At 65.0% G+C, this 115,343-nt stretch carries 95 protein-coding genes, 1 tRNA gene and 1 pseudogene (2 of these 97 cut by a window edge); 47 read left to right on the top strand and 50 right to left on the bottom strand.

Annotation, left to right across the window (positions count from 1 at the left end; translation table 11 throughout):
- Nucleotides 1-243 carry the 5' portion of an aminopeptidase N gene (gene pepN / locus LC060_RS01915; protein WP_226632221.1) on the bottom strand. The gene continues 2,412 nt to the left of window position 1, outside the view, so only the first 243 of its 2,655 coding nucleotides appear in the window; its start codon is at nt 241-243; its stop codon lies beyond the left edge, outside the window.
- Between the two features lie 108 nt (nt 244-351).
- Here pepN and LC060_RS01910 point away from each other — a divergent pair, with 108 nt between their 5' ends.
- The gene (locus LC060_RS01910; RefSeq protein WP_226632219.1) at nt 352-1,197 is read left to right on the top strand and encodes an SDR family NAD(P)-dependent oxidoreductase; all 846 of its coding nucleotides are present in this window, start codon (nt 352-354) and stop codon (nt 1,195-1,197) included.
- Here the strand turns inward: LC060_RS01910 and LC060_RS01905 are convergent.
- Together LC060_RS01905 and LC060_RS01900 are read right to left on the bottom strand one after the other, a co-directional pair.
- On the bottom strand, nt 1,107-2,012 hold the full coding sequence (locus LC060_RS01905) for a DMT family transporter (RefSeq protein WP_226632217.1): 906 nt from the start codon (nt 2,010-2,012) through the stop codon (nt 1,107-1,109). The genes LC060_RS01910 and LC060_RS01905 overlap by 91 nt on opposite strands.
- Before the next feature lie 28 nt (nt 2,013-2,040).
- Nucleotides 2,041-3,036: a threonine aldolase family protein gene (locus LC060_RS01900; RefSeq protein WP_226633578.1), complete on the bottom strand. Its 996-nt coding sequence runs from the start codon at nt 3,034-3,036 to the stop codon at nt 2,041-2,043.
- A 73-nt stretch (nt 3,037-3,109) separates the two neighbouring features.
- Between LC060_RS01900 and LC060_RS01895 the strand changes: the two genes are divergently transcribed.
- Nucleotides 3,110-3,409 carry a GNAT family N-acetyltransferase gene (locus tag LC060_RS01895; RefSeq protein ID WP_226632215.1) on the top strand — a complete coding sequence of 100 codons (300 nt, stop codon included), beginning with the start codon at nt 3,110-3,112 and terminating at the stop codon, nt 3,407-3,409.
- Between the two features lie 204 nt (nt 3,410-3,613).
- Entirely contained in the window at nt 3,614-5,065 is a 1,452-nt protein-coding gene (locus LC060_RS01890; protein ID WP_226632214.1) for an NAD-dependent succinate-semialdehyde dehydrogenase, read from the top strand.
- Between the two features lie 65 nt (nt 5,066-5,130).
- On the opposite strand, the gene LC060_RS01885 is transcribed toward LC060_RS01890, so the two are convergent.
- From LC060_RS01885 to LC060_RS01875, 3 genes are all read right to left on the bottom strand, one after another.
- A complete protein-coding gene (locus LC060_RS01885; protein ID WP_226632212.1) occupies nt 5,131-6,075 on the bottom strand; it encodes a hypothetical protein in 945 nt (314 codons plus the stop codon).
- A gap of 277 nt (nt 6,076-6,352) precedes the next feature.
- Nucleotides 6,353-6,721 carry a hypothetical protein gene (locus tag LC060_RS01880; RefSeq protein WP_039389214.1) on the bottom strand — a complete coding sequence of 123 codons (369 nt, stop codon included), beginning with the start codon at nt 6,719-6,721 and terminating at the stop codon, nt 6,353-6,355.
- A 159-nt stretch (nt 6,722-6,880) separates the two neighbouring features.
- Complete coding sequence (locus LC060_RS01875; RefSeq protein ID WP_226632210.1) at nt 6,881-7,819, bottom strand: hypothetical protein; 939 nt, start codon at nt 7,817-7,819, stop codon at nt 6,881-6,883.
- Nucleotides 7,820-8,336: 517 nt separating this feature from the next.
- Between LC060_RS01875 and LC060_RS01870 the strand changes: the two genes are divergently transcribed.
- Nucleotides 8,337-8,663, top strand: coding sequence for a WYL domain-containing protein (locus LC060_RS01870; protein WP_226632208.1), 327 nt, complete (start codon nt 8,337-8,339; stop codon nt 8,661-8,663).
- Nucleotides 8,664-8,785: 122 nt separating this feature from the next.
- Here LC060_RS01870 and ppa read toward each other — a convergent pair whose 3' ends face one another.
- Both ppa and LC060_RS01860 read right to left on the bottom strand, forming a co-directional pair.
- Complete coding sequence (gene ppa / locus LC060_RS01865; protein ID WP_226632207.1) at nt 8,786-9,328, bottom strand: inorganic diphosphatase; 543 nt, start codon at nt 9,326-9,328, stop codon at nt 8,786-8,788.
- Between the two features lie 198 nt (nt 9,329-9,526).
- Nucleotides 9,527-11,479, bottom strand: coding sequence for a M61 family metallopeptidase (locus tag LC060_RS01860; RefSeq protein ID WP_226632204.1), 1,953 nt, complete (start codon nt 11,477-11,479; stop codon nt 9,527-9,529).
- A gap of 102 nt (nt 11,480-11,581) precedes the next feature.
- On the opposite strand from LC060_RS01860, the gene hisS reads away from it, so the two are divergent.
- The 8 genes from hisS (at nt 11,582) to LC060_RS01820 (ending at nt 20,712) form a co-directional block, all read left to right on the top strand.
- Complete coding sequence (hisS, locus tag LC060_RS01855) at nt 11,582-12,826, top strand: histidine--tRNA ligase (protein ID WP_226632203.1); 1,245 nt, start codon at nt 11,582-11,584, stop codon at nt 12,824-12,826.
- A gap of 28 nt (nt 12,827-12,854) precedes the next feature.
- The gene (gene prfA / locus LC060_RS01850; protein ID WP_226632201.1) at nt 12,855-13,925 is read left to right on the top strand and encodes a peptide chain release factor 1; all 1,071 of its coding nucleotides are present in this window, start codon (nt 12,855-12,857) and stop codon (nt 13,923-13,925) included.
- Nucleotides 13,918-14,766, top strand: a complete 849-nt coding sequence (gene prmC / locus LC060_RS01845; protein ID WP_226632199.1) for a peptide chain release factor N(5)-glutamine methyltransferase — start codon at nt 13,918-13,920, stop codon at nt 14,764-14,766. Before prfA ends, prmC begins: the two co-directional genes overlap by 8 nt.
- Before the next feature lie 244 nt (nt 14,767-15,010).
- A complete protein-coding gene (locus LC060_RS01840; protein WP_226632197.1) occupies nt 15,011-15,874 on the top strand; it encodes a DUF4167 domain-containing protein in 864 nt (287 codons plus the stop codon).
- A gap of 134 nt (nt 15,875-16,008) precedes the next feature.
- Nucleotides 16,009-17,685, top strand: a complete 1,677-nt coding sequence (gene lnt / locus LC060_RS01835; protein ID WP_226632195.1) for an apolipoprotein N-acyltransferase — start codon at nt 16,009-16,011, stop codon at nt 17,683-17,685.
- 45 nt (nt 17,686-17,730) lie between these two features.
- Nucleotides 17,731-18,945, top strand: a complete 1,215-nt coding sequence (metK, locus tag LC060_RS01830; protein ID WP_226632188.1) for a methionine adenosyltransferase — start codon at nt 17,731-17,733, stop codon at nt 18,943-18,945.
- Nucleotides 18,946-19,060: 115 nt separating this feature from the next.
- Nucleotides 19,061-20,080, top strand: a complete 1,020-nt coding sequence (locus LC060_RS01825) for a rhodanese-related sulfurtransferase (RefSeq protein ID WP_226632186.1) — start codon at nt 19,061-19,063, stop codon at nt 20,078-20,080.
- Complete coding sequence (locus LC060_RS01820; protein ID WP_226632185.1) at nt 20,077-20,712, top strand: glutathione S-transferase; 636 nt, start codon at nt 20,077-20,079, stop codon at nt 20,710-20,712. Before LC060_RS01825 ends, LC060_RS01820 begins: the two co-directional genes overlap by 4 nt.
- A gap of 143 nt (nt 20,713-20,855) precedes the next feature.
- Here LC060_RS01820 and LC060_RS01815 read toward each other — a convergent pair whose 3' ends face one another.
- Together LC060_RS01815 and LC060_RS01810 are read right to left on the bottom strand one after the other, a co-directional pair.
- A complete protein-coding gene (locus LC060_RS01815) occupies nt 20,856-21,707 on the bottom strand; it encodes a sulfurtransferase (RefSeq protein ID WP_226632184.1) in 852 nt (283 codons plus the stop codon).
- 78 nt (nt 21,708-21,785) lie between these two features.
- Nucleotides 21,786-23,669 (bottom strand): M3 family oligoendopeptidase, encoded by a 1,884-nt coding sequence (locus tag LC060_RS01810; protein ID WP_226632183.1) that lies wholly within the window; start codon nt 23,667-23,669, stop codon nt 21,786-21,788.
- A gap of 238 nt (nt 23,670-23,907) precedes the next feature.
- On the opposite strand from LC060_RS01810, the gene LC060_RS01805 reads away from it, so the two are divergent.
- The 4 genes from LC060_RS01805 to LC060_RS01790 all read left to right on the top strand — a co-directional run bounded on the left by LC060_RS01805 (nt 23,908) and on the right by LC060_RS01790 (nt 29,424).
- On the top strand, nt 23,908-25,971 hold the full coding sequence (locus LC060_RS01805; protein ID WP_226632182.1) for a S46 family peptidase: 2,064 nt from the start codon (nt 23,908-23,910) through the stop codon (nt 25,969-25,971).
- Between the two features lie 87 nt (nt 25,972-26,058).
- Entirely contained in the window at nt 26,059-27,186 is a 1,128-nt protein-coding gene (locus LC060_RS01800; protein WP_226632181.1) for a mechanosensitive ion channel family protein, read from the top strand.
- Nucleotides 27,187-27,264: 78 nt separating this feature from the next.
- A complete protein-coding gene (locus LC060_RS01795; RefSeq protein WP_226632180.1) occupies nt 27,265-28,590 on the top strand; it encodes a serine hydrolase in 1,326 nt (441 codons plus the stop codon).
- A gap of 48 nt (nt 28,591-28,638) precedes the next feature.
- Complete coding sequence (locus LC060_RS01790) at nt 28,639-29,424, top strand: glutaminyl-peptide cyclotransferase (protein WP_226632178.1); 786 nt, start codon at nt 28,639-28,641, stop codon at nt 29,422-29,424.
- Between the two features lie 136 nt (nt 29,425-29,560).
- On the opposite strand, the gene LC060_RS01785 is transcribed toward LC060_RS01790, so the two are convergent.
- From LC060_RS01785 to LC060_RS01775, 3 genes are all read right to left on the bottom strand, one after another.
- Nucleotides 29,561-31,873, bottom strand: a complete 2,313-nt coding sequence (locus tag LC060_RS01785; RefSeq protein WP_226632176.1) for a CDC48 family AAA ATPase — start codon at nt 31,871-31,873, stop codon at nt 29,561-29,563.
- Nucleotides 31,874-32,508: 635 nt separating this feature from the next.
- Entirely contained in the window at nt 32,509-33,291 is a 783-nt protein-coding gene (locus LC060_RS01780) for a universal stress protein (protein WP_226632174.1), read from the bottom strand.
- A 104-nt stretch (nt 33,292-33,395) separates the two neighbouring features.
- The gene (locus tag LC060_RS01775; protein ID WP_226632172.1) at nt 33,396-34,304 is read right to left on the bottom strand and encodes a LysR family transcriptional regulator; all 909 of its coding nucleotides are present in this window, start codon (nt 34,302-34,304) and stop codon (nt 33,396-33,398) included.
- A gap of 93 nt (nt 34,305-34,397) precedes the next feature.
- On the opposite strand from LC060_RS01775, the gene LC060_RS01770 reads away from it, so the two are divergent.
- The 4 genes from LC060_RS01770 (at nt 34,398) to LC060_RS01755 (ending at nt 37,195) form a co-directional block, all read left to right on the top strand.
- On the top strand, nt 34,398-35,105 hold the full coding sequence (locus LC060_RS01770) for a CoA transferase subunit A (RefSeq protein WP_226632171.1): 708 nt from the start codon (nt 34,398-34,400) through the stop codon (nt 35,103-35,105).
- Nucleotides 35,106-35,747, top strand: coding sequence for a CoA transferase subunit B (locus LC060_RS01765; RefSeq protein ID WP_226632170.1), 642 nt, complete (start codon nt 35,106-35,108; stop codon nt 35,745-35,747).
- 55 nt (nt 35,748-35,802) lie between these two features.
- Nucleotides 35,803-36,519 (top strand): hypothetical protein, encoded by a 717-nt coding sequence (locus tag LC060_RS01760; protein ID WP_226632169.1) that lies wholly within the window; start codon nt 35,803-35,805, stop codon nt 36,517-36,519.
- A gap of 130 nt (nt 36,520-36,649) precedes the next feature.
- Nucleotides 36,650-37,195, top strand: a complete 546-nt coding sequence (locus LC060_RS01755) for a glutathione peroxidase (protein WP_226632168.1) — start codon at nt 36,650-36,652, stop codon at nt 37,193-37,195.
- A 140-nt stretch (nt 37,196-37,335) separates the two neighbouring features.
- On the opposite strand, the gene polA is transcribed toward LC060_RS01755, so the two are convergent.
- Nucleotides 37,336-40,176, bottom strand: coding sequence for a DNA polymerase I (gene polA, locus LC060_RS01750; RefSeq protein ID WP_226632167.1), 2,841 nt, complete (start codon nt 40,174-40,176; stop codon nt 37,336-37,338).
- Nucleotides 40,177-40,448: 272 nt separating this feature from the next.
- On the opposite strand from polA, the gene LC060_RS01745 reads away from it, so the two are divergent.
- Nucleotides 40,449-40,775 carry a hypothetical protein gene (locus LC060_RS01745; RefSeq protein WP_226632166.1) on the top strand — a complete coding sequence of 109 codons (327 nt, stop codon included), beginning with the start codon at nt 40,449-40,451 and terminating at the stop codon, nt 40,773-40,775.
- Nucleotides 40,776-41,073: 298 nt separating this feature from the next.
- Here LC060_RS01745 and LC060_RS01740 read toward each other — a convergent pair whose 3' ends face one another.
- From LC060_RS01740 to LC060_RS01725, 4 genes are all read right to left on the bottom strand, one after another.
- Nucleotides 41,074-42,105 (bottom strand): serine hydrolase, encoded by a 1,032-nt coding sequence (locus LC060_RS01740; protein ID WP_226632165.1) that lies wholly within the window; start codon nt 42,103-42,105, stop codon nt 41,074-41,076.
- 475 nt (nt 42,106-42,580) lie between these two features.
- The gene (gene groL, locus LC060_RS01735; protein WP_226632163.1) at nt 42,581-44,242 is read right to left on the bottom strand and encodes a chaperonin GroEL; all 1,662 of its coding nucleotides are present in this window, start codon (nt 44,240-44,242) and stop codon (nt 42,581-42,583) included.
- Between the two features lie 45 nt (nt 44,243-44,287).
- A complete protein-coding gene (locus tag LC060_RS01730) occupies nt 44,288-44,572 on the bottom strand; it encodes a co-chaperone GroES (RefSeq protein ID WP_039389248.1) in 285 nt (94 codons plus the stop codon).
- Between the two features lie 198 nt (nt 44,573-44,770).
- Nucleotides 44,771-46,159: an MATE family efflux transporter gene (locus LC060_RS01725; RefSeq protein WP_226632161.1), complete on the bottom strand. Its 1,389-nt coding sequence runs from the start codon at nt 46,157-46,159 to the stop codon at nt 44,771-44,773.
- A 323-nt stretch (nt 46,160-46,482) separates the two neighbouring features.
- Here LC060_RS01725 and LC060_RS01720 point away from each other — a divergent pair, with 323 nt between their 5' ends.
- Nucleotides 46,483-46,929: a c-type cytochrome gene (locus LC060_RS01720; protein ID WP_226632160.1), complete on the top strand. Its 447-nt coding sequence runs from the start codon at nt 46,483-46,485 to the stop codon at nt 46,927-46,929.
- Nucleotides 46,930-47,100: 171 nt separating this feature from the next.
- Here the strand turns inward: LC060_RS01720 and rplL are convergent, their stop codons facing one another.
- Both rplL and rplJ read right to left on the bottom strand, forming a co-directional pair.
- Nucleotides 47,101-47,478, bottom strand: a complete 378-nt coding sequence (gene rplL, locus LC060_RS01715; protein WP_148627451.1) for a 50S ribosomal protein L7/L12 — start codon at nt 47,476-47,478, stop codon at nt 47,101-47,103.
- A 90-nt stretch (nt 47,479-47,568) separates the two neighbouring features.
- Entirely contained in the window at nt 47,569-48,084 is a 516-nt protein-coding gene (gene rplJ / locus LC060_RS01710) for a 50S ribosomal protein L10 (RefSeq protein WP_226632158.1), read from the bottom strand.
- Between the two features lie 453 nt (nt 48,085-48,537).
- Here rplJ and LC060_RS01705 point away from each other — a divergent pair, with 453 nt between their 5' ends.
- On the top strand, nt 48,538-48,852 hold the full coding sequence (locus tag LC060_RS01705) for a hypothetical protein (RefSeq protein ID WP_226632156.1): 315 nt from the start codon (nt 48,538-48,540) through the stop codon (nt 48,850-48,852).
- 82 nt (nt 48,853-48,934) lie between these two features.
- On the opposite strand, the gene LC060_RS01700 is transcribed toward LC060_RS01705, so the two are convergent.
- From LC060_RS01700 to LC060_RS01685, 4 genes are all read right to left on the bottom strand, one after another.
- The gene (locus LC060_RS01700) at nt 48,935-49,180 is read right to left on the bottom strand and encodes a helix-turn-helix domain-containing protein (RefSeq protein ID WP_039389259.1); all 246 of its coding nucleotides are present in this window, start codon (nt 49,178-49,180) and stop codon (nt 48,935-48,937) included.
- The gene (locus LC060_RS01695; protein ID WP_226632154.1) at nt 49,180-49,737 is read right to left on the bottom strand and encodes a DUF2975 domain-containing protein; all 558 of its coding nucleotides are present in this window, start codon (nt 49,735-49,737) and stop codon (nt 49,180-49,182) included. The genes LC060_RS01700 and LC060_RS01695 overlap by 1 nt, the downstream gene beginning before the upstream one ends.
- A 28-nt stretch (nt 49,738-49,765) precedes the next feature.
- Complete coding sequence (locus LC060_RS01690; RefSeq protein ID WP_226632152.1) at nt 49,766-50,005, bottom strand: hypothetical protein; 240 nt, start codon at nt 50,003-50,005, stop codon at nt 49,766-49,768.
- A 261-nt stretch (nt 50,006-50,266) separates the two neighbouring features.
- Entirely contained in the window at nt 50,267-50,674 is a 408-nt protein-coding gene (locus tag LC060_RS01685; RefSeq protein ID WP_226632151.1) for a hypothetical protein, read from the bottom strand.
- Nucleotides 50,675-51,119: 445 nt separating this feature from the next.
- Here LC060_RS01685 and rpoB point away from each other — a divergent pair, with 445 nt between their 5' ends.
- Nucleotides 51,120-55,280 (top strand): DNA-directed RNA polymerase subunit beta, encoded by a 4,161-nt coding sequence (rpoB, locus tag LC060_RS01680; RefSeq protein ID WP_226632149.1) that lies wholly within the window; start codon nt 51,120-51,122, stop codon nt 55,278-55,280.
- An 82-nt stretch (nt 55,281-55,362) separates the two neighbouring features.
- On the top strand, nt 55,363-59,658 hold the full coding sequence (gene rpoC, locus LC060_RS01675; protein ID WP_226632147.1) for a DNA-directed RNA polymerase subunit beta': 4,296 nt from the start codon (nt 55,363-55,365) through the stop codon (nt 59,656-59,658).
- Between the two features lie 435 nt (nt 59,659-60,093).
- Here the strand turns inward: rpoC and LC060_RS01670 are convergent, their stop codons facing one another.
- Genes LC060_RS01670 through ispG form a run of 3 tightly spaced genes read right to left on the bottom strand, consistent with a single transcriptional unit; the run spans nt 60,094 to nt 62,516 of the window.
- Nucleotides 60,094-60,624, bottom strand: a complete 531-nt coding sequence (locus LC060_RS01670; RefSeq protein WP_226632145.1) for a TIGR02281 family clan AA aspartic protease — start codon at nt 60,622-60,624, stop codon at nt 60,094-60,096.
- A gap of 9 nt (nt 60,625-60,633) precedes the next feature.
- Nucleotides 60,634-61,371, bottom strand: coding sequence for a hypothetical protein (locus LC060_RS01665; RefSeq protein ID WP_226632143.1), 738 nt, complete (start codon nt 61,369-61,371; stop codon nt 60,634-60,636).
- Nucleotides 61,368-62,516: a flavodoxin-dependent (E)-4-hydroxy-3-methylbut-2-enyl-diphosphate synthase gene (ispG, locus tag LC060_RS01660; RefSeq protein ID WP_226632142.1), complete on the bottom strand. Its 1,149-nt coding sequence runs from the start codon at nt 62,514-62,516 to the stop codon at nt 61,368-61,370. Before ispG ends, LC060_RS01665 begins: the two co-directional genes overlap by 4 nt.
- A 92-nt stretch (nt 62,517-62,608) precedes the next feature.
- Here ispG and LC060_RS01655 point away from each other — a divergent pair, with 92 nt between their 5' ends.
- Nucleotides 62,609-63,625 carry a zinc transporter ZntB gene (locus LC060_RS01655; protein WP_226632140.1) on the top strand — a complete coding sequence of 339 codons (1,017 nt, stop codon included), beginning with the start codon at nt 62,609-62,611 and terminating at the stop codon, nt 63,623-63,625.
- Nucleotides 63,626-63,649: 24 nt separating this feature from the next.
- On the opposite strand, the gene LC060_RS01650 is transcribed toward LC060_RS01655, so the two are convergent.
- The 9 genes from LC060_RS01650 to LC060_RS01610 all read right to left on the bottom strand — a co-directional run bounded on the left by LC060_RS01650 (nt 63,650) and on the right by LC060_RS01610 (nt 72,104).
- Entirely contained in the window at nt 63,650-64,162 is a 513-nt protein-coding gene (locus tag LC060_RS01650) for a GNAT family N-acetyltransferase (RefSeq protein WP_226632139.1), read from the bottom strand.
- Nucleotides 64,162-64,632 (bottom strand): GNAT family N-acetyltransferase, encoded by a 471-nt coding sequence (locus tag LC060_RS01645; RefSeq protein WP_226632137.1) that lies wholly within the window; start codon nt 64,630-64,632, stop codon nt 64,162-64,164. The genes LC060_RS01650 and LC060_RS01645 overlap by 1 nt, the downstream gene beginning before the upstream one ends.
- Nucleotides 64,629-65,579, bottom strand: a complete 951-nt coding sequence (locus tag LC060_RS01640; protein ID WP_226632135.1) for an RDD family protein — start codon at nt 65,577-65,579, stop codon at nt 64,629-64,631. The genes LC060_RS01645 and LC060_RS01640 overlap by 4 nt, the downstream gene beginning before the upstream one ends.
- Nucleotides 65,579-66,658: a stage II sporulation protein M gene (locus LC060_RS01635; protein WP_226632134.1), complete on the bottom strand. Its 1,080-nt coding sequence runs from the start codon at nt 66,656-66,658 to the stop codon at nt 65,579-65,581. Before LC060_RS01635 ends, LC060_RS01640 begins: the two co-directional genes overlap by 1 nt.
- Entirely contained in the window at nt 66,655-68,049 is a 1,395-nt protein-coding gene (locus tag LC060_RS01630) for a DUF58 domain-containing protein (protein ID WP_226632132.1), read from the bottom strand. The genes LC060_RS01635 and LC060_RS01630 overlap by 4 nt, the downstream gene beginning before the upstream one ends.
- A 4-nt stretch (nt 68,050-68,053) precedes the next feature.
- Nucleotides 68,054-69,070: an AAA family ATPase gene (locus tag LC060_RS01625; protein ID WP_226632130.1), complete on the bottom strand. Its 1,017-nt coding sequence runs from the start codon at nt 69,068-69,070 to the stop codon at nt 68,054-68,056.
- Complete coding sequence (locus LC060_RS01620) at nt 69,067-70,419, bottom strand: DUF4350 domain-containing protein (RefSeq protein ID WP_226632129.1); 1,353 nt, start codon at nt 70,417-70,419, stop codon at nt 69,067-69,069. The genes LC060_RS01625 and LC060_RS01620 overlap by 4 nt, the downstream gene beginning before the upstream one ends.
- A complete protein-coding gene (locus tag LC060_RS01615) occupies nt 70,416-71,096 on the bottom strand; it encodes a hypothetical protein (protein WP_226632127.1) in 681 nt (226 codons plus the stop codon). The genes LC060_RS01620 and LC060_RS01615 overlap by 4 nt, the downstream gene beginning before the upstream one ends.
- A 114-nt stretch (nt 71,097-71,210) precedes the next feature.
- On the bottom strand, nt 71,211-72,104 hold the full coding sequence (locus LC060_RS01610) for a prephenate dehydratase (protein ID WP_039391795.1): 894 nt from the start codon (nt 72,102-72,104) through the stop codon (nt 71,211-71,213).
- 206 nt (nt 72,105-72,310) lie between these two features.
- On the opposite strand from LC060_RS01610, the gene LC060_RS01605 reads away from it, so the two are divergent.
- Nucleotides 72,311-72,958, top strand: a complete 648-nt coding sequence (locus tag LC060_RS01605; protein ID WP_226632125.1) for a c-type cytochrome — start codon at nt 72,311-72,313, stop codon at nt 72,956-72,958.
- A gap of 295 nt (nt 72,959-73,253) precedes the next feature.
- On the opposite strand, the gene LC060_RS01600 is transcribed toward LC060_RS01605, so the two are convergent.
- Both LC060_RS01600 and LC060_RS01595 read right to left on the bottom strand, forming a co-directional pair.
- The gene (locus LC060_RS01600; RefSeq protein ID WP_039389288.1) at nt 73,254-73,913 is read right to left on the bottom strand and encodes an RlmE family RNA methyltransferase; all 660 of its coding nucleotides are present in this window, start codon (nt 73,911-73,913) and stop codon (nt 73,254-73,256) included.
- Nucleotides 73,910-75,361 (bottom strand): Ppx/GppA phosphatase family protein, encoded by a 1,452-nt coding sequence (locus LC060_RS01595; protein ID WP_226632123.1) that lies wholly within the window; start codon nt 75,359-75,361, stop codon nt 73,910-73,912. Before LC060_RS01595 ends, LC060_RS01600 begins: the two co-directional genes overlap by 4 nt.
- Nucleotides 75,362-75,508: 147 nt before the next feature.
- On the opposite strand from LC060_RS01595, the gene LC060_RS01590 reads away from it, so the two are divergent.
- The 5 genes and pseudogenes from LC060_RS01590 (at nt 75,509) to LC060_RS01565 (ending at nt 82,031) form a co-directional block, all read left to right on the top strand.
- Nucleotides 75,509-75,582: transfer RNA gene (locus LC060_RS01590), tRNA-Gln, on the top strand.
- A 282-nt stretch (nt 75,583-75,864) separates the two neighbouring features.
- Nucleotides 75,865-77,384 (top strand): annotated as a pseudogene (istA, locus tag LC060_RS01585) (IS21 family transposase).
- A complete protein-coding gene (gene istB / locus LC060_RS01580) occupies nt 77,374-78,153 on the top strand; it encodes an IS21-like element helper ATPase IstB (protein ID WP_226632121.1) in 780 nt (259 codons plus the stop codon). The pseudogene istA and the gene istB overlap by 11 nt, the downstream one beginning before the upstream one ends.
- Nucleotides 78,154-78,757: 604 nt before the next feature.
- Nucleotides 78,758-80,110 (top strand): hypothetical protein, encoded by a 1,353-nt coding sequence (locus tag LC060_RS01575; RefSeq protein WP_226632120.1) that lies wholly within the window; start codon nt 78,758-78,760, stop codon nt 80,108-80,110.
- A 577-nt stretch (nt 80,111-80,687) separates the two neighbouring features.
- The gene (locus tag LC060_RS01565; protein WP_413465082.1) at nt 80,688-82,031 is read left to right on the top strand and encodes a GcrA family cell cycle regulator; all 1,344 of its coding nucleotides are present in this window, start codon (nt 80,688-80,690) and stop codon (nt 82,029-82,031) included.
- A gap of 33 nt (nt 82,032-82,064) precedes the next feature.
- Here the strand turns inward: LC060_RS01565 and LC060_RS01560 are convergent, their stop codons facing one another.
- The gene (locus LC060_RS01560) at nt 82,065-83,651 is read right to left on the bottom strand and encodes an AbrB/MazE/SpoVT family DNA-binding domain-containing protein (RefSeq protein WP_226632118.1); all 1,587 of its coding nucleotides are present in this window, start codon (nt 83,649-83,651) and stop codon (nt 82,065-82,067) included.
- Nucleotides 83,652-83,883: 232 nt separating this feature from the next.
- Nucleotides 83,884-84,372 carry a MarR family winged helix-turn-helix transcriptional regulator gene (locus LC060_RS01555; RefSeq protein WP_226632116.1) on the bottom strand — a complete coding sequence of 163 codons (489 nt, stop codon included), beginning with the start codon at nt 84,370-84,372 and terminating at the stop codon, nt 83,884-83,886.
- Between the two features lie 71 nt (nt 84,373-84,443).
- On the opposite strand from LC060_RS01555, the gene LC060_RS01550 reads away from it, so the two are divergent.
- From LC060_RS01550 to LC060_RS01520, 7 genes are all read left to right on the top strand, one after another.
- Nucleotides 84,444-85,496 carry an aromatic ring-hydroxylating dioxygenase subunit alpha gene (locus tag LC060_RS01550; RefSeq protein ID WP_226632114.1) on the top strand — a complete coding sequence of 351 codons (1,053 nt, stop codon included), beginning with the start codon at nt 84,444-84,446 and terminating at the stop codon, nt 85,494-85,496.
- Between the two features lie 53 nt (nt 85,497-85,549).
- On the top strand, nt 85,550-85,939 hold the full coding sequence (locus LC060_RS01545) for a GFA family protein (protein ID WP_226632112.1): 390 nt from the start codon (nt 85,550-85,552) through the stop codon (nt 85,937-85,939).
- Nucleotides 85,940-86,334: 395 nt separating this feature from the next.
- Entirely contained in the window at nt 86,335-86,898 is a 564-nt protein-coding gene (locus tag LC060_RS01540) for a TetR/AcrR family transcriptional regulator (RefSeq protein WP_226632111.1), read from the top strand.
- A gap of 197 nt (nt 86,899-87,095) precedes the next feature.
- Nucleotides 87,096-88,424 carry a cytochrome P450 gene (locus LC060_RS01535; protein ID WP_226632109.1) on the top strand — a complete coding sequence of 443 codons (1,329 nt, stop codon included), beginning with the start codon at nt 87,096-87,098 and terminating at the stop codon, nt 88,422-88,424.
- A gap of 428 nt (nt 88,425-88,852) precedes the next feature.
- The gene (locus LC060_RS01530) at nt 88,853-91,657 is read left to right on the top strand and encodes a TonB-dependent receptor domain-containing protein (protein WP_226632107.1); all 2,805 of its coding nucleotides are present in this window, start codon (nt 88,853-88,855) and stop codon (nt 91,655-91,657) included.
- 142 nt (nt 91,658-91,799) lie between these two features.
- Nucleotides 91,800-92,798: an amidohydrolase family protein gene (locus LC060_RS01525; RefSeq protein WP_226632105.1), complete on the top strand. Its 999-nt coding sequence runs from the start codon at nt 91,800-91,802 to the stop codon at nt 92,796-92,798.
- A 69-nt stretch (nt 92,799-92,867) separates the two neighbouring features.
- Nucleotides 92,868-93,902 carry an MBL fold metallo-hydrolase gene (locus tag LC060_RS01520; protein ID WP_226632103.1) on the top strand — a complete coding sequence of 345 codons (1,035 nt, stop codon included), beginning with the start codon at nt 92,868-92,870 and terminating at the stop codon, nt 93,900-93,902.
- A 159-nt stretch (nt 93,903-94,061) separates the two neighbouring features.
- Here LC060_RS01520 and LC060_RS01515 read toward each other — a convergent pair whose 3' ends face one another.
- From LC060_RS01515 to LC060_RS01500, 4 genes are all read right to left on the bottom strand, one after another.
- The gene (locus tag LC060_RS01515) at nt 94,062-95,096 is read right to left on the bottom strand and encodes a cyclase family protein (protein WP_226632094.1); all 1,035 of its coding nucleotides are present in this window, start codon (nt 95,094-95,096) and stop codon (nt 94,062-94,064) included.
- 87 nt (nt 95,097-95,183) lie between these two features.
- Nucleotides 95,184-96,182, bottom strand: coding sequence for an MBL fold metallo-hydrolase (locus LC060_RS01510; RefSeq protein WP_226632091.1), 999 nt, complete (start codon nt 96,180-96,182; stop codon nt 95,184-95,186).
- Nucleotides 96,183-96,582: 400 nt separating this feature from the next.
- Entirely contained in the window at nt 96,583-97,314 is a 732-nt protein-coding gene (locus LC060_RS01505) for an IclR family transcriptional regulator (RefSeq protein ID WP_226632089.1), read from the bottom strand.
- Nucleotides 97,315-97,577: 263 nt separating this feature from the next.
- Nucleotides 97,578-98,252: an RraA family protein gene (locus tag LC060_RS01500; RefSeq protein WP_226632087.1), complete on the bottom strand. Its 675-nt coding sequence runs from the start codon at nt 98,250-98,252 to the stop codon at nt 97,578-97,580.
- A gap of 660 nt (nt 98,253-98,912) precedes the next feature.
- On the opposite strand from LC060_RS01500, the gene LC060_RS01495 reads away from it, so the two are divergent.
- Both LC060_RS01495 and LC060_RS01490 read left to right on the top strand, forming a co-directional pair.
- Entirely contained in the window at nt 98,913-99,896 is a 984-nt protein-coding gene (locus tag LC060_RS01495) for a hydroxyacid dehydrogenase (protein WP_226632086.1), read from the top strand.
- Between the two features lie 96 nt (nt 99,897-99,992).
- Entirely contained in the window at nt 99,993-101,291 is a 1,299-nt protein-coding gene (locus LC060_RS01490; RefSeq protein ID WP_226632085.1) for an MFS transporter, read from the top strand.
- A gap of 421 nt (nt 101,292-101,712) precedes the next feature.
- Here LC060_RS01490 and LC060_RS01485 read toward each other — a convergent pair whose 3' ends face one another.
- Nucleotides 101,713-103,824 carry a TonB-dependent receptor gene (locus LC060_RS01485; protein WP_226632084.1) on the bottom strand — a complete coding sequence of 704 codons (2,112 nt, stop codon included), beginning with the start codon at nt 103,822-103,824 and terminating at the stop codon, nt 101,713-101,715.
- Between the two features lie 243 nt (nt 103,825-104,067).
- On the opposite strand from LC060_RS01485, the gene LC060_RS01480 reads away from it, so the two are divergent.
- Nucleotides 104,068-104,847 carry an SDR family NAD(P)-dependent oxidoreductase gene (locus LC060_RS01480; RefSeq protein ID WP_226632083.1) on the top strand — a complete coding sequence of 260 codons (780 nt, stop codon included), beginning with the start codon at nt 104,068-104,070 and terminating at the stop codon, nt 104,845-104,847.
- A gap of 220 nt (nt 104,848-105,067) precedes the next feature.
- The gene (locus LC060_RS01475) at nt 105,068-107,317 is read left to right on the top strand and encodes an ABC transporter substrate-binding protein (RefSeq protein WP_226632081.1); all 2,250 of its coding nucleotides are present in this window, start codon (nt 105,068-105,070) and stop codon (nt 107,315-107,317) included.
- Between the two features lie 9 nt (nt 107,318-107,326).
- Here the strand turns inward: LC060_RS01475 and LC060_RS01470 are convergent, their stop codons facing one another.
- The 4 genes from LC060_RS01470 to folE are packed head-to-tail and all read right to left on the bottom strand — an operon-like array spanning nt 107,327 to nt 110,651.
- A complete protein-coding gene (locus tag LC060_RS01470) occupies nt 107,327-108,850 on the bottom strand; it encodes a cryptochrome/photolyase family protein (RefSeq protein ID WP_226632079.1) in 1,524 nt (507 codons plus the stop codon).
- Nucleotides 108,851-108,892: 42 nt separating this feature from the next.
- Nucleotides 108,893-109,042: a DUF2256 domain-containing protein gene (locus LC060_RS01465; RefSeq protein WP_226632077.1), complete on the bottom strand. Its 150-nt coding sequence runs from the start codon at nt 109,040-109,042 to the stop codon at nt 108,893-108,895.
- A 2-nt stretch (nt 109,043-109,044) separates the two neighbouring features.
- On the bottom strand, nt 109,045-110,010 hold the full coding sequence (locus LC060_RS01460; protein ID WP_226632075.1) for an NAD(P)/FAD-dependent oxidoreductase: 966 nt from the start codon (nt 110,008-110,010) through the stop codon (nt 109,045-109,047).
- Nucleotides 110,011-110,012: 2 nt separating this feature from the next.
- Entirely contained in the window at nt 110,013-110,651 is a 639-nt protein-coding gene (folE, locus tag LC060_RS01455) for a GTP cyclohydrolase I FolE (protein WP_413465081.1), read from the bottom strand.
- Nucleotides 110,652-110,774: 123 nt separating this feature from the next.
- Between folE and LC060_RS01450 the strand changes: the two genes are divergently transcribed.
- Nucleotides 110,775-111,353 carry a PAS domain-containing protein gene (locus LC060_RS01450; protein WP_226632074.1) on the top strand — a complete coding sequence of 193 codons (579 nt, stop codon included), beginning with the start codon at nt 110,775-110,777 and terminating at the stop codon, nt 111,351-111,353.
- Nucleotides 111,354-111,383: 30 nt separating this feature from the next.
- On the opposite strand, the gene LC060_RS01445 is transcribed toward LC060_RS01450, so the two are convergent.
- The gene (locus tag LC060_RS01445; protein WP_226632072.1) at nt 111,384-111,851 is read right to left on the bottom strand and encodes a transcriptional regulator, SarA/Rot family; all 468 of its coding nucleotides are present in this window, start codon (nt 111,849-111,851) and stop codon (nt 111,384-111,386) included.
- A 162-nt stretch (nt 111,852-112,013) separates the two neighbouring features.
- Here LC060_RS01445 and LC060_RS01440 point away from each other — a divergent pair, with 162 nt between their 5' ends.
- The 3 genes in view from LC060_RS01440 to LC060_RS01430 are tightly spaced (at most 41 nt apart) and all read left to right on the top strand, a layout consistent with a single transcriptional unit that may run on beyond the window.
- The gene (locus tag LC060_RS01440) at nt 112,014-112,775 is read left to right on the top strand and encodes a hypothetical protein (RefSeq protein ID WP_226632070.1); all 762 of its coding nucleotides are present in this window, start codon (nt 112,014-112,016) and stop codon (nt 112,773-112,775) included.
- Nucleotides 112,776-112,816: 41 nt separating this feature from the next.
- Nucleotides 112,817-114,196, top strand: a complete 1,380-nt coding sequence (locus LC060_RS01435; protein ID WP_226632068.1) for an NAD-dependent succinate-semialdehyde dehydrogenase — start codon at nt 112,817-112,819, stop codon at nt 114,194-114,196.
- Nucleotide 114,197: 1 nt separating this feature from the next.
- Nucleotides 114,198-115,343: the 5' portion of a dihydrolipoyl dehydrogenase gene (locus LC060_RS01430; RefSeq protein WP_226632067.1), read on the top strand. The gene runs 273 nt beyond the window's last position; 1,146 of the gene's 1,419 nt are visible here — the first part of the coding sequence; it begins with the start codon at nt 114,198-114,200; its stop codon lies beyond the right edge, outside the window.

The raw sequence follows: 115,343 nt of genomic DNA, 5'->3' as shown, positions 1-115,343 counted from the left end.
CTGGTCGCCGTTGAGGCGCAGGGTCGCAGCACCGTTGCCTTCGGGGTTGCGCTTTACAGAGAGCGTGGAGGTGACCTTCGTCGCATCGAGACCCAGGTCGAAATCGAGCGCGATCTCGGGCACCAGCCAGGCCGGGGGCAGGTAGTCCTCGCGCCGGATCACCGGCGGAGCCTGCGGCGCGGGTGCGGCGTCCGCAGTCTGAGGGTTCTGTTCGGGCTCGGCGGGTCTGCTGGCGATGTCCATGCGCCTTATCTAGCCCTTCCCGGCGCGATTGCCAGACAGGGGAGATACGTTTTGCGCGCAAGGCGCACACTTTGTCGAATGGGCACAAGGCTGCTAGGTCCTTCCCCCATGCCTCGCTTCTTCATCTTCGGCCTCGGCTATACTGCCTCTGTCATCGCCCGCGTTCTGGAAACCAGGGGCTGGGAAGTCATCTCCACCGGCCGTTCGGGCACGCTCTCCTTCGACGATGAAGGCTCGGTGCGCACCGCGCTGGCCGATGCCGACCACGTGCTGTCCTCGGTCCCACCGGGCAAGGAAGCGCGCGGGGAGCCGCTCGATCCGGTGCTGGAAACCTATGGCGATGCGCTGAAGGGCAAGGCGCTGTCCTACCTGTCCTCGACCGGGGTCTACGGCGATGCGGGCGGGGCCTGGGTGGACGAGGCCAGCCCCATCGGCACCGGACGGCGCACCGCGCGCGCCGAAGCGGACCGGGAGTGGCAGAAACGGGGCGCGCGGGTCTATCGCCTCCCCGGCATCTATGGCCCGGGCCGCTCGATCCTCGAACGCGTGCAAGAGGGCCGCGCGCACCGCATCGACCTGCCCGGCCAGGTATTCAGCCGGGTCCACGTGGAGGATATCGCGGCGGGCGTGATCGCGGGGATCGAAAAGCCTGCGGGCGCCTATAACCTTGCCGATGACCTGCCCTGCCCACAGAACTGGCTGGTCGCGCACGCCTGCGCGCTGCTGGGCCTCCCGTTGCCCCCACTCCAGACCCTTGACGAGGCCGGGCTCTCGCCCATGGCGCGCGGCTTCTATGCCGAAAACCGGCGCGTGGCGAACGGGAAGGCCAAGCGCGTCCTGGGTTGGCGCCCGCGCTACCCGACTTACGTGGCGGGTTTGCGCGCGCTCAGCGCGACGATGAGCCCCAGCGTTGCGAGCCCCGCGCCCGTCCCGGCCAGCAGCGACCAGCGGTAACCCTCGAACACGGTCGAGAGCAGCATCGCGATGACGACGACCGCGACCCCGTTGTAGGCTGCTCGTCCCGCGCCAAGCTTGCGGATCAGTGTGTAATAGAGCGGGAAGGTCACGACCGAGCCGAAGACGGCAAGGTAGGCCGTCCCCAGCCAGTAGCGCGGCGCGGTGGGGATCACAGGCGGCCCGTCGCGCAGCCAGGCGACTGCAATATCGGCCAGCGTGCCATAGAGCATGGCCCAGGCGAGCAGGCTCACCATCGCGAGCTTGCGGCCCGTCTCATTGGCCTGGATCACATTGGAAACCGAAGCGCAGAGCATGGCCGCGAGCGCGAGCACCACGCCCAGCCAGACCGAGCCCGCCAGCGGCGCCTCGCGCGCCTCATGGAGAAGCAGGAGACCGATCCCGGCAATCGCGATCCCGCTGCCGATCAGGAACCGCTGCGTGATCGGCTGCCCCAGCAGGACCCGCGCCAGCAGTGCATTGGGCACCAGCATCAGCGCGATCATAACCGCGACGATCCCTGAGGTGAGATACATCTCGGCGCTGTAGACGAAGTTGTAGTTCCCGCAGAACTGCGTGATGCCGACCAGCATCGCCAGGACATGGCCTGCACGCCCGATCCGCAAGGGCCGCTTCATCGCGGCCGCCACCACGAACATCGCCGGCGTCGCCAGCAGGAAGCGCCAGGCGACCGACCAGCCCGCCGGGGCCGCGTCGATCTGCCCGGTGATGACCCACCAGGTCGATCCCCAGATCAGGCTGACCAGCAGGAAAGGCAGCACCACGGTCGGGCGCAGCAGCGAATCCTCGTTCATGAAAGGTGCGTGTCCATCGCCGTCGCGCCTAAAGCGCAGCGATGGCCCGCGCAAGCGCGGCGACGTCTTCGGCCTTCGCGTCCCAGGCGGTGACAAGACGCGCGGCCTCACTGCCCCAATCGTAGAAGCCGAAGCCCTGCCCGCGAAGCGCGGCGCGCTCGGCCGCAGTACAGGTCAGGAACACCTCGTTTGCCTCGACCGGGTGGAGCAGGCGCGAGCCCGCGCCCGATGCCAGCTCGGCGGCCGCCGCATTGGCGCTGCGCGCGTTCGCAAGCCACAGGTCATCCTCCAGCATGGCGAGGATCTGCGCGGCCAGGAACCGCCCCTTGGACTGCAGCTGCCCGGCGCGCTTGCGGCGAAAGCGCAAGACCTCGGCCTCCTCGGGATCGAACAGGACCACGGCTTCGGCGCCCATTGCCCCGTTCTTGATGAACCCGAAGCTCAAGGCATCGACGCCCGCGACGATATCTCCGGGTGCGACATCGAGGAACGCCGCCGCGTTGGCAAAGCGCGCGCCGTCCATGTGGAGGCCAAGTCCCTGACCACGGGCAAAGGAGGCCAATGCGGCGACCTCGTCCGGGCGGTAGACGCAGCCGTATTCACTGGCCTGCGTGATCGAGACCGCGTGGGGGTGGACCTGGTGGACGCCGTCGCGGATGCCCGAGACGGCGGCCTCCAGTACCTCGGGCGTGATCTTGGCGTGGTCCCCCTCCACCGTCATCAGCTTGGCGCCGTGAAGGAAGAAGCCGGGCGCGCCGCCCTCGTCCATCTCAATGTGCGCCTCGCGGTGGCACAGCACCGCGCCGTGGGGCTGGACCATGCTGGACAGCGCCAGGCAGTTGGCCGCCGTGCCCGTCGCCACCCAGAGCGCGGCGCATTCGCGCCCGAAAAGCTGAGAAAACGCCGCGTCGAGCGCGCGGCTGAGGCCATCGTTGTCGTAGGGCGCATCGGCGGCGTCGGCGGCCTGCATTGCCTTCCAGACGGCGGGATGGACGGCGGCGGCATTGTCGGAGAGGAACTGCATGACCATATGCCTCACCAGCGCGCCTCGACCGCGTCAAGTCCATCCGCACGCCACCTTGCCAGAAGGAGAGCCCATGGTCGGCCTCACCATCACCCGCCACGAAACCGCGACCGGGGGCGAATACCGCGCCCACCCCGCCGACAGCGAGGCACTGGGCCAGCTGACCTGGACCACGCAGCCGGGCAACCCTACGGTGCACCGCGCGGATCTCGTCCTGGTCCCCTCCGAAATCGGCGGGCGCGGGATTGCAGGACGGCTCGTCGAGGCGATGGTTGCCGACGCGCGCGAAAACCATTTCCGCATCCAGCCTTTGTGCAGCTACGTGGTGGCGGCCTTCGCGCGCCATCCCGAGTGGGCCGACGTGAAGGCCTGACACACGCCGCCAACGCACGCTTTTCATTACCGCGCAGCGAATATCTGCAAGGTTGCGCAAGGCAGGGACCGCCCACCCCCGCATGGCGTCATCCTGTGAAACAAACACCCGGCATACGCGCTTGTCCCTGGTGACACCCGCGCAAGGCCGGGACCGGCCGCAAGGCCCCGACACGACGAATACGATCAAGAGGACCCGCACGACATGGCTTATTCCGATTTCCTGAAACAGCAGTGCTATATCGATGGAAAGTGGTGCGATGCGGATTCGGGCGCGACGCTCGAGGTGACCAACCCGGGCACCGGCGAGGTCATGGGCACGGTCCCCAAAATGGGTTCGGACGAGACCAGCCGCGCCATCGACGCCGCCGAAGCCGCGCTTCCGGCCTGGCGCGCCAAGACCGCGGGCGAGCGCTCGAAGATCCTGCGCAAGCTCTACGAACTGATGATGGACGCGCAGGATGACCTGGGCGAACTGCTCAGCCGTGAACAGGGCAAGCCGCTCGCCGAAGGCAAGGGCGAGATCGCCTATGGCGCCAGCTTCATCGAATGGTTCGGCGAAGAGGCCAAGCGCGCCTATGGCGACACTATCCCCGGCCACGCGACTGATCGCCGCATCGTCGTCATCAAGCAGCCGGTCGGCGTTGTCGGCGCGATCACGCCCTGGAACTTCCCCAACGCGATGATCACCCGCAAGCTGGGCCCCGCGCTCGCGGCGGGCTGCACCATGGTCATCAAGCCGGCCTCGGCGACCCCCTACTCCGCGCTCGCCATCGCCGCGCTGTGCGAGAAAGCCGGCATTCCTGCAGGCGTCGTCAACGTGGTGACGGGCAGCGCCGGGCAGATCGGCTCGACCCTGACAGGCAGCCCCAAGGTCGCCAAGATCACCTTCACCGGATCGACCGAGATCGGCCGCCAGCTCCTCAAGGAATCGGCCGAGACCGTCAAGAAGTGCTCGATGGAGCTGGGCGGCAACGCACCTTTCCTCGTCTTCGACGACGCCGACGTGGACGCGGCCATCGAAGGCGCGATGATCTCCAAGTTCCGCAACGGCGGCCAGACCTGCGTGTGCACCAACCGCTTCTACGTGCAGGACGGCGTCTACGACGAATTCGTCGAGAAGCTGGCCGCGCGCGTGAAGGCGATGAAGGTGGGCTACGGTCTCGACGAAGGCACCGAAGTCGGCCCGCTGGTCGATGAAAAGGCCGTCGCCAAGGTCGAGGAACACCTCAAGGACGCCGTCGATGGCGGCGCGACCGTGCTGGCAGGCGGCTCGCGCAACGAGCGTGGCGGCAGCTACTTCAACCCCACCGTGGTTGCCAACGTGAAGCCCGACATGCTGCTCGCGCGCGAGGAAACCTTCGGGCCGCTCGCCGGTGTCATCCGCTTCACCGAGGAAGCCGAGGCCATCGCCATGGCCAACGACACCGAGTTCGGTCTGGCCAGCTACTTCTATGCCTCGGACATGAGCCGCGTGTGGCGCGTCGCCGAGGCGCTCGAAGCGGGCATGGTGGGTATCAACACCGGCCTCATCTCCACCGAAGTCGCCCCCTTCGGCGGCGTCAAGCAGTCGGGCCTGGGCCGCGAAGGCTCGCACTACGGGCTCGATGACTACATGGAGCTGAAGTACCTGTGCATGGGCGTGAAGCCCGCCTGACGCTTTCGCCCCGGCGAAGGAAGAACGGCCCCGGCGGAACCTTCGCGGTTCTTCCGGGGCTTTTTCTATCGAACGCCCGCACTATCGAGGTCACGAGCAAGCCGGGCCATGGCGATGCGCGCATTCGCCAGGTTCACCATCCCCCGATCGAGCGCGACAAGCACCAGGAGGCCGGGCACCTCGCCCAGAGGACGGGCGAACGCGACATGGCGGGCCGTGGTCACCGCGACCTGCTCGACACACTCCGCATCTGGCCCTGAGTCCAGCGCCTGCGTTTCGGCCCGCGCCAGTCCGGCCATGAACTGCGCGGTGCGCGGCAAGTCGAAGCCGGGCCCGCGGCGCAGCTGCGAGACCACCTCGCCCCCGGCCGTTGCAACCAGCGCCAGGCCGACCAGGCCCTCCAGCCCCGCCGCCGCGACCAGCCGCTTGCCCAGTTCGACGACCAAAGCGCGGAAGGCCGGATCATCCTGCATTGCGGCGAGTGCCTCACCCTCGAGGACGACCTGCCCTTGTGCGAGCGCCGGTGGGATCGGCAAGGGCGCGACAGGCTCCACCCGCGCCTCGATGCTGCAGCTTGCCGCGCACCAGACCATGTCCACAGTCCCCCCGTCGCTCGACACCGGCAGCAGGATGCCGCGCGCCTTTACCGCTTCGCCAAGGCGGTTGTCGAACTCGGCCTCGAACCAGATCGGCGAGCGATTGGACACGCATTGCCCGCAGTTTTCGGTGAGATGCGCCAGCAGGGTTCCAGCCGGGACATCATCGCGGCGCTCCAGCCGGGCCCCTTCCCCGCAATCCCGGCGCAGGTTCGCCCCCACGAAGGTCAGATGCGGCACCTCGCCGTCCTCGTGAACCTGCACGATCGCACTATCCGCGCGGAACGGCTCGAGAGCGCCATCCTCCATGTCCTGAAAATCGGGATAGGGACGTGACCGGGCCAGCCGAGCCCATTCATGGTAGACCTGCATCTGGAGCCGGCGCTCCACAAGGTCCTGGTCTTCACTCGTCATTCGGACTTGCGCCCCATACCACCGCACAGCCCCGAAGGACCGCCACGTTCCCCACGATCATGACGCTGCGTGCCCACGCACGCCGATCAATTCTTGGGACGCTATCTCAGGAATGTCTAAATACAACTTAAAGCGCTGTAAAATTGAACACTTTCTCACCATCCGGCGATCAGAAGGCGGTTTTCAAGGGCCCCAGACATGCAAAACCCCGGCCCAACTTGCCGTGGACCGGGGTTTGCAGAGCGGGACCATGGGCCCCGCAGCCGTGCGCGAAGGCTCAGACCTTGAGGTCGGCCTCGATGCGCGAAACCTTGAAGCGGGCCATGCCCAGGTTCGCCTTGGCCTTGTCGAGCACGAGGTAAAGGAACAGACCCTTGCCCGAATCGTCGGTGAGCGGGCGGATCATGTGGTACTGGCTCGAGAGCGAGATGAGGACGTCCTCGACTTCGTCATCCAGACCCAGTTCCTTCATGGTGGCCAGCTTGGCCTTCATCACGTTGGTGTTGCCTGCCGCCGCGACGTTGAGGTCGAGACCATTCGAATCGCCCGCGGTCGCGACCGCCATGCCGGTGGCGAGATCGACCAGCGCAACGGCCTTTGCGCCATCGATTTCAAGGCATTCGTTGAGCTTGGCTTCAAGTGACATAGGATATCCCTTTCTGGATTGAGATGTGGGCTGGGAAAGACGTGTGCAGGATGGCGGGACGCAGAGCCCCTGCTGGAGCCCGGCACCGCCAGGTACCCTTCGGAAAAATCAAAAAATGATGGACGTGCGCGCGAGCAGCAGGTCGGGCGGGGCCCGGGATCAGCCTGTCATGAGCGCCTGGCCCAGTTGCCGCCGCGCGTTGGCAAGGTTGCCGCGGTCCCTGTCGAGCGCGGCGAGCACCAGCAGGTCCTCCACCCCTTCCAGGGGTTGCAGCAGCCAGAACTGGCGCCGGGTCGTGACGATCGCTTCCTCGAAGCGCTCGGCCAGGCCGCACTGGGCGATGACTTCGCGCTTGAGGCGGATGAGTTCGGCACCGCTGGCGGCGACGCCAGCCAAGTCGAAATCACCCGCGCAGGCCAACTCCGCGCCAACAGCGCCATCGGCGATATCGACAAGTGCAAGGCCGACCAGGCCGTCGATGTCGCGGCACGCGGTCAGCCCTTGCGCCAGACGCTGCGCCTCCGCACTCGGCACGTCAGTTAGCCTGGCCTCCGCCGCCTGGGCGGCGGCGTTGTCGTTCGAAGGCGCCGCAGTCGGCACTTCGTCAACGAGTTCGAGCTCCTCGGCCACGGTGGCGAAATCGGCCAATGGTTCGCTCTTGCTGCTGGTTACACCCCAGACGGTATCGACGTTCTGCCCATCGCTCGAGATCGGCAGCAGGATTCCGCGGTAGTGCACGTTCTCCTCCAGGCAATTGATGAAGGAGGCCTCGAAACCGACCGGCGCCCGGTTCGCGACGCACTGCAGGTAGGTGTCGGTAAAGCGCGAGAGCAGCGTCAGTCCCGGCACGTCAGGCAAGCGCTCGATACGCGTGCCCTGCCCGCAGTCCCGGCGCAGGTTGCTCCCGACGAAGGCGATGATGGGGTCCATCGCGTCCTCGGTCATCTGCAGGACCACGCTGTCCTCGTGGAACCCCTCGAGCGCGACCTCCTCCATGTCCTCCATGGTGGGAAACGGCTTGGCGTTGGCCACGCGCGCCCACTCCTGGTAGACCTGAATCTGCAAGCGACGCTCGGTATGGTCTTGGATCTCGGTCATGACTGGCCGGCACTTCATCTCCCGCTTCCGGCACCGTCCAGCACGGGCAGGCGAGAGCCGGGGACGGCTCGCGATTTCCTGCCATGTGGTGTCCCGTCCAAAAGCGATATCGGGTTCAAACATGACGCGAAGAAGATCCGCGAGATCACCAGGCAGCTCACCGCAACGCGGCCCCGCCTGCCGGACCAGATCCGGCCACGCTCGGGGTGAAACACCCCCCCGGGCATGTGCATCCCGCACCGATTCCTCGCTGCGTTGCCGCAGGGTATCGGGAATAATCTCTAAGGAGTCGTTAAGCAGATGCTTTAGAAGGCATTTACTTCCGTAATCGGAGTTATTTTTGCGGTAAATAAGTCACACAGACTGTATTCGTATACATTTACTGCGCACCTGCACAAATCCCGGCGACCACGTGCATACCGCGCACGCCGGGTATCGCAAACGGCATCACGCTTGCAGCCTTCGCAGCACCTTTCCCGCTTGTATCACAGGCCATACCTGCCCATTATGGCGCCCCATGCCGACCGCACCCCAGACCGACGCCACGAACGAGCGCAAGCTGATCGAGGCCATTGCCCTCAAGCGCCACATCCGCGCCGAGTACAACGGCACCGAAATGCTGCTTGCCCCGCACCGCCTGTTCAGCCGCCACGACGAGCTGTTCCTCAGCGCGTTCAACCCGAACAAGAACTGGCGCAGCGAGGAAGAACGGCGCCTCGGGCACTTCAAACTTGACGGACTTTCCAACCTCCAGGTGACCGAAGAGGTGTTTGAGCCCCTGCCCGACTTCGACCCGGCCCCGCCGCGCGAAAGCGACGAGGAAGTGTTCACCGTCACCGCCTGAGCGGCAACGGTCGCCGCCCGCCCCCTCTCCGCGCCTCACCTCTCCCCCAAATGCAAAGGGTCGACGACTTGCGCCGCCGACCCTCGTTCCACATGGGGGAGTGGACCTCGTAAAAGAGCGAATCAGGCCGTGGCCTTCGACTCTTCATAGCGTTCGATCGCTTCGAGCACGATCTGGCGCGCATCGGCTGCGCCGCCCCAGGTGCCCACGCGCACCCACTTTTCCTTTTCGAGGTCCTTGTAGTGCGTAAAGAAGTGCTCGATCTGGGCCAGCAGGATCTCGGGAAGATCTGCCTTTTCCTTTACGTCGATATAGTAAGGGAAAGTTGAATCGACCGGTACGCACAGCAGCTTTTCGTCGCCGCCATGCTCGTCCTCGAGGTTGAGCACCGCGATCGGACGCGCGCGCACGACGCAGCCCGGAATGAAGGGCGAGCGCGCGATGACCAGCGCGTCGAGCGGATCGCCGTCGGGCGAAAGCGTGTGCGGCACAAAACCGTAGTTCGCCGGGTAGCGCATCGGCGTGTGCAGGATGCGGTCGACGTAAAGAGCACCCGACTCCTTGTCGAACTCGTACTTCACGGGTTCACCGCCGACGGGAACCTCAATGACGACGTTGAGACTTTCCGGCGGATTGTCCCCAACGGGAATCATGTCGATGCGCATGGTCGTCCTTCTTCTTAGACACTTAACAAAGTATCGATAGTAATCTCAGTGGAACGCGGCTTAGCGGGGCACCGAGTGCGCCGCAACAACCTTGTATCCACACGAATGGATAGAGCGGGAGCCTAGAAGGCCCCCGCTCTTAACAATTGGCTTATATCTCTTGGAACCCGACCTTGGTCTAGGCCCCGACCTCACGCTTCAACGCGTGCGGGCGTCAAGCAGACGGTCAAAGCCGTTTTCCTTGCCCGGCGTGGTGCTTTCCAGCCACGGGAAGCGCAGACCTTCGTGGTAGTCGATCGCCACCGTCTCATAGTGATCGCCGCGCTTGACCAGAAGTTCGATCGGCTTGTCGGCCGCTGCGTTCCCGGTCTTGGCCGCAGTGATGGCCTTCTTGATCGTGTCGGCGCTGTAGCTCTCGCCGTTGACCGCCACGATCTGGCTGCCGTTGACAAGCCCGGCATCGAAGGCGGGCGAATCCCACAAGGTGGCCCCGACCGTGCCATCGGCGCTCAGCCCCACGCCCAGCGAATAGGTGAGGTTGAGCGAGTTGGAGTAGCCAGCGCGCCCCTTCTCGTAGGAGTTGGGCTCTTCCTTCCAGACCAGCTTGTACCCGGCCATCTCGATGCCGCGCATCGGTGCAGGCTGGTTGGTCTTGTAGAGACGGGTCTTGAGGAAGTCGGCCCAGTCGTAGGCGTAGACCCCGTTCAGCGTCTCGACCACTTCGTCAAAATCGTAAGTCAGTTCGCCCCAGTCGCCATCGCGCATGCCGAAGAAGGCCTTGGCGAAGTCATCGAGGCCCTTCTTGCCCTTGGTACCGCTGCGGATGATCTGGTCAGCTTCCAGCCAGGTGAGCGCGCCCTCGACATAATAGTCCTCGCTACGGGTGAGCGAGACGAACGGCAGCGGACGGCGACGCGCCAGCTGCGGCGCATGAGTGGTGTCCTCGACCGAGCGCCAGCTGCGCCCGGGCGTGCCCTCAAGGTACTTGGCCGCAGCCACCGCGAACTGGTCGATCACGGTCTGCTTAGACTGCACGCCCGACCGGGCGGCGAGGATATAGCCCCAGAACTGGGTCTGGCCTTCGTAGACCCACATCAGCGTATTCTGCATGGGCTGCTGGTAGTCGGGCGTCCACAGGTCGGCGGGACGACGGTACTTGCCGTTCCAGCTATGTACGAATTCGTGCGCGATCACGTTGTGATCCCAGTCCATCGCATCCCAGTCGATGAAGGCCTTGGGCTCGTACTGGTTCTCGCTCGAGCGGTGGTGCTCAAGCCCGATGCCGCCCATGCGGTCGGTCAGCGCGAGGAGGAAATCGTAGGTATCGAAGTGGCGGGCCCCGAAGGTCACCAGCGCCTCGTCGACGAGGTGGCGGTAGTATTCCATGTGCTCGGGCGCGATGCCCAGCAGCTCGGGCTTGTCGGCCACCGCGTTCATGGTGACCTCGTGACCCAGGTCCCAGCTCTGCGCGTACTTGCCCGCAAAGATCGGCGAATCGACGAGGCGCTGGTAGTCGGTCACGTCCCAGGTCAGCGTGTCGCCGCTGCGCACCTTGCCGTCGAGCGCGGTGAAGACATCCCAGCCCGCGGGCACCTTGACGGTTGCCTTGTAGGGAATGCGACGGGTGTAATAGCCTGCCGGGTAGAGGCTCATCTTCTCCCACTGCAGGTTCAGCATCTCGCGCGTCATGGTGATGCGCCCCTCGTTCCCACGCACGGGCGAGGTGTGAACGAAGCTGGCGGTCACCGCCTTGGTGCCTTCAGGCAGCGCGAGGTGGAAGGCGTTCACCGCCACCGTGTCGCGCACCCAGGGGATTTCCTTGCCATCGGCGTAGAAGTGGAAGTTCGCCAGCAGCGAGTAGGGACCGGTCTCGGAGTGGTTGCCCGGCAGCCAGCCCGGCTGCATCAGGATCAGGTCCTTCGTTCCGGCGGCAACCGGGAAGACCTGCGTGACCGAATAGACGCCGCGCGTTACATCGGTCGCGTCGATGTCGAGCGAGACGGTGCCGGCATAGTCGACATCCTGAGCCGCAGGCATCGCGGGCGGAAGATCCGGTGCCATCGGCGTGGAGCGGGCCGCGTCCTGGGCGTTGAGGGCCGAGGAGGCGAAAAGGAGAGCGGAGAGCGAGACGAGCGCGGTATGATACTTCATTACGCACACACCTACCCGCGCCGCGCGCCGATTGGCAACCTTGGATTGGCGCATTTCAATCGCGCACTTTATCCTTTTTCGCATTCGGGCTAAGCGCGCGCGATGAGCAAGACACCACAGGCCATTCGCGGAACCCAGGACATCTTCGGCGCCGACGCCGAAGCGTTCGCCCACGTCGTCGCAACCTTCGAGCGCATGCGCCGCCTGTACCGCTTCCACCGCGTGGAAATGCCGGTCTTCGAGAAGACCCCGGTGTTCGCCCGCTCGCTGGGCGAGACGACCGACGTCGTCTCCAAGGAAATGTACTCGTTCGACGACCGTGGCGGCGAATCGCTGACCCTGCGCCCCGAGTTCACCGCAGGCCTTGCCCGCGCCTACCTCACCAACGGGTGGAAGCAGTTCGCCCCGCTCAAGATCGCAACGCACGGCCCCCTCTTCCGCTACGAGCGCCCGCAGAAGGGCCGCTACCGCCAGTTCCACCAGATCGACGCCGAAGTGATCGGCGCGGCCGAACCCACGGTCGATGTCGAACTGCTCGTCATGGCGGACCAGCTCCTCAAGGAACTGGGCATCGCCGAGGGCGTCACGCTCCAGCTCAACACGCTGGGCGATGGCGAAAGCCGCGAGGCCTGGCGCACGGCTCTCATCGAATACTTCCGCGACCACCGCGCCGAACTGTCCGAGGATTCGCAGGAGCGTCTGGAGCGTAACCCCCTGCGCATCCTTGATTCCAAGGACCCGCGCGACAAGCCCTTCACCGCCGACGCGCCCCGGATCGACGAGTTCCTCTCCAGCTCGGCCCAGGATTTCTTCGGCGCGGTCACGCAAGGGCTTGAGGCCGCCTCGGTTCGCTTCGTGCGCACGCCCTCGCTCGTGCGCGGGCTCGACTACTACCGCCACACCGCCTTTGAATTCGTCACCGACCGCCTCGGCGCGCAGGGGACGGTGCTGGGCGGTGGACGCTACGACGGCCTGCTCGAAGCGCTGGGCGGCCCCGCCACCCCTGCGGTGGGCTGGGCTGCAGGCATCGAGCGCCTCGCCATGCTGGTCGCGGATGCAGGCCTCGTCCCCCAGAGCCAGCTCACCTGCGTGCTCGCGGTTGAGGATGACGCCGCCCTGCCCTTCGCGCAGAAGGCTATCACCGCGCTGCGCTTCCAGGGCATCGACTGCGAAATGATCGCCAGCGGCTCGCCCCGCAAGCGCTACGACAAGGCCGTGAAGGCCGGCGCCCGCGTGATCGTCTCCTTCACCGACCGGGACGGCGTGCCCACGGCGAACGTGAAAACCTCCGAGCCGAGCGCGGAATCGCTCGCGGTCGAGCAGGTTCTCCAGCAGATCCACCCGTGAGCCCCCGGCCACTCTTGAGCGAACGCGCATGAGCCTGTCCGACGATCGCCTGCGCCAGATCGCGCACCGCTTCGGCGAGCTTGAGGCGCGCCTGGCCTCGGGCACGCTGGAAGGGGACGCCTTTGTCGCCGCCAGCCGCGACTATGCCGAACTTGAACCCGTCGCGCGCGCCGCGGCCGAAGTCGCGGCCATGCGCGGCGAACTTTCCGATCTGCAGTCCATGGAGGACAGCGACCCCGAGATGCGCGCCCTTGCCGCCGAGGAAGTGGCGCGCCTCAAGGCGGAACTGCCCGAACGCGAGCGCCAGCTCGCCATTGCCATGCTGCCGCGCGATTCGGCCGACCAACGCCCCGCCATGCTGGAAATCCGCGCGGGCACGGGCGGCGACGAGGCCGCGCTCTTCGCCGCCGACCTCTACCGCATGTACGAGAAGTACGCCGCCGAGCAGGGCTGGCGGGTCGAGATGGTGAGCGCGAACGCCAGCGATGTCGGCGGCTTCAAGGAAGTCGTTGCCAACGTCACGGGCACGGGCGTCTTTGCCAAGCTCAAGTTCGAGAGCGGTGTGCACCGCGTGCAGCGCGTACCCGTCACCGAATCGGGCGGGCGCATCCACACTTCAGCGGCCACCGTCGCGGTCCTGCCCGAACCCACCGAGGTCGATGTCCAGATCGAGGACAAGGACCTCAAGATCGACATCTACCGCGCCAGCGGAGCGGGCGGCCAGCACGTCAACACGACCGATTCGGCCGTGCGCATCACCCACCTTCCGACCGATATCGTCGTCACCTGCCAGGACGAGCGCTCGCAGCACAAGAACAAGGCCAAGGCCATGCAGGTCCTGCGCGCGCGTCTCTACGAAAAGATGCGCGACGAGGCGCAAGGAGCCGAGGCCGAGGCGCGCAAGGCCATGGTGGGCTCGGGCGACCGTTCGGAGCGCATCCGCACCTACAACTTCCCACAGGGGCGCGTGACCGATCACCGCATCAACCTGACGCTCCACCGCCTGCCCGAAGTGCTGGAAGGCACAGGGCTTGGCGAGCTGATCGACGCACTCATCGCCGAGGACGAAGCCAAGCGCCTCGCCGCGATGGATGGCTGATGTCGCGGCCGCGCTGCGCGCGGCAACCGAGCGCCTGTCCGCCACCAGCGACACCGCCCGGCTCGACGCCGAAGTGCTCATGGCGCATGCCCTGAACGCCACGCGTTCGCAGCTGCTCCTGCACCACATGCGCGATCCCGAGCCTGAGAACTTTGCCCAGCTCATCGCGCGCCGGGAGGCCCATGAGCCGGTCGCCTATATCGTGGGCTCCACCGACTTCTACGGGCTCGAACTGGCTGTCTCGCCCGCTGTCCTGATCCCGCGCGGCGACAGCGAGACGGTGATCGAGGCCGCGCGCACCGCGCTCGAGGGTCGTCCCCCGCAGCGCATTCTCGACCTTGGCACCGGATCGGGCGCGCTGCTCATCGCCACGCTTTCCCTGTTTCCCGAGGCCGAAGGGCTCGGCATCGATCGCTCCGGCGATGCGCTTGCCGTCGCGGCGGCCAACGCCGCGCGCCACCCGCAAGCGGCCGGGGAGCGCGCGGCATTCCGCCCGGTCGACTGGACGCACGACGGCTGGCGCGCGGACCTGGGCCGCTTCGACCTCGTCCTTGCCAACCCGCCCTATGTCGAGGACGACGCCGAGCTCGACACCTCGGTCCATGCGTTCGAACCTGCAGGCGCGCTTTTCTCGGGTCCTGACGGACTCGATGATTACCGCATACTCGTGCCCCAGTTGCCCGAGCTGCTCACCCCGGGCGGCCTTGCGCTCGTCGAGATCGGCTACACCCAAGCCGAGGCCGTAATGGCCCTGGGGGAGGCGGTAAATCTTTCGACACGACTCTATCGAGATCTGGCAAATCGGCCGCGCGTCGTCGCATTTTCGCACGTTGTCCACTGATACGGGCAAGATTTAACTTGGAATCGCTCTTCGGAGTGCCTATGGATTGCTGCGAACCGGTTGATGGATGATTTTTCCCCATAACCCGGTTCACTCCCAGCATTTGCGGGTAGTGTCCCTCTCATCGGACAGCATTGAAGCAAATGTATAAGTCTCGGCAGCCGGGGGGCCCGCCGTGTCATGCGACATTCGGCAATCCAGCTCGTGATTGAGTGGATGCCAGGGGTTTTGAGGAAAGTTATCCTTGAATAACAATCGTGGTAACAACCGCAGGCGTGGCCGCGGTAACAATCGCCAACAGAACGGCCAGCAGATGAACCGCATCGACAGCCGGGCGCGCGGCAACGCGCCCCAGCTGCTCGAGAAGTACAAGAAGCTGGCCCACGACGCGATGCTCAACGGCGATCGCGTCCAGGAAGAGTACTACCATCAGTTCGCGGACCACTACTTCCGGGTGATCGCGGACCAGAAGCAGCGCCAGGAAGAGGCCCGCCAGCCGCGTCGCGACGATCGCGGCCAGGACGACGGCGATTCCTCGGACAGCTACGGCGACAACAGCCGCGACAGTGGCCGCGAGCGCTCGCGCGACAACCCGCGCCGCAGCGACACCTCCTCGAACGAGCCCCGCCCCAACACGGACGGATCGGACGCGTCGGACGACGGCGAAGAGCGAGGCCGCTCGGTCTACGAACCGGCCGACAACCCCTTCGTGCGCGACAACCGCTCGGGCACCAAGACCCGCAAGCCGCGCCGCGGCAAGGACGATGCCCGCGAGGACAGCGACGAGGCGGACACCGGCTTCGATTCGAGCGTGCTTCCGCCCGCGATCGCCGCGAGCAGTGACGAGAGCGATACGGCATCCGAGGCCCCTGCCGAGGACAAGCCTGCCAAGCGCACCCGCGCCAAGAAGGCCGCTCCGGCAGGCGACAAGCCCAAGACCACCCGCACCCGCAAGACGGCCGCCAAGAGCGCGCCCGACGCGGAAGGCGCTGGCGAAGCCGCCGGTGACGAGACCGGCGAGGCCAAGCCCCGTCCCCGCCGCCGCACCACCCGCAAGACCGCCTCGAACGACGATACGGCCTCCAGCGCCGCCGAAGCCGAGGCCTGATCCTTTCCCGGCCGGGCCCCGTGCCCGGCCGAACCCCTTTTTCCGCACAGGCTCTGCCTGCACGAACGCCTTGCGGCCTCATCCCGCGCGAGTTTGCTTGCGTCCCGGGCGTGCCCCACTAAAACCCCTCGCCGATGGCTTCCCCTCGGCACGACGCGTCCTCTCCACGACGCCTTCATGCGCTCTGGCGCTCCCCCCGCATTCCGGCCCTTGCCGCTGGCGCCGCAGCCGCCTGCGGCTTCCAGCCGCTCGCGCTCTGGCCCCTGACGCTCTTGGGCATCGCAGTTCTGCTGGAACTGGTGGTCCGCAGCCCCAGGCCCCGCGAAGCCTTTGCGCTGGGCTGGTTCTTCGGCCTCGGGCACTTCGCGCTCGGCAACAACTGGATCGCCACGGCCTTCACCTATCAGGCCAATATGCCCGCCTGGCTCGGCGGCATCGCGGTGGTCCTGCTCGCGACCTACCTCGCCCTGTTCCCGGCTCTTGCCTGCCTGACCGCACGCCTGCTCGTCCAGCGTCGCATCCCCGCGCCGCCACCCGAAACGGACACGCGCCCCTCGCTGCCCTTCCTCCCGCTGGCGCTCGCCTTCGCGGCGACCTGGATCGTGAGCGAATGGCTGCGCGGCTGGCTCTTCACCGGCTTTGCCTGGAACCCGCTTGGCATTGCCCTCCTGGGCTCGTTCAAGAGCCGCGGACTGGCGCTGCTCTCGCCGTGGATCGGCAGCTACGGCCTCTCCGGCCTGCTGTGCCTCCTGGCCGCCCTACCCGGCATCTTCATGCGGCTCGCCGCGCCGCGCGAAACAGTGGGACGCCTTGCCTGCGCCCTTCTTCCCCTCGCGATCCTGGGCGCGCTTGCCACCTTGCTCAGCCTCCCCGATCCCTGGGCGCACCGGGCGGAGGGCACGGTGCGCTACACCCTCGTCCAGCCCGATATCCGGCAGGAGTTCATCGACGATCCGCGCCAGTTCGAGGCCAGTTTCATCAAGCTTGCCCGGCTCTCGCTGCCGCAGGTTCCGGGCCGCCGCCGCATGGTCTTCTGGCCCGAGTCGGGCCTGGGGGACTACATCCGCGACGGTTATCCCCCCTACGTCTACCGCATGTTCACCTATGCCGGAGACCCGAAGCTCTCGCGCGAGCGTATCGGGCGCGTCATCGGCCCCTACAGCCGCCTGATGACCGGCGCGGTCGACCTGGTGATGAAGGGCGAGGACAACCTTGCCGCGCGAAATTCGGTCACCGTGCTCGACGGGGGCGGCGATATCCTCGCCAGCTATTCCAAGGCGCACCTGGTGCCCTTTGGCGAATACCTCCCCTTGCGCGGCCTGCTCGAGCCGATCGGTCTCTCCCGCCTCGTCCCCGGCACGCTCGATTTCTGGCCCGGTCCCGGCGCCCGCACACTGGACCTTGGCCGTTACGGCCGGGCGGGCGTGCAGATCTGCTACGAGATCGTCTTCTCAGGCGCCGTGGTCGACCCTGCGCACCGGCCCGACTACATCTTCAACCCGTCCAACGATGGCTGGTTCGGCGCCTGGGGGCCCCCGCAGCATCTGGCGCAGGCACGCCTGCGCGCGCTTGAGGAAGGCCTCCCGGTCCTGCGCGCAACTACCACCGGCATCAGCGCGGTGATCGACGCGGACGGGATCGTGCGCAAATTCGTGCCGCGCCACACTGCCGGACGGCTCGACGGTTTCATCCCGCCCGCCCACGAACCCACTCTTTTTGCGCGCCTGGGCAACGCCATCCCGCTTGCGCTGGCAGGCATTCTTTCGCTTCTTTCCCTTTCCATGGTTGCACTTCGCAGCCGTCGCAGGTAGAGCAGGAACCGCACTTAAAGATTTCTTTATATCCCAGGTGACTCTATGCGTAGCGACTATGTCTTCACATCCGAGAGCGTCTCGGAAGGCCATCCCGACAAGGTTTCGGACCAGATTTCGGACGCAATCGTCGACCTTTTCCTCTCGAAGGATCCCGAGGCGCGCGTCGCCTGCGAGACCATGACCACGACCCAGAAGGTCGTCCTCGCCGGCGAGATTCGCTGCAAGGGCGTCTATGAGAACGGCGCCTGGGCCGATGGCGCTCTCGAGGAAATCGAGAAGGTCGTGCGCGAGACCGTCAAGAAGATCGGGTACGAGCAGGACGGTTTCCACTGGGAGACCTTCGACTTCGAGAACTACCTCCACGCCCAGTCCGCGCACATCGCGCAGGGTGTCGATTCGAGCGGCAACAAGGACGAAGGCGCCGGCGACCAGGGCATCATGTTCGGCTTCGCCTGCGACGAGACCGACGACCTCATGCCCGCCACGCTCGACTACAGCCACAAGATCCTGCAGCAGCTCTCGGCCGACCGCCACTCGGGCGCCGCGCCCTTCCTGGAACCGGACGCCAAGAGCCAGGTCACGCTGCGCTACAAGGACGGCAAGCCCGTCGCCGCGACCGCAGTTGTCCTCTCGACCCAGCACAAGCCGGGTTATGACCAGGGCGAGAAGGAAGCCGAGCTCAAGGCCTACGTGAAGAAGGTCATCTCCGACATCCTGCCCGACGGCCTGATCTCGGACGAAACCGTCTACCACATCAACCCGACCGGCACCTTCGAGATCGGCGGCCCGGACGGCGATGCTGGCCTCACCGGCCGCAAGATCATCGTCGACACGTACGGCGGTGCGGCTCCGCACGGCGGCGGCGCCTTCTCGGGCAAGGACCCGACCAAGGTCGACCGTTCGGCCGCCTACGTGACGCGCTATCTTGCCAAGAACGTCGTGGCCGCGGGCCTTGCCAAGCGCTGCACGATCCAGGTTTCCTACGCGATCGGCGTCTCGAAGCCGCTCTCGCTCTATGTTGATCTGCACGGCACCGGCACCGTCTCCGAAGAGGCGCTGGAAGCGGCTCTCACCAAGGTTTCGGCCGACAAGCTCGGCGGTCTTACCCCGCGCGGCATCCGCGTGGGCCTAGGCCTCAACAAGCCGATCTACGCGACCTCGGCGGCCTATGGCCACTTCGGCCGCAAGCCCGAGGGCGAGCTGTTCCCCTGGGAGCGCACCGACCTCGTCGACGACCTGAAGGCCGCGCTCGCATAACGCCAGCCGCCTTCACGCGACACAATACTCGGCCCGGCGACCGCGTGCGGTTTGCCGGGCCTCGTGCATCTGGCCCCTCTTCGCGCGAGCCCCGCTTTGCGCTATGGGGCCGCGCATGACGAGCACTTCCGATCTTTCCCAGCGCGAGCATCCCACCGCCGCGCACAACGCGCCGGTCTGCGTCGCCGCGCTCTACCAGTTCGCGCCCTTTGCCGATCATGCCGCCCTGCGCGCACCGCTTGCCGCGCTGTGTGAGGAGGAGGGCATTCGCGGCACGTTGCTGCTCGCGCACGAAGGCATCAACGGCACCATCGCGGGCACGCGCTCGGGGATTGAGCGGGTCATCGCGCATGTCCGCGCGCTGCCGGGCTGCGCGGATCTCGACGTCAAGTTCTCGGGCGCACGCGAAATGCCGTTCCTGCGCATGAAGGTGCGCCTCAAGAACGAGATCGTGACCATGGGCGAGCCGGGCACCGATCCCCTCGCCACTGTCGGCACCTACGTGGCGCCCGAGGACTGGAACGATCTCATTTCCGATCCGGACACGATCCTGATCGACACGCGCAACGATTACGAAGTGGCGATCGGCACCTTCAAGGGCGCGATCGATCCCGAGACCGCTTCCTTCCGCGAATTTCCGGGCTGGTTTCGCGAACAGCGCGCCAAGCTCCTGGGCGAAGGCAAGGACGCACCGAAGGTCGCCATGTTCTGCACAGGCGGCATCCGCTGCGAAAAGTCCACCGCGTTCCTCAAGCAGGAGGGCGTGGACGAGGTCTACCACCTCAAGGGCGGCATCCTGAAATACCTGGAGACCGTCGCGCCCGAGAACAGCCTGTGGGAAGGCGAATGCTTCGTCTTCGACAACCGCGTCTCGGTCGGCCACGGGCTGCTGCAAGGCGACTACACGCTGTGCCACGCCTGCCGCCTTCCACTGAACGCTGAAGACCGCGCCTCCCCGCTGTTCGAGGAAGGCGTCGCCTGCCCGCACTGCCACGACGAGCGCACCGACGAGCAGCGCGAACGCTACCGCGAACGCCAGCGCCAGCAGCTTCTCGCCCGTGCGCGCGGGGAGGAACATGTCGGCGCCCCGCCGCCGGTCCGGAGCGAGGACACCGATACACCGGACGCGGCGTGACAAGCCCCGTCCCGCCCGTCCTCTACAGCTTCCGCCGCTGCCCCTATGCCATGCGCGCAAGGCTTGCGCTGCGCGTGGCGGGCATCGCCTGCGAACTGCGCGAGGTAAAACTGGCAAACAAGCCGGACGCGATGCTGGAGGCCTCGCCCAAGGGCACCGTGCCCGTGCTGGTTCTGCCCGATGGCAAAGTCATCGAAGAAAGCCTTGAGGTGATGCACTGGGCGCTCGAACGCAGCGATCCCGAAGGCTGGCTGGAACGCGGCGATGCCCAGCTCATCGCGCGCAACGACGGCCCCTTCAAGCACGACCTCGACCGCTACAAGTACCCCGAACGCCACGGCAGCGATGCGCTGGCCCACCGGCAGAGCGCGCTGGAAACCCTGCGCGATCTGGACGCGCGCATAGCGCCAGGCGGCCAACTGTGCGGGAAGACACGCGGCCTGGCCGACATGGCGATCATGCCCTTCATCCGCCAGTTCGCCGCGACTGACCGCGCCTGGTTCGACGCCCAGGACTTTCCCGCCCTTCGCGCCTGGCTCGACGGGCATCTGGCGTCCGAGCTCTTCACCTCGGTAATGACCAAGTACACGCCCTGGCAGCCGGGTGATGCGCCGGTGTGGTTCGGGGAATAGGTAAGAGGGATTAATCCGAGGGCCATCGCCCTCGGGCTCCCAAAAATGTCGACCTCACCTTGCGAGCGCTGCGTGGGCCGGGTGAGGTGAGGTCGCCCGTTTTGGGGTCAAGGGGCGATGGCCCCTTGAAAAGTCTTCCTCTCTTACGCGCCCGTCGCGATGGGACGCGCCGGATCGCTGGTCCACTCGCTCCACGATCCGATGTAGACGAAGGCGCCTGGAATTCCCGCGATCTCCATGGCGAGCGCATTCTGGCAGGCGGTCACGCCCGAACCGCACTGGAGGATCGCCGGGGCATCGCCCAGAAGCGCCTCGAAATCGGCCTTGAGTTCGGACGCCGGGCGGAAGGTGCCGTCGTCGTTGAGGTTGTTCTGGAAGAAGCGATTCTTCGCGCCCGGGATATGGCCCGAGACAACGTCGTTGGGGCTGGGCTCGCCGCGAAAGCGCGCCGGGTCGCGCGCGTCGAGGATCTGGGCGTCGTGCGCGTCGATGTTGGCCAGGACATCGTCCGCATCGACGGTCCCTGCCACCAGCGGCACGCCCACCGTAAAATCGCCCTCGGCCTGCACTTCGCCGGCCTTGCCGGTTTCCAGTTCGTGGCCCGCCGCGATCCAGGCGTCGCGCCCGCCGTCGAGGACCGCGACTTCGGCGTGGCCCATCCAGCGCAGCATCCACCAGGCCCGCGCCGCACCGGCATTGCCCATGCCGCCATAGGTCACGACCTGCTGGCCGTTGGAGAGCCCCTGCCCGCGCAGCCACGCGGCGAAGGCCTCGCGCGTGGGCAAGGGATGGCGCCCGTTGCTCCCGGACGGCGTTCCCGAGAGGTCATGCTCCAGATGCGCGTGGCGTGCGCCGGGCACATGGCCGGTCTCGAACACCGCCGGACCGTTCTGTGGATGGGCGAGATCGAACGCGCAATCGAGGATCAGGACATCGGCCTCGGCATCGAGCAAGGCCTTGAGTTCATCGGCGGAAATAAGTGTGCGGTGGGTCATTCCCGCAGGCTACCCGAGCCGGGAGCCTGCGGCCAGCGCGATTGCACGCACCGGCCACCAGCCGCCCGGCCCGTGCGCTCAGGCGTCCAGAAGCGCCTCGATTTCATCAAGAGTGCGCCCGAACCCGGCCACGAGATCGCGGTAGGGCTGGGGCGAGGCCATATCGAGCCCCGCACGTGTCAGGATATCGGTCGGATAGTCCGAGCCCCCGGCGCGCAGGACGCCGAGGAAATTCTCCCGCTCGGCCGTGCCGCCATCGAGCACCGAGCGCGCGAACCACGTCCCCGCCGTGATCGAGGTCGCGTACTGGTAGACATAGAAGAAGCGGTAGAAGTGGCCGATCATCGCCCATTCCATCTCGTAGGGCGCATCGATGGTGAAATCGGGGCCGTGGTAGCGCCTCAGGATCTCGCCATAGACGCGGCTGATGCTCGCGCCCGAAAGCCCCTCGCCCGCCTCGGCCATCTCGTGGATCTTCAGTTCGAACTCGGCAAACATCGTCTGGCGGTAGAAGGTACCGCGCAGACCTTCCAGACGCATGCCAAGGTAATAGAGCTTCTCCTCCTTCGTCTTGGCCCGTTCGAGCATGTACTCGGTCAGGAACACCTCGTTCGCGGTCGAGGCGATCTCGGCGAGGAAGGTGGGGTAGCGGGCGGTCTCATAAGGCTGCGCCTTGGCCGCAATCAGCGTGTGCATCGCGTGGCCCCACTCGTGAACGAACGTCGAGACCCCGTCGAAGTTCTCCGAGAGGTTGAGCAGGAGATAGGGGTGCACGTCGTAGACCGCCCCATTCATGTAGGCCCCCGCCCGCTTGCCCGGCCGGGGGAAGGGATCCATCCACTTCTTCGCCGTCGCCTCACCCATCAGCCGCACGTAGTCGCCGCCCAGCGGCTTGAGCGCGTCCAAGGCAACATTGCGCATGTCGCCCAGCGTGAAGGTCCGGTCCATCTGCACCAGCGGGGGGTAGATGTCGTAGTAGTGGATGTCGGGCAGCTTGAGCATCCGGCGGCGCAGCTGGAAGTAGCGGTGAAGCTGCGGCAGCCCTGCGTTCACCTCCGATACAAGGCTGCGGTAGACCCCTTCGGGGATGCGGTTGGCGGCAAGCGCCATGGCAAGGCAGCTTTCGTAGCCCCGGTTCTCGGCCTCGAAGACATCGCCCTTGAGCTTGGCCGCAAGCGCCGCGCCGAGCGAGCCTTCATAGCCCTTGAACGCGCTCCAGTAGCTGTCGAAGACGCGCTTGCGGTCGGCCCGGTTCTTCGCGTCGCGGCTATGCGAATAGCCTTGGGCATCAAGGCGCACCTCGCGCCCGTCCGAAAGCGTGATCGTGGGCCAGGGAATGTCCGAGGCGACAAGCTGGTCACGCACGCTGCCCGGCCCGGCAAGCGCTGCAGAGGCCGAAGCCAGGATCGCCTCGCCCTGATCGTCGAGAATATGCTCCGCGCGGCGCAGCGTGTCGCGCAAGGGGAAGGCAAAGCGGCGCGTGAGCGTTTCGTTTTCGGCAATGAAGCGCTCGATGGTCTCTTCGCCCAGATCCAGAACCTCCGGGTCCACCCAGGCCGTCGCCTGCCCCATCTGGCTGAACATGTCGCGCGCCTGCGCCTCGCGCTCCTGCGGGGCGGGCGCGCGCACGTCCTCGTCGGCCTGAAGCGAGGAATAGACGTAGACGCGCATCGCCTTGAGCTTGGTCACCGAGATATCGTCCAGCGCGCGCGCCAGCGCCTGCGCGCTCGTCCCCAGCGTGCCCTTGTAGGCAGCAAGGCGCGGCAGGGCGGCCAGCACCGCCTTGCGCGCCGCATCCCAGGCCTCGGCATCCGGGAACAGGTCGGTCAGGTCCCAGGTCGCGCCCGATCCTGTGGGCACTTCGGCCCCTTGCGCACCGGACGCGCCAAGGCCGGTCAGCGAGGCGGCAACGGGAAGGCTGGCGGCAAGCCCCAGGGCCTTGCGGCGGTCGAGTGCGAACATCGCGGAGAATCCTTTTGCTGCCGTGGGTTGGAATTGGGGGGACCACGGCCTGGCGCGGGAGGCTACCGCCTCACAGCGCGGATACAAGCCATGGTGTGTCGTTGGTCGATCCAAGTAGGCCTTTCGTCGAAGGGCAGGTGATACTGTATCCTTATCCCCGCCCCTCATGCGCTTTGCGCTGGACTTGGCCCCGTTCCTTGGGGAAATCCGGGACATTCCCAGGAGGAGGACCCCTGACATGATCGCTCGCATCCCATCGCTTCACGCCGCCGGCGCCGCCACACTTGCGCTGCTTCTCGCCACCACCTCGACCATCGCCCACGCCGACGAGGGCATGTGGACTTTCGATGGATTCCCCGCCGCGAAGATGCAGGCCGACTATGGCTGGGCCCCCGATCAGGCCTGGCTCGACACCGTGCGCGCCTCGGCCGTGCGCCTCACCGGCGGCTGCTCGGCAAGCTTTGTCTCGGATGCCGCGCTTATCCTCACCAACCACCACTGCGTCGCCTCGTGCCTCTACGACAACTCGACGGGCGACAATGACCTGCTTGAACACGGCTTCATCGCCGCGTCGCTGCGCGATGAAAAGAAGTGCCCGGGCCAGCAGGCCGAAGTCGTGACCAAGATCGAGGATGTGACGGGCGAGGTGAAGGCGGCCATCGGCGCCCTTACCGGCGAGGCGCTGACCAAGGCGCGCGATGCCAGGATCGCCGAGATCGAGGCGGCCAACTGCACCGACACCGCGAAGTTCCGCTGCCAGGTCGTCACCCTGTTCGGCGGCGGGCAGTACAAGCTCTATACCTACCGCAAGTATTCCGACGTCCGCCTCGTCTGGTCGCCGGAGGACCGCGCGGCCACCTTCGGCGGCGATCCCGACAACTTCAACTTCCCGCGCTACTCGCTCGACGGCTCGTTCCTGCGCGCTTACGAGGACGGCAAGCCGGTAAAGACACCGGTCCACCTCACCTGGAACCCGCGCACGCCCCAGGCCGACGAAGCCACCTTCGTGGTCGGCAACCCGGGTTCGACCTCGCGCCTCTATACGCTGAGCCAGCTCGCCTTCGAGCGCGAGGTGCGCCTGCCGATCACCGTCGCCACGCTTTCGGAACTGCGCGGGCGACTGATCCGCGCGATGGAGGAAAGCCCCGAACACGCGCGCGAGGGCCTCGACCTCCTGAGCGGCGTCGAAAACAGCCTCAAGGTCTACATCGGCCGCACCAAGGCCCTGAACGACCCCGCCTTCACCGCCAAGCTGGCCGCGGCCGAAGCGGACCTGAAGGCCAAGAGCGCTGGCAACGCCGAGATCGGCGATCCCTGGGCCCAGGTGGACGCGGCGGTCGATGCCTACCGCACGCTCTACATCCCCTACCGCTACGATGCGCCCTCGGGCACGCTCTACAGCTACGCGCAGGCCCTCGTCATGGGTGCGACCGAACGCGCCAAGCCCAACGCCGAGCGCCTCCCCGGCTACACCGACAGCGCCCTGCCGCTGACCGAGAAGCGCCTGCTCGACGAGGCGCCGGTCTACCCCTGGCTCGACGAGTTGCAGATGGCCTGGAGCCTCTCCAAGGCGCGCGAATACCTGGGGGTCGATGATCCGCAGACCCGCCTGCTCCTTGGCAAGGAAAGCCCCGAGGGCCTGTCCGAGCGCCTTGTCGCGGGCACGAAGCTCGCCGATCCGGCGTACCGCAAGCAGCTGTGGGACGGGGGCCTCGCCGCGATCGAGGCCTCGGACGATCCGATGATCCAGTACGCCCTGAAACTGGACGCCAACCAGCGCGCGCTCAAGCAGAAGGTCGACGAGGCCTATGCCGGGCCGGTCACGCAGGCCGGGGCCAAGCTCGCCGACGCGCGCTTTGCCGCCTATGGCGACAGCCTCTACCCCGACGCCACCTTTACCCTGCGCATCAGCTATGGCCGCGTGAAGGGCTGGACCGAGCGTGGCAACGAGGTGCCCTTCCAGACCACCATGGGCGGCACCTTCGAGCGTGCGACGGGCGCCGAACCTTTCGACCTGCCCAGCCAGTTCGCGGCGAAGGAACGCGCCATCGACAAGGCTGTGACCTATGATTTCGTGACCACCAACGACATCATCGGCGGCAATTCGGGTTCCCCGGTGATCGACAAGGCGGGCACCGTGATCGGTGCGGCCTTTGACGGCAACATCCATTCGCTGGGCGGCAACTACGGCTATGATCCAGTGCTCAACCGCACCGTCGTCGTCTCCACCGCCGCGCTCCAGGAGGCGCTGGAGACCATCTACCCGGCCCCGCGCATCGTGAAGGAACTGGCCGCAAAGTAAGACGATAATGCAAGCGCGCAGGGGCGGATTTCATCCAGGAGCCCCTTCGCGCTTGCAACCGCTGCGCTGCAGCATAGTTTCTTCTCCATGACCGACTTGCTCCAGGACCTGATCGGTGAGCTGCCGAATTGGCTGCAACAAACGATCGTCGCTGTCATCGTGGCCGTTTTCGCGGTTGCGGTTGCGCTCTTCGTCCATGCCCTTCTGTTCCGGCTGCTCCGGCGCTTCGCCAAGGCGAGTGAGAGCGATTCGGACAACCTGGTGGTCAAACGCCTCGCCCGGCCCAGCCGATGGGCGCTGGTCTCCCTCGCGCTTGTCCTCGCCGCCCGTGAGACGCCCGCGCTCGAAGCCATGTGGGAGCGGATCGGCGGGCTGGTCATGCCACTCATGGTGGGCTGGATGGCGCTGGCGATCCTCAACGCCTTCGTCGAGGCGATGGTGCTGCGCGCGGACATCTCGATGGCGGACAACCGCCGCAACCGCCGCCGCCGCACGCGCCTCACCATCTTCGGACGCATCGCGACGTTCGTGATCGTGTTCCTGACCATCGGACTGATGCTCCTCTCCATTCCCGGCGTGCGCGATATCGGCGTAACCCTGATGGCCTCGGCCGGTCTTGCCGCCCTTGCCGTTGGCGCCGCCGCGCAGCCAGCCCTGAAAGCGCTGATTTCCGGCTTCCAGATGGCGCTGACCGAGCCCGTCGTGATTGGCGACGCCGTGATCGTGGGCGGCGAATGGGGCTGGATCGAGGAAATCAAGACCACCTACGTCGTCGTCAAGGTCTGGGACGAGCGGCGTCTGGTGGTCCCGACCAACAAGTTCCTGGAGGAGATCTTCCAGAACTGGACCAAGACCACCTCGCAGCTGATGGGTACGATCCTGCTTTACGTCGACCCTGCGACCCGGCTCGATCCGATCCGGGAGAAATTCATGGAGATCGTCGCGGCGAACGAGCGCTGGGACGGCCGGGTGCGCCATATGCAGATCACCGAGCTGACCCGCGATGCCATCGAGGTGCGCTTCCTGGTCACAGCCAAGGACAGCCCCACCCTGTTCGACTTGCGCTGCGATGTGCGCGAGGCCCTGATCCAGTGGCTCGCCGCCGAGATGCCCGAAGCCATCGTGCGGGGCCGCCTGCTGCCCGTCGGGCCGGTCGAGACGACCCCGCTCGGCGCGCCCTCGGGCGAGGCCATGGCGCAGATGGCCGCACAATAGGGTCTTCCCCCTATTTGCCAGATAGCCACGTTCCCGGCATGCTGTCCCGTGCGCGAAAGGGGAGCGGCAATGTGGCAAATGGCACGAAAGGCCTTGCGGGCCGCAGCGGGTCTCGCCCTTATGGTGAGCGCCCCGCTCAATGTGACCAGCGCCGCGGACGATGTTCCGGTCTCGCAGGAACTGCGCGAGCGCAGCGCGGAAATCCTCATCATTCTGAACGGCGGGGGTGATCCCGCCGCGACCTTCGCCGCCTCCTTTCGCAAGGCCGTGCCCGACGCGCAGATGCAGGCCCTCATCGCCTCGCTCCAACGCCAGCTTGGCACGGCGACAGGTGTCGAAAGCCTGACACCGCTCGGCGAGCACGAGGCCACCTTGCGCCTCACCTTTGAAAAGGGGACGGCGCGGGCCTGGATCGCGCTTTCCCCCCAGGCCCCGGGGCAGGTCACGGGCTTGCGGGTGACCGGCATCATGCCCACCAACATTGCCGAGCTTGCCAGCCTTGACGATGTGGCCGCGGCCTTTGCCGCCGCACCCGGCAAGGCAGGCTTCCTCGTCCAGGATCTGGACGAGGACAGCCCCGCCGTCGCGCTGCGCGGCGAGCGCCCGCTCGCCATTGGCTCGGCCTTCAAGCTGGTGATCCTCGCCGAACTGGTGCGCGAGATCGACGATGGCCTGCGCGAGTGGACCGACACGGTCACCCTCGACGGCACCGAACTTCCCGCAGGAGCCTTTCGCGCCTTGCCGCCGGGCACTCAGGTCCCGCTGCGCCGGCTCGCCGAGGAGATGATCCGGGTGAGCGACAATTCCGCAACCGACGTGCTCCTTAACGAACTTGGCCGCACCCGCATCGAGGCCATGCAGGCCCGCATCGGGTTCACCCATGGCGCGCGCAACATGCCCTTCCTCTCGACGATGGAGGCCTTCAAGCTGAAAGGCGTAGATGGAGGTGCCCTGGGCCACCGCTACCTGGCGCAGGACACGGACGGACGGCGCGCCATGCTGGCGGGCGAGATGGCCGATGTGCCGGGCCGCGCGGTGGGCAATCTCTTTGCCGACGGAACCCCCGTGATGATCGAGCGCCTGGAATGGTTCGCCTCGCCCGCGGACCTCGCGCGCGCGATGCGCTGGTTTCAGGGCCGCAAGGACACCGTGAACGGCCAGGAGGCGCTGCGCATCCTCGCGCTCAATCCAGGCCCTGCAGCAGGCCTGACAGGAGAGGTGTCCTACGCGGGCTTCAAGGGCGGATCGGAACCTGGCGTCCTCAACATGACCGTCCTTCTTAAAGATCGGAGCGGGCGCTGGGTGGTGGTGACCGCCAGCCTCAACGATCCGCGCGCGGGCGTGGACGAAGCGCGCTTCCAGGCCTTGTTCACACGCGCGCTCGAACTGGCGATCAAAGGCTGATCGCAATTCAGCCTTGCGCAAGGTCAAGGGGTTAGGCAGCACAGCATCATGTCCCGTTCCCCGCGTGCCCCCAGGGCCATCCTTCTCGCCCTTGCCCTCCTTCCGCTCGCAAGCGGCTGCGGCGCCGAGGCGGCTCCCGCCCCTGTCTGCGGCTTCACGATCGAGGAGAGCTTCCCCCACGATCCCGAAGCCTTCACGCAAGGGCTCTTCTTCGCCGACGGCGTCCTCTACGAAAGCACTGGGCGCAAAGGTCAGTCGCGCGTTTTCAAGCGCACCTTGCAAAGCACGACGCCGCTCGTCGAAGGCGCGCTCGACCCGACCTTCTTTGGCGAAGGAAGCGTGGCCTGGGGCGACCAGGTCATCAGCCTGACCTGGCGTGACGGGATGGCCTACCGCTGGGATCGCACGACGCTCAAGCCCATCAAGCTCTTCCCCGTCACGGGCGAAGGCTGGGGCCTGACCATCCACGAAGACACGATCTACCAAAGCGACGGATCAAGCCGCCTCACCTTGCGCGATCCGGAAACCTTCGCGTCGACCGGCACGCTCGAGGTGACCGACGAAGGACGCCCGGTCGCGCGGCTCAACGAGCTGGAATGGATCGACGGAGAGATCTGGGCAAACGTCTGGATGTCCGAGCGGATCGCCCGCATCGATCCTGAATCAGGCGTCGTGAAAAGTTGGGTGGACCTCTCCGGCCTTACCGCGAAGAGCGGCGCACGCACCGCCGACGATGTCCTCAACGGTATCGCCTGGGACGCGAAGAAGGACCGCATCTTCGTGACGGGCAAGAACTGGGATACGCTCTACCAGATCACGCCGGACTGTCCGTAACTCCATACGATTCAAGGGGCCATGCCCCTTGACCCCAGAATGGGCGACCTCACCTTTCCCAGCCAAGGTGGCGCGCGAAAGATGAGGTCGACAGTTCGGGGAGCCCGAGGGCGATGGCCCTCGGCAAAGCCCTTTTCTACCCGTGCTTCAATTCCCGCGTAGACTCGACCATGCCCGGCGCAATGAAGCCGAGCGGCGCCACCTCCATCGCGCGCTTCTTCAGCTCGCTCTGCATCTTGGCATACTCCTCCTCCATCTCGGCCGAGACCGAGGCGCGGCTGTCTTCAAGGGCGTTCTCGAAATCGGCCATGGTGACCTTGTCGACCTGGGCGCCTTCGCGCCGAATGGCGAGGAGGCCTGCGCGGCGCACCACATCCTCCAGGTCCGCGCCAGTGTAGCGCTCGGTCCGCTCGGCAATGGCGTCGAGCGACACGTCCTCGGCCAATGGCATGGCCTCGGTGTGGATGCCCAGGATATGCGCGCGGCCTGCTGTATCGGGCGTGCCGACGTAGACCAGCTCGTCGAAGCGGCCGGGGCGCAGCAGCGCCGGGTCGACAAGGCCAGGGCGGTTGGTAGCCCCCACCAGGACCACCGACTGCAGTTCCTCCATGCCGTCCATTTCGGCAAGGATCGTATTGACCACACGCGCGGTTACCTGCGGCTCGCCAAGCCCGCCGCCCATGCCGCGCGCCGGCACGAGGCTGTCGATCTCGTCGATGAAGATGACGCACGGGGCCACCTGACGCGCGCGGGCAAAGAGGCGGGCGATCTGTTGCTCGCTCTCACCGTACCACTTGGAGAGCAGGTCGGAGGACTTGATCGAGATGAAGTTGGCCTCGGCCTCCTTGGCCACCGCCTTGGCCAGCAGCGTCTTGCCCGTGCCCGGAGGGCCATAGAGCAGGAACCCCTTGGCCGAGCGGATACCCAGCTTGTGGAAGGCGGCCGGGTTCTTGAGCGGCAGCTCGATCCCTTCCTTGAGGCGCGTCTGCGCAGCGTCGAGCCCACCGATGTCGTCCCAGCCGATGTTGGGGACCTGCACCATGACCTCGCGCATGGCCGAAGGCTGCACGCGTTTGAGCGCCGCAATGAAGTCGTCACGCTCGACCGACAGGTTTTCGAGCACTTCAGGCGGAATGGCGCGGGCTTCCAGGTCCAGCTTCGGCATGATCCGGCGCACCGCCTCGATCGCGGCTTCGCGGGTGAGCGCGGCGAGATCGGCGCCGACAAAGCCGTGCGTGGTGCGCGCCAGTTCCTTGAGGCTCACTTCCTTGCCCAGCGGCATACCGCGGGTGTGGATGGTGAGGATTTCGCGGCGCCCCCGTTCATCGGGCACGCCGATCACGATCTCACGGTCGAAGCGGCCGGGACGGCGCAGCGCCTCATCGATGGCATCGGGGCGGTTGGTCGCCGCGATCACGACCACATGGGCGCGGCTGTTGAGGCCATCCATGAGCGTAAGCAGCTGCGCGACAAGGCGCTTCTCCGCCTCGCCGTGGACCTGGTCGCGCTTGGGGGCGATCGAGTCGATCTCGTCGATGAAGACGATCGCGGGCGCGGCCTTGGTGGCCTCCTCGAAGACCTCGCGCAGCGCCTTTTCGCTGTCGCCATAACCCGATCCCATGATCTCTGGGCCATTGATCGAGAAGAAGTTGGCCTCGCTTTCGTTGGCGACCGCCTGGGCAAGACGGGTCTTGCCGGTCCCTGGAGGTCCGTGCAGCAGCACGCCCTTGGGCGGGGCGACACCGAGACGGGTGAAGAGCTCGGGGTAACGCAACGGCAGTTCGACCATCTCGCGCAGCTGGCGGATGGTGTCCTCCATCCCGCCGACATCGTCGTAATTGACATCGCCGCGCGGCTCGTGCGCTTCCTCGAAGGTTTCGCGCAGCTCGACCTCGGTGTTCTCGTCGATGTGGACGATCCCGCGCGGGGTGGTCGAGACGACGTTGAGACGGATCTGGGTCAGCGAATAGGCGGGCGCGTTGAACATACGCCGCAGCTGCGGGGGAATGTCCGCCACCTGCTGCTGCCCCGCAGTGGCGACAAGATCGCCCTGCACCATCGGGCGTTGGAAGAAGTTGCGCTTGAGCGCGATGGAGGGGCCCTGCAGGCGCATGTCCTTCTGCGCGGGCGCGAAGACGACACGCTGGGCGGGGCGCGATTCGGCCTTGCGCACCGTGACATGATCGCCCGAGCCAACTTCGGCGTTGCCGCGCTGGAGGCCATCAAGACGTATGACGGAGAGCCCTTCGTCCTCCGGGAAGGCCAGCACGGCGCGCGCGACGGTGACCGACTTTCCGGTCACTTCGAGAACGTCGCCCTCCATGGCTCCGATGGCGGACAGCGCTTCGCGGCTGAGCCGGGCAATCCCCTGGCCGCTTTCTTCCTGACGTCCGGCCGCAACCTGCAGCCGCACCGTGCGATCCTCGACCCTTGATTCGGCGTCGACCATGTCTGTCCTTTCCAAGAACGGTCCGCGCGCCTCGCCTGTACTTCGGCCAAGGCACGCGACCTCACGTGTTTCACGGATAGGAATTAGGAACGGGCCCACGCGATTTCAAACCGTTGGCCAGCAACAGCTCCGGTTGATCGCCCCGAAAGCACGCGTGTTAAGCAGACAAAAAAAGACCCGGACGTTGCCGACCGGGTCGTGGAAGTTTTGGGAGAGGATGCCTGAAAGGCACGTTCCTTATGACCCGAATCGGGGTGTTGTGCAAGTGCGAAATAGCGCGCTCACGATGCATAGGGAGCAAGGTTAATTGCGATACGCGCAATGAACAGATGCAATTAGCGGTATGTCCGGACGCAAATCCGCCATTCCAATTCCTGAATCAACCTTCATGATATTGCTTCACTCACAACTCGCCGAATGTCTCAAAATGCTCACACCGGACGAGCTATGCTGCACTGCGGAAATTATTGAGCTTCCATGACAAATGACCAATCCAGTCGTGCTAACGCTACCATTTGTGGGAGCGAGAATCGCGCAGATGCCATAGGTAGGTCAGCACCAAAAACGGCGCCGATCCCCCACGGGATGGCGCCGCTTGGTCCGAGTTTCAGGTCCGCGTTGAAACGGACGTAAGCTCAGTGGGCCAGGAGCAGAGCCGGCGCGGTTTCCTCGTCGAGGAAGTAGGCAGTCACCCCGCCGAAGAGGAACTCACGGAAGCGGCTCTTGCCGTAGGCGCCCATGACAAGCAGCTCGGCGTGGGCCTGGTTGACCGCGACGGCCAGCGTTTCCTCGGTCGACCCGCGACGCTCGTGCTCTTCGAGCTCGGCGTGGATGCCGTGGCGCGAGAGGTAGCGCAGCGCGTCGGTAGCGGGAAAACCTCCCGACTTCTCGGCCACCGTCACGACCTTCACCATCTGGCAGTCCCCCAGAAGCGGTACCGAGGCCCGCAGCGCAGCGGCCGCCTGTTCACCACCGTCCCAGGCGATGCAGGCCCGACGGATCGGGAATTCGAGCGGCTTGTCGTCGGCAAGGACAAGGACCGGGGTCCCCGACACCAGCGCCAGTTCACCCGCCAGGCCGCCCGAACGCGAAAGGATCGTCACGTCCGACAGGCGCGCAATGCTGCCCAGCGCGCTGACCGGATCGTCCTCGCTGCGCAGGACATCGAAGGAGACATCGTTGCGCGAAAGCTTGGTCTCGATCTCGCTCGCCGAAGCATCGTCCTCGGCCCGCGCCTTGTCGAGCGCCTCGGAGATCACGTAGCTGCCCCCCATCGGGTCCATCGCGATATAGCGCGCGACCGGGGTGTCGACGAGCGCAGTGACATGGCCGCCCGTCTTGCGGGCGAGGTTAAGGGCGGTTTCGATGCGGGCATCATTGCCCGGCTTGCGATCCGCATTGACGAGTATCGAGCGCATAGTCTGGTCTCCCGTTGGCCCGCCCAGTCTAGGGCAAGGTTTCCTCTTCACCATGACGAAGATCAAACATCGTCTTGATAATCAAGGTTCGATTGCGAAACTGTTCAAGTCCGCGCGCTTTCCGGACGCCGTCCTTCTGCGCCCGGCTCGATCCGCAGCGAGGCCGCACGCGCAAACAGGTCGAGGATGACGGGATCGCGCTCCTGCGCGCGCACGGCCGCCTCGAAGTGGACGACATGTTCCGGGCGCGGCAGGAACTCGGCCAGTTCTCCGCGGGCTAGCTGGCTGCGGATCATCGTCTCGGGCAGAACCGCCGCCCCCCTCCCCTGCGCGACGATCTCGATCAGCATGCGCACATTGTTGCAGGTGTGGAGCGTGGGACGGGTGCGCCCGGCCGCCTCGAGCGTGGCCAGGGTCACGCGGTGCAGGGGCGAGTGGTCAGGCAGCGACCAGATCGGCAGGTCCGGCGTCTGCGCCCCGGCGCGCGCCACGTCCGGGCTCGCGGCCCAGACCAGCGCCACCGAGCCGATCGGAGCGGTGCGGATAGCAGGGCTGGCAACGGGCCCGGCCAGGAACACGATGTCGCGCGTGCCGCCCAGGAGCTGCTGCATGAGCCGGGCGGTCAGGTCGAGCTCGATCTCCATGGTGACGCCCGGGCGTTCGCGCTCGATCGCCTGGACCCAGGCGGGCAGGCAGCTCGCCGCCGCGATCTCGCCCGATCCGATCCGGACCGCCCCGGCCGCCCCTGCAAAATCGCTGGCTTCGAGGAGAGCCTTTTCCAGATCGTGGCACAAGGGCTCGCACTGCTGAATCAGGCGCCGGCCACGCGTGGTGAGAACCATCCGGCGTCCCTCGCGTTGGAACAGCGAGAGGCCCAGTTGCTCCTCGATCTCGCGCACACGCGCCGAGATCGCGGGCTGAGTGGTGTTGAGACGCTGGGCGGCCGCGGCGAACGTGCCCAGCCGATCGATCCACATCAGCGTTTCGAGGTGAAAGAGCGCGATCCGTTTCATAACCAATGCATATCATAATCCATAAAAATTAATCGCTATTTGTGATGCGAAGGGCGCGGTAGGCTCCCGCGCGGAAGTTGGAGAAGGAAATCCATGAAAAAGCTCTACCCCAGCGCGGAGGCCGCGCTTGATGGCCTGCTGTCGGACGGCATGCTGATCGCCAGTGGCGGCTTCGGCCTTTGCGGCATCCCCGAGCGCCTGCTCGACGCCATTCGCGATGCGGGCGTGAAGGACCTCACCTTCGCGTCAAACAACGCGGGCATCGACAACGAAGGCATCGGCAAGCTGCTGCGCACCAAGCAGGTCAAGAAGATGATCTCGTCCTACGTGGGCGAGAACAAGGAGTTCGAACGCCAGTTCCTCTCGGGCGAACTGGAAGTCGAGTTCTGCCCCCAGGGTACCTTGGCCGAGCGCATGCGCGCCGGCGGCGCAGGGATCCCCGGCTTCTACACCAAGACCGGCGTCGGCACGCAGGTCGCCGAGGGCAAGGAAGTCAAGGAATTCGGCGGGCAGGAATACATCCTGGAGGAAGGCATCTTTGCCGATCTCGCCGTGGTCAAGGCCTGGAAGGCGGACGAAAGCGGCAACGTGATCTTCCGCAAGACCGCGCGCAACTTCAACGTGCCCGCGGCTACTTGCGGCAAGGTCTGCGTTGTCGAAGTGGAAGAGATCGTCCCGACCGGCTCGCTCGATCCCGACCACATCCACCTGCCCGGCGTCTACGTGCAGCGCCTCGTGCTCGGCGCGCCCTACGACAAGAAGATCGAATTTGTGACGACCCGCGAAAGGGAGGCCGCGTAAATGCCCTGGAACCGTAACGAGATGGCCGCGCGCGCGGCCAAGGAACTGGAAGACGGCTTCTACGTGAACCTCGGGATCGGCATTCCCACGCTCGTCGCCAACTACGTGCCCGAGGGCATGACGGTGACGCTGCAGTCGGAAAACGGAATGCTGGGCATCGGCCCCTTCCCCTATGCCGGTGAGGAAGATCCCGACCTCATCAACGCGGGCAAGCAGACCGTCAGCGAATTGCCGCAGACGGCCTATTTCGACAGCTCGACGAGCTTTGGCATGATCCGCGGCGGGCACATCAACCTTGCCGTTCTGGGCGCGATGGAAGTGGCCGAGAACGGCGACATCGCCAACTGGATGATCCCGGGCAAGATGATCAAGGGCATGGGCGGCGCGATGGATCTCGTCGCAGGCGTGCAGAAGATCATCGTCGTCATGGAGCACTGCGCGAAATCGGGCGATTCCAAGTTCATCCCCGAATGCACCCTGCCGCTGACCGGCAAGAACGTGGTCGACATGATCGTCACCGACCTTGCCGTGTTCCAGCGCCCGGACCACGACAGCCCGTTCCAGCTGGTGGAACTCGCGCCAGGCGTCACGGCACAAGAAGTTGCCGAGAAGACAACGGCCAATTACGAAGTGCGCCTATGAGCTGACACGTCTTCAGGCGTTTCAGGAGGGGATCATCTCCCTTATTTCTCAAGTGTTGCGGGCGACGGCAATTCCGGTTTCGGTTCTTGCCCTGTCGCCCGCACATGCGTCGGCTCAGGAAGATCGCCACTATCCCGACGTTCCCGAGCCCATGGTCTTCGACCTCGTGCGCGGGCTGGGCGCGCGGGCGGGTGAGCTGGAGGTCAACACGCTCGCGACCTCGCCGCTTTCGGGTCAGGACAAAGTCGTCGAATGGGCACCCGAGATCGAATACGCGATCATCGACAATCTCGCGATCGAGTTCGAGTTGCCCTTCGAGAACATGACCCTGACCGAACTCAAGGTGGGCATTCAGGGCACCTTCGGCACTTTCGACGGGGGCCGGATCGTCCACGGGGTCCAGTACCTTGGCATCTACCACCGCGAGGACAAGGCCGCCTCGCATGCGCTTCTCTACCTGCTTGGACGCCAGCACGACGCGCGCTGGAGCACGATGACCATGGTTGGCGTGGGGGATGTACGCGTGGGCCAGTCCGAGAGCGAAGCGGGCCTCCTGGTCAACCACACCACCTTCTACAAGGTCAACGACGCGCAGACCGCGGGGCTGGAGATCAACTACAAGTCGGGCGGAGACGGCGGCTTCCTGATCATGCCGCAGTACCACATGGACGTGGTCGGCAATTTCGGCGTGCAGGTGGGCCTGGGCGTCGACAAGCAGCGCGGCGAGGTCGCCCGGCCTGTTGGCGGCCTGCGCGCCATCGTGGAATTCTAGAGCACGGCAGGGGCAGGACCAATGCCGCGTGGCGAACGTGACAGTGCCTGTGCCTTGCGGCCCCGGAGTGCGTCGCTACATCGGGACAGAGCTTTAACAAGCGTGACGCACAAACCGGAGTTGCCCGAACATGACCGATATCGCCACTATTCCCCTGACCCGGATCGACGGCACGCCGGACACCCTGGGCGCCCATGACGGCAAGGTGCTGCTCGTCGTGAACGTCGCCTCCAAGTGCGGCCTCACTCCGCAGTACGAGGGCCTGGAAGAGCTGTTCCAGCAGTACAAGGACAAGGGCCTGGAGATCCTGGGCTTCCCCGCCAACGACTTCGGCGCGCAGGAACCGGGCAGCCACGAGGAAATCGCCGAGTTCTGCAAGCTGAACTACGGCGTCTCCTTCCCGCTCTTCGCCAAGGCCGACGTCACCGGCCCTGACATGCAGCCGCTCTACAAGGAGCTGACGCAGGCGCATCCGACCAAGCAGGGCCCGGCCGAGGAATTCCGCGACCGCCTGCGCGGCTTTGGCCGTACACCCACCGAGGACCCGGACGTGCTGTGGAACTTCGAGAAGTTCCTCGTCTCCAAGGACGGCAAGGTCGTGGACCGCTTCGCGCCGGGCGTCGAGCCCAAGGATCCCACGCTGGTTGCCGCGATCGAAGCGGAACTGGCGAAGTAAGACGATTCAAGGGGCCATTGCCCCTTGACCCCAAACCGGGCGACCTCACCATTCTTCGCCACCACGGCGCGAGAAAGGTGAGGTCGCCTGGTTCGGGGAGCCCGAGGGCGATGGCCCTCGGATTCTCTCTTTTTTCCGGCTTAGTGTGCCGCGCCCCAGCTTGGGCCCGAGCCGATCTCCACGCCCAGCGGCACAGTCAGTACCACGGCCGGGCCAGCGGCTTCGGCCATGACCTTCTCGATGACCTTGGACGCCGCCTCTACGTCGCCTTCGGGCAGTTCGAAGACGAGTTCGTCGTGCACCTGCAGCAGCATGCGCACATGGCCAAGGCCCGCGTCTTCCAATGCCGGGGTCATACGCGCCATGGCGCGCTTGATGATGTCGGCACAGGTGCCCTGGATCGGCGCGTTAATCGCAGCGCGCTCGGAGCCCTGACGCTCGTTCCCGTTCTTGGAATTGATGCGCGGGAACCAGGTCTTGCGGGCGAAGAGCGTTTCCGAATATCCGCGCTCCCGCACGCCCTCCAGCGTCGAGACGATGTACTTCTGGATGCCCGGGAAGCGCTCGAAGTAGCGGTCGATCATGGCCTGCGCCTCATCCGCATCGGTGCCCAGACGCCCGGCAAGACCCCAGCGCGAGATGCCGTAGAGGATCGCGAAGTTGATCGTCTTGGCCCGCCCGCGCGTCTCGCGGGTCACTTCGCCGAACAGCTCGGTCGCGGTGCGCGCGTGGATGTCCTCGCCCTTCTCGAAGGCTTCCTTCAGGCTGGGGACGTCGGCCATGTGCGCGGCAAGGCGCAGTTCGATCTGCGAGTAGTCGGCCGCGAGCAGGACATTGCCCTCCTCCGCCACGAAGCAATCGCGGATCTGGCGGCCGATCTCGGTGCGGATCGGAATGTTCTGCAGGTTGGGATCGGTCGAGGACAGACGGCCCGTCTGTGCCCCGACGAGGCTGTAGCTGGTGTGGACACGGCCCGTCTTGGGGTTGATCGCGGCTTGCAGCGCCTCGGTATAGGTTGAGCGCAGCTTGGAAAGCTGGCGCCATTCCAGCACCTTGGTCGCAACTTCGGCGCCCTCTTCGGCGAGACGTTCGAGCACCGACTGGTCGGTCGAATACTGGCCCGACTTGCCCTTCTTGCCGCCCTTGTAGCCCAGCTTGTCGAACAGGATGTCGCCCAGCTGCTTGGGGCTGCCGATGGTGAATTCCTGTCCCGCGGCCTCGTGGATATCCTTTTCCAGCGCGCCGATGGTCTCGGCGAACTGGGCCGAGAGCCCGGCCAGCTTCTCGCGGTCGACCTTGATGCCGTGGCGCTCCATCTGCGCCACTACCGGAATCAGCGGACGATCCACCTTCTCGTAGATGCGCGTGCCGCCTTCCTCGGAAAGGCGCGGCTTCAGGAGGCTGTGAAGACGCCAGGTGACGTCCGCGTCCTCGGCGGCGTAGTGGGTCGCCTTGTCGAGCGGAACCTCGCCGAAGGGGATCGCCTTCTTGCCCGTGCCGCACACGTCCTTGAAGGCCATCGGCTTGTGGCCAAGGTGGCGCTGCGAAAGCTCGTCCATGCCATGGCCGCCGCCCACACCATCGGTGCCGCGCCCGGCATCAAGGCAGAAGCTCTCGATCATGGTGTCATCGATGGGCGCGACCATGATCCCATAGCGGGCGAGCACGTTAATGTCGTACTTGATGTTCTGGCCGATCTTGAGGACCGCATCGTCCTCCAGCAGGGGCTTCAGGAGCGCGATGGCCGTGTCCATGTCCACCTGCGGCGGCTTCTCGGCGAACATGTCGCTGCCACCGTGGCCGAGCGGGATGTAGCAGGCTTCGTTGGGACCGATGGCCAGGCTCACGCCGACAAGGTCAGCCTGCATCGCCTCCAGCGCCGAGGTCTCGGTATCGACGGCCAGGATATGCGCGGCCTGCGCCTTCTTCACCCAGGCTTCGAGCGCCTCTTGCGTCTGCACGCATTCGTAGGCCGCGTAGTCCACCGCAGGCATCTCGGGCAGAGACTGGCGCGCCGCGCCCTCGGCCGGACCTGCGCCCGCATTCTGCGCCTTGGCCGGGTTGAGATCGGTCGCCTTGGAGGGGCTGCCGTTCCCGGTCTCGAGACGCTTGAGGAGGCTGGTGAAGCCGTGCTTACCTAGGAACTCGGCCAGCGGCTCAGGCGGGATGGTATTGAGCTTCACCTCGTCTAGCGCCATCGGCAGCGCGCAGTCTTCCTTGAGCGCGACAAGAACACGGCTGAGGCGGGCCTGCTCGGCCTGCTCGATCAACCGCTCCTTGAGCTTGGACTTCTTCATGTCGGGCGCGGCGGCCAGCACGCTTTCCAGATCGCCATGCTCCTGAATGAGCTTGGTCGCGGTCTTGGGGCCGACGCCGAAGACCCCCGGCACGTTGTCGACCGCATCGCCCATGAGCGCGAGCACGTCGCCCACCTTGTCAGGGGTGACGCCGAACTTCTCCTCCACCTCGGGAATGTCGATGCGCAGGTTCTTCATCGTGTCGAGCATGTCGACCTTGCCGCCACCTTCGGCGCAGGTGCCGACCAGCTGCATGAGGTCCTTGTCCGAGGAAACGATGGTGACGTCCCAGCCCTCACGCGCGGCAGCGCGCGCGTAGGAGGCGATGAGGTCGTCCGCCTCATAGCCCTGCTCCTCGATGCACGGCAGCGAGAAGGCGCGCGTGGCATCGCGGATCAGCGGGAACTGGGGCACCAGATCCTCGGGCGGCGGCGGACGGTTGGCCTTGTAGTCCTCGTAGATGTCGTTGCGGAAAGACTTGCTGCCCGCATCGAGGATCACCGCCATGTGCGTGGGCCCTTCGGCCTTGTCGAGATCCTCGGCCAGCTTCCACAGCATCGTGGTATAGCCGTAGACCGCGCCCACGGGCGTGCCTTCCGGGTTCGTGAGCGGAGGAAGACGGTGGTAGGCGCGGAAGATGTAGGCCGAACCGTCGACGAGGTAGAGATGCTGCTTTGGCTCCATGAACAGGGCTCTAGCAGCGCTTTGCCCGAAGGTCAGCAGGCAGGCGCGCTGGGCCGTGCAAAAGCCTCCGATCAACGCCCCTCACGCGGCTCCCCGACAAAAACCTTCGCCTTGTCGCGGGAACCTTTGCTCTATGCACATGTTGGTTGTCGAGTGCTTGAACGGGGCGCCCGTGACTTCTAGCGAACGGACGAAGTCGTCTCATGAAGGCTTAGGAACACGCTGCAACGGCGTGCCGGATACCGGAAGTAACAAAGAGGGAATACTGAGAGATGCGCAAGATTCTTATTGCCACCACCACTGCCGTCGCCGCGCTTTCGCTGGCCGCCTGCTCGGAACAGACCGAAGACGCCACCGAAGCTGCGGCCTCGTCGGCTGCCGACGACATGGGCTCCTACGCCGACCAGGCCGGTGAAGAGATGGACGCGATGGGCGATTCGATGGAAGACGCTGCCAACGACGCGGGCGCAGCCATGGACGAGGCCGGTGACGATGTCGAAGACGCAGCCGCCAATGCCGCTTCGGACGCCGAAGCCGCGGCCAATGACGCCGCCAACGAGATGGCCGACCACACCGACGGCGATCCCAGCACCAACTGATCGGGACAGGGGCCTCACCGCCCCTGCTGCCACTCGGCAAGTTACGAAACGGGCGTTCGGAGAGATCCGGGCGCCCGATTTCGTTTAACGGCAAAGGTCAGAGCGGAAGGTGCTGGAAGGAAATGGATTTCCAAGGGATCATCACCCCTTGACCCCAAAATCGGCGCCCGCACGGCTCTCAGCCCCGGCAGCGCTTGAAAGGTGAGCTAGACATTGTGGGGAGCCCGAGGGCGATGGCCTTCGGAGCTGCTTTTCTTTTGACTATCTGATTCTGGGCAGGAGGCCAGAAGCCTGCAAATCAGCGCGAGGCGACGGCGCGCGCGCCGCGAGCCTCGGTCAGGTAGCCATTGTAGACGGTGCGCGCGATGCTCGCGATGCGGGCCTCGCGATTGGGGCGGCTGCCCTGCCCGGTCACGTAGATGGCAACGGCGAAAACATCGCCATTGGGCGTCTCGACGATGCCCACGTCGCTCGACGTGTTGTGGAGCGAGCCGGTCTTGTGGTGGATCATCGCACCATCGGGAATGCCAGCGGGAATACGGCGGCGGCCCGTCACGCAGCGGCCCATGATCGCGATCAGGGTGTCGCGGCTGCGCTTGCTCAACCACTGGCCTTCGTAAAGCCCGCGCAGCAGCGTCACCATCGCCATGGGCGTGGCGCTGTCGCGCTTGTCGATCACGTTGGCCGGGTCCAGCGCACCATCGTCACGCACGAGCGTCGCGATATCGCGATCGAGGTGCCAATCCTCGATGCCCGCCCGGCGCACCCAGGCATTGACGGCATCGGGTCCGCCCACGACGCGCAGCAAACCGTCGGTCGCGTAGTTGTTCGAGCGCGTCAGCATGAGTTCGAGCAGCTTGGCGGCAGTCAGGTACTGGCCTTCGCGAACCGGCGCGACAGCCGAGGAGAAGGGCTTGGACGAGACCGGGATCAGCATCGGAAATTCGCTGGTCAGCGTCCACTTGCCCTTGTCCACGCCTTCCAGGAACGTCGCGGCAATGGCGATCTTGCTGGTGCTGGCCATCGGGAAGCGCTGGTCGCCCAGCACATCGAGCGTGCGACCCGTGCGCAGATCCACAGCGGCCACCCCAATGCGCCCGTTCGAGGCTTCAGCAGCGGCGGCCAGCTGGCGCTCGAACATCGTCGAGTAGACCGGCGGCCCGCGCATCTCGGTGCCGAAGAGCGAATCAAATGAGGTCTGGACGGTCCCGACGTTGTCGGCGTGCGCGGGCGCCACAGGCACCACGCTGGCCACGGCCAACGCCGCGAACGATAGAAGTCGCCCCGTGCCCAAGCGGCACTGCGAAAGGAGTTTGCCTGCCCTGATCATGCGAAACCCATCCTAGTCGTAACCACCTGATGACAGGTTAACACAGGTTCGACCAAACGCCACGAGCGCTCGACGAAGCGCATGGGGCGTGCGAGCAATTGCGCGCTTGTGAAGTTTCGTGTCGCCTTGTGGTCGTAAACGACCCCTTTCACGCCTCAATCGCACAGGCTCACGATTCGCATGGAGCCGCTGGGCGCCGCAGGACCGTTAAGAGAAGTAGGAAGAAGATATCCGAGGGCCATCGCCCTCGGGCTCCCCACAATGTCTGCCTCACCATGCGCGCGCTGCGGTGGCCGAGAGAGGCTAGGTTGCCGATTCCGGGGTCAAGGGGCGATGGCCCCTTGAAAAGGTCGTGCTTCCCGAAGGCCTGCTCGAACTCTCTAACCTGACGCGAGCCGGAGCACAACGAAAAGGGCCGGGAGGATCGCTCCTCCCGGCCCATTCAATGTTCAGCGCGTGGCTGGGACAGGTCGGCTTAGAAGCCGCCCATGCCGCCCATGCCACCCATGCCGCCCATGCCGCCCATGTCGGGCATGCCGCCGCCAGCAGCCTTGTCCTCCGGAGCGTCGCAGATCGCGGCCTCGGTGGTGATCAGCAGGCCAGCAACCGAAGCGGCGTCCTGCAGCGCGGTGCGAACGACCTTGGTCGGGTCGATGACGCCAGCGGCCACGAGGTTCTCGTAGACGTCGGTGGCGGCGTTGAAGCCCTGGGTCTCGTCGTCTTCACGCAGCAGGTTGCCGGTGACAACCGCGCCGTCGAAACCGGCGTTGGTCGCGATCTGACGGGCCGGAGCCATGATCGACTGACGCACGATGTCGACACCGCGGGTCTGGTCGTCGTTCTCGCCCTTGAGGCCTTCGAGAGCCTTGGTGGCGTAGAGAAGCGCGGTACCGCCGCCGGGGACGATGCCTTCTTCAACGGCGGCGCGGGTCGCGTGCAGCGCGTCGTCGACGCGGTCCTTGCGCTCCTTCACTTCGACTTCCGAAGCACCGCCGACCTTGATGACAGCAACGCCGCCAGCCAGCTTTGCAAGGCGCTCCTGGAGCTTCTCACGGTCGTAGTCCGAGGTGGTGATCTCGATCTGCGAGCGGATCTGCTCGACGCGTGCCTTGATCTCTTCGGCCGAACCCGCACCATCGACGATGGTGGTGTTGTCCTTGTCGATCGTGACGGTCTTGGCTTCGCCCAGCATCGGCAGCGTGACGTTCTCGAGCTTGATGCCGAGGTCTTCCGAGACCATTTCGCCAGCGGTCAGCGTCGCGATGTCGCCGAGCATGGCCTTGCGGCGATCGCCGAAGCCCGGAGCCTTGACGGCTGCGACCTTGAGGCCGCCGCGCAGCTTGTTGACGACGAGCGTGGCCAGCGCCTCACCCTCGATGTCCTCGGCGATGATCAGGAGCGGACGGCCCGACTGAACAACGGCTTCGAGGATCGGGAGGATCGACTGCAGGTTCGAGAGCTTCTTCTCGTGGATGAGAATGTAGGGGTTCTCGAGCTCGACCGTCATCTTCTCGGGGTTGGTGACGAAGTACGGCGAGAGGTAGCCGCGGTCGAACTGCATGCCTTCAACGACATCGAGTTCGAAGTCGAGACCCTTGGCCTCTTCCACGGTGATCACGCCTTCCTTGCCGACCTTTTCCATGGCTTCGGCGATCTTCTCGCCGACTTCCTTGTCGCCATTGGCCGAGATCACGCCGACCTGCGCGACTTCCGCGTGGCCGGTGACGTCGCGCGAGCGACCCTTGAGGTTCTCGACGACCTTGCCGACCGCGAGGTCGATGCCGCGCTTGAGGTCCATCGGGTTCATGCCCGCTGCAACCGACTTCATGCCTTCGCGCACGATGGCCTGGGCCAGAACGGTGGCGGTGGTGGTGCCGTCACCGGCCGCGTCGTTGGCCTTCGAGGCCACTTCGCGGATCATCTGGGCGCCCATGTTCTCGAACTTGTCCTTGAGTTCGATTTCCTTGGCGACCGAAACACCGTCCTTGGTGATGCGGGGCGCGCCGAAGCTCTTCTCGATGACGACGTTGCGGCCCTTGGGGCCCAGCGTCACCTTGACGGCGTTGGCGAGGGTGTCGACACCGGCGAGGATGCGCTCACGGGCGTCGCGCGAGAACTTTACGTCCTTGGCTGCCATTTTGGTATTCCTTTCAGGATATCAGGTAGAAGAAGAAAGCGATGCTCAGCCGATGACGCCGAGGATGTCGCTTTCCTTCATGATGAGCAGGTCTTCACCGTCGACCTTGACCTCGGTGCCCGACCACTTGCCGAAGAGCACGCGGTCACCGACGGCGACGTCGGGGGCGACGAGCTTGCCGTCAACGACGGCGCCCTTGCCGACCGAGACGATTTCGCCTTCAGCGGGCTTTTCCTTGGCACTGTCGGGGATGATGATGCCACCGGCCGTCTTTTCTTCGGCCTCGACGCGGCGCACGAGAACACGGTCGTGCAGCGGACGGAAAGTCATGGGAGTCTCCCTTAAGTCCTATGAACAGGCAAAAACTGGTTTTGGCACTCTCAGGCAGAGAGTGCCAACGCGGCCGGATATGGTCACAGGCCCAGTTGGCGTCAAGCAGGTGGGAGGCAATTTTTTTCAGGGGGCGGAAACGTCGCCCGGGCGGTAACGAGGCGCGGCTCGCTACAGCATCATGGAAACACGCCTGTGTTACCGTGCGATGGCACCTAGCAGTCCGAAGCGCCCGCGCCAATGCCAGCGCGCCATGAGCAGAGCCGCCGCCACGCTCAATCCCACAGCAAGACCGATCCAGATGCCCACGCCCTCGAACGGGGTGAACAGGCCGAGCGCTGCCGAGACGGCGAAACCGGCCGCCCAGTAGCTCACCACCGCAATCCCCATGGGCACGCGCGTGTCCTGGATGCCGCGCAAGGCCCCGGCAGCCACCGCCTGAAGCGCGTCGGTGAACTGGAAGGCGGCGGCCACGACCAGATAGCGCAGCGCAAAGCCGACCATGATCGCGTTGGCCGGATCCTTCACATCGACATAGGCGCTTAGGACAAGGCGCGGGAAGACAAGGATGATGCCCGAGGTAACCGCCGCGAAGACCAGGCAGACGAGCAGCGCCGCGCGGCCTGCCGCCGCGACGCCGGCCACGTTGGCCGCGCCATAATGATAGCCCACCCGGATGGTTGCGGCCTGCCCGATGCCGAAGGGGACCTGGAAGGCGATCGCGGCGATCTGCAAGGCAACCGTGTGCCCGGCCAGTTGCGCTTCACCCACAAGCCCCATGAGGAAGGCCGCTCCGCTGAACAGGCCGCCCTCGGCAATGAGCGTGCCCGAGATCGGCAGCCCCAGCGTCAGCATCTGGCCCAGACGCGGCCATTCCGAACGCCACCAGCGCCCGAAGATGTGGAAGCGCCGCAAGCGGCGGTTGCGCCGGATCGCGACAGCGTAGGCGAGGACCGTGAAGCTTGCGGTGATGATGCTCGCAAGCGCGGCGCCGGTCAGCCCCAGCGCCGGCATGCCGAAATGGCCGAATACCAGCGCGTAGTCGCCCACGATGTTGACGAGGATCGAGGCTGCGGTGATCGCGGTCGCAAAGTACGGCCGCCCGAGCGCGGAGACGAAAGTGCGCAGGACATTGGCCACGCCCATCGGCAGAATGCCCACCGAGAGTAGCGCCAGGAAATCGCCGCCAAGCCGGGCCAGCGCCGGGTCCTGCCCCGTCGCGAGCATAAATTCCTCGGCGAACTGGCAGATCGCGATGCACACCAGCCCCAGGATCACCGCCAGCCACAGCGCCATGCGGGTAGTGCGGCGCACCTCGCGCACCGCGTTCTCCCGACGCCCGAGCTCCGCCGCGATAAGCGGGGCGCAGGCCGAGGTGAGCCCGTTCACGCCCATCATCAGGACCGCGATCATGGCGACGGCAAGGCTGGAAGCGGCGAGCGCCTGCTGCCCCAGACGCGCCACGAACATGACGTCGGTGGCAAAGATCGCCATCTGCAACAGATTGGCGAGCGCCAAAGGCCCGGCCAGAGCCAGGGTCCTGCCGAGTTCGGCGCGAAAATCGGGGGAGCCAATGCTGCGAGCCATGATGGATCGGGGCCCTACGCGGGCCGCGCGGCAAGCGAAAGCAAAAACGCATCCGTGTGCGGTTGTGCGACAGGTCTGGGAGCAGGACGGTCACACGAAAAAGGAAGAAGAGTTATACAAGGGGCCATCGCCCCTTGACCCCAGACTTGGCCACCTCGGCATTCTAAGCCAGGGATGCGCGCGAAAGGTGAGGTGGACAGTTTGGGGAGCCCGAGGGCGATGGCCCTCGGAATTTTCTTCTGTTGCCAAGGCATACAATATCCTTGCCCCACAGTGCCTCCCCGTCCTAGGTCGGCCCCGGTTTGAGGAGAAAAGGACCCCCGATGAAGCTCACGTCCCTGATTTGCGCCAGCCCGCTCGTCCTGCTTGCCGCCTGCGGTGGCTCGGGCTCGCAGGAGGACAGCACGGCACCCGCTGCCGACACAGCCGCTGAGAGTGCGCCTGCGGCCGAAGCGGCACCAGCTGCGCCTGCCGCGGCCTCCGCAGCCCCTGCCGCCTTCCAGATCTGCAAGACCTGTCATGCCGTCGAGCCCGGCCAGAACCGGGTGGGCCCCACCCTGCATGGCATCGTCGGCAGCACCGCGGGCGAGGTCGAGGGCTACAACTTCAGCCCCGCACTCAAGGATTCGGGGATCGTGTGGACACCCGAGGCGCTCGACGAATGGCTCCAGGGCCCGATGAAGATGGTCCCGGGCACCAAGATGGTGCAGATGGTTCCCGATGCAGGCAAGCGCCAGGAAATCATCGAATACCTCGAAACGCTGAAGTAAGCCACGCGGCGCAGCGCTGCACAAAAAACAAAAAAGGGCCGCCTCCGAGGGGAGCGCGGCCCTTTTTTTGTGGCCACCTGTGAGGTGCCACGCACACGAAAAAGGGCGCCCCCGCGCGGGAGCGCCCTTTCGAATTTTCGCCTCCGGTCCGAAGACCTGGAGAAACGAAGATTACTTGAGCTCGACGGTGCCGCCGGCTGCTTCGATCTTCGCCTTGAGCTCTTCGGCTTCAGCCTTCGAAGCGCCTTCCTTGACGGGCTTCGGAGCGCCTTCGACGAGAGCCTTGGCTTCAGCAAGGCCGAGACCGGTGATGGCGCGGACTTCCTTGATGACCTGGATCTTCTTGCCACCGTCGCCGGTGAGGATCACGTCGAATTCGGTCTGCTCTTCAGCAGCAGCGGCTTCGCCACCACCAGCAGCCGGGCCAGCAACGGCAACGGCAGCAGCGGCGGAAACGCCCCATGCTTCTTCGAGAGCCTTGGCGAGGTCAGCGGCCTCGAGGACGGTCAGCTGCGACAGTTCTTCAACAAGCTTGGCGATATCGGCCATAGTATTCACTCCTGATCTGTGGTCCCGCCGGGGACTTAGGCCGCCGGACGGGATAAATCGTTATTTCGAAACGTGTTACCGAGACTAAGCTCAGGCAGCGTCCTTCTCGGCGTAGGCGTTGAAGACGCGGGCCAGCTTGGCCGCCGGAGCGGTCGAGAGCTGGGCGATCTTCGTGGCCGGAGCCTGGACGAGACCAATGAGCTTGGCGCGCAGTTCGTCGAGCGAGGGCATCGAGGCGAGCGCCTTGACACCATCAGCATCCAGAACCTGCGAGCCCATCGCGCCGCCAACGATCTCGATCTTGTCGGTCGTCTTGGCGAAGTCGACGACAGCCTTGGCAGCTGCGACGGGGTCCACCGAGGTGGCGATGGCCGTCGGGCCGACAAGGAAGTCACCGATACCGACGTAGTCGGTGTCCGCGATGGCGATCTTGGCAAGACGGTTCTTCGCAACCTTGTAGGTCGCACCCGCTTCGCGGATCTTCGAACGCAGTTCGGAGGACTGCGCCACCGAAAGGCCGAGGTTACGGGTGACAACCACCACGCCGACCTCGTTGAAGACCGCATTGAGCTGGGCGACCGAATCGGCTTTCTGCGAACGATCCATGCCTTACTCCTTCACATATGACCGCTTGGCATTCCCGAAGGAGCGCCGCACGGCCGGCTACATTTGCTTGCCCGTGCACGACGCACGAGCCCATGACACTGACGCGCCATGGCAAAGACCGTACGATGGGGAAGGAGTTTTTCACGCCGGAGCGCGAGATGGACACCATGCTCGAAAGAGCGAAGGGCCGTGGAAATTTCCTGTTCCCCGCCTAGGCTGCAGATTAAGGGGGAAGCCCCCGGCAGCTGTCTCGGACGGTGAGCAACGCAGAATCATCTGCGCTGTTCGAGGGCGCCTTTGCCCCGCGCGACGGAAAAAGTCAACATCTAAGCCGCCCGGTCCGCCTAATGAGTATCTACGTAGGAGAGCGGTAAGAAAGCGCTAGATTCGGCTATGGCAGTACGGGCCGGATACCATTCCCGCCCTTCTTCTCTCTGCGAGCCGGCCCCAACGATGGAAATACTGCCGATCTCCACTGCGCTGATTCCCGCTCTCGTGCGGGCCCGTGCCCGCGCCGGGTTTGCCGATGCGACGCCGCGCCTCGAGAGGATCGACCAGGCGGGAGCGCCATCGTCTGCCCCCCGCATCGGCTCGGCCAAGGCCGCCGAGCGCGCGCCGCGCTTCCAGTTTTCCGAAAGCGCCCGCGATGTCCTGCAGATGGAGCGCTGGCACCGTGAATGGGCCGAGGCCCGCCATTCGCTGGTGAGCGAGGCCTATACCGCGCTGCACCGAAAAAGAGCCGGGGCCCTCTTCGATATGGCCGCCTGAACAGGCACGCCGGACCGAAGGGGCCCCGTAAAGTCGCACGCCCCAAGGGCCGTGCCTATCAGGCAAGCGGAGAACCGCCCGCCTAGTCGTCCGCTTCCTCACCGGCATAGGCGAGGAGGTCGCCGGGCTGGCATTCGAGCACCCGGCAGATCGCCTCCAGAGTCGAGAAGCGGATCGCCTTGGCCTTGCCGGTCTTGAGGATCGAGAGGTTGGCAAGGGTAATGCCGATCGCCTCGGCAAGCTGAGTCAGCGTCATGCGACGGGCATGCAGGATATCGTCAAGCTTCACCACGATGCGGCCTCCTTCCGTTTGCGCGTCCTCGCCCATCACACGGTCCCTTCGAGTTCTTCGCGCATCTCGGCGCCCTTGCGGAACACGCGGGCCAGGATGAACAGCACCAGCATCAGCAAAATGCCGTTGCCATCAAAGCCGCTGTCGAAATTGAGGCCGGTCTCCGCCTCGTTCACTTCGGTGACGTTGTGAATCCAGGTTGCAAGGCCTGCGAGCGGCAGGGCAACCACCTGGATCGCCAGCGAAAGCCAGGCCATGATCGTCATGCGCGTCGCGTTCACCGGCACGAAGGGATCGCCTTCGCCTACCGTGTCGATGATCCGCTTGAGCAACCAGAGCATCGCCGCGATCATCGCCAGAAGGACCACGACCAGGACCAGCACCCCGATCAGCGCGAGGCGCACCTCGGTAAAGTCGAACGTCGCCTGCGAGGATGCGAACTCCGCCGCGATCTCCTGCGTGAAGAAGACCAGGCCAACGCTGCCTGCCGAGGCGGCCAGCACGCCGAGTGCAAGGCCAGCGAGCAGGACATAGAGAATGATCTTCGCGGCCAGCAACAGCGGGTCGCGAACGGCACGGGTGGCAAGGTTCATTGTCATTCCTCCTCGTTCGCGCCGGCGCTTACATCAGCACCGGAGTGGGCGCGTAGGCGACGAGGACTTGCGTGGACGCGGGCTGGGTCACGGCGCTGACTTCGGCGGCGTGGGCCACCTGGGGCGCGGCCAGCGTCGGCAGCCAGATCAGGGCCGTGAGCACGGCAGCCAGGGCCGCAGCGACAGGCCGGGCTACTACTTGGGGGGCGGGTTCGTCGGCGTGGAAGGTCATTGTCCGTTCTCCGATATGCTTGATATCGATATTCAATAATCCCAATTCGCCATATCGTCAAACAATAATATCGAAAAACGATACACGCCTGATTGAATTGCGGAAAATCGAGCCCGCCCTGGACCTCCAAATTCCGCACGCATGCGCCGCGCACACGAAAATGGGGGCGACTCAGCGTGTGAGTCGCCCCCAAGGCTCGGTCCGGCGATGAGGGATGCCGGGGGACTGCCGGGCTCTGATCGGCTCAGGGAGGGTATACGGGGTGGACGACCCGATCACCGGTCCGGCTATATCTGTTCAGGCTCCAGGACGGGCACGCTCCTTTGGCAACCGGGGCTTTGGCTCCCGGGAGGCGCCGTCGCGGCGCCGGGCCCGGAAAATGGCCGCACCCGAGACGGCAAAAGCGGCGAGCAAGCCCACAAGGCCTGCAAGGGACAACGTGCCAAGTCGCGCGTCCTGCGCGCGCTCGCCATGTTGCGGGTCGGCCACGGAGAGCGCACGGCCACGAGCGGAGGGGAGATCGCCTGCGGCCAGAGCACCGTCCACCGCCGTTCCCGGAGATGTCGTGCTGGGCACATGCACCGGCTCGCCGCGGGTAGGGGCCGCGGCGAGCGGCACTGCAAGACCGGCCACACCCAGCGCCATAAGCGCGAGGAGCGGCCCGGCCTTGCGGCTGCGATGGGTCGCGTATGAGGGGCTCGTCATCTGCATGCCTCCTCAACTCCCCGCCCCCTTCCCGGTTTTCCGAACGAGCCGCTTTTCCGCCCAAACGTGAGCGGGAACGGGACGAATGGAGCCACCGCCCCGCCTGCAAACGAATGCCACCCTCCCCTCCGCCCGCCCGCCCCCCCCCGTTTGACACCGATGGGGCCGGGTTCTATAGGAACGCCAACGCCCCATCGCTTCGAGCAAGGCGTGCCCATGCGCGGGGGCACACCAAGGAAGGAAGCGGTAGAGGGTTCATCCGACGTATCAGGCTGCTGGCCGCAACGGGCTCCCGCAAGGGTTTCCGCGCGTGCAAGGCGGCCTTTTGGCGTTTGATGGCCTGTCCGCAAGACAGGTATTTCGTCCACGCGTGACGATGTTTTCCCGGGCCCTTCGCCTTGTTGCGAATCGGCCCTGACCAGAAGCGAAGAGGCAAGACCAGCTCATGGCCACCCAGCCCATCGATACGGCGAAGCGCTCCGTCAAGAAGCGCATCCGCAAGATCTTCGGCGACGCCCACGAAGTCATCCAGATGCCGAACCTCATCGAGGTCCAGCGCGAGAGCTACGAACAGTTCCTGCGCTCGAACCCGGAGACCGGCTATGTCTCGGGCCTGGAAAAGACGCTGCGCTCGGTCTTCCCGATCCGCGACTTCGCCGGTACCAGCGAGCTCGACTTCGTCCACTACGAGCTGGAAGAGCCCAAGTACGACGTGACCGAGTGCCGCCAGCGCGGCATCACGTATGCAGCCCCGATGAAGGTCACGCTGCGCCTGATCGTCTTTGAAGTCGACGCCGAGACGGAAACCCGCTCGGTTCTCGATATCAAGGAGCAGGACGTCTACATGGGCGACATGCCGCTCATGACCGAGAACGGCACCTTCTTCATCAACGGCACCGAGCGCGTAATCGTGTCGCAGATGCACCGTTCGCCGGGCGTCCTGTTCGACCACGACCGCGGCAAGACGCACTCCTCGGGCAAGTACCTCTTCGCCGCCCGCGTGATCCCGTACCGCGGTTCCTGGCTCGACTTCGAGTTCGACGCCAAGGACATCGTCAACGTGCGTATCGACCGCAAGCGCAAGCTGCCGGTCACTGCGCTGCTCTACGCGCTGGGCCTCGATTCCGAAGCGATCCTCGATCACTTCTACGAAACCGTCACCTGGAAGCGCGGTGATGGTGGCTGGCGCCTGCCCTACAACGCCGAGACCTGGCGCGGCGTGAAGCCCGCCTTCGACATCGTCGATGCGAACTCAGGCGAAGTCGTCTTCCCGGCCGGCACCAAGATCAGCCCGCGCGCCGCCAACAAGGCGGGCAAGGATGGCCTTGAAGCCCTCCTTATCCCGACCGAGGAAATCTTCGGCCGCTACATCGCCGAGGACATGATCGACGAGTCCACCGGCCGCATCTACATCGAGGCCGGTGACGAAGTCAGCCCTGAGAACCTCGAAGTTCTCGACGCGGCAGGCATCGACCAGCTCAACCTGCTCGACATCGACGATTCGAACGCCGGTCCCTGGATGCGCAACACGCTCAAGGCCGACAAGGCCGAGAACCGCGACATGGGTCTGGAAGCGATCTACAAGGTCATGCGTCCGGGCGAACCGCCGACGAAGGAAACCGCCGAAGCGCTGTTCGAAGGCCTGTTCTTCGATGCGGACCGCTACGACCTCTCGGCCGTGGGCCGCGTCAAGCTCAACATGCGCCTGGGCCTCGATGCCGAGGACACCGTCACCACGCTGCGCACCGAGGACATCCTCGCCGTGGTCAAGGAGCTGGTGAACCTCAAGGACGGCAAGGGCGACATCGACGACATCGACAACCTCGGCAACCGCCGTGTGCGTTCGGTCGGCGAGCTGCTCGAGAACCAGTACCGCGTCGGCCTGCTGCGCATGGAGCGTGCGGTCAAGGAACGCATGAGCTCGGTCGACGTCTCGACCGTGATGCCCAACGACCTCATCAACGCCAAGCCCGCCGTGGCCGCGGTGCGTGAGTTCTTCGGCTCCTCGCAGCTCTCGCAGTTCATGGACCAGACCAACCCGCTTTCGGAAGTCACCCACAAGCGCCGCGTGTCGGCGCTCGGGCCGGGTGGTCTTACCCGTGAGCGTGCGGGCTTCGAAGTGCGCGACGTTCACCCGACCCACTACGGTCGTATCTGCCCGATTGAGACGCCCGAAGGCCCGAACATCGGTCTGATCAACTCGCTCTCGACCTTCGCGCGCGTCAACAAGTACGGCTTCATCGAAACCCCGTACCGCCGCGTCATCGACGGCAAGGTCACCGGCGACGTGATCTACCTCTCCGCAATGGAAGAGCAGAAGCACACCGTCGCGCAGGCCTCGGCTGCCCTCAACGAGGACGGCTCCTTCGTCGAGGACCTCATCTCGGCCCGCCAGGAAGGCGAGTTCGTGATGAGCCCGTCGGACCAGGTCACGCTGATGGACGTCAGCCCCAAGCAGCTCGTCTCGGTGGCCGCCTCGCTCATTCCGTTCCTGGAAAAGGACGACGCCAACCGTGCGCTCATGGGCTCGAACATGCAGCGTCAGGCCGTGCCGCTCGTCAAGGCCGATGCGCCTTACGTGGGCACCGGCATGGAAGCGACCGTCGCGCGCGACTCCGGTGCGGCCATCTCGGCGCTGCGTCCCGGCGTGGTCGACCAGGTCGACGCCACCCGTATCGTCATCCGCGCCGTGGGTGAGGTCGAGGCCGGCAAGTCGGGTGTCGACATCTACCGCCTCCAGAAGTTCGAGCGCTCGAACCAGTCGACCTGCATCAACCAGCGTCCGCTGGTGAAGGTCGGCGAATACGTGCAGGCTGGCGACATCATCGCCGACGGCCCGTCGACCGAGCTGGGCGAACTGGCTCTGGGCCGCAACGTGCTCGTCGCGTTCATGCCCTGGAACGGCTACAACTACGAGGACTCCATCCTCATCTCCGAGCGGATCGTGAAGGACGACGTCTTCACCTCGATCCACATCGACGAGTTCGAGGTCATGGCCCGCGACACCAAGCTGGGTCCGGAAGACATCACCCGCGACATCCCCAACGTCGGCGAGGAAGCCCTGCGCAACCTCGACGAGGCGGGCATCGTCTACATCGGCGCCGAAGTGCACCCGGGTGACATCCTTGTCGGCAAGATCACGCCGAAGGGCGAAAGCCCGATGACGCCGGAAGAAAAGCTCCTGCGCGCCATCTTCGGTGAAAAGGCCTCGGACGTTCGCGACACCTCGCTGCGCCTGCCCCCGGGCGTGTCGGGCACGATTGTCGACGTGCGCGTCTTCAACCGTCACGGCATCGAGATCGACGACCGTACCCGCGCCATCCAGAACGAGGAAATCGAACGCCTCGCCAAGGACCGCGAGGACGAACGCGCCATCCTCAACCGCGCCACCTACAACCGCCTGCAGGACATGCTGCTCGGCCAGGTCGCCGCGTCGGCACCCAAGGGTGTCAAGAAGGGCGTGGAGATCACCGAGGAGGTCCTCGCCGAGGCCGAGAAGCACGAGTGGTGGAAGTTCGCCGTCGCGGACGACCACATGCAGACGCAGCTCGAAGCGGTGAAGGCCCAGTACGACGAGACCGTCAAGGCAATCCAGGAGAAGTTCGAGGACCGCAAGGAGAAGCTCGAGCGCGGTGACGAACTCGCTCCGGGCGTGCTCAAGATGGTCAAGGTCTTCGTGGCCGTGAAGCGCAAGCTTCAGCCGGGCGACAAGATGGCCGGCCGTCACGGTAACAAGGGTATCATCAGCCGCATTCTTCCCCAGGAAGACATGCCCTTCCTCGAAGACGGCACCCCTGTCGACTTCGTGATGAACCCCCTGGGTGTGCCTTCGCGCATGAACGTCGGCCAGATCTTCGAGACCCACCTTGGCTGGGCGGCCCGTAACCTGGGCCGTCAGATCGGCGAGGCGCTCGACAGCTGGAAGGCGGCCAATCCGAACCCCGAAGCGGGCGAACCGCCCGAAGCGGTCAAGGAGAAGCTGCGCTCGATCTACGGCGACAGCTACTCCGAGGATCTCGACGCCCGCACCCCCGAACAGCTCGTCGAGCTGGCCGAGAACGTGCGCGGCGGCGTGCCGATGGGCACCCCGGTGTTCGACGGCGCGGTCCAGCAGGACGTTGTCGACATGCTCACGCTGGCCGGTGTCGACACCTCGGGCCAGAGCGTGCTGATGGACGGCCGCACCGGCGAGGCCTTCAGCCGCAAGGTCACGGTGGGCATGAAGTACATCCTCAAGCTTCACCACCTTGTCGACGACAAGATCCACGCCCGTTCGATCGGCCCCTACAGCCTCGTCACCCAGCAGCCGCTGGGCGGTAAGGCCCAGTTCGGTGGCCAGCGTTTCGGTGAGATGGAGGTCTGGGCTCTCCAGGCCTACGGTGCAGCCTACACGCTGCAGGAAATGCTCACCGTCAAGTCGGACGACGTGGTTGGCCGTACCAAGGTCTACGAAGCGATCGTCAAGGGCGACGACACCTTCGAGGCGGGCATCCCCGAGAGCTTCAACGTTCTCGTCAAGGAAATGCGCAGCCTCGGCCTCAACGTCGAACTCTCCTCGCTCGACGACGAGGACGACACCGACGCGCTGCCCGAGGCGGCGGAATAACGGGATCCAGGGGGCGGGCCTTCGCGGGCCTGCCCCTCCTCCCCCGCCCGCCTTACGAATTTACCCCCAGAGGGACTGAACTATGAACGACCTGACCAAGTTCACGAACCAGATGGCGAAGCCCGAGACCTTCGATCAGATCCAGATCGGCCTGGCTTCCCCCGAGCGCATCCGCTCCTGGTCCTTCGGCGAGATCAAGAAGCCGGAAACCATCAACTACCGCACGTTCAAGCCCGAGCGTGACGGCCTGTTCTGCGCGCGCATCTTCGGCCCCGTGAAGGACTACGAGTGCCTGTGCGGCAAGTACAAGCGCATGAAGTACAAGGGCGTCGTCTGCGAAAAGTGCGGCGTCGAGGTTACCGTCACCAAGGTGCGCCGCGAGCGCATGGGCCACATCGAGCTCGCCGCTCCTGTCGCCCACATCTGGTTCCTCAAGTCGCTGCCCTCGCGCATCGGCCTGCTTCTCGACATGCAGCTCAAGCAGCTTGAGCGCGTCCTCTACTTCGAGAGCTACATCGTCATCGAGCCGGGCCTGACCCCGCTCGAGAAGTTCCAGCTTCTCACCGAAGACGAGATGCTCGATGCGCAGGACGAGTATGGCGAAGACGCCTTCTCAGCCGGTATCGGCGCCGAAGCGGTCAAGATCATGCTCATGGAGCTCGATCTCGAACAGGAGCGCGCCGACCTTCTCCAGGAGCTCGAGACGACCAAGTCGGAACTCAAGCCCAAGAAGATCATCAAGCGCCTCAAGGTCGTCGAATCGTTCATCGATTCGGGCAATCGTCCCGAGTGGATGATCCTCGAAGTCGTCCCGGTCATTCCGCCCGAACTGCGCCCGCTGGTGCCGCTCGACGGTGGCCGCTTCGCGACCTCGGACCTCAACGACCTGTATCGCCGCGTCATCAACCGCAACAACCGCCTCAAGCGCCTGATCGAGCTGCGCGCGCCCGACATCATCGTGCGCAACGAAAAGCGCATGCTGCAGGAATCGGTCGACGCCCTGTTCGACAACGGCCGCCGTGGCCGCGTCATCACGGGCGCCAACAAGCGTCCGCTGAAGTCGCTGTCCGACATGCTCAAGGGCAAGCAGGGCCGCTTCCGTCAGAACCTTCTGGGTAAGCGCGTCGACTACTCGGGCCGTTCGGTCATCGTGACCGGCCCCGAGCTCAAGCTGCACCAGTGCGGCCTGCCCAAGAAGATGGCGCTCGAGCTGTTCAAGCCGTTCATCTACGCCCGCCTCGATGCCAAGGGTCTCTCGATGACCCTCAAGCAGGCCAAGAAGTGGGTCGAGAAGGAGCGCAAGGAAGTCTGGGACATCCTCGACGAGGTGATCCGCGAGCATCCCGTGATGCTCAACCGCGCGCCCACGCTCCACCGTCTGGGCATCCAGGCCTTCGAGCCCGTCCTCATCGAGGGCAAGGCGATCCAGCTGCACCCGCTCGTCTGCTCGGCCTTCAACGCCGACTTCGACGGTGACCAGATGGCCGTCCACGTGCCGCTTTCGCTGGAAGCCCAGCTCGAAGCGCGCGTGCTGATGATGTCGACGAACAACATCCTCTCGCCCGCGAACGGCAAGCCGATCATCGTGCCTTCGCAGGACATGGTGCTGGGCCTGTACTACCTCTCGATGGACCGTGAGGGTGAACCCGGCGAAGGCATGAAGTTTGCCGACATGGCCGAAGTCCACCAGGCACTTCAGATCGGTGCGGTGACGCTCCACTCGAAGATCGAGGCCCGCGTGCCGCAGACCGACGAGAACGGCGCGCAGTACATGAAGCGCTTCGAGACCACGCCGGGCCGCATGCTCATCGGCGAGTGCCTCCCCAAGAGCCACACCGTGCCCTTCGACGTGGTCAACAAGCTCTTGACCAAGAAGGACATTGGCGAGGTCATCGACCAGGTCTACCGTCACACCGGGCAGAAGGACACGGTCCTCTTCGCCGATGCGATCATGTCGCTGGGCTTCAAGAACGCCTGCCAGGCCGGCATCTCCTTCGGCATGGATGACATGATCATCCCGGCCCAGAAGGATCCGCTGGTCGCCGAGACCAAGGAACTGGTTGCCGACTACGAGCAGCAGTACCAGGACGGCCTCATCACCCAGCAGGAAAAGTACAACAAGGTGATCGACGCCTGGAGCCGTTGCGGCGACCAGGTCGCGAACGCCATGATGGACGAGCTCAAGGCCATGCCGATCGACCCGGAAACGGGTCGCCAGGCGCAGATCAACTCGATCTACATGATGAGCCACTCCGGTGCGCGTGGTAGCCCGGCCCAGATGAAGCAGCTGGGCGGTATGCGCGGCCTCATGGCCAAGCCGTCGGGCGAGATCATCGAAACGCCGATCATCTCGAACTTCAAGGAAGGTCTGACCGTTCTTGAATACTTCAACTCGACCCACGGCGCCCGTAAGGGCCTGGCCGACACGGCTCTGAAGACCGCGAACTCGGGTTATCTGACCCGTCGTCTCGTGGACGTCTCGCAGGACTGCGTCGTCATCGTCGACGATTGCGGCACCGAGCGTGCGCTCGAAATGCGCGCGATCGTCCAGGGCGGTTCGGTCATCGCCTCGCTGGCCGAGCGTATCCTCGGCCGTACCCTTGCCGAGGACATCCACGACAAGGAAGGCAACCTCGTGGCGGCCAATGGCCAGCTGCTGGACGAGCCGGCCGTGGCCGCGATCGAGACCAGCGGCACCCAGTCGGCGCGCATCCGCTCGCCGCTGGTCTGCGAAGCCGAACAGGGCGTGTGCGCCAAGTGCTACGGGCGTGACCTTGCCCGCGGTACGCCGGTCAACATCGGTGAGGCCGTCGGCGTCATCGCCGCACAGTCGATCGGTGAACCGGGCACGCAGCTCACCATGCGTACCTTCCACATTGGTGGTGCGGCCCAGCTGAACGAAACCAGCCACCTGGAAGCGATCTGCGAGGGTAGCGTCGTCTATCGCGACATCCCGACCATCACCGACAAGCGCGGCCGCAAGCTCTCGCTTGCCCGTAACGGTGAAGTCGTGGTGCTCGACACCGAAGGCCGCGAGCGCGCCATGCACCGCGTGCCCTACGGTACCGTCCTTCTCCATGAAGACGGCGCCAAGGTGGCCGAGGGCGAACGTCTGGCCGAGTGGGACCCGTTCACGCTTCCGATCATCACGGAAACCGGCGGTATCATCAAGTACCAGGACCTGATCGACAGCCGCACGCTGACCGAGCAGGTCGACGATGCCACCGGCATGACCAGCCGCGTCGTCACCGAGGACCGTTCGACGAGCCGTTCGAAGAAGAAGGAAGACCTGCGTCCGCGCATCACCCTTCTCGACGACAACTCGGGCGAATCCGCGCGCTACATGCTGGCGCCGGGTGCCACCCTCTCGGTCGAGGACGGCCAGATGGTCGAAGCGGGCGACATCATCGCCCGTGCCAGCCGCGAAGCCGCCAAGACCCGCGACATCACCGGTGGTCTGCCGCGCGTTGCCGAGCTGTTCGAGGCCCGCAAGCCCAAGGACAACTCGATCATCGCCAAGGTCTCGGGCCGCATCGAGTTCGTGCGTGACTACAAGGCCAAGCGCAAGATCGCGATCATCCCCGAGGAGGGTGAACCGGTCGAGTACCTGATCCCGAAGAGCCGCGTGATCGACGTGCAGGAAGGCGACTTCGTCAAGAAGGGCGACAACCTGATCTCCGGTTCGCCCGACCCGCACGACATCCTGGAAGTTCTGGGCGTGGAAGCTCTGGCCGAGTACCTCGTCGCGGAAATCCAGGAAGTCTATCGCTTGCAGGGCGTGAAGATCAACGACAAGCACATCGAGGTGATCGTTCGCCAGATGCTGCAGAAGGTCGAGATCACCGCAAGCGGCGACACCACGCTGCTTCCGGGCGAGCAGGTCGACTACGAGGAAATGAACGAGATCAACGGCAAGCTGAAGGCCGGGCAGCAGCCCGCCGAAGGCAAGCCGGTGCTGCTGGGCATCACCAAGGCCTCGCTGCAGACCCGCTCGTTCATCTCGGCCGCTTCCTTCCAGGAAACCACCCGCGTGCTCACGCAGGCGGCCGTGGAAGGCAAGAAGGACTCGCTGATCGGCCTCAAGGAAAACGTCATCGTCGGCCGTCTCATCCCCGCCGGTACCGGCGCGGGCATGAACCGCGTCCGCGTGGCCGCTTCCAGCCGCGATGCGGCCCTGCGCGCCTCCTACCGTCGCATGCAGGAAGCGCTTGTCGCCGCCGACAGCGCGGCGCAGGAGCATGCAGCCGAACTGCAGCGCGATCCCGCCGATGACCTCGGCAACGATCCGCTGGCCGCCGTCGAAGGCGAAACCCACGGCACCGATGCCGATGCGGGCGAATACCTGATCAAGGGCGACGAGGGCGACACCGAGGCCTGAGCCTCCCCCTCCCCCGCCTGACAGGCACGAAAAAGGCCCCGCCGGAGCGATCCGGCGGGGCCTTTTGCTTGGGAGTCATCCATTCGACCAAGTGCCGACTCTTCAGGTCCGGCGTCATGGCCTGCACGTCCCCTGCACGGTAGAACAGATTCCAGTCACGCAACCATGGACCGCCGCATGCCGCTTTCCGATTCCAAGGTCTTCGCCGCCGCCACCGCCTCGGTCCTGGCCATGGCGATCCTGACTCTCTTCGCGGGGCTGGCCGACTTCGTCGAGCTCTTCGCGCGCTGAAAGAGAATAAGGGAATTTCCGAGGGCCATCGCCCTCGGGCTCCCCAAACTTTCCAGCTCACCTTGCACGCGCTACCTGCGCTAAGATACGTGAGGGTGCCGATTTTGGGGTCAAGGGGCGATGGCCCCTTGGAAATCTCTCTTCCTAATCCGCAACGCCCAGCAGCATCCGGTCCCCCTCGATGGCGACACCGGGCAACTTGGCGAGGAACGACTGGCCAAGCAGCGACACGTCGAGCCCTTCGGGCAGGATCGCCGCCTCCACACCTTCCGCGCTCAGGCCATCAACCTCGATACGCGCGAGCTTCACAGGCACGCCGTAGACCGTGCCGCTAGCGCCCCGCCCGATCGGACGCACGTCATCCTCGTTCCAGTCGAGCCCGGCCGCGCGCGCGTCCTCGGCCGTCAGCGCCACGATGCTCGCGCCCGTATCGACGAGGAAGTGAACGCTCTGCCCGTCCACCCGTGCATCGAGATAGAAATGCCCGTCGCCCGCGCGTTCCAGCACACTGCCACCTGCAAGCCAAGCCTGGCGCCGGGCCTCGCCAGCCGCCTCCTCTTTGGCGGTTTCGGATGCTGTAACGTCGCTCGTGGATGTCGACGTGGAAAGGCCAGGGGCCATCCAGCCGACAACGGCAGCGGTCAGGAGGAGAAGAATGATCGGTGCAGCACGCATGTCCGCAATCTAGCTGGCGGACACTTCGTCCGGGTTAATGGCACGCGGGCCAATGAAGCCGTGATGCGCCCCCGTTCCGGCAACCGCGGCCATGAGCCCGACGACGAGCGTGTCGAAGGCCATGAGACCCCAGACAAGGGCGTCAGGCTGACCGAGTGCGGCGGTGTGGTTGGCCTCATGCAGAAGTTGCAGGAAGAGCCAGGGCGGCGCGATGTAGAGCGCAATGCGCAGCGCCTTGCTCCAGCCCCGGACATAGGCGTCGCGCAGTCCGAAAGTGCGATGTCCCAGAATACCCGCGATCATCAGCACCACGCCCGGAAGGCTGAGCAGGGTCAGGCCCAGACCGATCGCCAGGCTGGCTGAGGGTGCCAGGCCGAGCGGGAGGCTTCCCGGGAGCGAGCACAGCACGAGTACAAGGAAGCCAAGGGCCAGCGGGCGCCAGGCGATATCGGAAAGGCTCCAGCCCGCCCGTCCCGCAGCCCGGTTCGCCCAGAACCGGGCGGTAAAGAGCACGGCCAGCGGCAGGCCGACCAGCTTGGCCGTCCCATAGGCCCAGCGGGTGGGGTCCTGCGCCAGCGTACGGAAGGCCTCGTCGCTGGCGAACATGCCCAGCCGGATCTCGGCCGCGTGCTGGACGAACTCGGGAACCATCACCAGAAGGAGGGCGAGCGGTACGAGCCGGAAGACCCGCAGCGCGTCGCGAAGGCTCAGGCCGAAACCGCGCAGTTCCGACCCGAGGCCGCTCACTCGGCGGGTTCCGCCGGAACCTTCGCCGCGTCCGTGGCAGCCTCGTCCGCCGCCTCGATCTCGGCCGCCTTGGCCTCGACCAGCTTGACGATGTGGTCGAGCATGTCGGCGTCCTCGACCGTGTGGTCGGTGAGGCCGGACAGATAGACCATGTGCTTGCCATTGCCGCCGCCGGTAAGGCCGATGTCGGTTTCACGCGCTTCGCCGGGGCCATTGACCACGCAGCCCAGCACGGACAGCGAAAGCGGCGTCTTGATGTGCTGCAGGCGGTCTTCGAGCGCCTCGACCGTGCGGATGACGTCGAAGCCCTGGCGTGCGCACGAGGGGCACGAGACAACGCGCACGCCGCGCGTACGAAGGCCCAGGGCCTTGAGCATCTCGAAGCCGACGCGCACTTCCTCTTCGGGCTCTGCCGATAGCGAGACGCGCAAGGTATCACCGATCCCGGCCCAGAGCAGGTTGCCCATGCCGATCGAGGACTTGACCGTCCCGCCGATGAGACCGCCCGCCTCGGTGATGCCCAGATGCAGCGGGCAGTCGGTGGCGTCCGCCAGCCCCTGGTAGGCCGCGACCGCGAGGAACACGTCGGAGGCCTTTACCGCCACCTTGTAGTCGTGAAAGTCGTGGTCCTGCAGAAGCTTGATGTGATCGAGCGCGCTTTCCACCAACGCCTCGGGGCACGGCTCGCCGTACTTTTCGAGGAGATCCTTTTCCAGGCTGCCGGCGTTGACGCCAATGCGGATCGCACAGCCATTGGCCTTGGCCGCACGCACGACTTCGGCAACACGCTCGTCCGAGCCGATGTTGCCCGGGTTGATGCGCAGGCACGCCGCGCCCGCATCGGCCGCTTCGAGCGCGCGTTTGTAGTGGAAGTGGATGTCCGCAATCAGCGGCACCGTCGCCGCGCGGGCAATCTCCTTGAAGGCCGCGGTGCTCTCCACGTCGGGGCAGGACACGCGGATGAGGTCCGCACCCGCCTCCTCGCAGCGGCGGATCTGGTCGATCGTCGCCTTGGCATCGGACGTGAGGGTGTTGGTCATGGTCTGCACCGTGATCGGGGCATCACCACCAACAGGAACACTGCCAACCATGATCTGGCGGCTCTGGCGGCGCTCGATAGTGCGCCATGGACGGATCGAAGACATGGCGCCCTTATAGGGACATGGCGCCCTGGTTTGAAGCCCGTTTGCCAGAAACCTCGCTTGAACCTTCGCCCGTTTCGGGCATTCAGTCTTCCATGATCGAAACCAGCCCCTACGACCCGACCGACGACACCGAAACCGGCACGCCCCTCCTGTTCGGACGCGTGCTCGACGGACATGGCGGGGCGCGGGCGGTTTCGTGGGAGGAAGCGCAGGAGTGGCGCCCCGGCAAGCCCGGGGAAATGCTCTGGGTGCACTTGTGCCGCAATGCCGATGGCGTGGCCGAGTGGCTGGACGAAGGGCTCGGCCTGCCCGAACCCACGGTCGAACTTCTCACCAGCGAGGACACCCGCCCACGCGCCTTTCGCGAGGGCAACGCGCTGGTTGCAACGCTGCGCGGCATCAACTTCAATCCCGGCGCCGAGCCCGAGGACATGGTCTCATTGCAGGTGTGGTGCGACGGCCGCCGTCTCGTCACCTTGCGCCGCCGCCCCCTGCAAACCCCACGCGCGGTGATGGCCGAGCTCGACAAGGGCACCGGCGCGCTCGATGCGGGCGCGGTCATCACGCTCATGGTCGAGCACATGATCGCGCGCATGAACCGCTCGATCATCGACATGAACGAGGTGATCGACCAGCTCGAAGACACCGATCCCGACGAGGATCCCGAAGCCATGCTCGACAAGATCGCGACGATCCGGCGCAATTGCCTCGGCCTCAAGCGCCACATGGCCCCGCAGCACGAGGCGCTCGAGCGGATCAGCCGGGAGGCGCCCGAATGGTTCGAGAAGCACGACCGGCGCGAGATCGCCGAGACCATCGACCGCCTGCGCCGCTATCTCGACGATCTCGACATCAGCAAGGAAAGCGCCGTGGTCCTGCAGGACGACTTGCGCGCCCGCGCCGCGGCGAGCGCGGACCGCACCAGCTACCTCCTCACCATTGTCGCGGCCATTTTCCTGCCGCTCAGCTTCGTCACCGGGCTGCTCGGCATCAACGTGGGCGGGATGCCCGGCATGCAGGACCCCGACGCGTTCTGGGTGGTCGTGGTGCTGTGCGCGGCGATCCTGCTCGTCCAGCTGGTGATGTTCTGGAAGTGGAAGTGGTTCTGAGAGCCTTACGCGATTGCGCAGCGTTCAGAGGGAGAGCGCGAAGAGGAACTCGTCGTCGCGCTTTTCGCCGACCATGAAGAAGATGTCGCCCACCTTCTCGAAGCCGTAGCGCTGGTAGAACTTCTGCGCGCCCGGGTTCTCCGAATAGACCGAGAGCTGGATCTCGTCCGCGCCCTCGACCCGCGCCTTGGCCAGCGCCCAGTTCATCAGCTTGGCGCCGATGCCGCGCCCGGTCGCTTCGGGATCGGTGTAGAGCTGCTTCAGCTCGATCGCCTTCTCCCCACGCGCATGGTCGGGCCAGCCGCAGGCAAGCTTGAGCTTGCAATAGCCCAGCAGGCGCCCGTCCTCGAGCGCGAGCATGATCGGCATGGCCGGGTTGGCAATTTCGGCCGCGACGTTCTCTTCCGAGTGCGATTCGGCGAGGAAGTTCGCCAGGTCCTCGGGGCGGTAGAGCTCGCCGAACTTGGCCGTGAAGGAGCGCGCGCCCAGCTCGGCAAGAGCGGCCGCATCGGTGGGTCCGGCTTCTCGAAGGTCCATTACAATTCCCGCGTCATGCACATCGAAAAATCGTCCGCCACATAGTCGGCAAAGGGCGGGCATTCAACGAAGCCGTGCGAGAGGTAGAGGTTGTGCGCGGGCACGAAGGCTTCCGGGCGCCCGGTTTCCAGGCTCACGCGGGTATAGCCGCACGCCTTGGCCTCTTCCAGGAGGTGGAGGAGCAGCGCGCGGCCTGCCCCCTTGCGGCGATAGGCGGGGGCAACGCGCATCGACTTCAATTCGCCATGGCCCGCGTCCAAGTGCTTGATCGCGCCGCAGCCTGCAAGACTCTCCCCGTCCCAGGCCGAAAAGAACGTGACGTCGGGCTGGCGCAGCCGCTCGGCAGGCATGGCGTGAACGCTTTCGGGCGGTGACCACTGGTGCATTTCATCCAGATGGAACTGGAGCAGCGCCAGGATGGCCTCACCCGACAGGTCGTCGCGACGGATCGTGTAACGGGCGGGGGTCACCGGGTTTCCTCTGTGTTCTTGTCGGCCTTACGCACACCCATGCGCAGGCCCGCTTCCAGCCGCGCGCGCAACTGGGTGTAGTAGGCCTCCAGGAAGGCGCGTTCATCGCCCCAGCCATCGTTGCGGCCGATCTTTTCGGAAATCGTATGGTAGACAGGCTCAATCGCCTTGGCGCGTGTGTCGCGCAGGACCCGTTCGAGGGCCTGGAGCTCGTATTCGCCGTAGACCGCCAGTTCCTCCTCGCCGAAGCGGTACTTCGGCCCCTCGGATACGGTCGTGGTACTGTCCGTCGTGGCCGGGGCCTCGACCGACAGCGCCTTGGCCAGCTTGGGCCGGGGCGCCTGGACGACCCAGCTTCCCGCAATGACATCGCCTGCGCGCAGGCCATCGCGGTTGAACAGCGGGAAGAGCATGAAGATGAGGAACCAGGCCGTCGCCGCAAGCCAGGCAAGGCCGCTCTCAGTTCCCGCCGAAGCGACGAAGACGATGGGCAGGAACAGCTCGATATCGCGCAGGAGATTGCGCGCGATCACCATCTCGGGCGTCAACCGGCCGCCATCGCGCGCGGCGATGCGAAGGCCATTGATGCGCTTTCCCGGCGTTGCTCCACGCGGTCCCAGTTCGAAGAACAGGAAGTAGGCGTTGCGGAACAGGAACAGGACAATGAGCCACACGACCATCAGGAATTGCAGCGCATAGCCACTCGTTGTCCCGCTCGAGAGCGTGCGCTCGATCGACGCTGCACCGCCCGCCATGAACAGGAGGCCGACCGAGAGCACCGTGATCAGAAGGCCAATGAACAGCAGGTCGAGCAGCAGCGCACCGAACCGCGCACCGCGACTGGCAATGGCGATGGAAAGCGAAATGCCCTCGGGCGTCAGCAGCGTACGGCCAAGCCCGGGGGCTTGCTTGCGCGGCTTGCGCGCCTTTCGTTCCTTGCGGGCCATCAGCGCGTGCCCCCTTCCCCAGCGCGTTCCTCACGCCAGCGGCGCGTGCCCGGAAACGCGAAGAAGTAGGCGCACCACATGACCAGCATGAAACCACCGATGGAAAAACGCCCCAGGGTCGTGTCGACGAGCTGGCGCGCGAAGCCTTCCAGAAGCGCGGCGATCACAAGCATGAGGACCACGCCCACCATGACCACGGCCGCACGCTGCCCGGCCGCCGCCGCCGCACTCAGCAGCGGTCTCGCCCCCGGAAAGGCGAGCGTGCGCCCGATATGCAGGCCAGCGGCGGCCGAGAGCAGGATCGCGAAGATCTCGGTCGTCCCATGCACCGCGATCCAGCCTGCAAAGTCGAGGGTCAGCCCCGCCCCGCTGTAGAGCCAGAGCATCGCCCCCAGAAGCGCCAGGTTCTGCACCAGCAGGAGGACAGACGGGATGCCGAAGGCGAAGCCCAGCGCGAAGGCGAGGATCGAGACCTGCGCGTTGTTGCTGAAAAGCTGGGCCGCAAAGACACTGAGCCCGTTCTGATCGGCGTTGTCGAAAAGCGTCGTGCGCAGCATCTCGGGCGTGGCGCCCGGAACGCGCGGCCCCGCCATCTCGCGCGAGACGAGCGCGAAGTACCATTCGGGATCGTTGGCGACGAGGAGCCAGCCCGCCGCGACCGCCGCGACCAGAATCGCGAAACAGGCCGCAACATCGGCGCCAATCGCGCGCACCGCCGCGCTCCAGCCCCCGGCAAAGAAGCTGCGCAGCCAGCCCGCCAGCGAAGTCCGCGGCCCGTAGACCACGAACCAGGCGCGCTGGACGAGGGTTTCCAAGTAGGCCACCGTCGCGGCATCGAGCGAGGTCTCGCGCGCAACCGAAAGCCCCGAGGCCGCCGTACGATAGAGTCCGGGCAAGGCCAGCAGGTCCTCGTCAGAGACCTTGCGCAGGCGTCCCTTCTCCATCTTGCGCACGATGGCCTCTAGGCGCTGCCAGTCGGCCTCGCGCTCCAGCCGGAAGCGGTCCGAACGCAGCGCCGCGCTCTCGATGGCGCCAAGGGCCGAAGCCGCCTGTGCGTTGTCCTGAACGCTGCCGCTCATCCGATGGCTCCTGCGCGCTTGATTTCAAGATAGGCATCGATGAGGCGCGGCCCGATGGCATCGTACGGCGCTTCGATGACGTCGACGCCCATCTGCTGAAGGCGTTTCAGGACCAGTGCGCGCTCGCGCAGCAGAAGGTCGGCGGCGACCGCCTCGGACAGGTCCTGAAGCGAATCGGGCTCCTTCGCCGAGAGCGTCTCCAGCTCATCGTCGACCAGCGTCACGAACAGCACGACATGGCGCGAAAGCAGGCGCCCCACGCTTTCGATCATCAGCTGCGCGCTGGTGAGATCGGTGAAGTCGGAAAAGACGACGATCAGCGATCGGCGCTGGAGCTGTCCCGACAAGGTGGCGAGCGCAAGCGTGAAGTTGGGCTCCTGCGCACGGTATTCCAGCTGCGCCGCGGCGCGCTGCAGGCGCAGGAACGCGCCCTGTCCGGTCACGAACGGCGTGCGCACCTCGGGCCTTGCGGCAAAGCCGAAGAGCGCGATCTTGTCCCCGCCCTTGAGCGCGACATAGGAGGTCGCAAGTGCGGCGGACACCGCGCGGTCGAGGCGGGGCATGCCGCGCACCGGCCCGCTCATCGCCTGCCCGCAATCGAAGGCGAAGACGATCTGGTTGTTGCGCTCGGTCTCGAACTCCTTGGCGTAGAGATGCGAATGGCGGGCCGAGGCCTTCCAGTCGATCCGGCGCCGGTCCATGCCGGGCTGGTATTCGGCCAGCGCCTCGAACTGGGTGCCCTCACCCCGCATGCGCCGCGCGATCAGGCCGAACTGCGCATCCTTGAGAAAGGTCTGCAAGGCGGGCGAGCGCACCGCCGCGACATTGGGCCAGATGCGCACCTCGCGCTCCAGCGTTCCGGTGAACTGCCGGGCGCCCAGCCCAAGCGGCCCCGTCCAGCGCAGCCAGACCCCGCCCAGACGTGCGGTACCCCGGCGCGTGGGCGCAAGCACACGCCCTCCCCGCCAGTCTGCCCCGTCCGGCGTCAGCGCGATCTCGCAGCGACCTTCGGGCACGAGGCGCGGATCGCCCTCCATGACCAGGTGCATCGCGCGCGGACGGCCGCCCATCGTCGCGGCATCGGCGTGCAGGACGAACTCCCCGCCCACTTCGCAGTCCTCGGCAAAGCGCAGCGCGAGCGGCCCCAGCCGCCCGGCAAGCTGCGCATCGATCAGGACCAGCGCGAGCACGACCAGCGCCGCCACAGGCGCGATCAGCCAGGCCTGCGGAGCCGCCGCGCCGATCACCAGGGCAATCGGCGCGGCCAGCGCCAGGGCCAGGACCGCACGGCTGGTCGGCAGCACCGGCAGGGTGCGCCCCTCGGGGCGATGCACCTGCCCGGCCGCGGCCACGGAGCCCTGCTTGGTGGGAAGGTCGGCCGGAGCGCTCATGGCCTCAGCGCGGCGCCTCGGTCTGCGCGACGAGGTCTTCGACGAGCGCCTCGACCTGCTTGCCCTCGATCTCGGCGGCAGGGCTGAGCAGCAGGCGGTGGCGCAGGACGGACGCAGCCAGTGCCTTCACGTCATCGGGCAGGACATAGGAGCGCCCGTCAAGCGCGGCGCGCGCCCGTGCGGCACCTGCCAGCAGAACCGCGGCACGCGGGCTGGCCCCACTGGCCAGATCTGCACTTTCGCGTGTCGCGCGCACCAGGCGCACGATGTAGTCGGCCACCTCGTCGGCCAGCGTCACGCCGCGTACGGCCTCGGCCGCCGCGTCGAGCTGGGCCGCAGTAGTGACCGCCGCGATGCCGAGGTCCGCCGGGGAGGCCGCGCCCTTGTTCGCACCGAAGCGCGCCACGATCCCGCGTTCCTCCTCCAGCGAAGGGTAGTCGACCAGCTGCTTGAACAGGAAACGATCCAGCTGGGCTTCAGGCAGCGGGTAGACGCCCTGGCTCTCGATCGGGTTCTGCGTCGCCACCACCATGAAGTGCGCGGGCAGGGCATGGCGCTCACCATCCAGGGTCACGCGCCGCTCCTGCATGGCTTCGAGAAGCGCGGCCTGCGTCTTGGGCGGCGTGCGGTTGATCTCGTCGGCAAGCAACAGGTCGCAGAAGATCGGTCCGCGCGTCAGCGTGAACTGGCTGGTCTGGAAGTTGAAGAGATTGGAGCCCAGGATATCGCCCGGCATGAGGTCGGGGGTGAACTGGATGCGCCCGAAATCAAGACCAAGCGTCGCGGCAAAGCACTGCGCAAGGAAGGTCTTGGCTGTGCCCGGAGGGCCTTCGAGAAGGACGTGCCCCCGGGCCATGAGCGCGATCAGCAGGTGGTCGATGGTCTCGGCCTGGCCGACCACGGCCTTGCCGATCTCATGACGGATCGCATCGGCCAGCCGGGCCACCTCGGCCAGCGGCAGGCCGTCTGTGGCCGGCGCCGCAGCGGGCGGGGTCTCGGAAAGCGGGGCCTGGTCGTTCATTGCGTCAGTGTCCTTTCGAGCGCGTGGAGATCACGCGCGGCCTTGAGGATATCGTGGGGACGGTGCGCGGCGCGCAGACGCGCGGCGACCGCCGAAAAGGGTTCACGCTCCGGAGCCCGGGTGGCCAGAGCACGGTCAATGGCGGCCTCTGCCGCCTCGGCATCGAGGGCGCGCGGCAGCGCCAGTGCCGCCATCAGGCGCGCACGGGCGCGCGCCGCGTACGGTTCGCGCAGCAGGTGGTAGCGGCGCGAGCGGCGCACCAGCCCGGCCGCGTTGGCAACGAGCGCCTGCTTTCCGAACGCGAGGGCCCTCTCGGGCGTGGCGGGCGGACCGAAGCGCACGAAACCGCGCCAGCCGACCAGCAGCGCGGCCAGCAGCAGGCACAGGCTCACGCCGGCAAAGGGCGGCGTCACCGCCAGCGTCAGCAGGTTCTTTCTCTGCCCGAAGCCATTGAGCGTGAGGTCGAAGACGATGGGCCCGTCCTCGTAGATCTCAAGCCTCTCGAACAGGTCCTCGATCAGCGCGGCACTTTGCGGGCGGGCCATGCCGAAATTGTCGAGAAGATCGGGCTCGAAGACGAGCACGAGCGGGTAGCGGTCCTCATCGTCGACCTCGCTGCGGCGCGGGCGTTGCGCGACCTCTTCCAGGTCGGGATAGCTGCCGCCATCGTCGAGGAGCGCAGCAAGGATCTGCCCCTTGCCATTGGTGACGAGGGGAATGAGCCGCTCGCCCTCCCCCCAGGCCAGGACATGGTCCTGCGGCAAGCGCCCGGCCACGCCCAGCCCCTTCCAGCGTGCGGGATCGGACTTGTCTGCAGCAGCCTCCTCCTCGGCGCCGCGGCCCAAACCGACTGCGACATCATCAAGGAAGCCCCGCCATTCGGGCGGGCGGGCCGAAACCAGGTTCACCCAGCCCCGCTCGGCCTTTTCCTCGCTGCGCTGTTTGTCCGTCACCGGCATCGCCACCCACTTGGGCGCGACCACCAGCGTTGCCCCCTTGTAGCGGTGCGCCGAGACGATGCGGTCGATCTCGCGTCCGTCGGCGTCGGCAGGCGGGGTCAGGATGAGCAATCCATCGGGATTGAGATCGTCCGGGCCATGGCCCATGTCGACATCGTAGCCGCGCGCCTCCAGATACCGCGCCATGGCGGCATAGCCGTTCAGTCCGCGTCCCTGGGCATGGCCGCCCCCGTCATTGCCCGAGCCGAAGCCCGTCCCCGTGCCGATCATCCACAAGAGGAGAACGAACAGAGCGCCGCCCGCCAGCACGATGCCCAGCACCGCACGGCGCGAGAAGGGGTTGGGCTGCGCGTTCGCAGGCCCCGCGACAGGGATCGCATGGGAACTCATGCCGCTGGCGTCCCTTCGCGGAAGTGCAGCCGGGCAAAATCAGCATAGGCCTCGCGCGCGGCCTGCCAATCGCCTGCGTCCAGATCCCGCAGCGCGAACAGGCTGCGCTCGACCCGCTCGGCGATGACCGTGAAGGCGCGACGCCCGGCCTCGGGCAGGACCTTTAGCCCTGCAATCTCGCGCGCGGTGGAAGCGGGCCCCAGCCAGTCAGGCCGTTGGTCGGAAATCTGACGTACACTGCGGCGCAGGAGCAGGTGCGTGGCCTCACCGTAGCGTCCTTCTGCCGCCAGCCGGTCCGCATCGGACAGGAGCGCCTCAACCTCGGCCCGCACGGGAACCCAGGCTTCCGGCTCGTGCCCGGCACCGCGCACACGGCGGTTCTCCCACCAGACCGAGCCGATCCGCCACAGCACGTAGAGGAGAAGAAGCGTCGCAAGCGCCAGCAGGACCCACTGGAAGATCCCCCAGGACATGCCCAGCAGCCGTCCGATAGGCGCAAAGATCGCCTCGAGGATGCGCCCCAGGACCTGCAGCCAGGCGGGCGTTTCGGGAATGGGCACTTCGGGATGGGGCACGGGCGCGAACTGGATCTCGCCCGAGGCGCGCACGGCCTCCCAGTCAGCGCGGGCCTGTGCCGCTGCGGACCCTGCCGCGATATGATCCGCTCCGACGCTCACCCGTGTCTAGTTGGCATGGGGGTCCCGGCGGCGCAAGAAGCCCTCGCGCCATTCCCGGCAAAAGCACTTCAAAAGCCGACGAAAATCACCGCCCAGCTAGGCCAAGCGGAGGCCTTACCCGCGCGGACGTGCGAGCCGGTAGGTGCCGAGCGGGCGCACGTACTTGCAGTGGAACGCCAGTTCCTGCATCGCCCGGTCCACCCGCTCCTCGCCCGGTGCGCCTTCGATATCGACGTAGAACTTCGAGGCCGCGAAGCTCGCGCCAGTCTGGTAGCTTTCCAGCTTGGTCATGTTGACCCCGTTGGTCGCAAAGCCCCCGAGCGCCTTGTAGAGCGCGGCCGGCACGTTGTTCACCTCGAAGATGAAGGTCGTCATCGTCTTCTGGCCCTGCAACGTGAAGGGGTCGAGCGGCTCGCGCGCCAGCACCACGAAACGCGTCGTGTTGTCGTCCGCATCCTCGACATTGTCCTCCACGATCTGCAAGTCATAGAGCTCGGCCGCCAGCTTGGGCGCGATCGCGGCCAGCGTGGGATCGCCCATCTCGCGCACATAGGCCGCCGCGCCCGCAGTATCGGCATAGGCCATCGGCACGATGCCCTTCTCGCGCAGGTAACGGCGCGACTGGCCGAGCGCCTGCGGGTGGCTGTAGGCTGCCGTGAACGGCCCCTGCCCCAGCGCCATCAGCGCGTGGTTGATCGGGGTGAAGTGCTCGCCCACGATCGAAAGTCCGCTTTCGGGCAGCAGGAAGTGGATGTCGGCCACGCGCCCGTGCTGCGAGTTCTCGATAGGGATGATCGCCCGTTCGGCCCGCCCATCGCGCACCGCATCGAGCGCGTCCTCGAAGGAGAAGCAGGGCAGCGGCAGGCACTGCGCGTCGTACTCGAGCGCGGCGCGGTGCGAATTGCACCCCGGCGCGCCCTGAAACGCGACAGCGCGGTCCGGCGCGGCAACAGCCGCATCCGACATGGAGGAAACCTGTGCGAGGGCGGGTTTGGGATAGGAGCTCATGGTGCGCGCGCGTTTACGGCGCTTTCCCGCCGTGCGCAACGCAAACCGGCATGCCCGCAAGGCCTGTCATGCAACCGGACCGAACAATCTGTAACTTCGTGAAATGCGCAATCGGTCTTGCGCTCAAAGCCCCGGAACACTAGAGCCCAATGCCATAAAGAGCGAAAATACGTTTAAAGGTGGGGGCATTGCGAGGGGCTTTGTGAATGGATAATCGTTTCAATACCATCACGGGCTGGGTGCTTGGGGCAGGCGCACTTGGCCTGTGCCTGACTATCGTCAGTTCGATGTATTTCGGTGCCGACAAGCACCACCGTCCGGAAACCATGGGCTACGCCATCGAAGGCGTCGAGATCGAATCGGAAGATTCGGGCGAAGTGCCGTTCGCCACGCTGCTGGCCAGCGCCGATCTTGCCAAGGGCGAGGCTTCCTTCGCCAAGTGCAAGTCCTGCCACACCATCGAATCGGGCGGCGCCAACGGCATCGGCCCCAACCTGCACGGCGTTGTCGGTGAAGGCGTGGGCACGGGCGCAGGCGGATTTGCCTTCTCCGACGCGCTCAAGAGCGTGGGCGGCGAATGGACGTTCGACAAGCTGAACGAGTGGCTGACCAGCCCCAAGGCCTTCGCGCCGGGCACCAAGATGACCTTCGCCGGTCTCTCCAAGCCCGAGGAACGCGCCAACCTCATCGCCTGGCTCAACACCCAGGGCTCGAACCTGCCGCTTCCCGAAGCGCCCGCGGCCGAAGAACCGGCCGAGGATGAAGCTGCGGACGCAGAAGCCGCCGAAGGCGAAGCTGCCGCCGAAGAGGTTGCCGAGGAACCCGCCGCTGCCGAAGACGCCGTCGTCGAGTAAGCACAGGGCAGGATGATATCCGGTACGCTTCGGCGCGTCGGTGGAAAACGGTCCGCGAACGTCACCGAGTCGTTCGCGGACCGTTTTCGTCTGCATGGCAGCAGAACAGGCAGAAGAACAGCAGAAGCAAGGATCAAGACAAGGGCTCATCACCCCTTGACCCCATGACCGTCCACCTCACCTCTCACCGCCACCGTAGCTGGCAAAGGTGAGGTCGACAGTCATGGGAGCCCGAGGGCGATGGCCCTCGGAATCACCTTTTCGCGAACTTTCAGATCTCTCCAGCGAGGGGCTCTTACCCCTTGAACCCCTTGGCAATCACGTACCACTCCGAGGAGTCCTTACGGCTCGCGGGCGGCTTGGCGTGCTTGACGCTGGTGAAATGCTTCTTGAGCAGCCCGAGGAGCTGCGCATCGGTGCCACCCGCCAGGACCTTGGCGACGAAGGCGCCGCCGGGCGCCAGCGTCTGGATTGCAAAGTCCGCAGCCGTTTCCACCAGGCCCATCGTGCGCAGGTGATCGGTCTGCTTGTGCCCCACGGTGTTCGCCGCCATGTCCGAGAGGACCAGATCGGGCGCGCCATCAAGCGCTTCCTCCAGCGCAGCGGGCGCTTCGTCGGCCATGAAGTCCATCTGGAAGATGGTCACGCCCTCGATCGGATCGGTCGGCAGAAGATCAATGCCCACCACCGCCGCCTTCGGGCACTTGAGACGCAGCACCTGGCTCCAGCCGCCCGGCGCGATGCCCAGGTCAACCGCGCGCGTCGTGCCCTTGAGCAGATCAAACTTCTCGTCGAGTTCGATCAGCTTGTAGGCCGCGCGGCTGCGATAGCCATCCGCCTTGGCCTTCTTGACATAGGGATCGTTGAGCTGGCGGGTCAGCCAGCGCGCGGACGAAGTGGTCCGCTTCTTGGCGGTCTTGAGGCGTTCGCCCGGATCGCGTCCCGAACGGCTCATCGCCCTGCCCCTGCACGCGTCATCGCGTCCCTTTCCGTATGTGTGGGCGCCCCTGCGGACGGCCGTGTTGTCTGCGACGAGATTAGGCTGCGCAGGATTCCCTCACGGATACCACGGTCCGCAACGCCCAGACGCTCGGCGGGCCATAGGTCGAGAATCGATTCGAGGATAGCACATCCCGCCACGACCAGGTCCGCGCGCTCCTTGCCGATACAGTTGAGCTCGCGCCGATCCTCGATCGCCATGGTCGACAGGCGCGTACTGATATCGCGCATCGACCGCGCCGGCACGATCAGCCCGTCGACCATGCGCCTGTCGTATTGCGGCAGTTCCAGATGCAGGCTGGCCAGTGTCGTGACCGTACCGCTCGTGCCCAGAAGCCGCAGCGGACCGTTGCGCCCGGCACTGCCCCGCGCGCCCGAGATACGCTGCGCAAAATCGGCAAAACTCTCGCTGACGAGGCTGTGCATGTGGCGGTAGCGGGCCAGACGCTCAGCCTCGCAGGTCCCTTCCGGCCCCACGCTTTCGGTCAGCGAAACCACCCCCCAGGGCACGCTCTGCCAATCGAGGATGCGCGGCACCGTACCGGTGCTCTCGATCAGCACCAGTTCGGTCGATCCGCCACCGATGTCGAAGATCATCGCCGGCCCCATGCCTTCCTCAAGCAGCACGTGGCAGCCCAGCACGGCGAGACGCGCTTCCTCGCGCGCGCTGATGATGTCGAGCGCGATCCCGGTCTCCTGGCGCACGCGCTCGATGAACTCCGGCCCGTTCTCGGCTCGGCGGCAGGCCTCGGTCGCGACCGAGCGCGCCAGATGGACATTGCGCCGCATGAGCTTCTCGGCACAGATCTTGAGCGCGGCGAGGGTGCGGTCCATGGCCGCGTCCGAAAGCCGTCCCGACTGGGCGAGCCCCTCGCCCAGTCGGACAACGCGGCTGAACGCGTCGATTACCGTGAAGTGCTGTCCGGACGGCCGCGCGATCAACAGACGGCAGTTGTTCGTACCCAGATCGATCGCGGCAAAGGACTGCCGTGATGCGCCCTCGCGTCCGTTGCCATTCGCCAAGGCCTTGGGGCCCGGAACCTTGCGATCGGACACCCCGCCGCCAGCTGGCCCTTCGGAAGATGCCTTGCGCACGGTTGCCCGCCCACGGCCCAACTCGCGCGGGGACGCATCGCCAGATCCATCGCGTGCCTGGGACGCTCGCCCCTCGCCAAAGCGCCGGCGGGACGCACCGCGCCCGCCACTGTCGGGACCGGAGCCCCTCTTCTCGTTTCGTTCGCGCGGCACTGCGCCTGCCGCGGGCCCGGACGTCGCCTGCGACGCCCCCTTGCCCACAGCTGCCCCGTTCGCGGACCTGGAAGACTTCCCCTTCCGGCCCTTGCGCCGCTTGGAAGCGCGGCGCGGGACATCGACTTTCGCGGCCGGCGGATCATGCTCCGCCATTTTCACCAAATCTCGTTCAAATCTTCCCACCCTGGCGGTGGGCACCTGACGCGATGCTAACCGCCCGCGGACAAAGGGGCAAGCCCGATGCAAATTTCCCCTTGACCCGAATCACACCACCCCCTAGAGGCGCCTCTCCAACGATGATGCCCCGTCGTCTAATGGTAAGACTACGGATTCTGATTCCGTCTATCGAGGTTCGAATCCTCGCGGGGCATCCAACACTTTATCCCTTGACACCAAACCTTGCCCGGAGTGACACAAAGTCTGCCCGCAAGTGGTCTTGGGTTAAATCTTCGCCAGCCATCAGCTAGACGCGAAGCACCCCTCAGCAACAATCAAGCGACCGCGACCGCAGCCAGGCGAAGCCTGGCCGCGCAGTTTTGTGCAACCTGTTGATTGCCACTGAGAAGTGACCCGGGGCGCGTATAAATTACCACTGAGAATTGACCCATGTTTTCCTCCCTTCCGGCTGCCAGTCGGAGGGTCTTAGAGTGATCGACATGGACTTACTCAGTGTGATCCGCCGGTGGCATTTCCGGCAAGGGATCTCCATTCGGGAGATCAGGCGCCGGACCGGCCTGTCCCGCAACACCATTCGCAAGTATCTGCGCTCCGATACGGTTGAGCCCAGCTTCAAGGTTCCATTGCGGCCCAGCAAACTCGATCCCTTCGCGGACAAGCTGACGGGTTGGCTACGAGTGGAATCGAAGAAATCCCGCAAGCAGAAGCGGACTGCCAAGCAGCTGTACGGTGATCTGGTGAAGCTGGGTTACGATGGCTCTTATAACCGGGTGGCCGCCTTTGCGCGGCGATGGCGGTCCGAGCTTCAATATGAACAGCAGACCAGCGGGCGGGGACGTTCGTGCCTTTGGTTTTCCAGCCTGGCGAGGCCTTCCAGTTCGACTGGAGCGAGGATTATGCCGTGTTGGACGGCAAGGTGACCAAGTTGCAGGTTGCCCATACCAAGCTGGCACATAGCCGCGCCTTCATCGTGCGGGCCTATCTGCTCCAGACCCATGAGATGCTGTTCGACGCGCTGGCGCAGGCATTCCGGGTGCTGGGCGGCGTGCCGCAGCGGGGCATCTTCGACAATATGCGCACCGCTGTCGACAAGATCGGGACGGGGAAGGCGCGGCAGGTCAACGCCAGGTTCGCCGCCATGGCCAGCCACTATCTGTTCGAGACGGATTTCTGCAATCCGGCTTCTGGTTGGGAGAAGGGACAGGTCGAGAAGAACGTCCAGGACGCTCGGCGCCGGTTGTGGCAACCAATGCCCAGCTTCCGCGATCTGGCTGAGTTGAACGCCTGGCTGGAAGAACAATGCATCGCCCAATGGGGCGAGATCCAGCACGGTGTGCTGCCCGGCACCGTGGCCGATGCGCACGCCGAGGAAGTTTCCTGCCTGATGCCGCTGGGCCGGCCCTTCGATGGCTTTGTCGAGCAGATCAAACGCGTGTCGCCGACTTGCCTAATCGCCTTCGACCGCAACCGCTATTCGGTGCCTGCATCCTTCGCGAACCGGCCGGTCAGCCTGAGGGTCTACCCGGATCGTCTGCTCATAGCGGCCGAAGGCCAGATCGTGTGCGAACATGCCCGGCTCATCGACCGTTCCCATCACAAGCCGGGGCGCACGATCTATGACTGGCGGCATTATCTGGCCGTGATCCAGCGCAAGCCCGGCGCCTTGCGCAATGGCGCCCCCCTCCTCGAGATGCCCGAAGCCTTCCGGCAGTTACAGGGTCATCTGCTCAAGCGCCCGGGCGGCGACAGGGAGATGGTCGAGATCCTGTCTCTCGTTCTGCATCACGACGAGCAGGCTGTGTTGAGTGCGGTCGAGTTGGCTCTGGAAGCCGGTGTTGCCACCAAGACCCACGTTCTCAACGTGTTGCATCGCCTTATCGATGGCAAGGCGCCTCCAGCAGCGCCGATCGATGCGCCTCAGGCCCTGCGTCTGACGCAGGAGCCCGAGGCCAATGTCGTACGCTATGACAGGCTGAGGGAGATCCGTCATGCGTCATGATCCCGCCAGCGCGGCCATCGTCGTCATGCTACGCAGCCTCAAGATGTTCGGCATGGCTCAGGCCGCCGGCGATCTGATCGAGCAGGGTGCGCCTGCCTTCGACGCTGCCGTGCCTATGCTGTCTGGGCTCCTGAAGGCAGAAATGGCCGAGCGGGAGGTCAGGTCCATCGCCTATCAGATCAAGGCGGCTCGCTTCCCGGCCTACAAGGATCTGGCGGGCTTCGATTTTGCCGCCAGCGAGATCAACGAAGCCCTCGTACGCCAGCTTCACCAGGGCGACTTCATGGAAAACGCCGACAACGTCGTGCTGATCGGTGGGCCCGGCACCGGCAAGAGCCATATCGCCACAGCTCTGGGCGTCCAGGCTGTCGAGCATCACCGCAAGAAGGTCCGCTTCTTCTCCACGGTCGATCTGGTCAACACGCTTGAGCAGGAAAAGACCATGAACCGATCCGGCCAGCTGACAGAACGCCTGCTACGCCTCGACCTGCTCATCCTCGATGAACTGGGCTACCTGCCCTTCAGTCCATCGGGCGGTGCCATGCTCTTCCATCTGCTCAGCAAGCTATACGAGCGCACCAGCGTCGTCATCACCACCAACCTGAGCTTCAGCGAATGGGCTGGCGTGTTCGGCGATGCCAAGATGACCACCGCGCTGCTCGATCGGCTAACCCATCACTGCCACATCCTGGAGACCGGAAACGACAGCTTCCGCTTCCGCGCCAGCACCGCTGCGCCCAAAGCCAGAAAGGAGAAACCCGCATCTTGAACCTGCCCGGAAACGGCAGCACATAAACCATACCCACCCGGGTCAATTCTCAATGGAAATCCCGGGTCACTTCTCAGTGGCAATCAACAAGCACACCAAAGATCGACGGCGGCAGCACCATCGGCTCGCACCCGGGGACCAATTGCGTGATCAACGGCGTACTCGAACGCTTTGCGATGTTGAAACGCTCGTGAACTGGCCACGCCTTGCAGCAGATTTTTGGAGTTGTGAGCGAGGATCGTTTTACGCAACTGCCAATCCTTTTACGCTGGCGCCAGCCTTCAGTGTAGGGACATTCTCATGCTTCGAAAAGCTCGAGCGAATAGGGTGAGCGAATGTAGCGCACGACCTTGCCCCAAGGGAAGTAATCCCGATGAGGGCCCTCCACGATAACCTCATGAAAATCGAGGCGAAGCAGGATGTCACGGGTTATCGTCCGGTAGATCGGTGTGAGCGTGCTCGATGGCTGGCCAATATAGGCATCGCCCTACCCGCATTCCGCTCGCCAAGCATGACGTGACCTGTCGCTGCGAATTCGCTTGCCGTATAGGAACAAATGGCTCGGCATTATCGTGCCATTGAACCATCTCCAGGAGCTTTCCCCTTGCGCGCCATCCACGACCTGTCCGGCCTGATCAAATATGCTGGGCGCGAACCCTGGAAGACACGCCTTGAGGGGTGTCTGGAAGAACATTTCGGACCGGCGGCCGACGAGCTCGACGTCGATTTCGACGAACTTCTCGACATCGTTGGCCCGCACTGGGAAGGTCCCTTGTGGGGCTGCGCGTTCGAAGACCTGATCGGGCGTGAGTTCGATGGCGAAAATCTCGCCGACGATTACCTGAAGCGGCGTGGCTGGAACGAAAAGGCTTCCGTCAAAGCCTATATCAAGGCCCTGCGTCAGACACCGATGTCACTCTACGAAGTAAGCGACATCGTGCCAGGCAAGTCGATGCGTCTGCGCGACCTGCTTCAGGGCGGCGAGCCTGTCACCGTTGAGGAGCGCAGCGCGAGCAGCAGCTTGCACAACTGGGACCGGATTGCCACGCGCCTGATCGTCGGCCGAAGCGGCGCCGTCATTTCTGGAGCCTTGCTGGCATTTAGTCCGGATGGCAGCGAGCAGTTGATCGATGGCTTTGCGAAGATCGGCGCCCAGCCCGACCCGGACTTTGATTTCGACGTAACCGACCGCGCGGTACTGCTGCGCCACAGCGCGCCCGTGATCACCTCGACCTGGCTGCTGGACGCTGCCGGTGTCATGGGCCCGCCGATGCCCGATCTGGTCAACAGTGACGGCGATGATATCCTCTTCCATCGCCTGGTTTTCCCGCTGCCCAAAGGCGTGACACAAAAGCAGATCGCAGCCCGTTTCCAGACCCTGCCCACCTTGTCGCCCGCTTCCGCCAAATTCTGGAATTGGCTGGAAGACAAGCGCATCAAATCCAGGCGGCCCGCGCAGCCCGGCGCGCAAATGCTGGCATCTACCATGGACGATGGCTCGACGATCCTTGGAAACGCCGAGCTGGCGGGACGATTCCTGACGATCGAGGTCAACAGCGCCGAACGCGCGAAGCGTGCCCGAGACCTCTTCATCCCCTTGCTGGGCGATCTGGTGCAGGCACCGTTGACCGAGATCCGCACCGTTGCCCAGATGATGGCTGAACAACGGCAGGAGCGCGACGAAACCGCCGAGCCGGAGATCCCTGCCGCGGAGATGCAGCGCATCGTTCGCGACATGATGGACCGACAATACCGACAGGTCCTCGACGAGCCGGTCCCCGCTCTGGGGGACAAGACGCCGCGGCAGGCCGTCAGGACCAAGGCCGGGCGCGCACAGGTGGTGGAATGGCTGAAGTACCTGGAGAACGGAACCGCCAAATCCGGCAACGAGCAGATGGCCGGTTACAGCCTTACCTGGATGTGGGAAGAATTGGGCGTAGCCGATCTTCGGCAATGACCGGCATAGCCATGTCGCACGAGCGGAATCTCGCAGCGCGAAGCATCGAAGGCAAAGCCCTTTTTGGAACAGCGGAGCGAGGAAGGATTGCGCGCCCCCTGCTAAGTCATTGGTTTCGCAGGATCGGGCAGACGGGTTGTCCGAAAGGGGGTACATCGGGCAAGAACCCTGTCAAAGCCTTGTGACAAAACCCCCGATGTTCCCGATTTGTCAGGCCAACTTGGCTGTCAACGGACACACTTTATCCCTTGACACTAAACCTTGCCCGGAGTGACACGAAGTCTGCCCGCAAGTGGTCTTGGGTTAAATCTTCGCCAGCCATCAGCTAGACGCGAAGCACCCCTCAGCAACAATCAAGCGAACGCGACCGCTGCCAGGCGAAGCTTTGCCGCGCAGTTTTGTGCAGCCTACTCTTGCGCCTCCGTCGCCTGGCAAACTGGACGGCCTGATCGGGCCGGAAGCGGACATCCAGTCAAGCAAGAGAATGGAACCATCAGCCATTGTTCTTCGGAATCTGACCGAATATGCATCTGAGTGGCAGTCGTGATAAGTCCGACCGCTAGCTTGGGGATGCCATGTGAGTTGGACGGAAGACAGGATTGAGCGCCTTAAAGGAATGTGGAGCGATGGCTTTACAGCCTCCCAAATCTCGGAGGCGCTCGGAGGAGTTTCGCGTAACGCGGTAATCGGCAAAGCTTATAGGCTCGGGCTTCGACCACATCGATCAATTACATCGGAAATGTTATCCCAGGTTGCAACTCTTCCATTAGGAAACAGGACCAAAAGCGCGCTCTACAATGACGGCGTGTTTTTCGTCGGCGATTTGGTTCAAAAAACCGAGTCGGAACTATTACGAACCCCGAACTTCGGACGAAAATCGCTAAATGACGTGAAATCGGCGCTTGCCGCTCTGAACCTCGACCTTGGCCTATTTTTGCCCCAGTGGCCGCCTCCAGAAATTGAAAAATTACTGTTGCAATGGGAGGCCGCACGTCGAGTTTCAGAGTTACATCAGGCGCGTGGAGGGGCAACTTTTCAGGCCGTCGATGACCATTTTGTCATGACAGCCGGGGGAGACCAAGACGATCTAGCTGCGGCCCAACGGCCAATGACGCAGCAAATGCACGCTGCCATTCTTCAGCGAGCCCGGAATTTCGTCGATGTTGCTTCGCGTTTAGATAATCAACCGGGTTGGGGGGGCATCAGTCGTACAACAATGAATTTGGTCGATTTGCTTGACCGACCATCTATCTCCATTCCTGACGTCCTCGGCTTCCTTTATCCGGTCGCAATTGAACTCGGATCTTTCATTGAGTTTGACCAGCAGTTAACTGCGGGAGCGGCATCCTACACCGAGCCGCTCGATCCCGAAGTGCGCCGGCCTTTGTCGGACTTAGTTCGGAATCTCGCGCCTTGGCTCCGTGCATTTCCGAGCATACGCGACGCAGATGACGAAGCCAGTCGCTTCCTTGTCAAAGCGGGCGAACTTCAACCCACTTTTGACGTAATCGCCGCAGCGAGCGAACACGATTTGCTCACGGATAGAGATGTTGAAGTTTTCAGACAGTTGCGTGACGCAGCTGATCGCGGCGTGTTCCAAGGAGAAAAAGCTGGTGGAAGGGCGAAGCGCTCTGCGTCAAATTTCGTTATTGGAGTCGCCGCTTTTGCTGGAACCTTTTTCAGTGGAGCAGCGTCTTCTGATTATGCAACTACTTCACCACTGGTGCACAAGGTGGGACAGTTCTTGGTTCGTGCGGAAAAATCGATCGAGGCTTTAGTAGCTGATCTTCCACAAGATCTGAGCCACTCGATCATCGACTTCATTGGTAATTTTCCTTCTCAGATTCCGATTCTGCCCCCGTCCGCTCCCGAAGTAACAATAGTACAGCGCGGCGCATTTCGCAGCCGCGATGACCTATGAAATCAACTCATGCGGCCACACAGTGCTTCGCGTTTACGCTCTAAGTCTGTCCGCTTTCGGGCGACCTTGATACGCACAGAAATTACCGCAATGGGCGCACGCGAGCCGACCGCACGCGCCCCTCATTTTTTGACCAGTCGCGCGCCGGCTATTCGCCGCTGCCTTCTCGCCGCATCTCGAGAAAGCCATCGACGCCAGAGCCTGGGCCTGGGCGACAGTTTGCGCCGCGGTGCGCAGCACTGCTCCATGCTTGGTAAGCTCGAAATAGACCGTGTCACCGGCCTTCAGCCCCAGTTGCTGATACACAAGGGCAGGAATCCTTATCCGGCCATCCGCTGCAACCTTTGCTCGCATGTCCATCTCCCTGCCTCGATTCCTCTTCGGTGACGAAGCCTGCTTCATACCACGGATCAGGCTTTCCTCGGTTCGGCCCATTTCTGGAATTCGGGTTTGCGCAGATTCTCGATCGAACAGCCCCTTGTCGGCGAACTTCACGCCCCGTTGCATGGCCAAATTCAGGGCGGCGACATGATGCAGCTTGAGCCTCTTCGCGATCTCGGTCGTGCCAATGTACCGCTTTGCAAGTATGACGGCATCCACCATTCGAATGTCGCGAAAGGGCTTCCCCGGGCCCAACAGGAAGTCGCTGTAGCGTGAGAAATTGGTGGGAGAGAGGCCGAGGATATCGGCGCACTCCCGCTTGCTCACTGCTACGTCAGCCCAATCCATTTCGCTGTTAAGCGCGAACGCCGGCGCCTTCAAATCGACGTCATCGGACAAACGAATTCGCTCCGCGATCGGGCCTTGGCCTGACGCAAGCGCCGCAGCCAGTCCGCCGTTGGCGATGGCGGCGAGAACAGCCGCCCAGGGCTTGGGACGGCCGCCCAACTGCAACATGAGATCCCAGAGCCGGACGGGGAACCGTCGGTCAGCCACCTCGAGATTGCCGCAAAGGCGCCGCGTGAACTGCGCAAGCGAGGCCTCGTCCACGGTGTGTTTGCCTTTCCGGCCTGGCGGCAAGGGCGCCTCGTTGATCAAGCCCAACCACATCAGTTCGCGCAGGGCATAGCCGGGAATGCCCAGGTTGGCGGACGCGCGGACCAGACGCTTGCTAGCCGTATGCTGACCGGCCAGTCGCTCGATGGCTTCCCTCTCGAACAGGACATGCAATCTTTGCCCATCGAGCGCCAGAACCGAAGGCAGCTCACCGGCGCGCCGCATTTTGACGAGTGTACGCAAATGCGCGCCCGATACCTGCGAGGCCTGATGGGCGGTCAGACCCCTGTCCCTCGCCGCACGGCACTCTTCGATGAAGTCGCAAAGCAAAGCTTGCGGCGCTGGTGCCAGGCTGGACACCCGAGCCCGCGAAAGGAGCCGGTGGCTCGCCCCGCCATTCCCATCGCCTCGTTGCTTCGCATGGGCGTTGATCCGGCCGGCCAGAAGTGCCTCAAACGCATTCGGCCATCCGCAAAGCAAAGGCCAGGTCTGCGCCAAAGCCGCGACGATGAGCTTTGCCAGCTCCCCCTGCGTGGCGGTCTGGCGCCCCAGCGGTCTCGCCGTGCGATGATCGAGCACCGTGGCAAGCGCGCAAGCAAGCTCAAGCAAATCGGCGCTTTCCATCCCGGCGAGCCGAGGAGGCAGCTGCGCGCGGGAAGCCTCCCGTCGGGCCGGGTTGGGATGGATGAGCCCGACCAGACCTCTGAGCTGCGCCCGATACTCTTCGGGTACGCGGGTCGTCTGCCCCCTCACCAGGGGCTCGCCACACAGGTCGCACAAGTCGACGCCCAGTACTCTGCGCCCCAGCCTTGCGCCGCTCGGGTCTGGAGTTTTTGAGCTGACTGTAAGCAGGATCTCAGTCGCGGGGCTGTGAACAGGCGGCCCGCGCAACCATCGTCTTGAGAACGCGCAGGAAAGCCTCGAAGTCCTCCTCGCCGATGTCGCCCATCCATTCCTCGACCATGCACCGCTCGATGGCACATGCCTGCGCGAGGCGCTCCTCGCCTTTTGCGGTCAGGGTCAATCCGGTGCGGTTGCGGCCGGGCAGGGCCTCGCGCAGCACCAGCCCTTCCTCGTCCATGCGCTGGCTGATCGCCATTGCCGAGGCGCGGTTGATCCGCAGTTCGCGCGCCAGACCGCTTTGCGTGATGCCCTCCTTTTCCTCGACGATGGCAAGTGCAGTCACCCAGCTTGGGCGCAGGCCCAGTGGTTCCAGGCGTTCGCGATAGGCGCCAAGGACCGCCGCGCCGCCATAGCTCAGCCAGACGGCCGGGCGATCGCGGAAACGGGCAATCCGCTCCACGTCGGGAATGGAGCTTACTGTCGAGGGTGCAGAAACGGTCACGCAAAAGGGACTAGCAAAATCTCGTGTGTATGTCATACATACGCTCAAACAAGACAACATTGGAGAGGCTCATGTTCCTACGCAATTCCTGGTACGTGCTTGGCTGGACGCGCGACCTTGCTCCCGGAAAGCCGCTTGGCCGTGTCATCATCGGGGCCCCCGTCGTGGTCTGGCGCGACGAAACGACAGGCCGGCTGCACGCGGCCGAAGACCGCTGCCCGCATCGCCATGCGCCCCTCTCGATGGGCCGGGTGGAGGGCGATGCGATCCGCTGCATGTACCATGGCATGAAGTTCGGACCCGACGGGCGCTGCGCCCATGTTCCGCTGCTGGAGACACCTACCAAGGTCGCGATCCGCACCTATCCCGTCGTCGAGAAGGACAGCTGGATCTGGGTCTGGATGGGCGATGCCGACAGGGCCGACGAGGCGCTGATTCCCGATGCCCATGGGATCGACAATCCCGAACAGCCGATGCGGGCCAACAGCATCGAATACGATGCCCACTACCAGCTTGTGCACGACAACCTGTGCGACCTTTCGCATGTCGACTTCGTGCACGAGACGACGCTGCGCATCGCGACGGGGGCCTGGTGGGCGCAGAGTGCACCGCGCATCACCACGCAGGACCGCTCGGTCCGCTTCGAGCGCTGGTTTGTCGACGCCGACCTTCCCGGCGCTCAGAACGGGGAGACGGTCGACACCTGGATCAGCTACGATTTCCATGTCCCGGGCATCTTCGTCCTGCGCGGCGCCCGCTACCCGGCGGGAACCGCGATGGAGTGCGGGATGAAGGAGCCGATCGGCATAGAACCCTATAGCCGCAACATCGAACAGCAGGCCGTGACCCCGATCGACGCCACGCACACCGCCTACCATTACGCCACAGGCCTCATTGGCAGCACGCCGGAGATGACGCGCAAGCTGGCCGAGCGGATGGATGTCGTGATGGCGACCTTCGAGGAAGATCGCGAGATGATCGAGGAGCAGCAGAAGATCTGGGACCGAACCGATCCGGAAATCGAGAAGCTCTTCCTGCCGCAGGACAAGGGCCCGTTCCTGATGCGCAAGATGATGGAGCGGCTGATCCGCGAGGAAGCCACGACGGTGGAAGAGGACGCATGAGCGCGCCGCTTGATCGCGCAGGACCGTCCCCTTCGCCCCGAACCGGGGGCTGCATGTGCCAGGCTGTCCGCTATGAACTGGAAGGAGAGCCGGAATGGGTCTGGCAATGCTATTGCCGCGATTGCCAGTTGGCCACAGGTACCGGGCACACCACGATTGCCGGGTTCCACAAGGACCGTGTGAAGGTTTCTGGGCCAATCGCAAACTACACGACGACAGGTGACACCGGCGGGCGGGTTTCGCGGCATTTCTGCCCGACCTGCGCGAGCCGCCTGTTCACGACGGGCGATCTTCCCGGCCCCTTGATGATCTTCCAGTCCGGCACGCTTGATGATCCCAACTCGGTTTCTCCAACGGCGGCCATCTACGTCAAGGACAAGCTCGACTGGGACCACGTCGATCCGGCACTGCCTCAGTTCCCCGGCATGGAAGACCGCTACTGAATCACCGATGTCTCAACGAACGGATACGAAGGAGCTTGGAACGCATCGTCTTTCTGCCAGGGAGCGTACAGTTCCTCAGGAAACACGGCGCACCGGTCGCCGCCTTCAAAATCTGGAGAGAAGACGTCAAGAAACCCAAGAGGGGCGGATCTGACCGTGCTTTCGATCTTCGCACGTCCGATCCCGAATGCCCCTCTCATGGTCGACGGCAGACTATCAAGCGATGTGCGCGAAAAGGCTCGGAAATGCTCCAAAATTCAAAGGCGGTTCACTATGTTTTGCCAAATGCCATGAAATCGGCAGATATTCGGCATTAGGCTTTACCCAAGGGCACAGCCTGCGTTCGTAGAAGGGAGAAGGCAAAGGATTTGGCCGAGGAACAACCCAGAGGCAGATTGTCGGCGCGCAGCAAGGTGGAGGATCACGACTGGGTTCGCGTTGCGGGTGATGCGCTTGCACGTCAGGGCATCGAGGCGGTTCGCATCGAACGCCTCGCCAAGCAACTGGGCATCAGCCGAGGCAGCTTCTACTGGCATTTCCCCAGTCGCGATGCCCTGCTGGCGCGTCTGCTCGACGATTGGCGATCGTCCTCGACACTGGCGATCATCGCGCGCCTCGAAACGACCGGTTCGTCACCGCATGTCCGTCTGCGCGCTCTTCTGAGGATTGCGTTCGAGCGAACGGAGGAGGATCGCATCCTGACCACCGAACTCGCAATCCGGCAATGGGGGCGCACCGATCCTCGGGCGCGCAAGGCGCTGGAAGAGGTCGACAGGCTGCGCCTGGGGTACTTTGCGAAGTTGTTCGAGGAAATGGATTTCCCCCCCGAAGAAGCACGTATCCGTTCCGCTCTTGCCAACAGCTTCATGCGGGTGGCCCCGTCCTTCCCGGACAGTCGCGGGCTGGAGGACCTGGATGCCGCCCTGGCCTGCCTGACGCGTCCGCTTACGACGCCCTAGAGATCTGCACGCCACTTTTCACCGCACATCAGAGCTCGCACAGCGCTCCTTGCGCGTGTGCCTTCTAGCTCGATTCGGGCTCGCCCCGCTTCGTAATTTATCCATTTACATGGCCCGGATTCGAACACATACAGGTCTGTATGTAACGCCGACAAGGGAACGTCGATTCCCACGCGGCAACATGGGAGAGTGCAGACATGGCTGAATCATCAGCTCTGGAGGATGGCGCCGCCGCGCAGTTCGACATCAAGCGCAGCGCAGCTGCCATGACGGGGTGTCCGGTTTCAGGAGCGGCCGCCGAATATACCCCGTTCGACCACCCCTTCATCGATGACCCCTATCCCTTCTTTGCGCGTGTGCAGAAGGAAGAGCCGGTCTTCTACAGCCCCGAAATCGACTACTGGGTGGTGACGCGTTACGAGGATGTGCGCGACATATTCCGCGATCCGGCAACATGGAGCGCCGCGATTACGCTCAGCGCGGTAACCCCGATGTCCCCGCAGGTCCTGCAACGACTCCGCGAAAGCGGGTTTCGCATGAATCCCGTTCTCACCAATCTCGATCCGCCGCAGCACGCCCGTATCCGCAAGCATGCGACCAATGCCTTCAGCACGAAACGTGTCGCTGCCGCAGAGCCCTGGATACGCCGCCTTGCGGACGACTTCATCGACAGGCTGCTGGCCAAGCCAGCCGATCCGGACGGGCATCGTCACGCCGACATGGTCAGCGAGTTCGCCTACGATCTGCCCGCGCACGTCGGCATGCGTTTTGTCGGCATCCCGGATGATCGCGTGCCCGACGTCAAGGCCTGGACCGCGAACCGCGTGAGCCTGACCTGGGGGCGCTGCACCGAAGAGGAGCAACTGGACGAAGTCGAAGGCCTCATCGCGATGTGGAAGTTCTGCGAGGACCACGTTGCGGCGATGATGGAGAAAGACGAGGACAGTTTTCTAGGCCATCTCGTTAGCTGTCACCGCGCCAACCCGCAGGACCTGACGATCAACGAGATCGAGAGCATGCTGTTCACGATGATCGTGGCCGGGCACGAAACGACCTCGAACGTGATGGCCAGCGCCTTGCTCACCCTGCTGCAGGACAGGCACCTGTGGGAGCGCCTCGTCGCCGATCCGTCGATCATTCCGCAGGCAGTCGAGGAAATGCTGCGCTACAGGCCCTCGGTGATCAGCTGGCGACGGGTGGCAACGCGCGAGACGCAACTGGACGGACACACGATCCCGGAAGGCGCCCGCATCCTTTTGATGATCGCCGCTGCCAACCACGACCCCACCCATTTTCCGGAGCCCGAGAAAGTCGATCTGTGCCGCGCCAACGCATCGCGTCACTTCGCCTTCGGCCACGGTGTCCATCTGTGCGTGGGCGCAGGGCTGGCGCGGCTCGAACTGAAGGTGTTCCTCGAACAACTGGTCGCGCGCATGCCGGGCATGAAACTCGATTCCGGGCAGACATTCGCGTACCCCTCGAGTCTCTCGTTCCGGGGGCCAATCCGGCTCGGCGTGCATTGGTGAGGATCGCCTTCGGGCTCGGATCGTGAGGGCATTGCGCCGGGAATACCTGCTCTTCGCGGGGACTCCCGGCGTGCATGCATGCTTCATTTGAAACGGGTGTTTGCACGCTGAAATCGGCTGGCACAGCGGATTGCTCGGTTGAGGTCGCGACACTCTGCGCGCCGCACATCTGCCCTGCCGACGCAACGTTCTACTCCCGTTTTTCGGTCACATGGCCATGGGAATGCGTGGGAGTTTCGCGCCTTAGGGCCGGGGCTGGTCCGCTCGGGTGCTTTTCCGAATTTCGGGTCTGCATCAGGCAAGTCATCAAAATATGCAACGACGTTGCATTTTGTCTTGATGAACGCGCATCCTTGTCCTAATCAGCCCCCACAAAACAGCAAAAGCGTTCCACTTAATGTGGACGATACCAATTGAGGAGGATGTCTATGGATACCCGCAAATTCCCGCGTCTGGGGATTACGCTCCGGCGCGCCATGCTGGGCGCGGCCGCGCTTTCATTCAGTTCCACCGCGTTTGCACAGAGCGGCACCCCGGATGAATCCCTGCCCGAGTCCGTGAGCAACGAACCGGCTGGCGAGGCCATCATCGTGACCGGCTCGCGCATCGCGGCGAGCGGCTTCAGCGCCCCGACCCCGATCACCGCGCTCGATCAGGAGCAGCTCATCGAGGCGGCCCCCTCGACGATGGCGGACGCGCTGCGCACATTGCCGGCCCTCACCAACACCTCGGGCCCGCAGAGCAATTCGGGCACGACCAACGGGGGCCAGAGCTTCCTCAACCTGCGTTCGCTCGGCCGTGAGCGCACGCTGACGCTGCTCGACGGTCGCCGCATGGTGCCCAGCGCCCTGACCGGCAGTGTCGATGCCAACCTGATCCCCTCGGCCCTGATCCAGCGGGTCGACATCGTGACCGGCGGCGCCTCGGCCGCCTATGGTTCGGACGCCGTCGCAGGCGTGGTGAACTTCGTGGTCGACAAGCGCTTCGAAGGGGTCAAGCTCGACGCGCACTACGGCCTCACCGAACATGGCGACAACAAGGAATTCAAGGCCACGGGCGCCTACGGCACCTCCTTCGCCGACGGGCGCGGGCACTTCGAGGTGGCGGGTGAATACTACGACACCAAGGGCGTGGAGCCGATCGACCGCAAGTGGTCGCGCCAGGGCAACACCTTCATCAACGGCCCGGCAGGCGGACCGACCCGCATAATTTCTTCGGACGTTCTCTCGGTGGGCACCGTGGGCGGCATGATCCTCAACGGCAACGGCGGAACGGCAGACGCCAACGCGGCGCTGGGCGGCATCCAGTTCCTGCCCGATGGTTCGATGGCCCCCTACGATTTCGGCAGCTACCGCGCGGGTAGCCAGCAGATCGGCGGCGACGGTGTGAACACCGAGCTTTACCAGGCGCTGGCGCGCCCGATGTCGCGCCTGAACTTCTACGGCCGTACGCAGTACGAACTGGCGCCGGAGGTGACGCTCTTTGCCGAAGGTCTCTTCGGGCGCAGCCGCACGACCTATGCCAACGGCGCCAACCGCCACCAGATCGGCAACCCCCTGACGATCCAGGCCGACAACGCCTTCCTCCCGGACGAGATCCGCGACCAGATGCTGGATACCGGCGTTACCTCGCTGACGTTCCTGCGCCATTCGCGCGACCGCGGGCTGGTGACGACGCGCAACAACGCGACGACTTATCGTATCGTGGCGGGCGCCGAAGGCGACGTGTCGGGCTGGCACTGGGAAGCCTACTACCAGCGCGGGCAGAGCAAGCAGGACAACGACATCTTCAACATGGAGAATGTCCCCCGCTTCCTGCAGGCCGTGGACGCGGTGGAGAACAACGGACAGATCGTGTGCCGCTCTTCTCTCGCCAATCCCGCGAATGGCTGCGTCCCGTTCAATCCGTTCGGCGCAAACGCCCCTTCCGAAGCCGCGCTCGATTATGTTCTGGGCACGAGCCACTCGGTCTCCAAGCTGACGATGGACAACTTCGCCCTGAACGCTTCGGGCACGCTGTTTGAAGGCTGGGCAGGCCCGATTTCGGCCGCCGTCGGCGCGGAGTACCGCAAGGAACGCGCCAACGTCACGTCGGACATCGATTCGCAGAACTTCGCCTGGATCTTCGGCAACCCGCAGCCCTGGAGCGGCGGCTATTCGGTCAAGGAAGCCTTCCTCGAACTGCAGGCTCCGCTGCTGCGCGACGTGGCGATCGCCCAGGAACTCGACATCAACGGCGCGGTGCGCGTCACCGACTATTCGACCAGTGGCTCGATCGCTTCGTGGAAGGCCGGTTTCAGCTGGGTTCCCTTCGAGGGCCTGCGCATTCGCGGCACCCGCTCGCGCGACATCCGCGCCGCGAACGTGAATGAACTGTTCAGCGCGGGCCGTCAGTTCACGGCCTCGGTGACCGATCCGTTCAACAACAACGTGCTGGTGCGCGGCATTCCCAACATCGCGGGCGGCAACCCCGACCTGCGGCCCGAGATCGCCAACACGCTGACGCTGGGCGCCGTGATCCAGCCGATCCAGGTGCCCGGACTCTCGATGTCGGTGGACTTCTACAACATCAAGATCCGCAACGCGATTGTGACGATCACGCCGCAGCAGGTGGTCGACCAGTGCTTTGGAGGCAATGACTTTGCCTGCAACCTGACCGAGCGCGACGCTGGCGGCAATCTCACCACGATCTTCGGCACCCCGATCAACCTCTCCTCGCAGCAGGCCCGGGGCCTCGACTTCGAGGTCTCCTACCGCACCTCCGTCGGCGATCTCATTGGTCCCGACACGCAGCTTTCGGTGCGCACGCTGGCGAGCTATCTCGACAAGCTGGAGAACGTCGTTCCCGGGTCGCCGCCGATTGATCGCGCGGGCGAAGTGGGTCTGAACGGCACCCCGCACTGGGGGGGCAACATGCAGATGCGCCTGAGCAGCGAAACGCTGGGGTTCTTCATGCAGGGCCGCCTGATCGGTGGTGGATCCTACGACAACACCCGTACTTCGGCGGATCTCAGCCTGACGAAGATCGACCCGATCTTCTATCTGGACACCCAGATCTCCTACAAGCTGCCGGTCCTCGACCGCGGGGTGGAGCTCTTCCTCGACGTGCGCAACCTGCTCGACAAGGATCCGCCGATCGCTCCGGCCGCCGCCAATATCGCGATGGCCACCAATTCGTCGGTCTATGATCTTGTCGGCCGCAACTTCCGCTTCGGCGTGCGGGTCCGTTACTGATCCGCAAAGCTGGCGGCGGTCCGCCGCGCGAGGCCTTCCGAGGCCACGCGTGGCGGACCGCTCCGGCACACCTGCGGCCTCTGATGTCCACTCGGACACGGTCTGCCCTTCTTCCTTCAAACAGCGCGCGGGAGATGCCCTCTTGTCTGATCGGTTCGCCCTGCCCGATCTCTCGTGCGAACGGCGCGGCTTTCTTCGCAGCCTGTGCATGGGCGCGTCTCTTGCGGCCCTGGGATCTGGCCCCCTCCTCGCAGGCTGCGCCACAGATGCCGGGCCCATTCCCTATTCATCGGCCCGGCGGGGGCCGCGCTTTGCCGTCCCCGCCGATGCCTGCGACAGCCATATTCACATTCTCGACCCGCGTTTTCCCGCCCGGCCGGGCTGGCCGGGCTCCCCGGTCGGTGAGGCGACGGTGGCCGCCTACCGACGCTTCCAGGACCGGATCGGCACGCGTCGGACTGTTATCGTCACGCCATCCACCTACGGGACCGACAATCGCGCCACGCTCGATGCCCTGCGCCAGATGGGCGCGCAGGCGCGCGGGGTGGCCGTGATCGACTGCAACGCCCCGCCCCCGCGCGCCGAGCTTGCGGCCATGGCACAGGCCGGCATCTGCGGGCTGCGCGTCAACTTCGTATCGCCCCAGATCTGGGGCCGCACGGACACGGCCCGTCTGCACGCCACCGCGCGCCTTGCGCAGGAGATGGGCTGGCATATCCAGATTTTCGCCCGGGCCAGTCAGATCGCCGCGATGGAAGCGGACCTTGCCGCGCTCCCCGTGCCCCTGGTGATCGACCATCTGGGCTTTGTCACTCCGCAGGAACCTGGGACGCCCGAAGGCCATGGTGCCGTCCTGCGTTTGCTGGGTACCAGGCGGACCTGGGTGAAGCTCTCCGGGGCCTATATCGCCAGCGGCGAAGGTGCACCCGACTATGCGGATCTCGCCCCGATAGCCCAGGCCTATGTCGCCCAGGCACCCGACCGGCTCGTGTGGGGTTCGGACTGGCCCCATCGCGGCCACGAAAACGACCTGCCCGACGATGCCCGCCTGCTCGACCTGCTGGATCGCTGGGCTGGCGATGCGCGCACGCGCGATGCCATTCTCGTCCGCAATCCAGCGCAGCTCTACGGTTTCAGCTGACCGTCTCCAGCCATTTTCCGACAGAGGCAAGAGGCGCGAGGCCACGGCAACAGGAGGAAGGCTCTAGACATGAAGTTGGAGAACAGGACTACGCCCCGCGCAGCGAGGCGGCGCGCGGGCTCGCTCCTTGCGCTCGCACTCATACTTGCAGGATCGAGCGAAGGGAGCGCTGAGACGGTTCAGGAGCCGCCTCGCATCCTGCCCGAGACCGTACGTGCGCGGCTTGCCGAGGTTGACGCGATCGCAGGCACCGATCCCCTCCTCAGGGCCTTGCGCAACTACCACTGCTACTATGTCGACCCCGTCGCGGCGCCGTTTCGCCCCTCGGTGATGGACGAGACCGATTTTCTGTACGGGACGCCGGTTCTCGATGACGTCTATTACCTGGGCTATCTCAACCTCGCGGTCTATGCGATCCGGACATCCGAAGGGCTGGTGCTGGTCGATGGTGGAGGCACGGCCGCGCAGGGGCAGAAGATCCTCGATTGGATGGCCTCGGCGGGCTTTGCGCCCTCGGACCTGCGCTGGATCATTCTGACCCACGAACACGCCGACCACATTGCCGGAGCCCAGGTCCTGCGCGCCGCAACCGGCGCACGCATCGCGGTGAGTGCGGCGATGCTGAGGGATGGGCAAATGCCCGATGGCCTCGGCACGCCCGATCTCGTGGTGAAAGAGCGCCAAGAGCTCCAGGCCGGGACGAGCCAACTGGTCCTTCTCCCGACGCCAGGCCACACACCGGGCACCTTGTCGCTCTTTGCCCCGGTCCATGCCGAGGGTCAGGCGCACATGGCCGCGTTCTGGGGCGGCAAGGGGATGCGGCCCTCGCCCGAGAATCTGCGCACGATGCTGGCATCGCTCGACGCCTTCCGGGCTGAAGCCGAGCGCCTGGGCGCGGACGTTCCCCTCAACACCCATGGCTGGGGCGACGCGACGATCTCGCGGCTTGTCGATTCCATCCTCGCGCCCGGCCTGCCCAACCGCTTCGTGCTTTCGCCCGCCCGCAACGCGGCAAACCTCGAAATGCTGCGATTGTGCACCGAGGCCTATCTCGACAAGGTCGTCGCGGAACAGGACGCAGGGGCCCCGCCCCGCGAATCCTGAACTCAGGTCCGCCCTAAAAGGGATGGCGGAACCCGAAGCGCCGCCTGCCAGGCGGCAGGGGAAACTTCGGGTCCCGCCATCAGGGTGGGTTCAGGGGAAAAACCTTGCCTCAGACTATCCGGGTCAGGCCATCAGGGGATGGCTGCCTGATCGGGGCATTCAGAACGTGGCGATGGGATTGACGGTCGCGCCGGTTCCCGCCTTCACGCGGATCGGAGCCACCGTAAACAGGAACGTGCTGCGCTTCAGGCGCTCGGCGGTCTGCGCCAGCGCGTCGAGATCGGCGTTGTCGAGCAGCGGCATGCCGAGCGTGACCAACGCGAAATTGTGCGCGGGCAAGTAGTCGTCGGGGTTCGTAATCTGCGAACTTGCGGGGATCGGAACAACGCTCAAGGCGGATTCACTGCCGAGCATGGCAATGTTGCGATCATGCATCCAGGGAATGACCGAGGCGTCGAGCCCGGCCGCCGACTTTGCAATGTCCCACTTCCCCTTGGCGCGCTCGCGCGCCCAGCGTCCGGTCCGCACGAACACTGCATCTCCGGAGCGGATGGTGACCCCGCTGCGCTTTTCCCAGGCCTCGAGATCGGCGACCGTCACGGGCGTGCCCGGTTCCAGCCATTCCACGCCCTTGAGCGCAGGGATGTCGATCAGAACCCCGCGGGTAAAGACACCGTCCGCAAACGCCGCGATGTCTCCCCGCGCAAGGCCGCTGTCCATCTTCACGTTCTCAAGCGCGGAGAAGCCGTTGTACATCTTCCCGTCGTGGAAGTGGTGGCCGAAGGCATCGAAATGCGTCTCGGTGTAGCCATGCGCAACGATGGAAAGCCTGTCGGTCGCGCCGGTCATGCGCGCGGGCGGGCCGGACAGCATGCGCTGGACGACCGCCGCACGCGGTTCGGGGCCTTGCGCATCGGGGGCGACATGAACCGGCACGATCTCGCGTTCCAGCGAGACGGAAATGCCCTCGCGCACCTCGCCCGCGGCCGCCACGCGCACGTCTGGGGTGATGAGGTTGAGCGTGCCCTTCTCGTCCTCAGCCCCCCACCGACCCCAGTTGGAGAGCGTCTCCTTCCAGGTGTCCAGTTGCTCCTGCGAGACAGGAGGGGGACTGGCGGGTGCGGAGGCCGCAGCCGAAAGGGCGCTTGTGCCGGCAAGGGCGGCGATGAGAGCTGTACGCAGGACGGTGCGCATGATGGCAGTTCCTTCAGGACAGCGCGCGCGCAGGGATCGCTGTTCCGGCGCGCGCGGCAGGTGGATCGGTCGGGGAGGCCTGGGCGACTACTTGGCCGGCGCGGGATGCGCCTGGTCCCAGACCATCTGGTCGATATCGGCGCTGAGGCACGCGCGGAACAGCGCATCGTAGCGGATCACGCCCTCGCGGCCCACGACATAGGGATTGGGCTCCCCGGCCTTGCGCTGCGCCAGCTGCGCGATCCGCGTCAGGCCGTCATCGCCCACCGTGTGGTTGGACAGGATCACGTCGGCCTGCATGCGGTCGGTCTGTTCCGAGAAATGCTGCAGACCCTCGAGGAACTGCACGTAGTCCTCCATCTTGCGCGGCTTGCCCTGCCCTCCGAAAAGCGCGGCGACATGGGGCGTGCCCTTGTCACTCACCGGAAAGACGAACGAGAGCGTGCCTGCGGTATGTCCGGGGGTGAGATAGGCGGTCACCGTGCGCCCGCCCAGCGTGATCTGATCACCATCGGAAATGTCGAAATCGCCTTCGCCGCGCGGCGGCATGCGGCCATAGATCGAATCGCCGTCCCAGTCCGCCGTGCTGGCGCCGATGCGCGCGCCCGAAATCGACTTCAGGTACGGTGCACCGCCGAAGTGATCGAGATGGTTGTGGCTCACGATGATGATACGGATGCGCTTGGGGTCGAGACCCACCTGCTCCATGTGCCGCACGATGATGTTGCGGGCGTCTTCCTCGTTGGTCAGCGCGTCGAGCAGGATGATGCCCTCGTCGGTGTCGATGGCCCAGATGTTGTTGGCATCATCGCCGATCGAATAGACCCCGTCGAACACTTCCATCGGCTGCGGGACAGGCGCCTTGATCGACGTTCCCCCGCGCGGATACTTGCAGCGATAGGCAAGCGTGACCGGCCACATCCCGTCGCTCGCCTGCGCGGCCAGCGCGGCATAGGCCTTGGCGCCCGGCGCGGTGTAGAGCGCGGTCTGCGCCATTTCCTCGACCGTATGGATTTCCGGTCGTCCGCCATTGGGGGTGTCGGCCTTGCTGCTGTCGACCTTGCCCTGACGGGAAGCCGGGATCACACGATCGGAAAGCTCCTGCGCCGACAGAGGCAGCGGAGAGATCGATCCCAAAGCGGTCCCGGCAAGGGCGGCAAGCCCGAGTGCTCTCCAAAGCCCACGTGCGGGCCGCACCGGCGCTGAAAACCTGATCACGATCATTCCACTCCCATTTTCGTGCGAAGGTTCCGTCGGTTAAACGAAATATCGTTCCGACTTTTATGACCTTTCGTGTCGCGACAGATGTCAGACAGAGATAGATATGTCAAATTTGCAATGGCGTTTTATTTTACGCACACCCCCCTTCTCGGCGACCACCTCCGCGCGGGCACTTGCTTGAACGAGCCGGACGGGAGGGGCACCAGGCGCAGGGCCATTGGCAAGGTCGCGCCTGCCCCTGCGCGATAGCGTCCCGAAGGCGGGGTTATGCGCCCGCGTTCTTGATGGACTGCAGGAACGCCTGCTCTCCGCCAAGCTGGCGGCTCAACTCCTGCGCGGCGGACAGCATTTCCGAGGCAAGGCTTTCTGCACGCGCCGCATCGAAGCGGTTGCATGGGCCTGCCAGGACAAGCGCGCCGAGCAAGGAACCGCCGCTCTGAAACACCGGCACGGCAAGCGAGGCGGCATAGGGGTCCGAAGCGCCGGTCGTGTAGATCGGCAGCGTGGATGTGGGGTGGTCGGCACCGGTGTCCGCGAAGGTCCGCAGCACGATGGCCGAGGATGCCTGATCCATGGCGCGGATCTCACCAGGTTGCTTGTGCACGCCAAGCTGATGGGGCGAATTCACCCTGTACTGGCAGAGGCGGTAGCTTCCGTGCCGGATGTAGATCGAAGCCGTCTCCCCCGATATGTCGACGAGAGACTGCAGGATGGGCATGACGTAATGCTCAACATGCATGGATTCGTTGTAGATGAGATTGAGGCGCGCGATCTCGGGACCAAGGCGGTAGTCGCCAGCAACGTCCTTCACGAGGTAGCTGTGGTCGATGAGTGAAGCCGACAGCCGCAGGGCCGTGCTCTTTACAAGACCCGTACGCTTCGCGATCTCGGCCAGGGAAAGGGCATCGTCGCCACGCTGGAAGCAGGAAAGGATAGTGAGGAAACGGTCCGCGCTTGCACGCCCCGGAGCCTGCTTGGTGTCGCTGTCAGCATTCATACTCAGGATGTAGGGCCAGCCGCGAACAATGTATAGAGCGTACGCAGCAGTACAGGTTCGACTGGTGGATGAATGCGCACATGGAGCACGGGGAAGACGGAATGGGGGGACGGCAGGCAAATCCACGCAGGACTTGAGGCCTTGCTCGAACCCCGGATCCCGAGTGTGTCCCGCCACACGCAGTACGCCCGCGCAGCGCCGGGACCAAGGACGCACGCGCCCGGCCATGGCGCAAGGCCTGGCCGGGCGCGTGTGCGCGGGCCTCAGACGCCTTCGCAGCCGAGGCGCTTGAGCGTTTCATCCACCCAGGCGCGCGGGTTTTCACCGCGCGCAATCTTTTCCAGCTGTGCGGTTTCAGCGGCATGCTTGGCGCTGGCCTTGGTGTAGATGTCTTCGGCATCGTCCATCGCGACGCAGATCAGCCCATCGTCGTCGCCCAGCAGCAGGTCACCGGGATTGATGACCATGCCGTCGATTGCGATCGGCACGTTCACTTCGCCAGGGCCGTCCTTGTAGGGGCCGCGATGGGTCACACCCGCCGCGAAGACCGGGAAGGAGCTTGCCCGGATCGCAGCGGCATCGCGGATCGCGCCCCAGATGACGATGCCGGCAATGCCGCGCGATTCGGCGTGGGCGGTCATCATCTCGCCGATGAGGGCATTGGTCAGGTGCCCTGCACCGTCGACCACGACGACGTCCCCGGGCTGTGCGATGTCGAGCGCCTTGTGCAGCATGAGGTTGTCGCCCGGGCGCGCCTTGACCGTGACGGCCGGGCCCGCAAGCACACCGCCGGCGTGCATCGGACGCAAACTCGCCCCGCCTGCAAAGATGCGCCCCATCGCGTCGCTGACATTGGCGACGGGAAGCTGCGAGAAACGCTCCACCACATCGGCAGGGATGCGGCGCTCAACGGGTAGGACTCGAAAGCCGATGCTCATGATGTACTCCTTGGATCAGGTCGGAAAGGGATGCGGCAAGGCCTTGTCGAAAGGCGACGACCGCCGAAGTTCAGGAAGGTGCCATGTGCGGCACCCGGAACAGGATCGGGCTCAGGGTTCGATGGGATCTGCCTGAGGCCAGGCGTGGATCCTGGAGGGGAGGACTTTGACATATTGGAACACCAGTGCAGCATAATTACGCTGCCAGGTGATTTGGACAGGGTGACGGCGGGCGAAGTTGACCATCTGCGCCCTCGCGCGTCAATGGCGGGCGCTGGCCGACTACACCGATCCAGCGCGCCCCTCGCCGTGCTGCGGCCATGGCCCGGCCCCGCAGTCCGGCAATACGCCGATACATGGCCAGAGTCGCGGCTTTTTCGGCACTTCCAGAGAACTTTCCGGCGGATCGACTGCCGCGTAAGGGCGCGATGGAGGCCGCGCCCGACATCTCGAACGCCCGCCTGCCTGACGGCCAATCCTCTACCCATTTCATCGCATTATCCCTGGATTCAGCGCTTGCGCAGATCGCCTTTAACCCTAGCGCACACAGACCTATTTGCAACATCAATATGAAACGCCGTTGCGTTTTAATGTTTGAGCGCTATGGTCCCCTCAACAACGCGGTTCGGCCGCAGGAATATTTGAGGATCGAGGATCATCATGCCCCAGCACGCCACTCTCATTATCGGCGGGGAAATTGCGCCGAATGCGGCAACCTATGCAGTGGAGAGGCAAATCGCGCTGGCGCTGTGCAAGCCCTATCCCAGCGAGGACGAGCTCGTCGAAGCCGCGAATGCGATTGCCGCAGAGGCGCTCCTGCTGCGCATGGGCTCGATCTCACGTTCGGCCATCGAGCGGATACCGACCCTCAAGGTCATCGCAAAGCACGGGGTTGGCTATGACAGCATCGATACGGTGGCGGCCGCCGAAAACGGCGTGATCGTCGTGGTCGCGGGAGGCGCCAATTCGTTATCCGTGGCCGAGCATGCGCTTGCCCTGCTGCTAAGCGTCGCGCGGTCCACGGCCTGGCTCGATCGCCGCGTGCGCGAGGGGCATTGGGACAAGTCCCGCCACGCAGGCATCGAAATCTCGGGCCGATCGATCGGCTTGATCGGACTGGGCGCGATCGGTCGGGAGTTCCTGCGCCTGCTTGCCCCCTTTGACATGACCGCGCGGATCTACGACCCCTATCTGCTACCGGATCAGGTGCCCGAAGGCGCCCAGCGCGTCGATTCCATTCCCGAGCTGCTGCGGCAAAGCGACATTGTCAGCCTGCACTGCCCCTTGACGGACGAGAACCGGCAATTCCTCGATGCCGATGCCTTCGCGATGATGAAACGCGAGGCCATCCTCATCAACACCGCACGCGGAGGGCTTGTCGACCAGAGCGCACTGCTGGAGGCCCTGAAGACCGGAGCGATCTTCGGTGCAGGCCTCGACACCTTTGCGCAGGAGCCGACCACGGCCACGGACCCGCTGTGGGAACTGCCCAACCTCGTGGTGACGCCGCATGTCGGCGCGAACACGCAGGAAGCACGCACGCGGGTCGGGATGAGCTGCATCGCACAGATCGCGGATTTCCTCGATGAGGGCATCATAGCCCCCCGCAATCACGTGAACGCGGTTGCCATGAACATGCCGTAATCGGCAAAGCACAACCAGAAGTGCCGAGGTCATCGGCCTCGCGGCTTCGAGAATGAGAGCGCCTGCAGGCGCCACATAATCAAGATGGAGAGATGCATGGGTTCCGAGGGCGCAATCGAAGCGCAAGTGATGCGCAAGGTAATGTGGCGGCTGCTGCCGTTCCTGATGCTGTGTTACCTCATGGCGTTCATAGACCGAACGAATGTGGGCATGGCATCCTTGCAGATGAATGCGGACATCGGACTTAGCAGCACGGTCTTTGGCTTTGGCGCAAGTCTGTTCTTCGTGGCCTACTTCCTGATGGAGGTCCCCAGCAACCTGATGCTGCAGAAGGTCGGGGCACGGTTCTGGATTGCCCGGATCATGATAACCTGGGGCCTGGTCTCCACCGCGATGTCGCTGGTCTGGAACGCGGAGTCGTTCTACGTCATGCGCTTCGCGCTGGGTATTGCCGAAGCCGGTTTCTTCCCCGGCATCATCCTCTATCTGACTTACTGGATGCCACCGGGCTATCGCGGCCGTACGCTGGCCCTCTTCGCGTTCGCCATTCCGGTGTCCAGCTTCATCGGTTCACCACTCTCCGGGCTGCTTCTGGCGATGGATGGCATTGCAGGTCTGCGCGGCTGGCAATGGCTGTTCATTCTGGAAGGCCTGCCCACCGTCATGCTGGGCGTGGCCTGCCTCAAGATGCTGACCGACCGGCCGGACGACGCCTCCTGGCTGGACGACGAGGAGAAAGCCTGGCTCAATTCGGCTCTCGCGGCGACGGGTTCGAGCAAGCCACTGGTTCATGGTTCGGCTTGGCGCCTCGCCGTGACGCCGGCATTCTGGGCCATGGTCATAGCCTGTTCGGGCGCCTCTGCGGCCGGTAGCATGCTGAGTGTGTGGCAGCCGCAGCTCCTGAAATCCTTCGGCCTGACGGATCTGCAGACTGGCCTCGTCAATTCGATCCCCTACGGCATCGCCTCGGTTGCGATGATCTTGTGGGGGCGCAATTCGGACCGCACGAACGAACGGCGCTGGCACACCGCGCTGCCGCTCATGCTCATTACACTCGGCGCAGTTGGCACGTTCGTCGTGACGGGACTCGTCCCGACAGTGATGCTGCTCACATTCGTGCTGGTTGGCGCCTACTGCTTCAAGGGACCGTTCTGGAGCATGGCATCGACCTGGCTTTCGGGCAGCACCGCGGCCGCGGGCATTGCGGCCATCAACGCGACGTCCAATCTCATCGGCGGGGGCCTGATGGTCAATGCCTACGGCTTCATCCACGAGGCAACGGGAAGTTATGTGCTTGCCCTGATGCCGTTGGCAGGCCTGACCTTGATGAGCGCCGCCGCTGTCATCTATGTCGGCCGGACCGCCAAAAAGCAGCCGGTGCCCCTGCGCGTCTGAGACATCGCACAGCCTCGACGGAAGGTCGCCTGGAACCCGGGCGCCTTCCGGGCAGGAGCTTTGCGCCTTGACGGCAATCCTGCCCCATTGCCCAGGAACACGCCTGCTACTTGCCCGGAACAGGGTCTGGCGATTCCCTGCCCTCGCCCTGTCTGACGGCGGTCATTCTCGTGTCCCAGGTCGGCAGCGTAGGTGCTACTCGGGACGATACCTTCCGACTTGGCCGAGGGCTCCAGCAAGGCCGAGGTACCTGTGTCGCCCGCCATAGTTCAACGAGGGACTGCAAAGCTCGAAAGACGTTCCGTATCGCGCCCGATACGACAGGAATGGAAGCCCCACGTCCAAGACCCACAAACGCGGGGCCAGCGATGGTCCACCCCATCGCCGCCCCCGAATGTATTGCAGCCGTGCTTCTCAGGCGTCAGAAGCTGTAGCGGACCGTGCCAAGGAGCGTGCGCGGATCGGTCATGAAGCGCGGGTTGACGACCGAGAAGCCGAAGCCGGTCTGCCAGTTGATCTGGTTGAACAGGTTCTTGCCCGCCACCTGGAATTTCCAGGGCCCGACATCGTACCCCACATAACCGTTGACGATCTGGGTGGAATCGACCGCCCCGATGCCGAGGTTGTCAGCGGTCGAGAAATAGGCATCGCGGAAGTTCGCGTCCGCGCCGAACTTCACCGTGCCCTCACCCAGATCGAAGTTGTAATCGAAGCCGATCGTCGCCTGATAGTCGGGCAGGAACGGCGGAACATTGCCTGTGAGCGACGCGCCCTCGGGTACGTTGCGGTACTTGCCGTCGTTGAGCGAGCCGTTGCCCCAGATCTGCAGGCCCAGCACCGGCTTCCAGGCAATCTCCGCTTCGATGCCCTTGATCGTGAGATCGTAGTTCTCGATCAGGAAGCCGCCATCGCCCAGGCTGACCGATTCCTGGCGATCCTGGACCTTGTTGACGAAGCCCGAAACGGCCAGACGCAGCGTCCGGCCAAGGTCCGTCTTGAGGCCCACTTCGAAGGCGTCGGTCGTCTGCGGCCGGAAGGCTGCGGCGAGCTGGGCCGCGGTCGAGGCCAGGCCGTTGTAGCCGCCCGACTTGAAGCCGACCGAGTAGGAGCCATAGACCAGAAGGTCGGGAAGCGGCGTGAAATTGACGCCCAGCTTCGGGGTGAACTTCTCGTAGTGATCGCGGCTGATCGCCGGAAGACCGTCGATATCAGCGTTCAGCTCCTTGTCTTCGAGCGTGTAGCGGCCGCCTGCAATGAACGCGAGCTCGTCGCTCACGTTGAGGGTAAACTGACCATAGCCCGCCCAGGCGTCCGTGTTGGCATGGAAGTTGGTGGTGGAGGGCACGAAGAAGGTGGTGGTGTCGATCACCTGGTCGCCGTTCTCGTGGAAATAATAGACGCCGATCACGTAGTCGATGAGGTCATCGGCGAGCGAGCCGGTCGCGTTGGTTTCCTGGCTGAACTGCCACTGCTGCGAGATGCTCTCGCGGTCCATGAGCGCAAGCGGGGTATCGCCGTCCATGCCGAGCATGCCAGGATAGACGCCGCCCGAGAAGTCCTGGCGCCACGCATCGTCAAGCTCGGAATAGGCGGTGATCGAGGTCAGCGTGCCCCCGGGGTAGTTCGCCGTCAGCTTGAGCGAGGCGCCCTTCTGGGTCACCGCGGTATAGGATTCCACAGGCGAGAGCACGGTGCGGTAGGAGCCCGAGAGCGGGGTGATGTTGCCTTCGCCGTCCGTGACCGTGTTGACCGACCATTGGCCGTCGGAATCAAGGTCCATGTAGTACACGTTCAGACGCGCGGTGATGTCGCTGCCCTTGTAGGCAAGGTCGAACATGCCGCCCTGGAAGTCTTCGGCGCCCACCTTCTTGCCAAGCGTCGGGTTGTACTGGCGTCCCCCGTCGCGCTTGCGCGCGATGCCGTTGACAGACGCGGCCCATTCCCCGTCCGCGCTGAGCGGAACCGACAGGTAGCCCTTGACGCGGCGCTCGTTCCAGGTGCCGTAGCCCACCTGCGCGGTGCCGGTCAGCACGTCGGCGGGCTGCTTGGTGATGATGTTGATGGCGCCGGCCGACGCATTGCGGCCGTAGAGCACGCCCTGGGGGCCGCGCAGGACCTCGATCCGCTCGATCTCGGCGAAGTCCATCAGCGCGCCCTGCATGCGCGCGTTGTAGACATCGTTGACGTAGAGCGCGACTTCGGCCTCGGACATCACATAGCCGCCGTCGGTGCCGCCGCCGCCGCGGATATAGGCCTTGAGACCGGCAGAGCCCCCCGTCACGCCATCAAGCTTGAGGTTGGGCACCAGGCGCGCAACATCGGTCGGCGCCAGGATCTGCCGGGTGGCGATCTCTTCGGGCGAAATCGCGGTGACACTGAGAGGGACGTCCTGCAGGCGCTGCTCGGTGCGCTGGGACGTCACGACGATCTCGTTGAAGCCGTCCTCCTGCTCGCTTTCCTGCGCGATGGCCAGCTGGGGGGGGGCGGTGAGCGCGGACGCCGCAAGCAGCAGATTGCCGAGAGATACCTTCATAGTTTCCTGAACCTTCTTCGCATTTTTATAAACGCCCGGACGGATGCGCAGGACATCGATTGCATCCCTTGGTGCATCACAGACAGGTGCGGAGTGCTCTTGAAGTTGCTCGTACAAGTCATTGTTTTGTAGATATGTTCTCGCCTACCGGATAGTTTGTGGGTGGCGTTCGGCGGCACTCGGGTTTTGAAGGCAGGTGCGGCAGGCAACGAGCTGGATCGGTTTTCTGGAGGATGGAGCAGCATGGCTGAGCAGGTTTTCGCAGGTCGCACCGTCATCGTGACGGGGAGCGCAGGAGGCATCGGCTCGGCCATCGTCGAAGCCTTTGCCCAAGGCGGCGCCACGGTGATCGCGGCCGATCTCATGGACAGCGCCGCGACCGCCGAGGAGGTGCCTGACAGCGACGGCAAAGGCCGCGTCGTCCGGCATCAACTGGACGTCAGCTGCGAACGCTCCTGGATCGCGCTCATGGACATTGTCGATGCGCAGTTCGGCGGGCTCGATGTGCTGGTCAACAACGCGGGGATCTACCGGCCGAACATCCCCTTCGAGGACATGGAACTGGCAACCTGGCGGGAGCACTTCGCCGTCAACGCCGACGGCACGTTCCTGGGCTGCAAGCATGCGATCCGCCGCATGAAGGCACGCGGTTGCCAGGGCGCGGTCGTCAACATCGGCTCGGGCATGTCGATCTCGGCCAGCCCGACGGGAGCGGCCTATTGCGGCTCGAAGGCCGCCGTGCTGATGACCACCAAGACCGCAGCCCGCGCCGCCGGCCAGTACGGCATCCGGATCAACGCGGTTCTGCCAGGAGCGGTCGAGACGAGCATGCTGATGGGCAACATGACCGGCGATGACGACAAGGAAGGCTTCCTTTCCCGCATGGAAAGCTTCAGCGCCCTGGGCAAGCTCGCCCATGCAAGGGACATCGCCGAGGCCGTGCTTTTCCTGGCCGGAGATCGCAGTTCGGCCATCTCCGGAGTGGCGATCCCGGTCGATGGCGGGGCTATCCCCGGCGCCTGACGACCAGAGGGACATCGCTACATAGACCTACCCAGGAGTCTGATGCATCCGCCGCAATAGCGGCCCAGACATATCCATAAAGCCCTCACGGAATCGGCGTGCGGTGACCGAACGGGTCCGATGTGATAGACTGTGTTCCTCTCCCCGTGGGTGGAGGTGGCCAGCCTCCTGCCCGCGCATGTCTATGGTGCGACATTGGTTCCAGTCGAAGCGGGCGATCTTGCTTGCGCTCGTCCTGCTTCTTCTCACGGGCGTGGCAGGGATTGCCGCGTTCCTATTCGGGCGGCCTGCGCCCATCTGCATCGCGCTCGCCAATTCGCTGACGGGGCCCTCGTCTTCGGCCGGACAGGAGAGCCTTTCGGCGGCACGCATCGCCCTGGCGCAGGCCAATGCGGCCGGAGGTGTGTCAGGGCGCCGGATCGAACTGAAGCTGTTCGACGATACCAGCACCGCGAAAGGCGCGCGCGGCGTCGTGCGAGAAATCGCCGCGAGCGACTGCGTGGGGGTTCTGGGGCACTATCTCTCCACCGCATCCCTCGCGGCGGGGCCCGGCTATCGCGCGGCAAGAATACCGGCCCTCACCGGGACCTCGTTCGTCGATGAGCTGACAAGGGACAACGCGTGGTATTTCCGCGCCCAGACAACGGCCTCCGGGCAAGGGCGATCCATCGCCGAGTATCTCGCCGTCTTCCAGGCCAGCGCCCCTGTCGAACTGGTCACTTCCAAGGACAGTTTCGGGCAGAGTTTCCAGCAGGGCTTCACCGGCGCCTACGAGGCCGCGAACTACAGGCTCTGGACCTTCGACACGACGCCCGGCCTACGCGCCTCTTCGAGCCAAGCCCTGGCACAGCGCATCGCTCGAAGAGGCAATGCCGGGATGATCGTGATCGGAACCGGGGCCGACCATATTGCCGACATGCTGATGGCGCTGCGGCGCAACGGCATCACGAACATGGTGATCGCCGCGGGCGGGGCCGGAGGTCCGGAGTTTCTCGAACGGTTCAAGGATGAGCCCGAAGAGCAGCGCGAGCCTGGCTATTTCAGCCGCAATCTGTCCGCCGCCTCGCCCCTGATCTTCGACAGCGCCGGGGAACAGGCGCAGGCGCTTTCGAGGCGCTATCGCGAGGAGACAGGCCGCGTGCCCAGCTGGGTGGCGGCGGGCTCCTACGATGCGACGAAGATGATGATCGAGGCGATCCGCCGGGCCGGGATCGCCAACCGCACCGACACCTTGCAGGCCGACCGGGCACGGGTCCGCAAGGCACTCGCCAAGATGATCAGCCCCGCAACCGGCGTCGAGGGTCTGACCCGCCCGCTCTATTTCGATCCCCAGCGCAACATTCCCGGTCCGACCCGCATGGGCACGTTCGTCTTCGGCCGCTTCGCCACCTCGCCCCAACAGATGATCCCGATCGAACGGCCCGACCTGCTCGACATCGGCGACCTCATTGAGCGGGGCGATGTCGTGCGGATCGGAGCACGCCACTACTGGCGCCAGCGGGTCGTCTATACCGGGATCGATCTCAACACCATTGATCGCGTGGATATCCGAAACGGCACGTTCACCGCCGATCTCAATCTGTGGATGCGCTTCGTCGGCGACGATGCGCCGACCCAGATCGAGTTTCCCGCGCTGGCCGATCCCGATCTGTTTGACGCATCCGATCCCAGAGAGACCAGCGCCTACGCGCTGCCACCCGGATTTGCACGGCCTCTGGGCGTAGGGCCCGAAGATACGCTGACCTATCGCCTGTTCCGCATCTCGGGCGATTTCCGCTTCGATTTCAATCTCCACGACTACCCGTTCGACCGGCAGGAACTGCTCATACGGTTCCAGAACAACCGCCAGCGCAGCGATCTCGTCACTTATGTCATCGACACGGCAGGCCTGCGCCTTGCCAAGGTCGACACCATCGCACCGGCGCGGCTCGATCCCTATGGCGGCCTCGAGCAATGGTCGCAGAAGGGGATGCGCTATTTCGTGGATTCGCGCTCGACCACCTCCACCCTCGGCAATCCCCTACGCTTCCAGGACAACGCGGCGATCACCTACGCCGGGTTCAACGCCGCGATCCTCCTGGAAAGGGACTACGGCATCTACATCCTCAAGACGCTGACGCCGCTGCTGCTGCTCGTGCTGGTCGTCTTTGCCACGCTGATCCTTCCCACCAACCTGTTCCGAGAGCGTATCAACATCCCGATCACCGCGATCCTGACCAGCGCGGTGCTTCTGCTCTCGCTCAACAGCCAATTGCCCGCCGTGGGCTACACGGTCGCCATCGAATATATCTTCTATGCCTTCTTCGCGGTCTGCCTGGGTGCCATGCTGGTGGGCATCTCGCACGACGCACTGATGATCAAGGATCGCCCGGAGGATGCCGCACGGCTCGCGAAGGCGGGCTCGATCCTCTACATCGCCACGGTCGTCGCGATCATCGCCTTCATCGCCTGGCGATACGGGCATGGCTAGCATGGGCGCTCATGCGCAGCCCGCAAGGAACGCGCGTGCCTGCGCGAGAATACCCTCCCGACTGTCCTCGTTTTGCCGGTCCCAATTGCGGTAGGTCAGCGCCATGCGGTGATTGTCGCCCAGCTTGTCGCGGTGACGGTCGAGGAAATGCCAGTACAGGGCGTTGAAGGGGCACGCCGCGGGGCCTACCCGTTCCTTCACGTTGTAGGCGCAGGTTCCGCAGTAGTCCGACATGCGGTTGATGTAGGCCCCCGAGGCGACATAGGGCTTGGACCCAAGAAGACCGCCGTCGCCGAACTGGCTCATGCCCAGCGTGTTGGGCAGTTCGACCCATTCGTAGGCATCGACATAGACCTGAAGGTACCATTCGTGGACCTGCTTGGGATCGCAGCCCGCGAGAAGCGCGAAGTTGCCGATCACCATGAGCCGCTGGATGTGATGCGCGTGCCCCGTCGCAAGGGTCTGGCCGATCGCCTCGCGCAGGCACTGCATGTCCGTCTCGCCCGTCCAGAACCAGGCGGGCAGGTCCCGGCGGTGGTCGAGGAAGTTCCGCTCCACGTACTCGGGCCCCTCGCGCCAGTAGATGCCGCGCACGTATTCGCGCCAGCCCAGGATCTGCCGGATATAGCCTTCGACCGAATTGATCGGCGCCCGGCCCGCGCGGTACTCGGCCTCCGCGCGGCGGCACAGGTCGAGCGGATCGAGCAGCCCGGAATTGAGGTAGGGCGAGAGGATGGAGTGCCACAGGAACGGCTGGCCCCGCAGCATGGCGTCCTCGTAACGACCAAAATCGGGCAAGGCGTTGGCGAAGAAGCTGGCCGCCTGCCGCTCGGCATCGGCGGCCGTCACCGCGTAGTCGAAATCTTCGAGCGATCCGGGATGGTCGGCAAACCTCTCGGCCACGAGGGCCAGCACCTCGCGGGTGATGGCATCGGGCTCGAAGCGCAGGGGCCGGGGCATGAAGAGGTCGGCGTCGGCCGGTTGGCGGTTGTCCTTGTCGAAATTCCACTGCCCGCCCGCAGGCTTGCCCTCGTCGAGCAGGAGCCCTGTCTTGCGGCGCATCTCGCGGTAGAAGAATTCCATCGTCAAGGCGCGGCGGCCGTCCGCCCAGTCCTCGAATTCGCGATGCGAGCACAGAAACCGCGTATCCGCGCGGATGTCGACGGGCAGGCCGAACAGGGTCTGCCAGCTTTCGATCATGGCCGCCACGCGCCATTCGCCCGGCTCGGTCACGACGATGCGCTCCGGGTCATGGCGAGCGATGGCGCGGGCGATCTCGCCTGTGAAGCTGTCGCTGGCCTCGGGATCGTCGAGACGTACGTAATCGACCGTGTAGCCCGCCTCGACCAGCGCCTGCGCGTGATGGCGCATCGCCGAAAGGATATAGGCGATCTTCTTCTTGTGGTGGCGCACGTAGGTCGTCTCGTCCGCGACCTCCATCATCAGGACGACAACGTCCCTGGCCTCCATACCCGCAAGCGAGGACAGGTCTAAGGAAAGCTGATCGCCCAGCACGGGCACAAGTGTTGGCATCGGGGTTTCCTGAGGGCTACGACGTTCCTGACAGGCTCGCGGCTAGGGCGCCTTGCGGTTCTGGCGGCAGCGGTCCGAGCAGTACTTCACCTCGTCCCAGACGCGCGCCCACTTGCGCCGCCAGGTGAAGGGACGCCCGCAGGTGAGGCAGATCTTGCTCGGCAGGTCGGCTTTCTTGCGCATCGTCGCCATGGCTAGCTGGCCCCGTGCAGGGCCGCCACCTGGGTGATCAGATCCGGCAGGCTCGCACGCATCTGATCGGCGAGCCGCACACCCGAGAGCCAGGCCCCTTCCACCGTAGGCGCGCGGCACCAGTCGCCGCAGGCGCCAAGGCGCTGGTCGAGGTTCCACAGGACCCGGCCCGACTGTCCGTAAGGCTGCGCAAAGCGCCAGCGGTGCGCCTTCAGGAAGGTGGGTTCGGGCAGGTCCGTGCCGAGCGCCTGCGCAAACGCGGCGAGCATCCGCTCCGCCACATCCTTCGCCTCGCATTCCAGGTTCGCGCGCGACCACGCCGCGTTGGCATGAAGCACCCACCCCTGCGAGGGCCCCCGCTCGGGCTTGGAGGCGTTGCACGCGAGCGCGGAGAAAATGCCCAGATCCTCCATGAAGGCACGGGGCGCAGGGATGTCCCAGGGAAACGCGACCATGACCGACCAGCAGGGCGTGGAGCGTACCGAGGCCGCCTCCAGCCCGGCATCGAGATCGTGAAGGGACAGGAGCGGCGCGGCCTGCTCGGCCGGGACGGCGACAACGACGCTGTCGAAGGGTTCTGCGTCCAGCCCCTCCCCTTCGATCCTCCAGCCGTCCTCGCCCTGAACCAGAGCCTGGACCCGTGCGCCGAACCGCACGTCGAAGCGTTTGCTCTGCTCGGCAACAAGGGTCGCCATGGACGGGACGCCGACCATGGCCCCGCGCGGGCCATCGGGCCAGCGCGCCGCCCAGCCGGCTTCCTGCCAGCGCGCCACTTCGGCCTGGAAATCGGGGTCATGCGCGGTGAAGAACGGCGCGCCCAGGTCCCACGAAGAGATGTCCGTCACGACCGAGGTCAGCCGCCCTCCGGGACGACGCCCCTTGTCGAACAGGACGATGTCGGCAAGCCCGGACAACCGCCCGGCGCAGGCGAGCCCGGCCATGCCCGCTCCCACGATGGCGATGCGCATGGTCACCCCCTGCCCCCGCCGATCAGCGCCAGGACTTCGCGGCGGCGGCCCGCATCCTCGCGGAAGCAGCCCAGCATCTTGCTCGTCACCATATCCACGCCATGCGTGCGCACGCCGCGCCCCGTCATGCAGCCATGGCTGGCCTTGATGACGACGGCCACGCCCAGCGGGTCCAGATTGTCCCAGATGCATTCGGCGATCTGCGCGGTCAGGCGCTCCTGGATCTGGAGACGATGGGCAAAGCCATGCAGGACGCGCGCCAGCTTGGAAATGCCGACCACGCGATTACGCGGCAGATAAGCAATCGAGGCCGTGCCCGTGATCGGCGCAAGGTGATGCTCGCAGTGCGAATGGAAGGGAATGTCGCGCAGGAGGACGACTTCGTCATAGCCGCCCACCTCGTCGAAGGTACGGCCCAGATGCACGGCCGGATCTTCCGCGTAGCCCTTGCCGTATTCCTTCCAGGCCCGCCCGACGCGCGCGGGCGTGTCGAGAAGCCCCTCGCGATCAGGGTCCTCCCCCGCCCAGCGCAGCAACGTGCGCACCGCGTCCTGGACGTCATCGGGCACCGTCTCGCGGGTGTCTTCAACCTCGTCGTCACAGGCATGATCCGCGAGGAAGGCTGCATCCATGATGTTCATGATATCTCTCGTCCGGTTTGCCGCCGACCCGGCGCAGGTGGCTTTCTTCCGGAAAGGTTCTAGGCGTCGGCTCCAAGCTCTGCGATATGGCCAAACGTGAAGAAAGCAGCCGTACCAAGCCCGATGGATCCCGATTCCCTGATTGCGAGCAGCCGCGTCGCGGCCGTCGTCAGCGACCCGCGGCGGGCCGACAATCCGATCATCGCCTGCAACGAGGCCTTTCTTGAGCTGACCGGCTACACGCGCGAAGAGGTGATCGGGCGCAACTGCCGTTTCCTGCGCGGGCGCGGCACCGAACCCGAACAGGCCGCAATGCTGCGCGAGGCTGTCGCCGAAACCCGGCCCGCGATGGTCGAGCTCATCAACTACCGCAAGGACAGCAGCGCCTTTCGCAACGCGGTGATGGTGGCGCCCCTGTTCGACGAGGAAGGCGACGTGCAGTTCTTCCTCGGCTCGCAGATGGCCATTGATGATACTGAGGCCAGCCGCCACCAGCAGGCCCGCACCCGGATCGAGGGGCTGTCCCGGCGCCAGCGCCAGATCCTGCGCGCACTGGCGCAGGGGCAGCTCAACAAGCAGATCGCTTTCGAGCTTGGCGTGACCGAACGCACGGTCAAGATGCACCGCGCCGCCGTGCTGCGCGCGCTGGATGTCCGCACGGTGGCCGAAGCCATCCGCATCGCCATCGAGGCCGGTTTCTGAAGCTCAGGACCTACGCCCACCTAGGCACGATCAGGCCTGGGCCTTCCCACCCTTCAGCGCCTCGACGACACTGGCAAGCGTGCGGCGCAGGGCGTCGAGTTCCTCCAGGTCCTGCCCCCGGGTCATGATCTCCGGGACGTGGAGCGCCTCTTCGCGCAGCGCCTTCCCGCTTGCGGTCAGCGAGACACGCACACGGCGTTCGTCCTCCCGGTCGCGCTGGCGCACAAGGTGCCCCAGGGTTTCCATGCGCTTGAGAAGAGGCGTCAGCGTTCCGGTATCAAGATGCAGCCGCTTGCCGATGGCCCCCACGCTCTGCCCGTCCTCTTCCCACAGCACCAGCATGACAAGGTACTGCGGGTAGGTAAGGTTCAGCCGCGCGAGCACCGGGGCGTAGAGCCTGCCGATCAGGTTGCTCGCCGCGTAGAACTGGAAGCACAGCTGGCGATCGAGGCGCAAAGGGTCCTCACGCGGGTCAGAGGCATTCAGGGACGTTCGCATCGCGCAGGACGATAGCGCATGGACCCGCGCGCTCAAAGGTTTGTGCATTTATATTGCGTGCAATTTAATTGTCCAAAATGGAACTCGAAGGCCGCCTCTCCCGTTTCCCCACCAAGAGCAAGGGTCGGCACCGGGCCGATCCTGCCGGCAAGGAGGCAAACCATGCGTCAGCTGTCCGACGGGTTCTGGAATTTCCGCGGGTCTTTCAAGATCGCAGGAGTTCTCGATGTCGGCACGCAGATGTCGCTGGTTCGCAAGGCCAATGGCCGGTTCCTTGTTCTCGACTCCTATGACCTAGCGCCCGAGGACCGCGCCGAGTTGCTGGCGCTCACCGACAATGGTGCAGCGATCGACGCAATTCTCAACGTCCATCCCTTCCACACCCTGCACTGCGAGACAGTTCACAAGCTGTTTCCCAAGGCGCGTCTGGTGGGGACGCGGCGGCACCGCGAACAGGCCCCGCACCTGCGCTGGCAGGACGGGGTGATCGAGGATGCCGCCACGCAGGCCGAGTTCGCCGAGGACCTTGCCTTCTCGGTGCCCGAGGGGGTCGACCTGGTGACGCAGGACCCGTCGGTCCACGCCGGCTCGGTGCTGGTGCGCCACCTGCGCAGCGGCATTGTCCACGTCGACGACACGCTCAGCGTCCTCGAGGCGCCGGGTGTGCTGGGCAAGGTCCTGCCGCAGGGGCGGCTGCGCTTCCACCCAATGCTGGGCAAGGCCCTGCAGCAGCGGGTGGGCGCGGCGGATGCCTTCGCGCGCTGGGCACGGCAGATCGCCGGGGAATGGTCGGGCACACCCTATGTGTGCGCGGCCCATTCGGCGGTGCGCGAACTCCCGGAGACAGGCTGGCACGAAGAGGTGCTCCACGCCCTCGAGGCCGCCGAAAAGACCCTCGCAAAGCATCGCGCCCGCCACGGCTGAATCCCGCGGGCGCCCATCCCTCCAGACACGAGAGCAACGCCATGAGCGAACAAGGCATCAAGACCGTCAATCCCCTCACCGAAGAGGTGCTGGACACCTACGCCTACATGAGCGACGCACAGGCCACCAAGATCGTCGAAGACTGCCATCAGGCCTTCCTCGACTGGCGCCTGCAGAGCCTCGAGGCGCGCGCCGAGGTGATCCGCGCCATCGGCACGGCCCTGCGCGAGCGCAAGGACGAACTGGCCACGCTGATGACGCGCGAGACCGGCAAGCTGATCGGCGACAGCCGCGACGAGGTCGATCTGTGCGCGGCAATCTGCGACTACAGCGCGGACGAGGGCCCAAGAGCACTTGCCGATGAAGAGCGCGAGACAGATGGTGCCACGGCCATCGTCACCCACGCGCCCATCGGCGTCGTCTATGGCATCCAGCCCTGGAACTTCCCGGCCTACCAGGCGGTGCGCTATTCGATCGCCAGTCTGATGGCGGGCAATGGTGTTCTTCTCAAGCACGCCGAGAACTGCACCGGCAGCGGGCTCCTGCTGCGCGAGATCTACGAGCAGGCGGGCCTGCCTGAAGGGCTCTTCGGGGTCCTGTGCATCACGCACGAGCAGTCCGACGCAATCATCGAGAACGACCTGGTGCGCGGCGTGACGATGACCGGCAGCGACAAGGCCGGGCGCCATATCGCGGCCAAGGCGGGCGAACAGGTCAAGAAGACCGTGCTCGAACTGGGCTCGAACGATGCCTATCTCGTGCTCGACGATGCCGACCTTGATCTGGCGGTCGACACCTGCGTGCAGGGCCGCCTCTACAACAACGGCCAGACCTGCGTGAACGCCAAGCGCTTCATCGTCACTGAAAAGAACTACGATGCTTTCGTGGAGCGTTACGCCAAGAAGTTTGACGCCATCGTGCTTGGCGACCCGACCGACGAGAACACGCAGCTTGGCCCCCTCGTCAGCCGTAGCCAGCGTGACCAGTTGCACGAGCAGGTCAGCAAGAGTGTCGAAAAGGGCGCGCGCCTTGTCGTCGGCGGCGAAGTGCCCGAGCGCAAGGGCTGGTTCTACCCCGCCACCGTGCTTGCCGATGTCGCCCCGGGCCAGCCCGCCTACGAGGACGAACTGTTCGGCCCGGCCGCCGCGATCATCAAGGCCAAGGACGATGGCGAAGCGATGCGCATTGCCAATTCCAGCCGCTACGGCCTTGGCGGGGGTATCTTCAGCCGCGATGTCGAGCGCGCCCGCGAGCTGGCCAAGACCCACTTCGACACCGGCATGGTGTTCATCAATACATTCGACATCGCCACGCCCAACCTGCCCTTCGGGGGGGTGAAGAGTTCGGGCTATGGCCGTGAGCATGGGCCCGAGGGTCTCAAGGAGTTCGTCAACATCAAGTCGATCAAGATCGCCCGCTGATATGGGCGAGATGCTCCATTGCGACGTCGCGGTGATCGGAGCGGGCACCGCCGGCCTCGCAGCCGAACGCGCCGCGCGCGCCAATGGCGCCTCGACCCTGCTGATCGATCCCGCCTTCAACGGGACCACCTGCGCCACTGTCGGCTGCATGCCCTCCAAACTCCTCATCGCCGCGGCCCACCGGGCCCACGCGGTGAGGACGGCAGGGCCCTTCGGCATCAAGGTCGGCGATGTCGCCATCGACGGCCCCGCCGTCCTGCAACGGGTGCGTGAGGAGCGCGACCGCTTCGCCCGCCTGACGCGCCAATCCTTCGAAGATCTGCCCCCCGGCATCGCCATCAAGGCCCGTGCCCGCTTCACCGCGCCGGGGCGCCTTGCTCTCAACGACGGGCGCTGTGTCGGGGCGGACCGGGTGGTGATTGCCACCGGGTCCTCCCCGGTTCTGCCGCCCGCCTTCGCGGCGCTGGGGGACAGGGTGCTCACCAGCGATGGCATCTTCGAGATGCGCGATCTGCCGCGCCGCTTGGCGGTTGTCGGATCGGGCGCCATTGGTCTGGAACTCGCCCAAGCCTTCGCGCACCTGGGCGTCGAGACCACACTGTTCGACCGCGCGACGCGCATGGGCGGCCTGCGCTGCGCGCGGGTTCACGAACGCCTGCACGCAATCATCGCCGCCGATCTCGACCTCAAGCTCGGGGTCGAGGTGACACCCCACGCCGAGGACAATGGCGCGCGGATCGCATGGTCCAATGGTGAAGGCGAAGCGGGCGAGGCGCAGTACGATCTCGTGCTCGCAGCGCTGGGCCGGTCCCCACAGCTGGACGACCTTGATCTCGATGCAGCCGGGATAGCCTGCGATGACAAGGGCGTCCCCTTCCACGACCGCCACACCATGCGCTGCGGCGACAGCGCGGTGTTTCTGGCTGGCGACGTTGCCTCCGACCTCCCCCTCCTGCACGAAGCCTCGCACGACGGGGCCATCGCCGGCCGCAATGCGGCGGCCTTCCCGGCCCCGGTAGCGGCTGAGCGCCATGTCCCCTTCAGCATGATTTTCACGCAGCCCACGGTCGCCACCATCGGCGCGCCTGAGGACGAGGGCGCCGTCACCGGCACCGCCGACTTCGACGACCAGGGCCGCGCCCATGTC

Origin of the sequence: Novosphingobium profundi (assembly GCF_020524485.1) — a bacterium.
In the GTDB taxonomy this organism is placed as follows: Bacteria; Pseudomonadota; Alphaproteobacteria; order Sphingomonadales; family Sphingomonadaceae; genus Novosphingobium; species Novosphingobium profundi_A.
The sequence above is the reverse complement of the archived record's forward strand: the minus strand, read 5'-3'. Positions and strand labels throughout refer to the sequence as shown.

Excerpts from the sequence above, each read along its gene's own strand:
- LC060_RS01460 (WP_226632075.1), bottom strand. The coding sequence starts at position 110,010 with ATGCGCATCGCCATCGTGGGAGCGGGCATGGCCGGGCTCGCCTGCGCC.
- LC060_RS01730 (WP_039389248.1), bottom strand. The coding sequence starts at position 44,572 with ATGACTTTCCGTCCGCTGCACGACCGTGTTCTCGTGCGCCGCGTCGAG.
- groL (WP_226632163.1), bottom strand. The coding sequence starts at position 44,242 with ATGGCAGCCAAGGACGTAAAGTTCTCGCGCGACGCCCGTGAGCGCATC.
- LC060_RS01800 (WP_226632181.1), top strand. The coding sequence starts at position 26,059 with ATGACCGACTTGCTCCAGGACCTGATCGGTGAGCTGCCGAATTGGCTG.
- LC060_RS01905 (WP_226632217.1), bottom strand. The coding sequence starts at position 2,012 with ATGAACGAGGATTCGCTGCTGCGCCCGACCGTGGTGCTGCCTTTCCTG.
- LC060_RS01780 (WP_226632174.1), bottom strand. The coding sequence starts at position 33,291 with ATGCGCTCGATACTCGTCAATGCGGATCGCAAGCCGGGCAATGATGCC.
- LC060_RS01805 (WP_226632182.1), top strand. The coding sequence starts at position 23,908 with ATGATCGCTCGCATCCCATCGCTTCACGCCGCCGGCGCCGCCACACTT.
- LC060_RS01895 (WP_226632215.1), top strand. The coding sequence starts at position 3,110 with ATGGTCGGCCTCACCATCACCCGCCACGAAACCGCGACCGGGGGCGAA.
- rplJ (WP_226632158.1), bottom strand. The coding sequence starts at position 48,084 with ATGGATCGTTCGCAGAAAGCCGATTCGGTCGCCCAGCTCAATGCGGTC.
- LC060_RS01685 (WP_226632151.1), bottom strand. The coding sequence starts at position 50,674 with ATGACGAGCCCCTCATACGCGACCCATCGCAGCCGCAAGGCCGGGCCG.
- LC060_RS01885 (WP_226632212.1), bottom strand. The coding sequence starts at position 6,075 with ATGACGAGTGAAGACCAGGACCTTGTGGAGCGCCGGCTCCAGATGCAG.
- LC060_RS01655 (WP_226632140.1), top strand. The coding sequence starts at position 62,609 with ATGATCGAAACCAGCCCCTACGACCCGACCGACGACACCGAAACCGGC.
- metK (WP_226632188.1), top strand. The coding sequence starts at position 17,731 with ATGCGTAGCGACTATGTCTTCACATCCGAGAGCGTCTCGGAAGGCCAT.
- hisS (WP_226632203.1), top strand. The coding sequence starts at position 11,582 with ATGAGCAAGACACCACAGGCCATTCGCGGAACCCAGGACATCTTCGGC.
- ppa (WP_226632207.1), bottom strand. The coding sequence starts at position 9,328 with ATGCGCATCGACATGATTCCCGTTGGGGACAATCCGCCGGAAAGTCTC.
- LC060_RS01550 (WP_226632114.1), top strand. The coding sequence starts at position 84,444 with ATGTTCCTACGCAATTCCTGGTACGTGCTTGGCTGGACGCGCGACCTT.
- LC060_RS01630 (WP_226632132.1), bottom strand. The coding sequence starts at position 68,049 with ATGAGCGCTCCGGCCGACCTTCCCACCAAGCAGGGCTCCGTGGCCGCG.
- LC060_RS01440 (WP_226632070.1), top strand. The coding sequence starts at position 112,014 with ATGCGTCAGCTGTCCGACGGGTTCTGGAATTTCCGCGGGTCTTTCAAG.
- LC060_RS01720 (WP_226632160.1), top strand. The coding sequence starts at position 46,483 with ATGAAGCTCACGTCCCTGATTTGCGCCAGCCCGCTCGTCCTGCTTGCC.
- LC060_RS01605 (WP_226632125.1), top strand. The coding sequence starts at position 72,311 with ATGGATAATCGTTTCAATACCATCACGGGCTGGGTGCTTGGGGCAGGC.
- LC060_RS01745 (WP_226632166.1), top strand. The coding sequence starts at position 40,449 with ATGCGCAAGATTCTTATTGCCACCACCACTGCCGTCGCCGCGCTTTCG.
- LC060_RS01670 (WP_226632145.1), bottom strand. The coding sequence starts at position 60,624 with ATGCGTGCTGCACCGATCATTCTTCTCCTCCTGACCGCTGCCGTTGTC.
- lnt (WP_226632195.1), top strand. The coding sequence starts at position 16,009 with ATGGCTTCCCCTCGGCACGACGCGTCCTCTCCACGACGCCTTCATGCG.
- LC060_RS01535 (WP_226632109.1), top strand. The coding sequence starts at position 87,096 with ATGGCTGAATCATCAGCTCTGGAGGATGGCGCCGCCGCGCAGTTCGAC.
- LC060_RS01515 (WP_226632094.1), bottom strand. The coding sequence starts at position 95,096 with ATGCGCACCGTCCTGCGTACAGCTCTCATCGCCGCCCTTGCCGGCACA.
- LC060_RS01875 (WP_226632210.1), bottom strand. The coding sequence starts at position 7,819 with ATGACCGAGATCCAAGACCATACCGAGCGTCGCTTGCAGATTCAGGTC.
- LC060_RS01705 (WP_226632156.1), top strand. The coding sequence starts at position 48,538 with ATGGAAATACTGCCGATCTCCACTGCGCTGATTCCCGCTCTCGTGCGG.
- LC060_RS01695 (WP_226632154.1), bottom strand. The coding sequence starts at position 49,737 with ATGAACCTTGCCACCCGTGCCGTTCGCGACCCGCTGTTGCTGGCCGCG.
- LC060_RS01560 (WP_226632118.1), bottom strand. The coding sequence starts at position 83,651 with ATGGAAAGCGCCGATTTGCTTGAGCTTGCTTGCGCGCTTGCCACGGTG.
- LC060_RS01520 (WP_226632103.1), top strand. The coding sequence starts at position 92,868 with ATGAAGTTGGAGAACAGGACTACGCCCCGCGCAGCGAGGCGGCGCGCG.
- LC060_RS01610 (WP_039391795.1), bottom strand. The coding sequence starts at position 72,104 with ATGAGCTCCTATCCCAAACCCGCCCTCGCACAGGTTTCCTCCATGTCG.
- LC060_RS01450 (WP_226632074.1), top strand. The coding sequence starts at position 110,775 with ATGGATCCCGATTCCCTGATTGCGAGCAGCCGCGTCGCGGCCGTCGTC.
- LC060_RS01810 (WP_226632183.1), bottom strand. The coding sequence starts at position 23,669 with ATGTTCGCACTCGACCGCCGCAAGGCCCTGGGGCTTGCCGCCAGCCTT.
- LC060_RS01530 (WP_226632107.1), top strand. The coding sequence starts at position 88,853 with ATGGATACCCGCAAATTCCCGCGTCTGGGGATTACGCTCCGGCGCGCC.
- LC060_RS01870 (WP_226632208.1), top strand. The coding sequence starts at position 8,337 with ATGCCGACCGCACCCCAGACCGACGCCACGAACGAGCGCAAGCTGATC.
- polA (WP_226632167.1), bottom strand. The coding sequence starts at position 40,176 with ATGGAGCCAAAGCAGCATCTCTACCTCGTCGACGGTTCGGCCTACATC.
- LC060_RS01445 (WP_226632072.1), bottom strand. The coding sequence starts at position 111,851 with ATGCGAACGTCCCTGAATGCCTCTGACCCGCGTGAGGACCCTTTGCGC.
- LC060_RS01635 (WP_226632134.1), bottom strand. The coding sequence starts at position 66,658 with ATGAGCGGCAGCGTTCAGGACAACGCACAGGCGGCTTCGGCCCTTGGC.
- LC060_RS01620 (WP_226632129.1), bottom strand. The coding sequence starts at position 70,419 with ATGAGTTCCCATGCGATCCCTGTCGCGGGGCCTGCGAACGCGCAGCCC.
- LC060_RS01595 (WP_226632123.1), bottom strand. The coding sequence starts at position 75,361 with ATGGCGGAGCATGATCCGCCGGCCGCGAAAGTCGATGTCCCGCGCCGC.
- LC060_RS01785 (WP_226632176.1), bottom strand. The coding sequence starts at position 31,873 with ATGGTCGACGCCGAATCAAGGGTCGAGGATCGCACGGTGCGGCTGCAG.
- LC060_RS01910 (WP_226632219.1), top strand. The coding sequence starts at position 352 with ATGCCTCGCTTCTTCATCTTCGGCCTCGGCTATACTGCCTCTGTCATC.
- LC060_RS01775 (WP_226632172.1), bottom strand. The coding sequence starts at position 34,304 with ATGAAACGGATCGCGCTCTTTCACCTCGAAACGCTGATGTGGATCGAT.
- LC060_RS01600 (WP_039389288.1), bottom strand. The coding sequence starts at position 73,913 with ATGAGCCGTTCGGGACGCGATCCGGGCGAACGCCTCAAGACCGCCAAG.
- LC060_RS01495 (WP_226632086.1), top strand. The coding sequence starts at position 98,913 with ATGCCCCAGCACGCCACTCTCATTATCGGCGGGGAAATTGCGCCGAAT.
- LC060_RS01815 (WP_226632184.1), bottom strand. The coding sequence starts at position 21,707 with ATGACCCACCGCACACTTATTTCCGCCGATGAACTCAAGGCCTTGCTC.
- LC060_RS01740 (WP_226632165.1), bottom strand. The coding sequence starts at position 42,105 with ATGATCAGGGCAGGCAAACTCCTTTCGCAGTGCCGCTTGGGCACGGGG.
- LC060_RS01755 (WP_226632168.1), top strand. The coding sequence starts at position 36,650 with ATGACCGATATCGCCACTATTCCCCTGACCCGGATCGACGGCACGCCG.
- LC060_RS01505 (WP_226632089.1), bottom strand. The coding sequence starts at position 97,314 with ATGAATGCTGACAGCGACACCAAGCAGGCTCCGGGGCGTGCAAGCGCG.
- LC060_RS01795 (WP_226632180.1), top strand. The coding sequence starts at position 27,265 with ATGGCACGAAAGGCCTTGCGGGCCGCAGCGGGTCTCGCCCTTATGGTG.
- LC060_RS01435 (WP_226632068.1), top strand. The coding sequence starts at position 112,817 with ATGAGCGAACAAGGCATCAAGACCGTCAATCCCCTCACCGAAGAGGTG.
- LC060_RS01825 (WP_226632186.1), top strand. The coding sequence starts at position 19,061 with ATGACGAGCACTTCCGATCTTTCCCAGCGCGAGCATCCCACCGCCGCG.
- LC060_RS01880 (WP_039389214.1), bottom strand. The coding sequence starts at position 6,721 with ATGTCACTTGAAGCCAAGCTCAACGAATGCCTTGAAATCGATGGCGCA.
- LC060_RS01700 (WP_039389259.1), bottom strand. The coding sequence starts at position 49,180 with ATGGGCGAGGACGCGCAAACGGAAGGAGGCCGCATCGTGGTGAAGCTT.
- ispG (WP_226632142.1), bottom strand. The coding sequence starts at position 62,516 with ATGTCTTCGATCCGTCCATGGCGCACTATCGAGCGCCGCCAGAGCCGC.
- LC060_RS01770 (WP_226632171.1), top strand. The coding sequence starts at position 34,398 with ATGAAAAAGCTCTACCCCAGCGCGGAGGCCGCGCTTGATGGCCTGCTG.
- LC060_RS01625 (WP_226632130.1), bottom strand. The coding sequence starts at position 69,070 with ATGAACGACCAGGCCCCGCTTTCCGAGACCCCGCCCGCTGCGGCGCCG.
- LC060_RS01725 (WP_226632161.1), bottom strand. The coding sequence starts at position 46,159 with ATGGCTCGCAGCATTGGCTCCCCCGATTTTCGCGCCGAACTCGGCAGG.
- LC060_RS01480 (WP_226632083.1), top strand. The coding sequence starts at position 104,068 with ATGGCTGAGCAGGTTTTCGCAGGTCGCACCGTCATCGTGACGGGGAGC.
- LC060_RS01500 (WP_226632087.1), bottom strand. The coding sequence starts at position 98,252 with ATGAGCATCGGCTTTCGAGTCCTACCCGTTGAGCGCCGCATCCCTGCC.
- LC060_RS01890 (WP_226632214.1), top strand. The coding sequence starts at position 3,614 with ATGGCTTATTCCGATTTCCTGAAACAGCAGTGCTATATCGATGGAAAG.
- LC060_RS01485 (WP_226632084.1), bottom strand. The coding sequence starts at position 103,824 with ATGAAGGTATCTCTCGGCAATCTGCTGCTTGCGGCGTCCGCGCTCACC.
- LC060_RS01650 (WP_226632139.1), bottom strand. The coding sequence starts at position 64,162 with ATGGACCTTCGAGAAGCCGGACCCACCGATGCGGCCGCTCTTGCCGAG.
- istB (WP_226632121.1), top strand. The coding sequence starts at position 77,374 with ATGCGTCATGATCCCGCCAGCGCGGCCATCGTCGTCATGCTACGCAGC.
- LC060_RS01545 (WP_226632112.1), top strand. The coding sequence starts at position 85,550 with ATGTGCCAGGCTGTCCGCTATGAACTGGAAGGAGAGCCGGAATGGGTC.
- prfA (WP_226632201.1), top strand. The coding sequence starts at position 12,855 with ATGAGCCTGTCCGACGATCGCCTGCGCCAGATCGCGCACCGCTTCGGC.
- LC060_RS01790 (WP_226632178.1), top strand. The coding sequence starts at position 28,639 with ATGTCCCGTTCCCCGCGTGCCCCCAGGGCCATCCTTCTCGCCCTTGCC.
- rpoB (WP_226632149.1), top strand. The coding sequence starts at position 51,120 with ATGGCCACCCAGCCCATCGATACGGCGAAGCGCTCCGTCAAGAAGCGC.
- LC060_RS01900 (WP_226633578.1), bottom strand. The coding sequence starts at position 3,036 with ATGCAGTTCCTCTCCGACAATGCCGCCGCCGTCCATCCCGCCGTCTGG.
- LC060_RS01490 (WP_226632085.1), top strand. The coding sequence starts at position 99,993 with ATGGGTTCCGAGGGCGCAATCGAAGCGCAAGTGATGCGCAAGGTAATG.
- LC060_RS01860 (WP_226632204.1), bottom strand. The coding sequence starts at position 11,479 with ATGAAGTATCATACCGCGCTCGTCTCGCTCTCCGCTCTCCTTTTCGCC.
- folE (WP_413465081.1), bottom strand. The coding sequence starts at position 110,651 with ATGAACATCATGGATGCAGCCTTCCTCGCGGATCATGCCTGTGACGAC.
- LC060_RS01765 (WP_226632170.1), top strand. The coding sequence starts at position 35,106 with ATGCCCTGGAACCGTAACGAGATGGCCGCGCGCGCGGCCAAGGAACTG.
- rpoC (WP_226632147.1), top strand. The coding sequence starts at position 55,363 with ATGAACGACCTGACCAAGTTCACGAACCAGATGGCGAAGCCCGAGACC.
- LC060_RS01470 (WP_226632079.1), bottom strand. The coding sequence starts at position 108,850 with ATGCCAACACTTGTGCCCGTGCTGGGCGATCAGCTTTCCTTAGACCTG.
- rplL (WP_148627451.1), bottom strand. The coding sequence starts at position 47,478 with ATGGCCGATATCGCCAAGCTTGTTGAAGAACTGTCGCAGCTGACCGTC.
- prmC (WP_226632199.1), top strand. The coding sequence starts at position 13,918 with ATGGCTGATGTCGCGGCCGCGCTGCGCGCGGCAACCGAGCGCCTGTCC.
- LC060_RS01640 (WP_226632135.1), bottom strand. The coding sequence starts at position 65,579 with ATGGCCCGCAAGGAACGAAAGGCGCGCAAGCCGCGCAAGCAAGCCCCC.
- LC060_RS01465 (WP_226632077.1), bottom strand. The coding sequence starts at position 109,042 with ATGGCGACGATGCGCAAGAAAGCCGACCTGCCGAGCAAGATCTGCCTC.